At 38.9% G+C, this 115,343-nt stretch carries 106 protein-coding genes, 6 tRNA genes and 1 pseudogene (2 of these 113 only partly in view); 33 read left to right on the top strand and 80 right to left on the bottom strand.

What is annotated here, in order from left to right; all coding sequences use genetic code 11:
- The 10 genes from MLC52_RS01980 to MLC52_RS01935 all read right to left on the bottom strand — a co-directional run.
- A protein-coding gene (locus MLC52_RS01980; RefSeq protein ID WP_434581049.1) for a GNAT family N-acyltransferase crosses the window boundary here: on the bottom strand, positions 1–375 show its 5' portion. Its footprint begins 213 nt before the window's first position; only the first 375 of its 588 coding nucleotides appear in the window; it begins with the start codon at positions 373–375; its stop codon lies off the left edge, out of view.
- Positions 376–387: 12 nt separating this feature from the next.
- Complete coding sequence (gene bcp / locus MLC52_RS01975; protein WP_418641008.1) at positions 388–858, bottom strand: thioredoxin-dependent thiol peroxidase; 471 nt, start codon at positions 856–858, stop codon at positions 388–390.
- Between the two features lie 239 nt (positions 859–1,097).
- Positions 1,098–1,577, bottom strand: coding sequence for a DUF420 domain-containing protein (locus MLC52_RS01970; RefSeq protein ID WP_434581047.1), 480 nt, complete (start codon positions 1,575–1,577; stop codon positions 1,098–1,100).
- A 3-nt stretch (positions 1,578–1,580) separates the two neighbouring features.
- Complete coding sequence (locus tag MLC52_RS01965; RefSeq protein ID WP_346389296.1) at positions 1,581–2,180, bottom strand: DedA family protein; 600 nt, start codon at positions 2,178–2,180, stop codon at positions 1,581–1,583.
- Positions 2,177–3,199, bottom strand: a complete 1,023-nt coding sequence (gene murG / locus MLC52_RS01960; RefSeq protein WP_434581045.1) for an undecaprenyldiphospho-muramoylpentapeptide beta-N-acetylglucosaminyltransferase — start codon at positions 3,197–3,199, stop codon at positions 2,177–2,179. Before murG ends, MLC52_RS01965 begins: the two co-directional genes overlap by 4 nt.
- A gap of 12 nt (positions 3,200–3,211) precedes the next feature.
- Positions 3,212–4,378, bottom strand: coding sequence for an FtsW/RodA/SpoVE family cell cycle protein (locus MLC52_RS01955; RefSeq protein ID WP_434581044.1), 1,167 nt, complete (start codon positions 4,376–4,378; stop codon positions 3,212–3,214).
- A gap of 7 nt (positions 4,379–4,385) precedes the next feature.
- Positions 4,386–4,910 carry a hypothetical protein gene (locus MLC52_RS01950; protein ID WP_434581042.1) on the bottom strand — a complete coding sequence of 175 codons (525 nt, stop codon included), beginning with the start codon at positions 4,908–4,910 and terminating at the stop codon, positions 4,386–4,388.
- Positions 4,907–5,431, bottom strand: a complete 525-nt coding sequence (locus tag MLC52_RS01945; protein ID WP_434581041.1) for a hypothetical protein — start codon at positions 5,429–5,431, stop codon at positions 4,907–4,909. Before MLC52_RS01945 ends, MLC52_RS01950 begins: the two co-directional genes overlap by 4 nt.
- Positions 5,428–6,288: a menaquinone biosynthesis prenyltransferase MqnP gene (gene mqnP, locus MLC52_RS01940; RefSeq protein ID WP_346389293.1), complete on the bottom strand. Its 861-nt coding sequence runs from the start codon at positions 6,286–6,288 to the stop codon at positions 5,428–5,430. The genes MLC52_RS01945 and mqnP overlap by 4 nt, the downstream gene beginning before the upstream one ends.
- A gap of 53 nt (positions 6,289–6,341) precedes the next feature.
- Positions 6,342–9,455: an FIST N-terminal domain-containing protein gene (locus MLC52_RS01935; RefSeq protein WP_346389292.1), complete on the bottom strand. Its 3,114-nt coding sequence runs from the start codon at positions 9,453–9,455 to the stop codon at positions 6,342–6,344.
- 102 nt (positions 9,456–9,557) lie between these two features.
- Between MLC52_RS01935 and MLC52_RS01930 the strand changes: the two genes are divergently transcribed.
- The gene (locus MLC52_RS01930) at positions 9,558–10,229 is read left to right on the top strand and encodes a hypothetical protein (RefSeq protein WP_151901086.1); all 672 of its coding nucleotides are present in this window, start codon (positions 9,558–9,560) and stop codon (positions 10,227–10,229) included.
- Positions 10,226–11,122, top strand: coding sequence for a tRNA (adenosine(37)-N6)-dimethylallyltransferase MiaA (gene miaA, locus MLC52_RS01925; protein ID WP_434581038.1), 897 nt, complete (start codon positions 10,226–10,228; stop codon positions 11,120–11,122). Before MLC52_RS01930 ends, miaA begins: the two co-directional genes overlap by 4 nt.
- Here the strand turns inward: miaA and aguB are convergent.
- On the bottom strand, positions 11,103–11,960 hold the full coding sequence (gene aguB / locus MLC52_RS01920; protein ID WP_434581036.1) for an N-carbamoylputrescine amidase: 858 nt from the start codon (positions 11,958–11,960) through the stop codon (positions 11,103–11,105). The genes miaA and aguB overlap by 20 nt on opposite strands.
- Positions 11,961–11,963: 3 nt before the next feature.
- Entirely contained in the window at positions 11,964–12,242 is a 279-nt protein-coding gene (locus tag MLC52_RS01915) for a peptidylprolyl isomerase (RefSeq protein WP_434581035.1), read from the bottom strand.
- Between the two features lie 248 nt (positions 12,243–12,490).
- On the opposite strand from MLC52_RS01915, the gene MLC52_RS01910 reads away from it, so the two are divergent.
- A complete protein-coding gene (locus tag MLC52_RS01910) occupies positions 12,491–13,060 on the top strand; it encodes a hypothetical protein (protein ID WP_434581033.1) in 570 nt (189 codons plus the stop codon).
- On the opposite strand, the gene MLC52_RS01905 is transcribed toward MLC52_RS01910, so the two are convergent.
- From MLC52_RS01905 to MLC52_RS01855, 11 genes are all read right to left on the bottom strand, one after another.
- The gene (locus MLC52_RS01905; protein WP_434581031.1) at positions 13,050–13,802 is read right to left on the bottom strand and encodes a TIGR01458 family HAD-type hydrolase; all 753 of its coding nucleotides are present in this window, start codon (positions 13,800–13,802) and stop codon (positions 13,050–13,052) included. The two genes, MLC52_RS01910 and MLC52_RS01905, sit on opposite strands and share 11 nt — an antisense overlap.
- An 11-nt stretch (positions 13,803–13,813) precedes the next feature.
- Positions 13,814–14,737 carry a glutaminase gene (locus tag MLC52_RS01900; RefSeq protein WP_346389287.1) on the bottom strand — a complete coding sequence of 308 codons (924 nt, stop codon included), beginning with the start codon at positions 14,735–14,737 and terminating at the stop codon, positions 13,814–13,816.
- Between the two features lie 135 nt (positions 14,738–14,872).
- Positions 14,873–17,107 carry an AAA family ATPase gene (locus MLC52_RS01895; RefSeq protein ID WP_434581029.1) on the bottom strand — a complete coding sequence of 745 codons (2,235 nt, stop codon included), beginning with the start codon at positions 17,105–17,107 and terminating at the stop codon, positions 14,873–14,875.
- A gap of 4 nt (positions 17,108–17,111) precedes the next feature.
- Positions 17,112–18,350 (bottom strand): M16 family metallopeptidase, encoded by a 1,239-nt coding sequence (locus MLC52_RS01890; protein ID WP_434581617.1) that lies wholly within the window; start codon positions 18,348–18,350, stop codon positions 17,112–17,114.
- A 41-nt stretch (positions 18,351–18,391) separates the two neighbouring features.
- Positions 18,392–19,441: a dehypoxanthine futalosine cyclase gene (locus tag MLC52_RS01885; RefSeq protein ID WP_151901093.1), complete on the bottom strand. Its 1,050-nt coding sequence runs from the start codon at positions 19,439–19,441 to the stop codon at positions 18,392–18,394.
- The gene (locus tag MLC52_RS01880; RefSeq protein ID WP_151901094.1) at positions 19,438–19,872 is read right to left on the bottom strand and encodes a DUF302 domain-containing protein; all 435 of its coding nucleotides are present in this window, start codon (positions 19,870–19,872) and stop codon (positions 19,438–19,440) included. Before MLC52_RS01880 ends, MLC52_RS01885 begins: the two co-directional genes overlap by 4 nt.
- Positions 19,872–22,301 carry a multiheme c-type cytochrome gene (locus tag MLC52_RS01875; RefSeq protein WP_434581026.1) on the bottom strand — a complete coding sequence of 810 codons (2,430 nt, stop codon included), beginning with the start codon at positions 22,299–22,301 and terminating at the stop codon, positions 19,872–19,874. The genes MLC52_RS01880 and MLC52_RS01875 overlap by 1 nt, the downstream gene beginning before the upstream one ends.
- 6 nt (positions 22,302–22,307) lie before the next feature.
- The gene (gene nusB / locus MLC52_RS01870) at positions 22,308–22,712 is read right to left on the bottom strand and encodes a transcription antitermination factor NusB (protein WP_151901096.1); all 405 of its coding nucleotides are present in this window, start codon (positions 22,710–22,712) and stop codon (positions 22,308–22,310) included.
- A complete protein-coding gene (gene ribH / locus MLC52_RS01865) occupies positions 22,712–23,176 on the bottom strand; it encodes a 6,7-dimethyl-8-ribityllumazine synthase (protein WP_151901097.1) in 465 nt (154 codons plus the stop codon). The genes nusB and ribH overlap by 1 nt, the downstream gene beginning before the upstream one ends.
- Before the next feature lie 20 nt (positions 23,177–23,196).
- The gene (kdsA, locus tag MLC52_RS01860) at positions 23,197–23,991 is read right to left on the bottom strand and encodes a 3-deoxy-8-phosphooctulonate synthase (RefSeq protein ID WP_151901098.1); all 795 of its coding nucleotides are present in this window, start codon (positions 23,989–23,991) and stop codon (positions 23,197–23,199) included.
- 53 nt (positions 23,992–24,044) lie between these two features.
- Entirely contained in the window at positions 24,045–24,950 is a 906-nt protein-coding gene (locus MLC52_RS01855; RefSeq protein WP_151901099.1) for a DMT family transporter, read from the bottom strand.
- Positions 24,951–24,993: 43 nt separating this feature from the next.
- Here MLC52_RS01855 and MLC52_RS01850 point away from each other — a divergent pair, with 43 nt between their 5' ends.
- Together MLC52_RS01850 and MLC52_RS01845 are read left to right on the top strand one after the other, a co-directional pair.
- Positions 24,994–25,749 (top strand): TerB family tellurite resistance protein, encoded by a 756-nt coding sequence (locus tag MLC52_RS01850; protein WP_151901100.1) that lies wholly within the window; start codon positions 24,994–24,996, stop codon positions 25,747–25,749.
- Positions 25,750–25,752: 3 nt separating this feature from the next.
- The gene (locus MLC52_RS01845; RefSeq protein ID WP_230973267.1) at positions 25,753–26,109 is read left to right on the top strand and encodes a c-type cytochrome; all 357 of its coding nucleotides are present in this window, start codon (positions 25,753–25,755) and stop codon (positions 26,107–26,109) included.
- Between the two features lie 116 nt (positions 26,110–26,225).
- Here the strand turns inward: MLC52_RS01845 and MLC52_RS01840 are convergent, their stop codons facing one another.
- Entirely contained in the window at positions 26,226–26,678 is a 453-nt protein-coding gene (locus tag MLC52_RS01840) for a phosphoribosyltransferase (protein ID WP_434581023.1), read from the bottom strand.
- 70 nt (positions 26,679–26,748) lie between these two features.
- Between MLC52_RS01840 and MLC52_RS01835 the strand changes: the two genes are divergently transcribed.
- Together MLC52_RS01835 and der are read left to right on the top strand one after the other, a co-directional pair.
- Positions 26,749–27,351, top strand: coding sequence for an LPP20 family lipoprotein (locus tag MLC52_RS01835; protein WP_346389280.1), 603 nt, complete (start codon positions 26,749–26,751; stop codon positions 27,349–27,351).
- A gap of 118 nt (positions 27,352–27,469) precedes the next feature.
- Positions 27,470–28,948, top strand: coding sequence for a ribosome biogenesis GTPase Der (gene der, locus MLC52_RS01830; RefSeq protein WP_151901103.1), 1,479 nt, complete (start codon positions 27,470–27,472; stop codon positions 28,946–28,948).
- A 131-nt stretch (positions 28,949–29,079) separates the two neighbouring features.
- Here the strand turns inward: der and MLC52_RS01825 are convergent, their stop codons facing one another.
- The 3 genes from MLC52_RS01825 to hpf are packed head-to-tail and all read right to left on the bottom strand — an operon-like array spanning position 29,080 to position 30,450.
- A complete protein-coding gene (locus MLC52_RS01825; RefSeq protein WP_151901104.1) occupies positions 29,080–29,502 on the bottom strand; it encodes a CopD family protein in 423 nt (140 codons plus the stop codon).
- 9 nt (positions 29,503–29,511) lie between these two features.
- Complete coding sequence (locus MLC52_RS01820; RefSeq protein WP_151901105.1) at positions 29,512–30,111, bottom strand: hypothetical protein; 600 nt, start codon at positions 30,109–30,111, stop codon at positions 29,512–29,514.
- A gap of 9 nt (positions 30,112–30,120) precedes the next feature.
- Positions 30,121–30,450: a ribosome hibernation-promoting factor, HPF/YfiA family gene (hpf, locus tag MLC52_RS01815; protein WP_151901106.1), complete on the bottom strand. Its 330-nt coding sequence runs from the start codon at positions 30,448–30,450 to the stop codon at positions 30,121–30,123.
- A 108-nt stretch (positions 30,451–30,558) separates the two neighbouring features.
- On the opposite strand from hpf, the gene trpS reads away from it, so the two are divergent.
- Positions 30,559–31,524, top strand: coding sequence for a tryptophan--tRNA ligase (trpS, locus tag MLC52_RS01810; protein WP_418640989.1), 966 nt, complete (start codon positions 30,559–30,561; stop codon positions 31,522–31,524).
- Positions 31,525–31,536: 12 nt separating this feature from the next.
- Here the strand turns inward: trpS and MLC52_RS01805 are convergent, their stop codons facing one another.
- The 5 genes from MLC52_RS01805 to hemB are packed head-to-tail and all read right to left on the bottom strand — an operon-like array spanning position 31,537 to position 36,366.
- Positions 31,537–32,724 carry a multiheme c-type cytochrome gene (locus MLC52_RS01805; protein ID WP_434581020.1) on the bottom strand — a complete coding sequence of 396 codons (1,188 nt, stop codon included), beginning with the start codon at positions 32,722–32,724 and terminating at the stop codon, positions 31,537–31,539.
- 20 nt (positions 32,725–32,744) lie between these two features.
- The gene (gene purE, locus MLC52_RS01800; protein WP_151901109.1) at positions 32,745–33,260 is read right to left on the bottom strand and encodes a 5-(carboxyamino)imidazole ribonucleotide mutase; all 516 of its coding nucleotides are present in this window, start codon (positions 33,258–33,260) and stop codon (positions 32,745–32,747) included.
- The gene (locus MLC52_RS01795; RefSeq protein WP_151901110.1) at positions 33,257–34,408 is read right to left on the bottom strand and encodes a 5-(carboxyamino)imidazole ribonucleotide synthase; all 1,152 of its coding nucleotides are present in this window, start codon (positions 34,406–34,408) and stop codon (positions 33,257–33,259) included. The genes purE and MLC52_RS01795 overlap by 4 nt, the downstream gene beginning before the upstream one ends.
- 10 nt (positions 34,409–34,418) lie before the next feature.
- Positions 34,419–35,339 (bottom strand): ornithine carbamoyltransferase, encoded by a 921-nt coding sequence (gene argF, locus MLC52_RS01790; RefSeq protein ID WP_151901111.1) that lies wholly within the window; start codon positions 35,337–35,339, stop codon positions 34,419–34,421.
- Between the two features lie 52 nt (positions 35,340–35,391).
- Positions 35,392–36,366, bottom strand: coding sequence for a porphobilinogen synthase (gene hemB, locus MLC52_RS01785; protein ID WP_434581018.1), 975 nt, complete (start codon positions 36,364–36,366; stop codon positions 35,392–35,394).
- 121 nt (positions 36,367–36,487) lie between these two features.
- Between hemB and ribA the strand changes: the two genes are divergently transcribed.
- Positions 36,488–37,051 carry a GTP cyclohydrolase II gene (gene ribA / locus MLC52_RS01780; protein ID WP_193151133.1) on the top strand — a complete coding sequence of 188 codons (564 nt, stop codon included), beginning with the start codon at positions 36,488–36,490 and terminating at the stop codon, positions 37,049–37,051.
- Positions 37,052–37,054: 3 nt separating this feature from the next.
- Here ribA and MLC52_RS01775 read toward each other — a convergent pair whose 3' ends face one another.
- On the bottom strand, positions 37,055–37,498 hold the full coding sequence (locus tag MLC52_RS01775; RefSeq protein ID WP_434581016.1) for a CZB domain-containing protein: 444 nt from the start codon (positions 37,496–37,498) through the stop codon (positions 37,055–37,057).
- 111 nt (positions 37,499–37,609) lie between these two features.
- Here MLC52_RS01775 and MLC52_RS01770 point away from each other — a divergent pair, with 111 nt between their 5' ends.
- From MLC52_RS01770 to MLC52_RS01755, 4 genes are all read left to right on the top strand, one after another.
- The gene (locus MLC52_RS01770) at positions 37,610–38,173 is read left to right on the top strand and encodes a PAS domain-containing protein (RefSeq protein WP_151901115.1); all 564 of its coding nucleotides are present in this window, start codon (positions 37,610–37,612) and stop codon (positions 38,171–38,173) included.
- Between the two features lie 75 nt (positions 38,174–38,248).
- On the top strand, positions 38,249–38,836 hold the full coding sequence (gene rsmG, locus MLC52_RS01765) for a 16S rRNA (guanine(527)-N(7))-methyltransferase RsmG (RefSeq protein WP_151901116.1): 588 nt from the start codon (positions 38,249–38,251) through the stop codon (positions 38,834–38,836).
- A complete protein-coding gene (locus MLC52_RS01760; protein ID WP_434581014.1) occupies positions 38,833–39,069 on the top strand; it encodes a PP0621 family protein in 237 nt (78 codons plus the stop codon). Before rsmG ends, MLC52_RS01760 begins: the two co-directional genes overlap by 4 nt.
- Entirely contained in the window at positions 39,069–39,458 is a 390-nt protein-coding gene (locus MLC52_RS01755) for a hypothetical protein (RefSeq protein ID WP_434581012.1), read from the top strand. The genes MLC52_RS01760 and MLC52_RS01755 overlap by 1 nt, the downstream gene beginning before the upstream one ends.
- A gap of 8 nt (positions 39,459–39,466) precedes the next feature.
- Here the strand turns inward: MLC52_RS01755 and MLC52_RS01750 are convergent, their stop codons facing one another.
- On the bottom strand, positions 39,467–40,495 hold the full coding sequence (locus tag MLC52_RS01750) for an alanine racemase (protein ID WP_434581010.1): 1,029 nt from the start codon (positions 40,493–40,495) through the stop codon (positions 39,467–39,469).
- A 16-nt stretch (positions 40,496–40,511) separates the two neighbouring features.
- On the opposite strand from MLC52_RS01750, the gene MLC52_RS01745 reads away from it, so the two are divergent.
- The 8 genes from MLC52_RS01745 to MLC52_RS01710 all read left to right on the top strand — a co-directional run bounded on the left by MLC52_RS01745 (position 40,512) and on the right by MLC52_RS01710 (position 49,876).
- Positions 40,512–41,567 carry an agmatine deiminase family protein gene (locus MLC52_RS01745; RefSeq protein WP_434581008.1) on the top strand — a complete coding sequence of 352 codons (1,056 nt, stop codon included), beginning with the start codon at positions 40,512–40,514 and terminating at the stop codon, positions 41,565–41,567.
- Between the two features lie 276 nt (positions 41,568–41,843).
- Complete coding sequence (locus tag MLC52_RS01740) at positions 41,844–43,844, top strand: TonB-dependent receptor domain-containing protein (RefSeq protein ID WP_434581007.1); 2,001 nt, start codon at positions 41,844–41,846, stop codon at positions 43,842–43,844.
- Between the two features lie 82 nt (positions 43,845–43,926).
- The gene (locus MLC52_RS01735; RefSeq protein WP_434581005.1) at positions 43,927–45,255 is read left to right on the top strand and encodes a DUF2202 domain-containing protein; all 1,329 of its coding nucleotides are present in this window, start codon (positions 43,927–43,929) and stop codon (positions 45,253–45,255) included.
- A 47-nt stretch (positions 45,256–45,302) separates the two neighbouring features.
- The gene (gene ispG, locus MLC52_RS01730; protein ID WP_434581003.1) at positions 45,303–46,361 is read left to right on the top strand and encodes a flavodoxin-dependent (E)-4-hydroxy-3-methylbut-2-enyl-diphosphate synthase; all 1,059 of its coding nucleotides are present in this window, start codon (positions 45,303–45,305) and stop codon (positions 46,359–46,361) included.
- A 54-nt stretch (positions 46,362–46,415) separates the two neighbouring features.
- Positions 46,416–46,703 (top strand): nucleotidyltransferase family protein, encoded by a 288-nt coding sequence (locus MLC52_RS01725; RefSeq protein ID WP_346389265.1) that lies wholly within the window; start codon positions 46,416–46,418, stop codon positions 46,701–46,703.
- A complete protein-coding gene (locus MLC52_RS01720) occupies positions 46,696–47,157 on the top strand; it encodes a HepT-like ribonuclease domain-containing protein (protein ID WP_151901125.1) in 462 nt (153 codons plus the stop codon). The genes MLC52_RS01725 and MLC52_RS01720 overlap by 8 nt, the downstream gene beginning before the upstream one ends.
- On the top strand, positions 47,147–48,592 hold the full coding sequence (locus tag MLC52_RS01715; RefSeq protein ID WP_434581001.1) for a replicative DNA helicase: 1,446 nt from the start codon (positions 47,147–47,149) through the stop codon (positions 48,590–48,592). The genes MLC52_RS01720 and MLC52_RS01715 overlap by 11 nt, the downstream gene beginning before the upstream one ends.
- Entirely contained in the window at positions 48,593–49,876 is a 1,284-nt protein-coding gene (locus MLC52_RS01710; protein WP_434580999.1) for a ComEC/Rec2 family competence protein, read from the top strand. It abuts the gene before it with no gap.
- On the opposite strand, the gene MLC52_RS01705 is transcribed toward MLC52_RS01710, so the two are convergent.
- Genes MLC52_RS01705 through MLC52_RS01695 form a run of 3 tightly spaced genes read right to left on the bottom strand, consistent with a single transcriptional unit; the run spans position 49,823 to position 52,838 of the window.
- A complete protein-coding gene (locus tag MLC52_RS01705; protein WP_151901128.1) occupies positions 49,823–50,647 on the bottom strand; it encodes a YihY family inner membrane protein in 825 nt (274 codons plus the stop codon). The genes MLC52_RS01710 and MLC52_RS01705 overlap by 54 nt on opposite strands.
- Before the next feature lie 6 nt (positions 50,648–50,653).
- Positions 50,654–52,039 (bottom strand): FAD-linked oxidase C-terminal domain-containing protein, encoded by a 1,386-nt coding sequence (locus MLC52_RS01700; RefSeq protein WP_151901129.1) that lies wholly within the window; start codon positions 52,037–52,039, stop codon positions 50,654–50,656.
- Position 52,040: 1 nt separating this feature from the next.
- Positions 52,041–52,838 carry a plasminogen-binding N-terminal domain-containing protein gene (locus tag MLC52_RS01695; protein WP_346389260.1) on the bottom strand — a complete coding sequence of 266 codons (798 nt, stop codon included), beginning with the start codon at positions 52,836–52,838 and terminating at the stop codon, positions 52,041–52,043.
- A gap of 100 nt (positions 52,839–52,938) precedes the next feature.
- On the opposite strand from MLC52_RS01695, the gene MLC52_RS01690 reads away from it, so the two are divergent.
- Both MLC52_RS01690 and MLC52_RS01685 read left to right on the top strand, forming a co-directional pair.
- Positions 52,939–54,129, top strand: a complete 1,191-nt coding sequence (locus tag MLC52_RS01690; RefSeq protein WP_434580996.1) for a peptidoglycan DD-metalloendopeptidase family protein — start codon at positions 52,939–52,941, stop codon at positions 54,127–54,129.
- Positions 54,122–54,697 (top strand): NUDIX domain-containing protein, encoded by a 576-nt coding sequence (locus MLC52_RS01685; protein ID WP_346389258.1) that lies wholly within the window; start codon positions 54,122–54,124, stop codon positions 54,695–54,697. The genes MLC52_RS01690 and MLC52_RS01685 overlap by 8 nt, the downstream gene beginning before the upstream one ends.
- Before the next feature lie 309 nt (positions 54,698–55,006).
- On the opposite strand, the gene MLC52_RS01680 is transcribed toward MLC52_RS01685, so the two are convergent.
- The 4 genes from MLC52_RS01680 to MLC52_RS01665 all read right to left on the bottom strand — a co-directional run bounded on the left by MLC52_RS01680 (position 55,007) and on the right by MLC52_RS01665 (position 58,922).
- The gene (locus MLC52_RS01680; RefSeq protein WP_434581616.1) at positions 55,007–56,917 is read right to left on the bottom strand and encodes a primosomal protein N'; all 1,911 of its coding nucleotides are present in this window, start codon (positions 56,915–56,917) and stop codon (positions 55,007–55,009) included.
- Between the two features lie 438 nt (positions 56,918–57,355).
- Complete coding sequence (locus MLC52_RS01675; protein ID WP_434580994.1) at positions 57,356–57,835, bottom strand: type II secretion system protein; 480 nt, start codon at positions 57,833–57,835, stop codon at positions 57,356–57,358.
- A 17-nt stretch (positions 57,836–57,852) separates the two neighbouring features.
- Positions 57,853–58,332, bottom strand: a complete 480-nt coding sequence (locus MLC52_RS01670; RefSeq protein WP_434580992.1) for a type II secretion system protein — start codon at positions 58,330–58,332, stop codon at positions 57,853–57,855.
- Positions 58,333–58,544: 212 nt separating this feature from the next.
- Positions 58,545–58,922, bottom strand: coding sequence for a type II secretion system protein (locus MLC52_RS01665; protein ID WP_434580990.1), 378 nt, complete (start codon positions 58,920–58,922; stop codon positions 58,545–58,547).
- A gap of 241 nt (positions 58,923–59,163) precedes the next feature.
- Here MLC52_RS01665 and flgB point away from each other — a divergent pair, with 241 nt between their 5' ends.
- From flgB to MLC52_RS01645, 4 genes are read left to right on the top strand one after another with little or no spacing between them, the layout of a single operon-like run.
- Positions 59,164–59,595 carry a flagellar basal body rod protein FlgB gene (gene flgB, locus MLC52_RS01660; RefSeq protein ID WP_346389570.1) on the top strand — a complete coding sequence of 144 codons (432 nt, stop codon included), beginning with the start codon at positions 59,164–59,166 and terminating at the stop codon, positions 59,593–59,595.
- 12 nt (positions 59,596–59,607) lie between these two features.
- Positions 59,608–60,102: a flagellar basal body rod protein FlgC gene (flgC, locus tag MLC52_RS01655; RefSeq protein WP_193151109.1), complete on the top strand. Its 495-nt coding sequence runs from the start codon at positions 59,608–59,610 to the stop codon at positions 60,100–60,102.
- Positions 60,103–60,120: 18 nt separating this feature from the next.
- Positions 60,121–60,420 carry a flagellar hook-basal body complex protein FliE gene (fliE, locus tag MLC52_RS01650; protein ID WP_151901138.1) on the top strand — a complete coding sequence of 100 codons (300 nt, stop codon included), beginning with the start codon at positions 60,121–60,123 and terminating at the stop codon, positions 60,418–60,420.
- A 24-nt stretch (positions 60,421–60,444) separates the two neighbouring features.
- A complete protein-coding gene (locus MLC52_RS01645) occupies positions 60,445–62,205 on the top strand; it encodes a peptidoglycan D,D-transpeptidase FtsI family protein (protein ID WP_346389253.1) in 1,761 nt (586 codons plus the stop codon).
- Here MLC52_RS01645 and panC read toward each other — a convergent pair.
- Entirely contained in the window at positions 62,182–63,003 is an 822-nt protein-coding gene (gene panC, locus MLC52_RS01640; protein ID WP_346389252.1) for a pantoate--beta-alanine ligase, read from the bottom strand. The genes MLC52_RS01645 and panC overlap by 24 nt on opposite strands.
- Before the next feature lie 62 nt (positions 63,004–63,065).
- Between panC and prfB the strand changes: the two genes are divergently transcribed.
- Positions 63,066–64,163: a peptide chain release factor 2 gene (gene prfB, locus MLC52_RS01635; RefSeq protein ID WP_346389251.1), complete on the top strand. Its 1,098-nt coding sequence runs from the start codon at positions 63,066–63,068 to the stop codon at positions 64,161–64,163.
- Here prfB and MLC52_RS01630 read toward each other — a convergent pair.
- Positions 64,160–64,483 carry a hypothetical protein gene (locus tag MLC52_RS01630; protein ID WP_434580988.1) on the bottom strand — a complete coding sequence of 108 codons (324 nt, stop codon included), beginning with the start codon at positions 64,481–64,483 and terminating at the stop codon, positions 64,160–64,162. The two genes, prfB and MLC52_RS01630, sit on opposite strands and share 4 nt — an antisense overlap.
- Before the next feature lie 53 nt (positions 64,484–64,536).
- Here MLC52_RS01630 and MLC52_RS01625 point away from each other — a divergent pair, with 53 nt between their 5' ends.
- Positions 64,537–65,250 carry an arginyltransferase gene (locus tag MLC52_RS01625; protein ID WP_346389249.1) on the top strand — a complete coding sequence of 238 codons (714 nt, stop codon included), beginning with the start codon at positions 64,537–64,539 and terminating at the stop codon, positions 65,248–65,250.
- On the opposite strand, the gene MLC52_RS01620 is transcribed toward MLC52_RS01625, so the two are convergent.
- The 20 genes from MLC52_RS01620 to MLC52_RS01525 form a co-directional block, all read right to left on the bottom strand.
- Positions 65,237–65,905: a hypothetical protein gene (locus tag MLC52_RS01620; RefSeq protein ID WP_151901144.1), complete on the bottom strand. Its 669-nt coding sequence runs from the start codon at positions 65,903–65,905 to the stop codon at positions 65,237–65,239. The genes MLC52_RS01625 and MLC52_RS01620 overlap by 14 nt on opposite strands.
- Positions 65,906–66,014: 109 nt before the next feature.
- Positions 66,015–68,105: an elongation factor G gene (gene fusA / locus MLC52_RS01615; RefSeq protein WP_151901145.1), complete on the bottom strand. Its 2,091-nt coding sequence runs from the start codon at positions 68,103–68,105 to the stop codon at positions 66,015–66,017.
- Positions 68,106–68,116: 11 nt separating this feature from the next.
- A complete protein-coding gene (rpsG, locus tag MLC52_RS01610; RefSeq protein WP_226067598.1) occupies positions 68,117–68,584 on the bottom strand; it encodes a 30S ribosomal protein S7 in 468 nt (155 codons plus the stop codon).
- 108 nt (positions 68,585–68,692) lie between these two features.
- The gene (gene rpsL, locus MLC52_RS01605) at positions 68,693–69,067 is read right to left on the bottom strand and encodes a 30S ribosomal protein S12 (protein ID WP_151901147.1); all 375 of its coding nucleotides are present in this window, start codon (positions 69,065–69,067) and stop codon (positions 68,693–68,695) included.
- Positions 69,068–69,342: 275 nt separating this feature from the next.
- Positions 69,343–73,863, bottom strand: coding sequence for a DNA-directed RNA polymerase subunit beta' (gene rpoC / locus MLC52_RS01600; RefSeq protein WP_434580984.1), 4,521 nt, complete (start codon positions 73,861–73,863; stop codon positions 69,343–69,345).
- Positions 73,856–78,001 carry a DNA-directed RNA polymerase subunit beta gene (gene rpoB, locus MLC52_RS01595; protein WP_434580982.1) on the bottom strand — a complete coding sequence of 1,382 codons (4,146 nt, stop codon included), beginning with the start codon at positions 77,999–78,001 and terminating at the stop codon, positions 73,856–73,858. The genes rpoC and rpoB overlap by 8 nt, the downstream gene beginning before the upstream one ends.
- 212 nt (positions 78,002–78,213) lie before the next feature.
- The gene (gene rplL / locus MLC52_RS01590) at positions 78,214–78,585 is read right to left on the bottom strand and encodes a 50S ribosomal protein L7/L12 (protein WP_151901150.1); all 372 of its coding nucleotides are present in this window, start codon (positions 78,583–78,585) and stop codon (positions 78,214–78,216) included.
- Positions 78,586–78,765: 180 nt separating this feature from the next.
- The gene (gene rplJ, locus MLC52_RS01585; protein ID WP_151901151.1) at positions 78,766–79,251 is read right to left on the bottom strand and encodes a 50S ribosomal protein L10; all 486 of its coding nucleotides are present in this window, start codon (positions 79,249–79,251) and stop codon (positions 78,766–78,768) included.
- A gap of 218 nt (positions 79,252–79,469) precedes the next feature.
- The gene (gene rplA, locus MLC52_RS01580) at positions 79,470–80,162 is read right to left on the bottom strand and encodes a 50S ribosomal protein L1 (protein ID WP_418640973.1); all 693 of its coding nucleotides are present in this window, start codon (positions 80,160–80,162) and stop codon (positions 79,470–79,472) included.
- Between the two features lie 64 nt (positions 80,163–80,226).
- Positions 80,227–80,652: a 50S ribosomal protein L11 gene (gene rplK / locus MLC52_RS01575; RefSeq protein ID WP_151901153.1), complete on the bottom strand. Its 426-nt coding sequence runs from the start codon at positions 80,650–80,652 to the stop codon at positions 80,227–80,229.
- A 112-nt stretch (positions 80,653–80,764) separates the two neighbouring features.
- Positions 80,765–81,292 (bottom strand): transcription termination/antitermination protein NusG, encoded by a 528-nt coding sequence (gene nusG / locus MLC52_RS01570; RefSeq protein WP_418640972.1) that lies wholly within the window; start codon positions 81,290–81,292, stop codon positions 80,765–80,767.
- 10 nt (positions 81,293–81,302) lie between these two features.
- Positions 81,303–81,482 carry a preprotein translocase subunit SecE gene (secE, locus tag MLC52_RS01565; RefSeq protein WP_226067579.1) on the bottom strand — a complete coding sequence of 60 codons (180 nt, stop codon included), beginning with the start codon at positions 81,480–81,482 and terminating at the stop codon, positions 81,303–81,305.
- Between the two features lie 71 nt (positions 81,483–81,553).
- A tRNA-Trp gene (locus tag MLC52_RS01560) sits at positions 81,554–81,629 on the bottom strand.
- A gap of 19 nt (positions 81,630–81,648) precedes the next feature.
- Positions 81,649–81,801, bottom strand: coding sequence for a 50S ribosomal protein L33 (rpmG, locus tag MLC52_RS01555; protein WP_151901156.1), 153 nt, complete (start codon positions 81,799–81,801; stop codon positions 81,649–81,651).
- Between the two features lie 45 nt (positions 81,802–81,846).
- Positions 81,847–83,046, bottom strand: coding sequence for an elongation factor Tu (gene tuf / locus MLC52_RS01550; protein WP_151901157.1), 1,200 nt, complete (start codon positions 83,044–83,046; stop codon positions 81,847–81,849).
- 90 nt (positions 83,047–83,136) lie between these two features.
- Positions 83,137–83,211, bottom strand: a tRNA-Thr gene (locus tag MLC52_RS01545).
- 153 nt (positions 83,212–83,364) lie between these two features.
- Positions 83,365–83,440, bottom strand: a tRNA-Gly gene (locus MLC52_RS01540).
- 7 nt (positions 83,441–83,447) lie between these two features.
- Positions 83,448–83,532, bottom strand: a tRNA-Tyr gene (locus MLC52_RS01535).
- Between the two features lie 60 nt (positions 83,533–83,592).
- A tRNA-Thr gene (locus MLC52_RS01530) sits at positions 83,593–83,669 on the bottom strand.
- A gap of 55 nt (positions 83,670–83,724) precedes the next feature.
- Positions 83,725–84,507 (bottom strand): MBL fold metallo-hydrolase, encoded by a 783-nt coding sequence (locus MLC52_RS01525; RefSeq protein ID WP_434580979.1) that lies wholly within the window; start codon positions 84,505–84,507, stop codon positions 83,725–83,727.
- A gap of 86 nt (positions 84,508–84,593) precedes the next feature.
- Here MLC52_RS01525 and MLC52_RS01520 point away from each other — a divergent pair, with 86 nt between their 5' ends.
- Together MLC52_RS01520 and MLC52_RS01515 are read left to right on the top strand one after the other, a co-directional pair.
- Positions 84,594–85,322 carry a YaaA family protein gene (locus tag MLC52_RS01520; RefSeq protein ID WP_434580977.1) on the top strand — a complete coding sequence of 243 codons (729 nt, stop codon included), beginning with the start codon at positions 84,594–84,596 and terminating at the stop codon, positions 85,320–85,322.
- Positions 85,323–85,334: 12 nt separating this feature from the next.
- Positions 85,335–86,084, top strand: coding sequence for a TrmH family RNA methyltransferase (locus MLC52_RS01515; protein ID WP_434580975.1), 750 nt, complete (start codon positions 85,335–85,337; stop codon positions 86,082–86,084).
- On the opposite strand, the gene MLC52_RS01510 is transcribed toward MLC52_RS01515, so the two are convergent.
- From MLC52_RS01510 to MLC52_RS01435, 16 genes and pseudogenes are all read right to left on the bottom strand, one after another.
- Positions 86,074–86,460: a CZB domain-containing protein gene (locus tag MLC52_RS01510; RefSeq protein WP_434581615.1), complete on the bottom strand. Its 387-nt coding sequence runs from the start codon at positions 86,458–86,460 to the stop codon at positions 86,074–86,076. The two genes, MLC52_RS01515 and MLC52_RS01510, sit on opposite strands and share 11 nt — an antisense overlap.
- A gap of 81 nt (positions 86,461–86,541) precedes the next feature.
- Positions 86,542–87,258: pseudogene (locus MLC52_RS01505) on the bottom strand (methyl-accepting chemotaxis protein); the annotation flags it as partial.
- 247 nt (positions 87,259–87,505) lie between these two features.
- A complete protein-coding gene (locus tag MLC52_RS01500) occupies positions 87,506–88,015 on the bottom strand; it encodes a PAS domain-containing protein (protein ID WP_434580973.1) in 510 nt (169 codons plus the stop codon).
- A 91-nt stretch (positions 88,016–88,106) separates the two neighbouring features.
- The gene (locus MLC52_RS01495) at positions 88,107–88,427 is read right to left on the bottom strand and encodes a thioredoxin family protein (RefSeq protein ID WP_434580972.1); all 321 of its coding nucleotides are present in this window, start codon (positions 88,425–88,427) and stop codon (positions 88,107–88,109) included.
- A 49-nt stretch (positions 88,428–88,476) separates the two neighbouring features.
- The gene (locus MLC52_RS01490) at positions 88,477–92,163 is read right to left on the bottom strand and encodes a PQQ-binding-like beta-propeller repeat protein (protein ID WP_434580970.1); all 3,687 of its coding nucleotides are present in this window, start codon (positions 92,161–92,163) and stop codon (positions 88,477–88,479) included.
- A 70-nt stretch (positions 92,164–92,233) separates the two neighbouring features.
- On the bottom strand, positions 92,234–93,451 hold the full coding sequence (locus MLC52_RS01485) for an O-antigen ligase family protein (RefSeq protein ID WP_434580968.1): 1,218 nt from the start codon (positions 93,449–93,451) through the stop codon (positions 92,234–92,236).
- A complete protein-coding gene (locus tag MLC52_RS01480) occupies positions 93,448–94,704 on the bottom strand; it encodes an exopolysaccharide biosynthesis polyprenyl glycosylphosphotransferase (protein WP_434580966.1) in 1,257 nt (418 codons plus the stop codon). Before MLC52_RS01480 ends, MLC52_RS01485 begins: the two co-directional genes overlap by 4 nt.
- Entirely contained in the window at positions 94,701–95,795 is a 1,095-nt protein-coding gene (locus MLC52_RS01475; protein ID WP_434580964.1) for a glycosyltransferase, read from the bottom strand. The genes MLC52_RS01480 and MLC52_RS01475 overlap by 4 nt, the downstream gene beginning before the upstream one ends.
- Positions 95,792–96,910, bottom strand: a complete 1,119-nt coding sequence (locus MLC52_RS01470) for a glycosyltransferase family 4 protein (protein WP_434580963.1) — start codon at positions 96,908–96,910, stop codon at positions 95,792–95,794. The genes MLC52_RS01475 and MLC52_RS01470 overlap by 4 nt, the downstream gene beginning before the upstream one ends.
- Positions 96,900–97,778 (bottom strand): GDP-mannose 4,6-dehydratase, encoded by an 879-nt coding sequence (locus tag MLC52_RS01465; RefSeq protein ID WP_434580961.1) that lies wholly within the window; start codon positions 97,776–97,778, stop codon positions 96,900–96,902. Before MLC52_RS01465 ends, MLC52_RS01470 begins: the two co-directional genes overlap by 11 nt.
- 3 nt (positions 97,779–97,781) lie before the next feature.
- Positions 97,782–98,816 carry a GDP-mannose 4,6-dehydratase gene (gene gmd, locus MLC52_RS01460; RefSeq protein WP_434580958.1) on the bottom strand — a complete coding sequence of 345 codons (1,035 nt, stop codon included), beginning with the start codon at positions 98,814–98,816 and terminating at the stop codon, positions 97,782–97,784.
- Positions 98,813–100,123, bottom strand: a complete 1,311-nt coding sequence (locus MLC52_RS01455) for a TolC family protein (protein ID WP_434580957.1) — start codon at positions 100,121–100,123, stop codon at positions 98,813–98,815. The genes gmd and MLC52_RS01455 overlap by 4 nt, the downstream gene beginning before the upstream one ends.
- Before the next feature lie 15 nt (positions 100,124–100,138).
- On the bottom strand, positions 100,139–101,467 hold the full coding sequence (locus MLC52_RS01450; RefSeq protein WP_434580955.1) for an HlyD family type I secretion periplasmic adaptor subunit: 1,329 nt from the start codon (positions 101,465–101,467) through the stop codon (positions 100,139–100,141).
- Positions 101,467–103,239: a type I secretion system permease/ATPase gene (locus MLC52_RS01445; protein WP_434580954.1), complete on the bottom strand. Its 1,773-nt coding sequence runs from the start codon at positions 103,237–103,239 to the stop codon at positions 101,467–101,469. Before MLC52_RS01445 ends, MLC52_RS01450 begins: the two co-directional genes overlap by 1 nt.
- Positions 103,240–103,253: 14 nt before the next feature.
- A complete protein-coding gene (locus MLC52_RS01440) occupies positions 103,254–104,606 on the bottom strand; it encodes a SapC family protein (protein WP_434580952.1) in 1,353 nt (450 codons plus the stop codon).
- An 85-nt stretch (positions 104,607–104,691) separates the two neighbouring features.
- Complete coding sequence (locus MLC52_RS01435; RefSeq protein ID WP_434580950.1) at positions 104,692–105,168, bottom strand: hypothetical protein; 477 nt, start codon at positions 105,166–105,168, stop codon at positions 104,692–104,694.
- Positions 105,169–105,447: 279 nt separating this feature from the next.
- Between MLC52_RS01435 and MLC52_RS01430 the strand changes: the two genes are divergently transcribed.
- A tRNA-Thr gene (locus MLC52_RS01430) sits at positions 105,448–105,524 on the top strand.
- A 106-nt stretch (positions 105,525–105,630) separates the two neighbouring features.
- Complete coding sequence (locus MLC52_RS01425; RefSeq protein ID WP_434580948.1) at positions 105,631–110,859, top strand: cadherin domain-containing protein; 5,229 nt, start codon at positions 105,631–105,633, stop codon at positions 110,857–110,859.
- 9 nt (positions 110,860–110,868) lie between these two features.
- On the opposite strand, the gene MLC52_RS01420 is transcribed toward MLC52_RS01425, so the two are convergent.
- Positions 110,869–115,343, bottom strand: the 3' portion of a protein-coding gene (locus tag MLC52_RS01420) for a DUF4214 domain-containing protein (protein WP_434580946.1). It continues 589 nt past the right edge of the window; only the last 4,475 of its 5,064 coding nucleotides appear in the window; the start codon falls outside the window, past its right edge — the gene reads right to left on this strand; the stop codon is at positions 110,869–110,871.

The raw sequence follows: 115,343 nt of genomic DNA, 5'->3' as shown, positions 1-115,343 counted from the left end.
ATACATATAATGTTTTACCGCTTCTATAATAACTTTTGTCGTCTTCATACTTCTGTATTTTTTATCAACAAAGATTCGTGACATCTCGCCAAGTTTGTTTTTTTCAAACATACTGTTGTCAAACCTTGCACTGTTTTGTGTCGGATATCCAATGGGAGAATTATAAATCAGGCGTACTGTTGCACAGACATTCTCTTCTTCATCCAATGCTGCAAAATGTACCGAATATGCGTCATATTTGTCATACTCTTTTTCATCTTTAAGAGCACTTTTTTCCAGATATTCCGGATATATTTCCCTCAGTATTTTATACCTAAAAGCAAAAATTTTATCCAGGTTTTTTTGATCGCTTACCTCTAAAAATGTAAAATTCATTATCTTCCGGTTTTATAACTGCTGCAGTTCTTTGAGTTTTTCTTTGACAGCTTCTACATGTCCTTTGACACGCACTTTTTCCCATTTTGCGCGCACAATGCCCTCAGGGTCTATAATGAATGTGGAACGGACAATGCCCATATACTCTTTGCCATAGTTTTTCTTCAACTGCCACACACCGTACTTCTGCATCATCTCGGTACTTTCATCACTCAAAAGCGTAATGCCTAAATTATGTTTTTCTATGAAGTTCCTGTGCTTTTTCGTACTGTCTGCACTCACCCCAAGAATCACCGCATCCAATGATGAAAAATCCGGGGCAGCCTCCGTAAACTCACAGGCTTCTGTTGTACATCCCGGGGTATTGTCTCTCGGGTAAAAATACAACACTATCCATTTTCCTTTTAAATCCCGCAGACACATCTCAACATCATCCTGATTCGGCAGGCAAAAATCCGGTGCCTTCTCTCCAACTTCTATCATTTTCTTTCCTCCTAAAAATAAATTTAACATGCAAACTTCAAAGCCACTCTCAGCCCGCACTAAAGTACGGGTTCCAGTAAACCGCCTTCGAAGCCACTCTCAAGTCCGCACTGACGTACTAATTCCGAGAAAATGTCAATATGTACTTCGGAACCGGTACTTTTAACGCTAAAGCGTAACTTAGAAAAAAACTAAATTTTTTTCTGCAGTGCCGGCTAATTGCTTTAAAAGCGCTATCGCTAGTAAACAAACAACAGCAAATATACCCAAATACCGCTAAATGAAGTAAAAACTATACCCAAAAAAGTTTTCAAAGCCAATAATTTATGCTCATTGGACTTTAACCCAGGAAGCACTCCTTTTATAACCTGATAATTTGCTTTTACTATTGTACGACTCCAGTATACCAATGTAAGTACGGCTATGATTACATGTAAGCCCAGTACAAGGGAAGCGTAAGTATGTGAAACACCGCTTCCTTCCATAAAAGCATCAAATCCTCCGCCCATACGGACACCGTATTCAAAGTATCCGACAACAATGACCGATACTGCAAAAATGGTATTTTGAATAATTCCGTGCGCCCTGTAAAGCTTTTTTCTTGCCAAAGATATTGCTCCATATACCAATAATGGCAAAACTGCTACAATAAGTGTCACAACATCCATAAACAAAGGGGCTCTTGTTCCCAAAAACCCCTGCGTAAACATATAATCCATATTTTATGCCTTTCTTTTTTGATAAGTGTAGTATATCCAGACTAATATTACCAACAAAACAAAAACTATTATAGTTATCTCTTTTAAGTATTCTTGTATAAGCGTCTCATTTTCTCCTATAAAATAGCCCAAAAGTGTCAAAATCAGCGCCCAGATTCCGGCTCCCAGCGTGGTAAAAAGAGAAAACTCAACGATATTCATGCGGGCAAGTCCTGCCGGAATCGAAATAAGCTGCCGAATTCCCGGAATAAGCCTGCCTGTAAAAGTAGAGATATGCCCGTGGCTTTGAAAATAATTTTCCATTTTATCAAGTGTCTCTGGAAAAATAAAAAAATATTTCCCGAATTTCAAAAGAAATTTCCGTCCCAGTGTCAGTGCCAGATAGTAATTCACAAAAGCTCCAACCAAAGAACCGCCCAAAGCACTTCCCATAATGTAAGCTATGCTCATATCTCCTTTTGCTGCCAGATATCCGGCAGGAACCAAAACAATTTCACTCGGAAAAGGAATAAAAGAAGATTCAATCGCCATCATAATAAAAATACCGGGATATCCCCAGTCAAATATCAAATCTACCAAATCCTGCGCCAGTTCCTGTATCATTTCATCTTCTTTTGTACATCTTGAATCATCTGCTGTGCGACATTCCCGTTTGTGTAGTGCAGAAGCTTTTCACTCTTTTCTTTGAGTTGCGGATTTTTAAGTACCTTGATTAGTTTTGGTTTCAAATTTTTCCCTTCACGTTCGCACCATGCCACATTGTCTTTGACAAGAAACTGCGCATTATAATACTGATGATCACCTGCAGCATGCGGATAGGGAACAAAAAACGCAGGACACCCGTTTGCTGTGAGTTCCCAAAGTGTTGAAGCGCCTGCACGCGAAACAGCCAAATCGGCACGTGTAATCAACTCCGGCAGTTTTTTTGTAAATCCATAAAGCTCAACTGAAACACCAAGTCTGTCATACTCCTGCCTGACCCTTTCATAATCAGTCTCTCCGGCCTGGTGTATGATGGCAATATCCATCTTTTGCAACTTATAAGCTACATGTAAAGCCAAATCATTAATCGCCTTTGCCCCATGAGAACCGCCTAAAAATATAATGGTTTTCAGTTTGTCTCTGCATCTGGCATTTTTATAAAAAAACTCTTTGACAGGATACCCCTTTACAGGAGAATTTTTGTCATAAGCAGAAATGAAACTTTTGGCATATTTTTTTAAAAGCCTGTTGAGTCTGCCCTCAACCGAATTTTGCTCATGAATAAAAAGCGGTATAAAAAGGCTCAAAGAAGCAAAAGATGCCGGTGCCGCAGAAAATCCGCCAACACTGTAAACTGCTTGTATTTTATGTTTTTTCAGAATCTTTCTTGCCTCCAAGAAGGCTTGAAAAACCTTATAGAGTGCGTTTATCTTTGCAATACCCTTTTTGTTTACAACACCTGTTGTTTCTAAAAAATAGACATTTGAAAAATTACTGTATTTTTGAAAATATTTTCTGTCCTGTCCCGAGGTCGAACCGACAAAAATCACCTCATATCCATCAGCTACAGCAGCCTCTGACAAAGCTTCGGCAATCATCAAATGCCCGCCTGTTCCGCCGCCTGTAATACATAGTTTCATACCCGCTTTTCCTTAATTCATTTTTGCTTTTTTCGATGCCATCAACACCATACCAACACCAAAAGCAGCACCAAGCATTGCCGAACCGCCATAAGAGAGAAAAGGAACAGAAATCCCTTTAATAGGCGTTATACCGCTTATTCCATAGGCATTTACCAAGAAAGAAAAGGAGAGGATCAGTCCGATGCCGATACTAAAGAGATATATACTTGTATCTTTGGTTCTGTTGGCTATTTTAAATATACGCTGAATCATCCACAAAAAGATGAAAACAACACATAAAACACCAAAAAATCCAAACTCTTCCGCAAGTCCTGCCAAAACAAAGTCCGTATGTACCTCGCTTAAAAAACCGAGTTTAAATGTTCCGTTTGCAAGGCCTGTACCAAAAAGACCGCCATTGTGTATAGCATTGAGAGAGTGCCCTATCTGATATGGTTCAACTTCAACAGGCACCCGAAGTTTATCGGCAATCGCATCAGGCAAAAGATCAAGCACAGAGTTTTGTGCCAAAGCCCACCATGATTTTATCCTGAGTATTCTGTGCTGTGCCGTTACAATAAAGAGGATAACTGCTCCAAAAATCACACCCAGGATAGAAAAGAAAAACCGAAAACTGCTCCCTGCAAAAATCAGCATAAAAAGCAAAGTAGCTCCGAGAACAACAACCTGACCCAAATCTTTTTGCAAAAAGGCTATAATAAACATTGCCCCTAAGAAAATAACAGCATAGGGCATAAATCTTTTAAACTCACCACTCAGTCCCATACCGTCATGATGCCCGAGTTTTCGAGAGAAGCTCCAGGCCAGAAAATAGATAAAGCCCACTTTGAAAAACTCAACAGGAGCAAGCGAAAAGCCGGCTATTTTAATCCATCGTTTTGCTCCGCCGACTTCAGAAACAATATTTTCAGGCAAAAAAGGCATGGCTATCATTAAAATCAGAGAACCAAAAAAGAGAGTGAAACCTATGGGTTTGAGCCATCTGTCCGGATCAAGCTGTGAAAGCATAAAAATTATGATCAGACTCATGAGCCCAAAAACAGTCTGTCTTATGGCAAAATGAAATTCATTCACGCCAAACAAGAGTGTAGTATACGGCGTCAGCGTATACGAAAGTACTATACTGATACCAATCAAAAGTGACACGAGGGTAAAAAGCTTTCTGTCTGCGTTCACGCTTGCTCTACTTTATCTTGTTTATTTTTAAAACAAATTCCACTTCGGGTTTGGAGAGATGCAGTTCTTTGGAAATCGTTTCTATGGGAACACCCTGTTTAAACAGCGATATGATTTTTTCATCATCATTCCCGTGAATAGATGCAGGAATAGAGATCTGCTTGACACCGCTTTCAAGCTGCAGTATTTTGTTTTGTATTTCATGTTCAATGATATTGATATTGTTTTGCAGCTGCTTTATCGCCAAAGAGAGCGGATGCACCATATCATATACACTGCGTTCTATTTCCTGATAAATCTCCTCATCACTCATTCTTTGTGAATTGTCTTTTATACTGCTTTGTGTCTGGTCAAGTTTTTTTTTCAGATAATAAAACTCTCTGTTTAAATCTTCAACCACAGAAGCAACTGAGCGAATGTTTTTTGAATACTCGGCATCTTTTGTATAGACATAATAGAGCAGATAGAGAATAATCGCACCGAGTATGACAATAAGATATTCTATATTGAAACTGAATTGATCCAAATTCACTGTTTTTTCTCTTTGGATTCACGGATTAATATACGTTCACGTGCAGTCAGGTAAGCAGCCCACTCTTTTTCATCACGCTCATGCATTCTGACAATCTGTGCCAAATTTGGAGAAAGTGCCTTAAAAAACACACCGATATCACGTTTGGGATGTACCGGCATACTAATGCGTCCATAATACTCTTTTCCTTCTTGCAGCATAGGTTCTTGGAGTTCAAAATGTTCAAATCCGATAGCACGAATATGCGCTTCATTTGTCAAAGAGAGCCTTTTTGGTGTTTCATTTTTTAAAAACATCTCCAAAGCGTCTATTTTTCGGTGAAGTTCCACCATAAGGTTCAGCAAAACAGGATCGCTTTCTGCTGTTTCACCTCGGGCTTTTGCAAGCTTGAGCCACTGTGAAATCGGATCATCATCACTTTCACTGAGTTGCTGATACTCTCTTTCATATGCGTCTTTGTTTAAATCGGCTTCTGAAAAAACTATAGCAATCGGTGCGGGAACTAAACGGGGTTTATTCATGAGAGTGTCCTGTCAATAATAATTAAAATTAAAAAGGCAATGCCCAAATAGCCGTTGACGGTAAAAAAAGCACGGTCTATTTTTGTAAAATCTTTTCGTACAAGCATTTGCTCATAATAAAGTACAAAACCACTGCCCAAAGCCGCTGCGTACGCAAACATGCCAAGATCTGCCGCCCATACAAAAAGCAGCCAGAACAAAACGGCCAAGGCATGAAAAAGAGCAGAAATGAAGAGTGTTGCATCTGCTCCGTAACGCGACGGTATAGAGTAGAGGTCATTGTCTTTGTCAAAATCTATATCCTGTAAAGAATAGAGCAGGTCAAATCCAGCCACCCAAAAAATGACACCCAAAGAAAGCAGGACAGACCATAAAGGTATAGCCGCATTGACCGCAACCACTCCGGCAATCGGAGCCAGTCCGAGCGCTATACCCAAAACCACATGTGCCAAAGACGAAAAACGCTTAAAATAAGAGTATGCAGCCAGAACAAATAAAATAGGAAAACTCAAAGCAAAGGCAAGAGAATTTATCATATAGGCTACGGCAATAAAAATAAGCGCATTTACAATGACAAATATAAGTATGCTTCCCCTGTCAAGTCTGCCGTCTACATTCGGACGGCTGCTTGTTCTTGGGTTTTTTGCATCAATATCACGATCGGCATAACGGTTTACACCCATTGCAAAATTTCTCGCACTGAGTGCCGCCAAAACACCAAGAACCAAAAGCCATAAACCGAACCAACCATCCGCTGCCACTATCATCGCTATAAAAATGAATGGCAGGGAAAAGACGGAATGTTCAAACATCACAAGTTCATTAAAATCTTTTGCTTTTTGTAGTATCCGCTGCAAATCAAACCTCATCTTCACTCTTTTTTATATTCTATCTAAATGTGATTTAAATTTTAATGATATTGTGCAACTCCTGTTTCAAATGCTTCAATATATTCATAAAGCACTTCTGTTTTGTTTTTGTGTTGCAAAGCATTTTCTTCCAAGGCACTCTTTTCTGTCTCTTGCATGAGGGTGTAGAGTTCCTCAAGAAAAAGTGCCCCTGCCGCACCTTTTATTTTGTGTGCCGTCTCATATATTTTTTTGTTGTCTTCTCGAACAAAGGCATCTTCAAGAAGAGGCACAAGCTCATGCAGACTCTCTAAAAACAACCTCAAAAGTTTTAATCCGACCTCTTTGCTGACACCTACTTTTTTATTTACCTGCAGTAAGATTTTTTCTATATCTATCTGTATGACATCTCTGTGTTGTCTTGAGTATTTTGACAAAATCGTTTCCAGTTCCTCACTGTCTATCGGCTTGCTCAGATACTCATTCATACCGCAGGCAAGAAATTTTTCCCGGTCTCCTTTGATGGCATTTGCCGTCAGTGCCACAATGGCAACATCAGACTGCAGTTCTTTGCGTATAAGTTTTGTCGCTTCAAGACCATTCATCACCGGCATATTTATATCCATAAAAACCAGATCATACTCGTTTTGTGCCACTTTATCCACGGCCTCTTTCCCGTTATGTGCAAATTCGAGGGTTATATTTGTATACTTCCTGAAAATTGATTCTATCAGCATTCTGTTTATTTCATAATCTTCTGCGACAAGTACATGTAAAGAGAGCTTGTCACATACCCCCTCTTGCTGACACTCTCCATATATATTGTCTTCTTGGAGCGTTTCTTCATCCGCATCACACAGATCAAAATCCAGATAAAAGAAAAATTCACTGCCTTTGTCTTCAACAGACTCTACCCGCAGTTCACTGCCAAATACATGAAGCAGATCGGCACTGATGCTCAAACCGAGTCCTGTTCCTCCGAATCTTCTCGTTATCGATGTCTCCGCCTGGGCAAAAGGCTTGAATATCTCTTCGAGTTTGTCCTGTGCAATGCCAATGCCACTGTCTTTGATACTAAAATGGAGTCTTTGCTGTGTCGCAGTTTCCCTGACCAAAGATATACTCAACTTCACAGTACCGCATTCGGGAGTAAATTTAATGGCATTTGAGAGTAGATTTATCATGACCTGTCGCAGGCGGGTAGCATCACTGTACAAACATGCAGAAATGGCATTGTCAATTTCAAGTGTATAGTGCAGGCCTTTTTCGTCTGCTACGGATTTGAGCAGTTCATAGGTTGTTGCAAATTCCACAAAAGGATTCAACGGCACCTTTTCAAGTGAGATTTTATTGTTGGTTATTTTTGAAGAGTCTAAAATATCATTGACAATATTGAGCAGCGTTTTTGTCGAAGAGCTGATAACATTGAGATATTTTTCCTGTGTCGCATCCAGCCGTGTTTTGCTCAGCAGCTCCGTAAAACCCAAAATTCCGTTCATCGGAGTTCTGATTTCATGACTCATATTTGCCAAAAACATTGCCTGTGCTGTTTCGGCTGCTTCAGCCTTTTTTCTGCTCTCCACCAAAGAGGTTACATCTTCACGAATTGCCATATATTCTATAATCTCATTATTTTCATCATGAATGGGAATAATAGAGCTTTTGACATAGTAACTGCTGCCGTCTTTTGCTCTGTTGGCAAACTCTCCCTGCCAGATATTTCCTTTTTTTATTTCTCTCCACATCTCGGCAAAGACCTCGTCAGGCACATCCGGATCACGGACAATACTGTGCGACTGACCGATAAGTTCTTCTTTTTTATACCCGCTCACCTCTTCAAAACGTTCATTCACATAGGTAATGTTTCCCAGAGTGTCTGTTCTTGAAATAATAACAACACTGTCAAGTGCTTTTAAAAACTCGTCAAGTTTAAACTTTGACGCTTTAAAGTGCTTCTCTTTTTCCTTCAACTCGGTTGTCACATAGTCAATCAGATTAAAAAGGGCACTGTCTGTTTTGGAACTGTTTTTCAGTTTTCTTTTTTCATTGAGCGTATGCTTGCGTGTTTGGGTCCCTTTTTCACGCAAAAATAAAATTGTTGTCGTGATATTGAGCAGTCTTGCTTTTTTTTCATTTAAGAAAAACTCTCCAAAGGTAAAAAAACCGCTGGTGGGTGCAATATTCTCAAGCAATCGAAATATTTTCTCCAGCTCTTTGTCCAAAAACTGTTTTCTTGCAATACAGGAGTATATAAAGCAGGCCTGCAAAGAGTCTGTATCCGTTATGCCTTCTTTGAGAGTATACTGGTTCACAAGAGTTCTGCTGCCTATGCCAAAACGCACCTCTTCTCCCTCCGCCAAATTACCACCGTACAATAAACTTCCGTCATCAAACACACTGAGCATGGATCTTGCGACAGGCATATCTTTTTCCTGGCAGATGAGCGGAAATTCTATCGTTGAAGCCGGCATATTGTCCACGGCGAAATCACCAAGCACTTCGGCATACACATCTTTGATAGGACGGTGATCGATTTCATAGACTCTTGCACCTTCGGATTTTGTAATCATAAAAGTCGGGCCGACAGCTCTCCAACCCAGGTTATAATCCTGAAACACTTCCAGTGCCTCCCCTTGCAGGGTAACACATACAGCACCACCGTCAAACACTTTGTCTTCAAAGACTGTATAGGTCTGCTGAAAATGAAGCATATCTGCAGCCATCCCTCCGGCAATGACCGCATGATTGAAATTACAGGAGGCAAGCCCTTCAAGATACTCCTCTCCGTTATGCTGCAGACCGTCCAAAAAGGTAATGACACATTTTGTATCTTTGCCAAAAATCTTTTTTGACAAAGTGTGCCCGAGTCTATAAGAGTCCTCTCCTCTTTCATAATATGCATACAGCGTTGTTTTTTCAAAAAGTGTTATGCTGACAACCGTACTGCTGTCGAGCATCTCTCCGTTTGCAATTTCTCCTGCCGCAGAAGCACCGATGAGCAGGGCATCTGTAAAAGTCGTATATATCTCTGCAGCGGTTTTTTGCAGTGCCTCTTTTGATTCCAAAGAGCTGAACAGTTGAATTAAAATATTTTTTTGATTTACATCAATGGCTGCCTCTTGCAAAAAGCTGTGAAAAGCATCCAAATCTGTATATATATGATTGTACTGTTTCATAATAAATCTTTTTGTTTGAGTTTACACCATAAGGCTTTACAAAGTTATTAAGTTTGGTATAATTACTCTTCAAATCAACAAAACAATAAGGTTTATTCAATTATGAAATTTACTATTTTTCTTTTTCTGCTCCTCTTTTTCAGTGCCTGTAATTTCACTGAATCCAAAGAAGAGCTTGCAGCAAAACAGCTTGCACAAAAAAAAGCTTTTGAAGAAAAAGTTGCCGACACAAAAGAGATACAACTCAAACAAATTGATGCACAAAAAGAGCAGGAGCTGGCAAAGATAAATGCACAGACTACTCTGGCGAAAATGGAAAAAGCACAACTGCTCGAAAAAATAAAACTTGAAGCAGCAGCACAGAAAGAAAAAATGCTTTTGGCCCAGGCAAAAGAGAAAGAGGCTTTTGAGGCAAAACTGCGTGATTTGGAGCGTCAGGATGCTATGGAATTAAAACGCTACCTCCTGTTGATACTCTTTTTTGTACTGCTTATTGCTACTTATTTTATCTACCTCTATTTCAAGCGCAGACACGATGATAAACTCAGAGCCTACCAGGACAACCTGGACAAATATTTTCATCAGCAGGAAAACATGACAAAAATGCGTATAGCCGAAAAAATTATCGACACTGTCGCCAGCGGCAAGCTGGGAAAAGAACAGGAGAGTGAGCTTATAAAAGCACTCAGCGGCAATATTTCACCTGCAGATGAACCTAAACTGCTCAGTGATGAAACAACGCAAGACGCGCAAATAATCGATCAAGACAAATGAGTTTCAAACAGATCGCCATTATAGGACCAACGGCCTCGGGAAAAAGTGACTTGGCCATCAGCGTTGCACAACAGACAAATGCCTGTATTCTCTCCATAGATTCACTGAGCATCTATAAAGAAATTGACATCGTCTCGGCAAAGCCTTCTTCTGAAGAACTCACACAAATCAAACATTACGGTATCAATGAACTTTTTGTCAATGAACATTTCAGTGTTGATATTTTTATAGATTTGTATAAAAAAGTACGCCTTACATGTAAAGAAGAAAACAAAAATCTCGTCATCGTCGGCGGCACCTCTTTTTACCTCAAATCTTTGCTTGAAGGGCTCTCGACACTTCCCGATATTACACAGGAACACAGTTTACATGTAACGAAGAAACTGCAAAATCTGGATGCCTGTTATGCATTTTTGGTACAAACAGATCCAGAATATATGCAAAAAATCGCCTCCAGTGACAGATACCGTATAGAAAAAGCACTCCTGATTTATGAAGCATCGGGTATCTCTGCGAGTGAATGGTTCCGACAAAATCCGCCAAAGCCCATTATCGAGGACATAGATATTTACAATATTGACGTCCAAAGAGATCTTTTGCGCCAACGCATCCAAAAAAGAACACAGAAAATGTATGAAAAAGGACTGATTGACGAGGTTTGTTTTTTGGAACAAAAATATACAAGAACACCCCATGCCATGGGTGCCATCGGCATAATGGAAGTGCTTGATTTTTTAGACGGCAAAATAAAACAAGATGAAATGCTCTCTCTTATCTCTACACACACCGCACAGCTTGCAAAAAGACAACAGACTTTTAACCGCACGCAGTTTAAGAATGTCACAAATGCAAAGCTTGAAGATTTGGAAGAACTTATTTTGAGCAGATTTTAGCATACATCTCAGGACGTCTGTCTCTTAGCAGCCCCCAATATTCTCTTTGTTTGGCATTCTCAGCCAGGTCAAATTCAGCGTAAATAACCTCTTCTCTCCAACGGGAAGCCTCTGCAATTTTTGCCCCTGTATAGTCTGTAATAAAAGAAGAACCGTAAAAAGTCAGCACGCAGCTCTCTCCTTTTTCTTCTCCTGTACGGTTTGCAACAACCACAGGCACCGTATTTGTCGCGGCATGCCCCATCTGGACTCTTTGCCAGTGCTCTTTTGAATCCAAATGAATCTCCGGTTCACTCCCTATAGCCGTCGGATAAAACAGAATCTCTGCACCCATCAAAGTCAATGCCCGTGCCGTTTCACAGAACCATTGGTCCCAGCAGATGCCTACCCCGATTTTTCCGTACGCCGTTTCATAAACCTTAAAGCCGGTATTTCCCGGTTTGAAGTAAAACTTCTCTTCATATCCCGGACCGTCGGGAATATGTGTTTTTCGGTAGTTCTCCATCACCGTTCCGTCTGCATTGATCACAACAAGCGAGTTAAAATACTCTTTATCTGCTTTTTCAAAATAACTCACTAAGACAACTACATGTAACTCTTTTGCCAAAGCCGCAAAATGTTGTATCAGTGCGTTATTTTTCAAAGGCTGTGCCCATGCAAAGTATTTTTCGTCCATATCTTTGCAAAAATAGAGCCCTTCAAAAAGTTCCGGTAAAAGTATGATATTTGCTCCGTTTGCAGCAGCTTCACGGACAAACTGCCCAGCTTTTAAAACATTGGCGTTTTTGTCTTCGCTCATACTCATCTGAATTGCAGCTGCTTTTACCGGTTTATTCATAATCTATCCTCTGCCTGTTACTTCTAAAAGATGGTAGCCAAACTGTGTCTGAATCGGTCCATACACAACACCGACATCTCCGCTAAATACAGCCTCATCAAATTCAGGAACCATTTGTCCCGGTCCAAACTGCCCCAAATCTCCGCCGTTTGCCGAAGAAGGGCATGTGGAATTTGCTTTTGCCACCTCCGCAAAATCCGCTCCGTTTTGTATTTCGTTTTTCAATTCATTACACTTTTCTTCACTCTCTACAAGTATATGTCTTGCTGTTGCCCATGCCATCTTTTAATTCCTTAATTTTGTTTTACAAAATGAAGGAAACCGTCTATTGATTTTATCACGAGTATGAAAGTAATTTCATTCTCTACGTTAACACTAGGTTTCCTTCGGCAGGAAGCCCGTCGTACTGGTACGACTTTATTCCACATTTTGTTTATAAAATTTTACTCTATTTTTACTTATAGTTACACTTTAGGACTTTTGTATTAACTACTTTTACCTATAATACTGAAAAAATACGGAGAAGATATATGAAAAATATAATTATTGGACTTTTGGCAACTTTTTTACTGCTGGGCTGCAGCTCAAAAAGTGATGAGAACAAAAATGTAGAACCAAAACTCGTTGTCTCAAAAAGTCTGGCAGATCTAAAACTCAAAGACCAGTTTGAAAAGCCGCATACACTCAATGCAGACACATACAAAGTGATTTTTGCTTTTGACAAAGAGCCTGCACATACATGTAACGACTTTTTTAACACACAAAAACCGAACTACCTGCAAGAGCATCATGCGCAGTTTGTAGCCGATGTGAGTGCGGCACCTTCTCTTATCAGAAGCCTTTTTATCCTTCCTGGACTCAAAGATTTCAAACATGTTGTTCTGCTTTTGGATGACAAAAAAGTTGCCGCCCCGTACAGAAAAGGGATTGATACAACAAAAATAGTTGTCGTGACACTCTTAAACAAAAAAATTACCGACATCAAAACAATCTCTACAACCGAGCAGTTGAAAAAAGCGGTTGAAGATAAGTCTGCTATGTCTTACATCGCCCCTGTTATCAACAAAGTTATGGACAGTGTAGACAACGCTACAAAATAGAAGCAACTGAATCAAAAAGATAATCAGGCTTGATACCCAAAGACAAATCTTTTTTTGAAAACTTGCCTGTTTTGACAAGAGCCGCTTTTATACCGGCGTCTTGTGCTCCTTTTATATCACTCTCTATATCATCGCCTATCATGACACACTCCTGAGGCTTTACATGTAAACTCGCACAGGCCAAATGGTAAAACTCTTTGCTTGGTTTGCCTATAAGCGAAGCACTCTGTCCGCTGGCATATTCCAAGGCACTTACAAAACAGCCGGCATCCATACTCAGTTCGTTGTCCGCATCTTTAAAGTACCTGTTTTTTGCAATGGCAAGCAGCGAAGCCCCCTCCATCAGCTTTCTGAATGCACGGTTGAGATTTTTATAGTTGAAGTTTTCCTGTGCATCTCCGACAACGACATACTTTTTGTCATAATATTTCAGCTCGTTAAAAAAAGAGAGCGCATCATCCGTCAGTAAAAACTCCGCAGAACTTTTCTCTTTTTCTAAAAACATTTTTGTCACGTCAAGCGCCGTAATTATTTCATCACTCTCAATGTCAAAGCCCATTTTTTGCAGTTTTTTGACAACCTGTGCAGAGGTTTTTTGGGTGGTATTTGTCAAAAAACGTATGGGGTAGTGCTTTTTTATCTCTCTTATTGCCGCAACAGCACTCTCTACAGGCTCCTCGCCTACATACAACACACCGCCGATGTCACACAACACCGCCTTTACAGATTCATCAAACATCATTCTCTCCTCCTTTAAAAAATCGAAAGCCCCGTTTTTGTCGTAAAAAGCTCCAGTGCCTTTGTACCTATGAGTGAGTTTCCCTGTTCATTCAGTGCAGGTGACCAGACACAGATTCCCATTTTTTGAGGAATGACGGCTACAATTCCCCCACCTACACCGCTTTTTCCGGGAACACCCACTTTAAAAGCAAAATCCCCCGACGCATCATAATGTCCACAGGTCAGCATCACGGCATTTATCCGCTTTGCCTGCGCTTTGGTTACATAGGTTTTTTTGTTTATGGGGTCTATGCCGTGGTTGGCAAGGTAGAGCATAGAGCGTGAAAGCATTTTTGTATTCATCTCCAGGGCACAGTGATTAAAATAGGTCTGCACCAGTGTTATCGCTTCATTGTCGATATTGCCAAAACTTTTCATCAGGTTTGTCAGTGCCAGATTCCTGTAGGCATGCTGCATTTCTGAACTTGCTACGACTGTATCCATACTTATACTTGTATCATCGGCAATAGAGCGTATAAAATCCACTATGGCATCAAAGGCGAGCGTATCTTTTTTATAATGGCTTATAAGCGTGTCTGTTATAACAATGGCACCCGCATTGATAAAAGGATTTCTTGGAATCCCGTTTTCATATTCGAGTTGCACAAGAGAATTAAAAGGGTTTCCCGAAGGTTCACGTCCTACGCGCCTGTAAAGCTCTGCACCGAAATATTTTAACGCCATCGTAAAGGTAAAAACTTTGGAGATACTCTGTATGGAAAAAAGTGTCTCTGAAGCACCCACATGGTAAGAACTTCCGTCAAAAAAGGTAATACTCATCGCAAACTGTTTTGCATCAGCCTCTGCAAGTGCGGGAATATAATCCGCTACTTTTCCTTTTCCAAAAAGCGGCTGTATTTCAATCTCAATATCTTGCAGAATTTGTTGGTAGTCCATCGGTTTATCCTTTTAAACCACAAAGCCCGCACTGCAGAAAAAAATTTAGTTTTTTTCTAAGTTACGCTTTAGCGTTAAAAGTACGGGTTCCGAAAAAGTCACTCTAAGATATTTTAACACAATTCAGCAGAAAAGTTATTGTAATTCCAGCAGTACCGTATCTCTTCTTGTCACATCAACCCGTCTGCAGGCATTTTCAAAGGCTCCGCCCTCGCCTATGACTATACATTTGTGTTTGGCACGCGTAATGGCGGTATATATCAGCTTGGTATTGTGCATAATATAGTGTGTAAAACTCATAGGAATCACCACAATATCATACTCCATGCCCTGTACTTTGTGAATGGTAAGGGCATAAGAGAGCATCAAATGTGATTTCAGCTCTTCATACTCATAACGAACCACTACATCTTCATTGGGGTAAAAAACAAAAACCTGCTCTTCTTCTTCATCAATTTTAAAAAGGAGTCCGCTCATGCCGTTAAAAATTCTCCGCTCATTCGCTTCCTCCCCCTCTTTAAAGCCCTCGCCACTCCAAGAAACCATATTTTCATTTTTTGTATGCACGACCTTGTCCATCAGACGAAATTCAAGTTCTCCCCGCTTGACACACTTTTTCGGATTGGGATTAAAATACTCCTGCAAAACTTTGTTGAGATTATTCGAGCCTAATATTCCGCCTTTCATAGGCGTAATAACCTGAAAATAGTTCAGATACTCTTTAATCTGTTTGTTGCTCAGCCGGTATCTTGCTTTTTCTATAGACTCGACAACCCGGTGAATAATCTCCGCAATAATCTGTTGTGAGTTGTCCTCTCTGAGGTTTTTCAGCTCCTCCTGTGAGAGTTGGTTCTTCAAGGCATAGTAGTTTTGGATACTGACATCGACAAACTCGAAATCTTCATATTTTTGCCGATACTCGGGAATCTCTGCCTGACGAATTTGGTTGGCGATGAGGGTAATCGCCTGTTCTTCACTCTGTCTGTAAATCTGCGTCAGTTTCACAGTAGGCGCGAGTGCGAGTGTCAGCACATCACTCAAAACATTTCCCGCTCCGATAGGAGGCAACTGCGCATCATCTCCGACAATAATGACAATGGCCTTTTTAGAAATTTTGTGCATCACCCGTGCAAATAAAGAGGAGTTTATCATCGAAGCTTCATCAATCAATACGACAGAATAGGGAAATTTGTCACTTCCCTCATGTTTGACCAGCAGTGACTGTATGGTGGCGGACTCAAAACCTGTCGTGTCGCTGATACGCTGGGAAGCTATGCCGCTCAAAGCACAGGTAATTATCTCTTTTTTATCATATCGGGTGTTGAGCAGTTCTAAAATTGTTTTGCTTGTCGTACTCTTTCCTGTTCCGGCATAGCCGACTAAAAAAAGTAAAGAAGCGCCCTTATTTATCATCTCCACGGCAGTTTTTTGCTGTTCGCCGAGCTTGAGAGAACTCTCAGACAAAAAAGCATCAAGGTCTTTGACAAATCCGCCGCTGTCAAGTTTTGCTCGCGTTGTAAAATCATCATACAAAAACTTCTCTGCATCATACAGACGTGCAGGAGAAACCCGATCGTTTTTCATAATCACTATGCTTTGTTCAGCCACCCGCTCCACCAAAGCCGCCTCATACAGATTTTCTTTGTTGACAAACCCGAGCAGTTCGTCCAGACCGCCAAAAAGCACCTCTTTTGCTATGCAGCTGTTTCCCTGTGCCTCACAGTAGTTTAAGAGCACATAATCCATCGCCGAACTGATACGCTGTTCATTCTCAGGAGTCACGCCCATTTTCAGTGCCAGTTCATCTGCACGTTTGAAACCTATGGAGTTGATATTTGTCAGAATGTAGGGATTTTCTTTGATTTTTGTGCACGGCTCGTCCACATCTTTCATCGCGGTGGCAATCGTTGTCAACAGTGCCGGTGTTACATCATAAGGGCTTAAAAACTCCCCCAGCCGACGCATAGAACGAAACTGTTTCCAGGAAGCCTGGATTTTTTTGAGCCGTTTTTCTTTAATGCCTTTGAACTCCAGGAGTTTTTCTATGTCATTGTCCAAAATTTCTACAAGTTCTTCCGTGCCGAAATGTTCTATCAGATCCGCAGAGAGTTTTTTTGTAAAGCCTTTAATGATTTTATTTAAAAAGAAAAAGAGTTCATTCTGGTTGACTTTGAGTGTCTCAAATTTAAAAGTCCTGCCATACTTTTTATGCTCAACCCACTCTCCCTCAAGCGTAATAGCAGACCCTTTAATACTCTCGACATCACTTTCAAAATAGGTCCCGCTGATTTTTTCACCGCTTTTTAAAACAGCAATGAAAAAGCCCTCGGATTCAAAAAGAATTCTGTCGATTTGCCCTATGAGTGTCACGAAACTACTTCGTTACTATCGCAAAGCTCTGCTCTAGGATCTCTGTATGCTTTTTGATAAAATCATTCAAATCTTTGAGCTTTAATTTTTTAATTTTTTTGAGTTCTGTTTCTGAATGATTCAGAGGAAAACCTTTGTAGTAGTCCATAAAGGTGCGTTGCAGTCTTTGGCTCATGGTTTCTACCCGTAACGGTTCACTGCCGAGAAGAAATTTCTTTGTCTGTTCAAGCTCTTCTTTGCTTACACCTTTGTGAACAAATTCCGAAATCACATTTATGACTGTTTTTTTCGCCTCATCCATTGAGTCAAGTTTTGTCTGCAGATATCCGTCCATATACGAAACAGATTTGTTTACATGTACCCGAGCATAGGCGGAGTAGGCAAGTCCGCGTTTGACACGAATCTCTTCCATCAGACGACTGCCAAAACCGCCTGTTCCGAGTATAAAGGTTGCCACTCTGGCTTTGTAATACTCTTCATCATTTACAGCCATATTATACGGTGAGCCGAAATAGATGTATGCCTGTTCTGTTTCTCTTTTTAAAATACTCTCTTTTGGCTTGTCACTCGCTTGAAAATGCGGCAGAGGTTCGCTTTTGCCTTTTGGCAGTGTATTTAAAATTTTGGCCATATTCTCTTTGACTTCTTTTATATCAAGATCACCTCCGATGACAATGATAGCTCTAGCCACAACCAAATGCTGCTTCACAAACTCTTTTACATCCTTTAGTTCTATGCTTTTTACGCTCTCTACAGTGCCCGATGCAGGCTGTGCCAGCGGTGTGTTTGGGAAAAGAAGCTTTTTGAGTTCGTTTGATGCAACATAATCGTAGTCATTCTCTTTGCGGCTAAGTGAACCAAGCGTCATTGTCTTGACTTTGGAAAGCGCTGCTTCACTGTAGTTTGGATCTTTCAGCAAAGTATTTAAAAACTTTGTGGCATTTTCAAACTCATCTTTAAGCGAACTCATTTCAATTACAAAGGTCTCACTGCCTGTATTTGCAGATATGTGAATCGCCCGAGACTCAAGCTCCTCAGAAAAGCCGTTGGAACCCAGTTTTTTTGTTCCCTCATTGAGAAGTTTTGAAGAAAATTTTGCCAATCCCGGTATTTTTGTATCTGTTATCGTTCCGCTGTTTGTAAACACAATCTGTGTGTTGACAAGGGGAAGTCTTTTATCCTGCTCAAAAATAAGCGGGACTTTGATTCCCTTTACTTCTATATAGTCTATTTGTGCTGCCATGATTATCTGTCCTATTGCTAATATTATAAAAAAAAGTTTCATTATTGAAATATCTCTAAAGTCTCATATGCCGTATTTCTTACAGCCGGGATTTCACCCAGGTCTTTGATGAGATGTACCATCTCCTCTTTTGCCATGTGGTAGGCCGCACCGGCTGAACTGACGACATTTTCTTCCATCATCGTGCTTCCCAAATCATTTGCACCGAATTTGAGTGCCATCTGACCGATATAGGGACCCTGCGTAACCCAGGAACTTTGAATATTTGGCACATTGTCAAGATACAGACGGGCAACAGCCAACAAACGCAAGTATCTGTTAGAAGAGGGTTTTTCCATGTCAGGAATCAGACGCAGCAGTTCCGTGTTTTTGCCCTGAAAACTCCACATAATGAAAGCACGGAATCCTCCCGTTTCATCCTGCAGATTTCGCACCATATCCAAATGCGCTATGATATCTTCATCACTCTCAACTGTTCCGTACATCATTGTCGCCGTACTCATTATACCGAGTTTATGCGCCTGTCTGTGAACATCCACCCAGACTTCAGCGTCTATCTTTTTGGGTGCAATAATGTCACGCACTTTGTCTGAAAGTATCTCAGCCCCCGCACCCGGAATAGAAGCCAGTCCTTTTGCTTTTAAACGTGCCAAAACTTCCTGAATACTGATACGCGAAACTTTGGCGATGAAGTCCAACTCGATGGAACTGAATCCGTGAATCGTAATCGTCGGGTATTTTTGATGAATGTGTTCCACCAAATCTTCATACCACTCTATTTTGAGTTTTGGATGCACACCGCCTTGAAAAAGTATCTGTGTCCCGCCGATTTCCAAGAGTTCGTCTATTTTTGCATCTATCTCGTCAAAGCTCAGCACATAGGCATCCGCATCTTTTTCATGTCTGTAAAAGGCACAGAACTTGCAGTCTACCCAACAGATGTTTGTATAGTTAATGTTTCTGTCAATGACAAAGGTCGTGATTCCTTTTGGATGCAACTCTTTTTTTCTGTTCGTCGCCATCTTTCCTAACTCTTTTAAATCCGCATTGCGGATTAAATCCAGTGCTTCTTCTTTTGTCAGTCTACTCATTGTATCGCTTTGTTTGTAATTTTATCAAGTGCATTATCTATTTTTTGCACCAGTTTATCTGAGAGCAACGGGTGTTCTTCTTTGAGCCAACTTCCGTTTCTGTAGGCAACTTTCACCTTTTTGTCTCTGTCTTGGTAGACAAGAATTTTCATAGGCAAATCAACACCTGTTACAATATCCTGCTGCATCAGTTGTGTGCCTGTTTCAGGATTGCCAAAAATTATCAGTTTACTGCTTCGCATTTGCATCCCGATGTGTTTTGCATTTGCCTGATGGTCAACTACAGTAAAAACACGCAAACCCTTTTTTGTCACAATGTCTTTTATCTTCTGTATTGTTGTATCAACACTCTTTGTACTCTCTTTTATAATGATATCATTTGCAAAAAGAGTAACATTTAAAAGTGTTACCAACAGTAAAAAATATTTCATTATTTCCATCCTCTGTTTCGTGAACTGATAGACTTCTTTTTAATAAAAAGCCTGTAAAAAATGTACATTGCAAGCATACCAATAAATACACCCAGAATTACCTGAAGCCATGCAGCTAAATTTAAAACTTTATGTAAAATATCGGCATGTTCTTTGTTGTCTATATTTATATTTGCCATCTCTGCAATATGTGCCATTGCGGAAACTGCCAGATTTCCTTCCGGTATACTTTGGTGACAGGCCACACAGGCTCCGGCTCTGTCTGTTTTATCAATCTGTGCCTGACTCAGAGGCTGTGAAAGTTTCCAGTGATGCCCGACAGTCTGCAGTTGCGTTCCGTTTTCATCTAAAAATTTTGAGTAGTCAAAATGAAGATTCGGTATGGCAGGAATTTGTTCATCTACAATCGTCGGCATTATTTTTCCATCAGCACTCATGATATCGACTATAGTATCCACAGAAGGATCAAATGTTGTTTGCGAACCTGTTATACCGTACCCGAGTGCTTTTTTCATTGCATGACAGCTTTCACAGCTTCTTGGTTCTTTTTGAATGGTATGAGGCTGAATCGGTGCCATATCAATGGCATTTTGACCTTCAGCTCCTGCACCTTCGACATTTGGTATTTTAAAAATGTGATTTTGCAAAAGCGCCTTACCGTCTTTCCCGATAACGGTAATCGTTGTCTGGCATCCCGGAACAGTCGGGCTTATACGTCCTTCTCCGTTTTGGGACAGAGCCGGATCTTCCCAGCGTAAAAAACTTCTTGTTTCGGTAACCTGTCCGTCAACCAGATATTTTTTCAATGATTTTCGCATAATACCTGTTTGTCCGTGTATATCATGATCATGAGAAGACTGCAGATAATCAGGGTTTTGTTTTCCGCCGCTGTAGTCAATTTTCACATGACAACCGTAACACTGTGGTGCCCATGTTGCATGACAGGTGTAACACTCAAGTCTGTCATTGTGTGCTGTAATCTTGTCCATTGCCAGCAGTCCGGCTTTTGAGAGTTTTTCCTCTTTTTTAAGCAGTTTGAGCGGTTTGAGCACCACATCTTTTCCGCTTGCCAAATGCATTATAACTTCATTGCCTTTTTTGGTTGCATGTATCAAAGGATTTCCCCGTGCCGAAAGCAGATAACCCTCATCCGGTTTATTGACACTTCCCTGTTTTAGATACTCTGCCATCGTCTTTGTAACGCCTCTGGCTTCTCCTGTCTGTGGAGATGTCTTAAACTCATCACTGTAACCCAATGGCAGTTCCCAGGGATATTTTTTTGTTGTTCCGTGGCAGTCCTGACACTCTATCTCTACAGCACCGGCATTGGCTCCGCTTAAAAAACCGTCTCCGTGCATATCATTGGATGTGTGGCAATCCTGACACAGCATTCCCTTTTTGAAGTGCACATCTCCCTGCATATGAATGTATCGTTTGGTATGAAGTTTGGGCTGGGGGTTTCCGTCTTTGTCAAAAGTTGCCTTGTAAGCAGTTTCCATCAGTCCCTGATATGAAACCCCGATACGCTTTCCGCGATTATGGCATGTTGAACATGTCTCTGTCGGAATGCCCGAATAACTCTGTTTATGCACCGTAACTTTTGTTTCGCGTGATGACTGTATCTGATGCACAAGCAAATGGCCCCGTTCTTTATGCGATATACTTTTGTCGCCACCCTCATAATAGCCTTCGTTTGAATAGGGGATATGACAGGCTGCACAGCCTATACCTCGGTAATCACCTCTTTTTTGACGCCCTTTGCTTCCTGTATGGCAACGCAGACACTCTTGACGCAAATAGGTATACACAGCCAAAGAAGGGTCTTTTTCAATCTCTTGTGCTGTTGGAGCGGGAGGCAGCTGGGTCATCTTTTCAGGAAATGCCTGCGGTTCCATTTTTGAGAGTTTTTGCATATACTCCTGATACTTTTTTGTACCGAGTCTGGCATGAATATCTGTTGGATTTTTTGTTTGATATGTGCCTACTGTATGGTTATATCCCTCTTTGCCGCCAAAACTCCAAAGTGCTCCCTGGATTTTTCCCTGTTCTGTCATCATCAGAGAATTCATTTGTGCTGCGACTTCTTCTTTGTGACACATTCCACAGGTGTTTTTGTTGACCCAGGTACTTCCCGGTGCCGGATAAAACTCTTTGGGGCCTTCATGCGACAAAAAGTATTTCAGACTTCCTTTATGGGCTTTGCTTTTATGTTTTGTTGCCGGATTGCCTCCGTGACAGACAATACAGCTGTTTTTCGGATACCCTGCTTTGGCTGCTTTTTTTGCAATCGCTTTTGCCATGCCGGATTCAGGCGCCCGTATATGCTCAATCCCTCCGTGACATTTCAAACAGTTGTTTGTTTGTTTGTAATTGACTGCTGCAGATAAAAATGTTGCAAATAAAACACCGAACCAGAGTATCTTTCTCATCTCTGTTTATGCCTTTTTGTCTTTGGCTATTGCATCTAAAACACCATTGATAAACTTTGGAGACTGTTCTGTTCCAAACGATTTTGTAATTTCAACTGCTTCATTGATAACTACGGCAGAATCAAGCCCGCTAAAAAGAATTTCATACGTAGCCAGTCGCAATGTTGCACGTTCAATGGCACCCAGACGTTCAAAATCCCACTCTTTGAGATGTTCTACAATAGCTTTGTCAATTGCCTCAATATGCTCCATTACACCTTCATAGAGTCCAAGAGCAAAATCTTTTTGCTTGTTTCTGATTTTTTTCTCTTCAAGAATTTCATTAGAGTGTTCGGAAGTATTGCCATTTCCAAGATCGTATGCGTACAAAAGGCTGACTACAGCCATACGTGCCTGTTGACGAGTAGCCATTACAGCACCTCATACAAATCTAGCATTTCAATCACAACCGTCATTGCTTCAAAACCTTTGTTTCCGGCTTTTGTTCCGGCTCGCTCTATCGCCTGTTCAATCGTGTCAGTTGTCAAAAGACCGAATGAAACCGGTTTTTGGTATTTTAGACTCATACTTGCAATTCCTTTTGTCGCTTCAGCCGCAACATAGTCAAAATGCGGTGTTGAACCGCGTATTACGGCTCCCAATGCACAAATTGCATCATATTTTCCACTTGCAAGGAGTTGATCGACGATCATCGGCAACTCAAACGCACCCGGAATCAATACATGTGTCAAATCTTCTTCATTCCCGCCGTGACGGTCAAAAGCATCTTTTGCTCCCTCTACGAGTCTGTCCACTATAAAGTGGTTCCATCGTGTACTTACTATGGCAATTTTTTTGCCGTTTACTACTTTTAATTTACCTTCAATTAACTGCATACTTCTTCCTTGTGAGTTATTTATATTACTGCTTGTATTTTTTTGATTTTCTCTATCAGTTTTTCCAATTCGTCTAATTTTAGCATATTTGGACCGTCACTCAAAGCACAACTTGGATCAAAATGTGTTTCAAAGAAAAATCCGTCCACGCCGATGGCTGCTGCTGCTTTTGCAAGATGCGGCACCATAGAGCTGTCACCGCCTGTTTTTCCGCCTAAAGCACCCGGCATCTGTACAGAGTGTGTGGCATCGAAAATCACCGGTGCGAATTCTTTCATAATCACCAAAGAACGCATATCCACAACAATGTTGCCATATCCGAAAGAACTGCCTCTCTCTGTCAGATAGACCCCGTGCTTTTGGGAATTTTCATAACTCACTTCATCACATCCGCGGGTTTTAAGCACTTTCATAACAGAGTATTTCATATCAGGCGGGTTGATAAACTGTCCCTTTTTGATATTTACCTCTTTGTCTGTTTTTGCACAAGCGACGAGCAAATCTGTCTGCCGACATAAAAATGCAGGAATCTGCAACATATCTACCACATTTGCAACAGGCTCAACCTGAATCGTTTCATGCACATCCGTCACTATTTTATAGCCAAAATCATCTTTGACTTTTTGGAGTATGCGAAGACCTTCACCCATACCCAAACCACGAAAACTCTCCAAAGATGTTCGGTTGGCTTTGTCAAAACTCGCTTTAAAATAAAAATCTATTGTCTCGTCATTATGATATTTTTCCAATGCTTTTGCTATTGTAAAAATATTTTCTTCACTCTCAATAACACAGGGGCCCGCCAAAAGTTTCATAATATATCTGCCTTTCAAAAATATAGCTTATTATAGCTAAACGATTTTAATCCCTACTTATCGCGTGCAACCATAATACCCGCAACAACTATCAGTACGATTCCAAAACTCGTTACCAGTGACGGAAAAGCATCTCCCAAAAACAGACCGACCAGTATCGAAAAAAGTATATTTGTATAACTTACAGCACCGACAATTCCCGCTTTTGTCTCTCCGTAGGCTTTTGTCATCAGCAATTGTGCAATTGTAGCAAAAATTCCCATCGCAAAGAGATAGAACCAGACAATACCATGCGGCATTACAAATTTTGCAAGCATAAAATCAAGTTCAGGAAAGTTCAGATAAGGAGAAACAACAAACAAAATGACCGGACCGAGTGTTCCTGTAATCATAAAAGAAAGCACAATGGCACGGGTGTCATAGTAGGCTTTTAATTCCCGTACAGAGGTATAGGCAAGTGCTGCACCCACCCCGCTGAAAATTCCGAGCAGATCATATTTTGAAAATCCGATTCCGCTCGGCTGTGTTATAAAAAGTATACCGATAAAGCCTGTAAAAACGGCAATCCATCCCCTGTAAGAGAGTTTTTCATTTAAAAAAAGCCAGGCAAATATTGCCGTAAAAATCGGAGATGTTTTTGAGTAGGTCATTGCATCGCCCAGAGGAATATGTGCGATATTGTAAAAAAATGCCAGCAGAGCGACAAAGCCCATGAAACCCCGAAAAAAGAGCAACAGAGGCTTTCCTCCCTTGTGCTGCATAGGCTTTTTCAATACTGCGATACCGACTAACAGTACCCCTGCAATATTTCTAAAAAAAACAACTTCAAGTGAACTCATGTTTTGACTGGCAAGTTTGGCAAAAGCACCCATAACAGCAAATGCCAGGCTGGCAATAAGCATATACTGTACGCCTTTGTTTAAATTTTTGATTCTATTCATAAATGCAATTATATCCATTTACTTCAGCATTGTATAATCTCATAAAAATATAGGAAAAACTATGGGTAATTTATTTTTATTTCTGCTTTTAGGGGCAGTCTTTTATTATATATTTAAAAGTTACGGCAGATACACAGCCGAATATTCGCAAGAAGCATTTAAAAATTTTTCTGTTTCGTATGAATCACTCAAAAACAGTGAGCTGGGACTTTTTGTCGCCCTTGTTGCCAAAGTTGCCAAGGCAGACGGTCATGTCGATGCCCTTGAAGCACAGCTTGTAGGCATCATGTTTGATGACATTTCCAAGGTCTTTCCGGAACCTGCAAAAACAAAAGATATTTTAAAACAAATCTTCAACGAAGAAAAAGAACGCCGTGACAATACAGAGCAGATTGCCCATGCTTTAGCAGAAGCACTCAGACGTAATAAAGCCCAACAAGAGCAGTTTATGGGATTTCTCATTCAGCTCGCTTTTGCAGACGGTGAAGTAACCCAAAGTGAAGAAGAAGTACTCACCACAATTGCCGAGGCTTTTGCATTTGATCCGCAAAAATATCACGCTCTGTTTGACCAGTTTGAAGCGATGATGAAAAACATCCATCCGCAGGCTACGCTGGATGATGCCTACAAAATTTTGGGTGTCAGCAAAAATGATGATATGAGCAGCATCAAAAAAGCCTACAGAAAGCTTGTGCGTCAGTATCATCCTGATATCATCAAGTCTCAGGGAAAAAGCGAAGAGTATATCAAAGAAGCAACCGCCAAAACGCAAGAGATAAATCAGGCCTATGAGATGATAAAAAAAGCCAGAGGATAGCGTGTGAAATCTCTTTTTATACTGCTTTGCTTCCTTGGCACTCTTTTGCAGGCATCACAAAACAGTGCCCTGCTCTTTCACGGCAACTGCACAACCTGTCATTTTGAAACGAAATCTGTCTCGGCCCCGGCAATGATGGAAGTGCGTACAAGATATTTGAATGCATTTCCCAATAAAAAAGATTTTGTCAGACAGATGGCAGAGTGGGTACAAAAACCGAGCGAAACAACTTCAATCATGCAAGATGCCATTGACAAATACGAACTCATGCCCAATCTTGCCTTTGAAAAAGATGTTTTACAAGATATAGCTGCATATATTTACGAAACAGATTTTACCAGGCAACACAGTCCGCACTGAAGTACGGATTCCGGGAATATGTCACAACCCGTCCTTTAAGGAAGTGAGAGTGGCAAAAAAGTCACACCAGTCGGTACTTTAGTGCCGACTCTCAGGATTTAAAAGCATAAAACCGTTTAACCCGCTGGGCTGAAATCTTTCTCCCAAAAAAATTCTATCCATGCATCTGCTTCATTTATCCAAAAATCCGGTTCATATATTGATGTTTTTTTATAAAAAAGTGTCGAAGATTTAAATGCCGTTTCAGGAAAGTTTTTTTGCAAATGCTGCATGACATACGCAAGTGTTTCACCGCTGTCGGCTATATCATCCACAACAAGCACTCTTTTCACATCTGCCAAACTGCATATTCCAAAAAGAGACAGCGCTTCGCGTTTACATGTAGCATCATACAGCTCTGTTCTTATACTCTGCACATCTCGAATATCAAGCCCTTCTGCCAGACAATGCGCCAGGACAAGCCCGCCTCTTGCAACAGCAACTATTGTTTCAGGTTCAAATGTTTTCACATTGTCTCTAAGTTTACATGTATCATTTCTGAAATTTTCATAAGAATAGTACTGTTTCAATATTTTCCTTAGTAATGGTAAAGATTTATGGTAGTATACTACATGTAATGTTAATAAAAAGGTACTGTCAATGAATAAAATAATGAAAAATATAATTGCAACAACACTGATCGCAGCAGCGATTACAGGCTGTAGCAGCAAAAAAGCCGAACCAAAAAAGCAGGAAGTCTACACACCCACCTTTACATGTAAACAAGAGGGAGTAGCCGCTCCCAGATGGACCTGTATACCGGAAGTACCCGGTTACTATGCAGGTGTGGGTGTTGCAGAGAAAAGTGCAGCAGGTATTGCCCATATGCGTCGTGTTGCCCTCATGAACGGCCGTTCTGATTTGGCACAACAGATTGAGAGCAAAATCAAAGACAAGATGGAAGGTTTTACGAGAGCCACAGGAAACGGTTCTGCCGAAACAGTGGACAAAGTCACAACGGCTGTCACAAAACAAGTGGCAAAAGTGGATTTAAAAGACTCCAAAGCTATAGATATGTGGACGGCGCCATCAGGTGCAATTTATATGCTTGTAACTGTTCCCGAGTCAAGCGTTAACCAAGAGGTCAAAAAAGCCTACAAAAAAACTGTTGCTTCAAGTTTTCAAAATGACAATGCCCTTTGGCAGCAGTTTCAGTCAAAACAGGCACTGGAAAATTTAGACAAAGAATTTCCGACTGAATAACAGCACTCCCTACTGCCTGTAAAACAGGCAGTTTTTGCTTCTCTCCCCATTTAAACCATAATTTAGATATAATTTCAAAAATATTTTATAATTCTTCGCAAGTTTACAAGGTTCACTCATGAAAAAAATCGCAATTATAGGCCGTCCAAATGTTGGAAAAAGCTCACTTTTTAATCGTTTGGTAAAAAAACGTGATGCCATAACATCTGATTTGGCAGGAACAACACGGGATGTCAAACGAAAAACAGCCGTAATTATTGACAAAGAAGCAGAACTGTTAGATACGGGTGGACTTGATAAAGGGTGCGAGCTTTTTGATAAAATAAAAGAGATGTCATTAAAAGCTGCCTACAAAGCAGATATTATTTTGTATATGGTCGACGGCAAAGGTTTGCCTGAGGATGAAGACAAAAAACTTTTTTATGAACTCCAAAATATGGGTAAAGAGATTGCTCTTGTTGTCAACAAAATAGACAATGACAAAATGAAAGAGAAGCTCTGGGAGTTTTATGAGTTTGGCACAGATGCCATCTTCGGTATCTCTGTAGCACACAACAGGAATACTGTTGAACTGCTTGATTGGATCTATGACAAACTGCCACAAAGTGATATTCTCAAAGAAGACGAAACAGAAGAAGTACAAATCATCACAGAGGAGAAAGAAGAACTCAGTGATGAAGAATTTTTCTCACAATATGCCCAGGATGAAGAAGATGACAGTTTCATCTACTGGGATGAGGAAGAGGTAGAAGATGACTCAATATTTGCTCAGAATGATCGTATCAAAGAGTTTGATGAAAATGACATAAACCATATAAAAATAGCTATTATCGGACGTACCAATGTCGGAAAAAGTTCACTGCTTAATGCTCTTTTGGGCGAAGAACGTTCTGTTGTGAGTTCTGTTGCCGGTACAACAATCGACCCGATTGATGAGACCATAGTCTATAAAGACAAACAGCTTACCTTTGTTGACACAGCAGGGCTTCGCCGTCGTGGAAAAATTGTCGGTATTGAAAAATATGCTTTAATGCGCACAAAAGAGATGCTTGAAAATGCAAATATGGCACTTGTTGTTTTGGATGCGAGTGAGCCGTTCTTGGATTTGGATGAAAAAATTGCGGGACTTGTTGATCAAAACAGGCTTGCCTGTATTATCATTCTTAACAAATGGGATATTGCCAAAAGAGAAGAGCATGACAAAATCATCAAAGAGGTGCGTGACAGATTTAAGTTTTTAGCCTATGCCCCTATTTTAACCCTTTCGGCAAAAAGCCATCAAAGAGTAGACAAACTTCATGATATGATTTTAGAAATAAACGAAAACTATTCACAAAGAATTCCGACATCCCGGCTCAATGAAGTTTTGGAGCGGGCACTGCGCCGTCACACCCTGCCAAGTATGCACGGACAGGTGATTCGAATCTATTATGCAACACAGTATGAAACACGACCGCCAAAAATTGCCATTGTTATGAATAAACCCAAAGGTCTGCATTTTACCTACAGACGCTATCTTACTAACAAACTGCGCGAAGCCTTTAATTTCAGTGGAACCCCGCTTCTTTTTAAAGCAAAAAAGAGAGGAGACAAATAAACATGAGTTATGCGCTTGCGTTTACATTTTTGTTTGGCGGAATCGGACTGACAGCCTTGAGTGTTTATTTTTACAAAAAGATGAAAGAGGAAGAAAGAAAAAACAGCCGGCACTAAAGTACCGATTCCGATTTAAAAAGGTTTAAGCACAACCATCGCTACAATAACAAGCATCAAAAGTGTCGGTACTTCATTATACATTCTGAAAAACTTTCCGCTTTTTGTGCATCTGTCTTCTAAAAGCTGTTTTCTGTACACATTCATTGAGTAAAAGTCTATAATTAAAAAAAGTACAAACAGAAGCTTTACATGTAACCACGGAGCACTCATCCATCCGCCAAGATAAATAAGTGCCGCACCGCTAAGGAGTGTAGCCCACATAGCAGGCACACCTATATATTTAAAAAGCTTCATTTCCTGAATTTTAACTACCTCTACAAAACCTTTGTTATTACTGTTTTCAACATGATAGACAAAAAGCCTAGGCAGATAAAACAATACTGCAAACCAGGAGATAAAAGAGATGACATGAAACCATAAAAGCCAGTTATACATATAAGACACCTAAAAGTTTTTTTCTATATACACAGATTCATAGTTTGAACCACCGTGTCTTACATTGTTAATCAAACCAAAAATCCCTGACCGGTGTTTTAACAAAACACCAATATATGTTTCATCTAATGGCTTATACTTCACAAGTTTTCCCAAATCAAAATCCAGGCTTATATCCAAATAATTTAAAAAGTGTGAATTGTTGTCATTATGATTTTGAGCATCTATGCGTTCTATCTCCAAAACACGGCTTACATAAGAAGCCCCCTCTCCAAAACCAAAACGCACTCTGTTATTCCAAAAATCAATATTGTAATATGCTTTTATATAAATATCAGCACCATATACATCTTTTTGTGCCGTTTCATCATAAAATGTCAATCCGCCTTTAAGATACAAATCTAATGGTAAAGTAAATAAATCTTTTGCTAAAAGATACCCTCCATCTAAATTATACGCTTTTAAATCATCTCTGTAAGCTCCAAACTTTCCAAGCGCTATATCAGCTGCCGAATAGAATGTAGGTTTTCCAACCGCCACTCTAAGAGAATAGTTACTTTGTGATGCCCAAAGATTTACTGTGAAAATCAAAAATAATAATAATTTCATATAGCTGCTTTATACATCTGTAAGTTCTAATTCTTTAATAGAAGGCCCTTTATGATCAGTTACTTTGTCATGTAAGCGGCGTAAAGCTTTATTTGCACGGTCAACAGCCACATCAATGGCAGCATCCAGGTCTTTGTGGTGTTCACTGATGACAATAGGAGCAGAGTGTGCTACATGTATTTCAAACTCTACCAAGACACCTGCTCTTTCAGCAGAAACTATACAGTTTACTCTTGTAATATCTAAAGAAAACTTTTTAAATTTTTCAATGCCCTGTTCTATATGTGCTTTCTTTTCGTCTGTTAAAGTTATATCTTTTGCACGAATTTGTACTATCATCATAAATCCTTTAATTTTAAGCCATAGGGCTTAATTATATTTAACTATATAATAGCAAAATAAAGCTGAGATGGGTATAATACGCCTTAAAAAATCAGGAATTGTATAATGAGAGTTTTAACCGGTATTCAACCCTCAGGTGATTTGCATATAGGAAACTACTTTGGTTCTATCAAACAGATGGTCGATGCACAAAAAGAGAATGACACTTTTGCATTTATAGCAAACTACCATGCACAGACAAGCGTAAAAGACGGCAAAAGACTGGCAGAGCTGACTATGCAGTCGGCAACAGATTTTTTGGCACTCGGCATAGACCCGCAAAAATCAACTTTTTGGGTACAGTCTGATGTAAAAGAAGTCTTGGAACTCTACTGGGTGCTCTCTTCTTTCACACCTATGGGGCTGCTCGAACGTGCTCACAGCTATAAAGACAAAACTGCCAAAGGCATAGCCGCCAACCATTCGCTCTTTTCCTATCCTGTTTTGATGGCAGCAGATATTTTGTTATACCAGCCTGACATTGTTCCTGTCGGAAAAGATCAGATTCAGCATGTTGAGATTGCACGCGACATTGCTGTAAAATTCAACAATGAGTATGGTGAAATTTTTAAACTTCCGGAATATAAAATAGAAGCGAATGTTGCCACAGTTCCAGGAACTGACGGACAGAAAATGTCTAAAAGCTATAACAATACTGTCAATATATTTGGTGAAGAGAAAAAACAGCTCAAAACAATCAAAAAAATTGTTACCGAAGCAGTACCGATGGAAGAACCAAAAGAGTATGAAAACTGTAATGTGTACAATATGGCAAAACTCTTTTTAAATGAAAATGAATGCAAAGAACTCCAGGAACGTTACAAAAAAGGCGGGGAAGGACACGGGCATTTTAAACTCTATCTGCATGATGTGATTTGGGAATATTTCAGACCCTACAGAGAAAAAAGAGAATATTTTGCAGCGCATCAAGACGAAGTGAGAGAAATACTCCTCCAGGGTGCGCACAAAGCAAAAGAGATTGTAGCGCCGACTATAGACAAAGTCAGAACAGTAACAGGGATAAAATACTAAAAAAGTATTTTATCAAAGTCGCAAAGAACTTTTTACTATAAAGTTCTTTTTCGACCAGATCGGCTCTTTCAGATCCAGCAAATTGCGAACCTCATCGTTTACCAGACGATAATACAATGTCACTTCAACACTGTCTGCCCCATTGACCAGCGGCAAACGTATTGTTTTCTCACCATGTGCCTTTATACTTGTATCTTTACTTTGCTTCAGCGCAAGATGCGCAATACCGACTTTTTTATGTCTTCTTATATAATGGCGTGAAAGAGAAACAGTTTTTTCACTGATGACTGCAGTCCCTTTCTTATAGACAATTTCAACAAGAAGTTCTCTTGAACCAAAACCGCTTGGTATATTGTGCGGTTGCGGATTTTTAACTTTTATGAGCAGTCTGTTTTTTTGTTTTTTGAGTTTCAGATGCAATGCATCTTTCCACAAAGATGCTGTATGTGCTCCCACAAATCCGTGTTTTCTCACCATTCGCATTTTTGCTTTACCATTGTACATTTTATATGTTGCGGCAACACCCTTTTGTTTGGGACCCATATGACACGAGACACAGGTCTGCTTACCGACATACTCACTCTCCATATCTGTAAAAACCACGCCTTTTACACTTCTGTCATTTGCATGGCATACAAAACAGAGTTTATTTGGATTTGAACGCATAAACTCATGTGAGACTACCTTGTGATAAGGCGATTTGGCATCTTTGAAAGGTCCCGTCATAACACCCGACGGAGTCCACTCCACTCTGTTGATTCCTCGTTTTGATTTGTCATATTCATCATGTATTTTATCTATATTGTGACATACAACACAATTAATTCCTTCACTGATAACCTTTGAATTTACTGCTTTGTTCACAGGATCATCTTCATCTGCCAATCCCATAACAGCAGCAATTTCATAATCTTCATCTGTTTTTGTTACACTGATTCGAGGGTTATGACAGGTAGCACACTGAATTTTTACAGCATTTAAACTTTTTCTTGTTTTACGGCTGACATATTCAAGACTTTTCTTAAAATATTCATCTTTTTCAAAATGACTTTTTGCATGCCATGAAGCACTCCACTCTTCTACGATACGCCTGTGACAGACTTTGCAGTTTTCGGAACTTTCAAACCGTTTGCCGACTTCGACTGCTTTTGCTCCAAAAAGAGAAGTAAAAAAAATGAGTAAAAAAAGAAAAAATTTCATCTGAATCAAATCCTTGTCTGTTATTGGTTCAAGTACTTTTTGTACTTCATTTTTGCAAGTTTTTCTGACTTTTTGTCTACCTCATCCTTCATTGCAGTTTTATACTCGGCAATCTTTTTCTGCAGGGCTTCATCCCCTGTCCCAATAATTTGCGCTGCAAGAATTCCTGCATTTTTGGCACCGTTAATAGCTACTGTTGCCACAGGAACACCTCCCGGCATTTGCACGATAGAGAGCAGAGAATCCATTCCGTCAAGTGCAGAACTTCTCACCGGCACTCCAATAACAGGCAAGACACTCAGCGCAGCAATCATACCCGGCAGATGTGCAGCTCCGCCGGCTCCTGCGATGATGACGCGCAAGCCTCTTGCTTGTGCTGTTTGTGCATACTCTACAAGTTTTTGCGGTGTACGGTGTGCGGAGACAATATCTACTTCACAGGCAACACCAAATGCTTCACATATCTCAATAGCCCCACTCATAACCGGTAAATCCGAGTCACTCCCCATAATAATTCCAACCAACGCTTTACTCATATCTTTTTGCTTCCTTTAATTTTTAGAATATCTTTTGCTTTCATTGCCTTTTTTAATGCCTCGTCAATATCATCATCAAGGATTGTTACATGCCCCATTTTTCTAAATGGTTTCGTAAAGGTTTTTCCGTAAAAATGAAAAGACAGCTCCGGAATCTCCAATGCATCATGAATTCCTTCTATAAAAGGTTCTCCCTCATATCCTTCTTCTCCGAGCAAATTAATCATAACTGCAGGAGAAATAAGCTTGGTAGATCCCAAAGGCAGATTTGTTACCGCCCGGATAATCTGTTCAAACTGTGATGTTGCACAGGCTTCGACTGTATAATGTCCAGAATTATGAGGACGCGGTGCTATTTCATTAACCAAAATCTTGCCTTTTTTTGTTAAAAACAATTCAACAGCAAAAATTCCGACACCGTCCAAGGCTTTGATGGCTTCAATTGAAATTTCTCTTGATTTGTCCGCAATTTCTTTTGAAATTTTTGCAGGAGCCATCACAATGTCACAAATATTCACTCTCTCATCAAAAAGCATTTCAACCACAGGGTAGCATTTGATCTGGCCTTCAATATTCCTCGCGACGATTACGGCCAGTTCCTTGTCTATATCCACAAGCTCTTCGATAAATGATTCGGTCTGGAGTGCATTTTTTACATCTGCTTCGGATTTTAGCATTTGCACGCCCTTTCCGTCATAACCGCCCATCTTTGCTTTTTGAATAACAGGAAATCCAAAGGCAGCCAAATCTTCCTCTTTCTTCACATCTTTATAGGCAGGAACAGGAACACCTTTTTTGTCAAGAAGTTTTTTTTGCTCATATTTATTTTGAATAAGTTCGATAATATAAGGAGAGGGATGAATGATATGCCCATGATCAAACAGCTCTTTGAGTATGGAAGTGTCTACATGTTCCAATTCAAAAGTTGTCACATCTGTCTCTTGCACTAACTGTTCAAGCTTCTCTTTGTCATAAAACCCGCCAAGGATATGCTTGTCTGAAACCTGTGCGGCAGGACAGTTAAATGTGGGGTCAAGTATTGTTACATGAAATCCCATCTTTTTTGCTTTGTGTGACATGATTCTGCCGAGTTGCCCGCCTCCGATAATGCCGAGTTTCAAATTTGAATAGTTGAAATTTTTATCCATTTGTCAACAGTTACCTTTGTCTGTCAAGCCAGACCATAAGCCCTTTTTGTGCATGCAGTCTGTTCTCAGCCTCTGCAAACACTATATCCGCATTGTCTTCAAGCAACTCTTCGCTTACTTCCTGTCCCCGATACGCAGGCAGACAATGTAAAAATTTTGCATTTTTTTGTGCAAGACACATCATCAGTCCGTCAACCATAAAGCCTTTGAAATCTTTGATTCTCTGCTCTTTTTCATCTTCTTGCCCCATTGAAGCCCATGTATCTGTTGTGACAATTGTAGCCCCGCGTACTGCCTCTTTGGGATCATTCATTACCCTGATAATCGCACCGCTCTCTTTTGCTGTATCCAAAGCATCTCGAAGAACCTTACTGTCAACTTCATATCCCTTTGGTGTTGCAATACGTAATTCAAAGCCCAGTTTTGCAGCAAGCATCAACCATGAATTTGTCATGTTGTTTCCGTCACCGACGTAGGCAACAATTGCATTTTTTGCAACTCCAAATTCAATCATCGTCATATAATCAGCCAAAAGCTGCACGGGATGATAGGTATCAGTGAGTCCGTTAATAACAGGTACCTGAGAATACGATGCAAACTCTTCTATCATGGAATGTTCATAGGTGCGTATCATTACCATATCACACATGCTCGAAATAACTCTTGCCGTATCTTTTACAGGTTCTCCCCGTCCCAAATGAATATCACGGCTAGAGAGAAAAAGCGCATGCCCCCCAAGTTGAAACATTCCTGTTTCAAAACTTACACGCGTTCTTGTTGAACTCTTTTCAAAGATCATAGCAAGTGTCTGCATCTCTAATTCTTTATTGTAAATGCCCGCTTTGAGCTCTTTTTTTATTTTCAGACCGATATCTATAATTTCTAAAATCTCTTCTTTGGTAAAATCTTTGAGTGTTAAAAAATGTCTCACAGTTTCTTCCTCTTTTTTGTTTATCAGCTATTTTAATATACTTTTCTTTAAATTAGCGATTTTTGAGCATTTGTGCTACTTCTTTTGCATGATATGAGATAATTATGTCAGCGCCTGCACGTTTAAATGCTATCATCGTCTCCATCACCACGCGTTCATAGTCTATCAAATTATTCAGACCGGCAAATTTCAGCATAGCATACTCACCGCTTACATTATAAACAGCCATCGGAAGCGAAGTGTTGTCTTTAATCTCACGCACAATGTCCAAATAAGCCAAAGCAGGCTTTACCATCAAAATATCAGCCCCCTGCTCTTCATCACTTTTACTCTCAGCAATCGCTTCACGGCGGTTTGCAGGATCCATCTGGTACGAGGAGCGGTCACCAAAACTAGGAGTTGATTCAGCCACATCACGAAACGGTCCGTAATATCCGCTTGCAAATTTTGTAGAGTATGCCATAATCGGCAACTCTTTATACCCTGCTCTGTCCAGGTATGTTCGCAAAGTTTCTATAATACCGTCCATCATACCCGAAGGTGCTATCATATCTGCACCTGCTTTAGCATGTATAATTGCCTGCTGTCCGGAAATCTCCAAAGTGGCATCATTATCAACTGTCTCACGATCATCATCAATTATGCCGCAATGCCCGTGATCGGTATATTCACAAAAACACAAATCTGTGACGACAAACATATCAGGGTGTGCTTTTTTTATCTCCCGTACTGCTGAAGCGATAATCCCGTGTTCACACAAAGCATCACTGCCTATGGAATCTTTGACATCGGGAATTCCAAAAAGAATAATCGAATACAATCCTAATTTTTTAAGCACCGCACACTCTTTTACAGCCTCATCAATACTCATCTGATAAACACCCGGCATGGATGCCACTTCGGTTTTAATACCTTCACCGCTACGGATAAAAAGCGGATATATAAAATCATCTGCAGTTACATGTGTTTCTCTTACAAGCGCACGGAGATGCTTGTTTAGTCTGGTTCTGCGAAATCTTTGAAACATTTTTGACCCTTTATATTTTAAAGAGGCTATTTTACCCTTTTAAAGATTAAATTTATTCATATAATATAATTCTAATCATAATCTAACTATAATGCCTGCAAAATTGTACAGGACAGCATATATGCAAATAAAAATATCTGATGTGGCAGATTTGCCCTCAAGATTCGGTGATTTCAATGTACAGGCTTTTAAACAAGGGCAGAAAGAGCATCTTGTTATTTGTGCAAAAGAGTTGGCTGAAGTGCCGATAGTACGTGTTCACTCGGAGTGTCTTACCGGAGATGCCATAGGCAGTTTAAAATGCGACTGCCGTGACCAGCTTGAGTATGGTTTGCAAATGGCTGATGAAACCGGCGGAATGGTAATCTATCTTCGGCAGGAGGGAAGAAACATAGGACTTTTAAACAAAATCAACGCCTATGCCCTGCAGGACAAAGGGCTCAATACCATAGAGGCCAACCATCAACTCGGTTTTGCTGCAGATGAGCGTACCTATGAAGTCGTCACTTTTATTTTGCATCATTACAATATCAAAAAAATAAAACTGCTGACAAACAATCCTGACAAAGTCAACTCGATCAGCGGTGTTGAAATTGTTGAGAGGATTCCCATTATTATGAAACCGAACAAGCATAATGAAGGATACCTTGATGTCAAGCGCGACGGAATGGGACATCTTTTATAAAGATCAGGAAAACTTTGATGCGCTCAGGGCCTGCACTCTTCTTTTGCTTGTCTCAAGAAGTCTCAGCAGATCTTTTGTAATCTCTTCAAGATCTTTATAATATACTTTTGCCTTTTCGAGTTCCAAATCATCTACCTTATGTGTTTTAAACAGTTTGGAAAAAAAACCCTCCTCTTTTGCACCCGTAAAAATAGCATGGATTTTGGCATACTGTATATGCCACGCTTCATGTATCCTGTCTAGACTCTCATAAAACTGAACACCTAAAACACTTTTTATTTCTTGGGTATCATCATAAAACCACTTCCCAAATTCACACTTCATTTTCGACACAGGTGTTAAATTGTCAATATTTTTGCCTTCAATCAAAAACTTTATTTTTGTCATCTGCTCTATATGTGCCTCACGGGCATGTTCCATCGCATCTATTGTTTTTTCTTTCGTCATATTGTTTCACCTTATAAAGTACCTGTATTATTACATAAAATTTCTAAATTTATTCATCTATTTAAGAAAAATCATTATATAATTTGTCAAAACTTAAGAAAGGAATGTAACTTGAAACACCCAGAACCAATTAATAACCAAATCAAATTAAATCCAAAAAAATATATAGTTTCCAAAACAGATCCAAAAGGAATCATCGAATACGGCAATGATTATTTTGTAGAAATCTCCGGATACAGTGAATCAGAACTTATCGGAAAACCTCACAGTATCATACGACATCCTGATATGCCAAAAGTTGTATTTAAAATGATGTGGGACAGAATCAATGATGCAAAAAACATCATCGCTGTTGTGAAAAATCTTGCCAAAGACGGAAGTTACTACTGGGTTGTCACAGAATTTGAGCCAAAAATAGATCCTATTACAAACAAAATCATCTCTCATACGGCATACAGAAAAGCCGCTCCGCAAAAAGCAGTTGATACAATGGAACCGATTTATGCAAAACTGCTTGAGATCGAGCAGGAAGGCGGGATGGAAGCAAGTGAAAAATACTTAAGAGGATTTTTTGAAGAAAAACAAATCACTTATGACGAGTTTATCAATGACCTTGTTGGAAACAAAGGTCTGTTCAAAATTTTCTTTACAGCTATGAAAAAAATATTTTCATAATAAATTCTGAATTCCTGCAATTTACATTCTATTAAATAATATTCAGATAAAATATCCTTTTTAAAGGATATTCTATTGGATTTAAAAACAACACTGGCTCATGACAAAATAGAGTTACCAAATAATTTTTTTCAAAACATACAAAAATACAAAGAGCATCTCTTTAAATGGAATAAAATTCATAATCTTACAGGTGCAAAAAGTGAACGGACTATAAATGAGTTCATTTATGATGCGGTTTTTCCTGTCAGTTTTTTACCAAAAGTAGACTCCCTCCTCGACATAGGCACCGGTGCCGGATTTCCGGGAATGATTTTGGCATTTGCACTGCCGCACACAGAGGTAACACTTGTAGAGCCTTTAACAAAACGGGCAAGTTTTTTGCAGTTTGTCAAGGCTGATTTGGGACTTGACAATGTAAAAGTCGTAAAAAAACGGGTTGAAGAGATGCAGCCGAAAGTATTTGATCTTATCACATCACGTGCCGTCACAGACACAAAAATGCTTTTATCTCTCAGTAAAAATTTTCGGGATGCTCATTCAAAGCTGCTTTTTTACAAAGGTGAAAAAGTTTTTGATGAAATTGAAGCTGATATTGATATAAAACATAAAATAATTGAAACAAAAAACAGACACTATTTACTTCTAGGAGAAGAATTATGATACTGAAAATACTTATAATCGGAGCAGTTATTGCTGCGGTTTACTTTCTGTTTTTCAAGACAAAACCAGAAGCAAAAGTTACAAAAAAGAATACAAAAAAAGACTCCGCAAAGCCTGATGCCGATGAAATGGTGGAGTGTGCAAGCTGTGGTGTTTATGCGGAAATACAAGAGTGTATTCTCAGTAACGGAAAATACTACTGCTCTCGCGAATGTTTACAAAAGGGGAAATAATGCTTTTATTTGGTCATAGATTTATAAAGAGTGAAAAATTTTATCATGTGTCTGATATAGACGCAATTGTTCAGACACCACCTGCGTCAATAATTTACCTCGAATTTGAAGAGAAAAATCTTGATATTATTGAATACCTCAATCAAAATTCTATAAAATTCGCATTCAAAGTTCAAAATGTCACAGAGCTCATTTATGCTTCTGCTCTGGGTGCAAGTTATATCCATGTAGAGCAGAAACTGGCAAAAACTGCCCAGAAAATTGCTGAAAACTATTTGTTTGATGCAAAAATATTAGTACATATTGAGAAGGAAGAAGAGATAGAAGAGATGGCACTGTTGGGAATAGACGGTGCTGTATTTACAGAGGCGATTGTTAAAATAGCTTAAGGACACCTTTAAATTGTTCTTCGCAGGTGTGCTTTTAAAGAGGTCAGGATTTCATAGCTTATTGTGCCCGCATACTTGGCAGCTTCGCGTGCATCGTTAAAAATCAAGAGTTCTTCTTTGTCTGTCAAAAAAGAACTGTTGTCCATAGAAATTCTACCCGCTATTTTAATGCCCTCAGGCGTTATAAAATTGTGCGAACAGCTTCTTAAAAAACCATCACCATACCCAAAATCATAATTTGTCACGCTACAAGAGGCCTTTGCCTCAAAAGCTGCTCCATAACCGACACAGTCTCCTTTTTGAAGCTTTCTTGAAGAGATCTTTTTTGCATATACAGACAAAACAGGTGCCAATTCGTTTACATGTAAGCCTTTTACATGTAAAGCATTCGGTAATTCCAGACAACCATAGGCTGCGATGCCTACACGCGCCATATCTTCATCAAAATCATTTGTGCGAAAGAGTGCGGCAGAATTACACGAATGAAACTCTAAAGGAGCAAAATCATACTTTTTTGCCAACACCTTTGCTTCTTTTTTCACCTGTTGAAAATTTTTGTTTTGCAAATCAAAATATTCATTCTCTTCATCAGCGCAAGAGTGGTGTGTAAAGACAGCTTCAAGTCTGAGTCCCTGTTTTGCACATAACACAAAGGCTTCTTCGAGTTCATCCATCAAAATACCGTTACGACACATTCCCGTATCTACTTTAAGTTGTACTTTTGTGTTTTTTGCAAATTTGTGAATTGCCTGCAAATCATTAATCGTATATCTTATTTTTTCATTTGACTCCTGTGCAAAATCTGCCAAAACCAAAATATACTCAAAAAAGCTCTCAATCTGTTTTGCTTCTTCAAAGGTGCGTACCACTGCTTTTGTTATGCCGTACTCTTTTGCCATCCGTGCGATTTGCAAAAGTCCGTGCCCGTAGGCATTATCTTTCAAAACCAGCGCTGTTTTATCTTTTGTTTTAGTTAGTTTGGTAATAATATCAAGATTGTTAAAAAAATGATTTTTATCTAATGCGATGTAAGCCATAGGAGAATTATACACAATGAAAGAGAAAAAAAGGCTAATTGCCGAATTTGAAGAACAAAGTTTTACCCAAATTATATTTCCCCATGCAGATACAGACTGGGCAGACTACCTTGAAGATGCACAAAACACCTTTGTCAGCATCATCAATGCCATCAGAAAATATCAAAAATGCCTTGTTGTCGCCTATGACACAGATGCGGTAAGAAAATATTTTTCAGATACAGACAATCTTGAATTTGTACACTGTGTTACAGATGACACCTGGGCAAGAGACTGTTCTGCTTTATCTGTTAAAACAGCCAATAAAACCGCTTTGCTTGATTTTTCTTTTAACGGCTGGGGCAACAAATTTGATGCCAAAAAGGACAATCTGATGACGCAAAAAATTGCGCACAAATACCTGCCATGCAAGGTTGAAAAAATTGATTTTGTTCTTGAAGGCGGTGCAGTTGAGAGCAATGGTGCAGGTATCCTTTTAACAACCGCTGCATGTATGCACAACAAAAACCGCAATCCCCAATTCACTGCCAAAGAAATTACAAAAAAACTCCAAGAGTTTTTCGGCGCAGAACAGATTTTATATCTACATCACGGCTACCTGGCTGGAGACGATACAGATTCCCACATAGACACCCTTGCAAGATTTACAGATGAAAACACCATTATGTATGTAAAATGCGATGATACCAATGACGAACATTATCATGAGCTCAAACTTATGGAAGAAGAGCTGCAACACTTGGCAAAAACGCATGATTTTAAGCTTGTTTCACTTCCGATGTGTGATGCGATTTATTTTGAAAAAGAGAGGCTGCCCGCGACTTATGCCAATTTTCTTTTTGTCAACGGTGCCGTTTTAGTACCGGTTTACGGTGTTTCACAAGATAAGGAAGCACTTGCAATTTTTAAAAAAACGTTTCCAGACAGAGACGTTGTAGCCATAGACTGCTCTGTTCTAATCCGTCAGCACGGCTCACTGCACTGCGTAACAATGAACTTTTGCGTATCAGTTCAGCTTTTTAAAAACCCAAACACTTTAGTCGGCACTGAAGTACCGATTCCGATTAAATAGCGTTACGGAACCCGTACTTTGTAGTGCGGGCTGTGTGTCATACAAGCCATCTCTGCAAGACAAAGCCTTTACTGCAACATCGCCATCCCGCTCATAATCAAATAGGTTGCCAGACCAAACCCCGCTGCTATTAAAATCGTCCGTTTTATTTTTTCTTTTGTACTCATAGTGCAATTTTAGCAAAAAATTAACACTTTTGTAACACTTCTTTTTGTATCATAAATTAAATAATTTCTTAAAATTATTCTTTAAATATATATTTAAAAAGGGTACACCATGAAAAGAACAATTACACTCTCTTTATTAGTCTTCTCCTCTTTGTATGCATCAGAAATTGAACTTGCACCAATCAGCGTAGAATCCACAACACTCACAGACATCGCACAAAATGCGCAGGTTTCTGCTGATGTCGCACAAGCGCTCGCTGATTCAGTTCCAAGTATAGACATGAGTCGCAGAAGCGGTATTGCCAATGACATCTTCATCCGCGGTCAAAAACGCGACAATATTTCCGTAGAAGTTGACGGTACAAAAATCTATGGAGCCTGTCCAAACAGAATGGATCCTCCGGTTTCACACATTGTAGCCAACCAGATTGATTCTATCGAAATAATCACAGGACCGTATGATGTAACAACATACGGCAATTTAAGCGGTGGCGTGAAGATAAAAACAAAACAACCTACAAAAGATTTCAAAGCATCTGTTAATCTTGGTTTTGGTTCATGGAACTATAAAAAATTTGGTGCAAGTGCAAGCGGTGGCAATGATTTTATCCGTATGACTGCAACAGTTTCAACTGAATCCTCTGATCAGTATCATGACGGAAACGGTGACTCTTTAGCACAGCAGATTGACAAATACCAAGCAGCAAATTCTGCAACACTGGTTGGGTCCAAAGACCCAAGACTCCAACCTGCTTATTATGATATGCCTGCATACACAAAAAAAAGTGCCATGGCCAAAGCCTTTATCACAACTGCAAAAGATCAAGAACTTCGTTTAAGTGTCACAGCAAACAGAAGTGAGAATGTATTGTATGCAAACTCCAAAATGGATGCACTCTATGATGACTCAAATATATACTCAGTGGAATATAATATTGACAATGTAGCCAAAGGGTACAAAAATATCAATTTGCAATATTACCACTCTGATGTTGACCATCCAATGGGAACAAATTACAGAAACTCTTCTCTTGCAACAGGAAATATTAAAAACTGGCTGACAACAAATCTTGACGGTATCAAACTAAAAAACAGTTTTGACATCAACTCCTACAAACTTCTTATCGGTCTTGATGCTAGTAACAGAAAATGGAATGGACATTATGAGAAAAATGATTCAGCAGCACTCATAGGGTACAAGAAAAGTATCGACAATGCAGTAACAAAAAACACAGCACTCTTTGCAAAACTTGACAAAAATTTTGGTGCATTCAACCTTTCTCTTGGAACCAGAGTTGATGACACTATCATAACAAACGACAGCTATCAAGACAACGATTATCACTCGGTAGGTGCAAATATTCTTGGAACATATAATCTCAATCAAGAGAATAAAATCTTCTTTGGTATCGGACAGGCTTATCGTGTACCAGATGCCAGAGAACTTTACTTCTTCAGTTCTATGGGTAATCTTGTCGGAACCCCTGACCTTAAAAATGTCAGAAATCAAGAAGTTGATTTAGGATACGAAATCAATAATGACAGTTTCGAGTTTAAAATCAAAACTTTTTACTCAAAACTTAAAGATTATATCTACATCCAAAAAGGTGTAGCCGTAAATGCATTTCAAAATATTGACGCATATATTTATGGCGGAGAAGCCAGCGCATCTGTTTATCTGAGTGATGACATCTCCTTAGATATGAGTGCAGCCTATAAACGCGGGAAAAAAGATGCTCCCCTTGCAGGACAAACAAACACAAACCTGGCGGATATAGCACCGCTTGAGGGGAAAATTGCTCTTAACTATGAATATGCAAACCGTTCTATGGCAACAATTGACACTATGATGCGTAAACGCTGGACACAGATAGATGATGAAAACGGTGAACAGGTTCTAGCCGGCTGGGCAATACTCAATGCAAAAATAAAACATGCTGTCAGTAAAAAATTCGACTTCACTGTAGGGATGAATAATATACTCAACAAAACCTATGCAAGAAGCAATACATATGCAGACTTGGTACTTATTTCAGGTGGTACAACTGATGTTATGCTTATGAATGAACCGGGGCGTTACTTCTACACAAATTTGGATTTTAAATTTTAGGTACCTCATCCTGAGGTACTAACACTGCGCTAACACTTTTGTATTATACTTTTGAAAATTAAGGACAAAAGGATTCTACTCTATGCAAACAAAATATTTAAAAACACTTCTTAGCATATCTACTGTTGCAGCGACACTTCTTTTAAGTGGCTGCGGTTCATCATCTGACAGTACTGCTACAGCCACATCTCTCACTGCAAGCGGGCAGCTTGTTGACAGTTTTGTCGCTGATGTCAACTATACATGTAGTGACGGTACAACAGGTGTGACTGATGAAAACGGCTCATTTACATGTACTGCACTTCCAGTAACGTTCAGTGTTGAAACACTTGAACTTGGAACAATCGACACACTTCCACAGGATGCTATGGTTTTTCCGCAAGATTTGACAGATGTAAACAGAACAGATCTCAATAACAGTGAAGTCATCGCAATTGCAGAATTTTTGCAGTCATGCGACGACAACAACAACGCAAATGATGGTATTCGTATTCAGGCACAGGTACGCGAACAGCTTCGTCAAAGAGCACATGAAAAACTAACAGCAGAAAATCTTGATGCAATTGCTGCAGATTTAAACCTTACACTTGTCGACCAAGAAACAGCAATCCAACACCTTACCCAAACAACAGATTATGTCCAAAGTGTCATTTCGGCTCATGGATATTCAAGAAACTCAGCCGCACATCAGGGTAATGGAATTTCAGATACCGCTACTATGCAGACACAAACAACATCAGCAGTAACACAGGCACTGCTTTCACCTGCTTCTGCTCTTACACAAGAGGCAAAAGATACCCTGGCATATATGGGAAATGAAGAGCGTCTGGCACATGATGTTTATATGACACTCTATAATTACCACCTTGAGAGCGGAAGCGAAATTAAAACACTCTACAATATCGCAACAAATTCTGAGACAGTCCATACAACAGATATGCAACTTTTGATTAAAAAATATATCACTTCTTTAGATGAGTTTACCAATGTAGATGCAGCTCAAAATCTTCCGGATGCGAATTTAAGCTATTTAGATATGAGTGTAAGTGAATTACCGGCAGGACAATACAACATTCAGGCTATCCAAAATCTTTATGACACACTCGTAGCAAAAGGAAAACAGTCTCAACAAGATGCACTTGAAGTCGGATGTATGGTAGAGGTGACAGATATCAACGATCTTGATGAGGATATCGCCATTGCACAGGATTCAAATGCAAGCGATGTCGTCACCGTATTTAACTTTTTAAGAGACGGTAGCTATACACACTACTGGGCATTTGATACGGCCCTCAAAAATATGGGTGTAACACAGGGATGTGCAGTCATTGGTGAAGAATACAATCATCCGGAGTACCCACAAGACACAGCATCTGCAACAGGAAACGGTCATCAATACGGACGACAGTAAAAAACTTCCTAAGCCCTTTTTTACCTAAAAAGGGCTAAAATCCAACCATGATAAAAAGATACCCAACTAAAAAAATATTTGTCGGTGATGTGCCCGTCGGTGGTGATGCTCCTGTCTCTGTGCAGTCTATGACCTACTCGGACACACACAATGTTGCCGCAACGGTTGAGCAGATAAACCGCCTGCACTTTGCAGGTGCGGACATTGTCAGAGTTGCTGTACCGGATATGGAAGACGCCCTTGCACTCAAAGCCATCAAAGCACAGATTTCTCTGCCGCTTGTTGCAGATATTCACTTCAATTACAAACTTGCACTCATTGCAGCCGAATCTGTTGACTGCATCCGTTTCAACCCCGGAAATATCAGCGATAAAAGCAAAATAAGAGAGATAGTAAAAGCCTGTCAGGAACGAAATCTTCCTATTCGCATCGGTGTCAATGCGGGGAGTCTCGAAAAAGAGTTTGATGACAAATACGGTCCGACGGCAGAAGCAATGGTCGCTTCGGCAGAGTACAACATAAAGTACCTTGAAGACTTGGGTTTTGATGACATTAAAATATCGCTCAAAGCAAGCGATGTGCAAAGAACGGTTGAAGCCTACAGAATGCTGCGTCCAAAGAACCACTATCCGTTTCATTTGGGTGTAACAGAGGCGGGAACAATTTTTCATGCTACCGTGAAAAGTGCCATAGGCTTGGGAACACTTTTGCTTGAGGGTATCGGCGATACTATGCGTGTCTCCATCACCGGCGAACTGGAAGAAGAGATCAAAGTCGGCCGTGCCATATTAAAAGACAGCGGCGTGGCAAAAGAGGGCTTAAACATCATCTCCTGCCCAACCTGCGGACGCATTGAAGCCGATTTGGTCTCAGCAGTCGCCGAAATAGAAAAAAGAACAGCCCATATAAAAACGCCGCTGGATGTAAGTGTAATGGGCTGTGTCGTCAATGCCATAGGCGAAGCAAAACATGCAGATGTTGCCATAGCCTACGGCAAAGGCAAAGGACTTGTCATGGTAAAAGGCGAAGTGGTTGCCAATTTGGATGAAAAAGAACTTGTCGACAGGTTTGTCAGCGAAGTGGAAGATATGGCTAAAAAATCATAAACCTTTGATATAAATTATGCTAAAATATGTCTAATACACAAAGGATGTTGCGTTATGACAAAAGAGTATATTTTAAACTTTTTAAAGAACAATAAACAACTTTTAAAAGAGAAATATAATGTCACTAAAATCGGACTGTTTGGAAGCTATGCACGTGATGAGGCAGAAGAAGAAAGTGACATCGACTTAGCTATTGAAACATCTAAAAAAGATTTTTTTATCAAATCTGATTTACAATATTTTTTAGAAGATACTTTCGGCACAAAAATAGATATAGGCTATTTAGACAGTATGAGAGAGTTTTATAGACGCCGTGTTGAAAAAGAGATACTTTATGTCTAAAAAAAGAGATGTTGAACTCTTTGTACTCGATATATTTATTGCTATATTTAAAATAAAAGCATATTCTTCCAACTTTTCATCAGCACAAGAATTATTACATGATTCTCTGCATTGGGATGCTACTATAAGACAATTAGAAATTATTGGTGAAGCCATTAAAAACCTACTTCAAACAAAACAGTTCCATCAATCTTCACCAAAATATTTTAGACAAATCATAGATTTTAGGAATATAGTTGCTCATGGTTATTTTGGTATTGATGAAGAAGAAGTTTGGAACGTTTTACAAGACAAAATTACTCCACTTCATGATGACCTAAAACAAATAACTATAAATATTTATAATTTAGGTGAAGCTTTCGACACTACTATTAACTATGATCTGAAAAATAGAGATGAAAAACTAAAAACATATTTAAAAAATTTACAAAAAGAATTAAACAATGCAAGATAACCTCTACAACCTCGCTTTTGAACGTTCCGTCTTAAGTTCCATAGTCTTTGAGCCGAGTCAGTTTGATGAACTGAGTGTCATACTGAAAAAAGATGATTTTTACCTGCCTGCTCATCAGGATATTTTTGCTGCAATGCTTACACTTTTGCAAAAAGACCAGCCAATCGATGAAGAGTTTATAAAAAAAGAGCTCATGAAGGCAAAAAAATTTGACGAACAGGTTTTGCTTGAAATTCTCTCTGCCAACCCTATTTCAAATACCAAAGCCTATGTTGATGAAATCAAAGACAAATCACTCAAACGCCATCTGCTGACACTCACGACCGAGATAAAAAGAGTGACTGTAGAAGAAGAACTGCCATCGGCCGAAGTGGTTGACATCGTAGAGAAAAAACTCTATGAAATCACCCAGGACAACCAGACAAGCGATTTTAAAGACTCTCCAAAAATGACCTTTGATACTATGGAATACATCAAAGAGATGAAAGCACGAGGAAACTCCGTACTCGTCGGTGTCGATACAGGCTTTAAAGAACTCAACAAAATGACAACCGGATTTGGCAAGGGAGACTTGGTTATCATCGCCGCTAGGCCGGCGATGGGCAAAACTTCTTTTATACTCAACACCGTTAACTCTCTTATACTCCAGGGCAAAGGTGTAGCCTTTTTCTCGCTTGAAATGCCGGCAGAACAGTTGATGCTGCGTCTGCTTTCTATTCAGACCTCCATTCCTTTGCAAAAGCTTCGTGTAGGGGACATGAATGATGATCAATGGTCCAACCTTAACGGTGCCATAGACAGAATGAATGATGCAAAACTCTTTGTCGATGACCAGGGAAGCTTAAATATCAACCAGCTCCGCTCAAAACTCAGAAAACTCAAAAATCAACATCCGGAGATTGAGATAGCCGTCATTGATTACCTGCAGATTATGCAGGGAATCGGCTCGCAGGACAGACACCTGCAGGTCTCAGAAATTTCGCGTGGACTCAAAATGCTCGCGCGTGAGCTTGAAATGCCAATAGTTGCACTCTCTCAGCTTAACCGTGGGCTTGAAAGCCGTAACGACAAGCGTCCGATGCTCAGCGATATTCGTGAATCTGGTTCAATAGAGCAGGATGCCGACATTATTTTATTTGTTTATCGTGATGATGTCTATCTCTACAAAGAAGAAAAAGAGCGTGAAAAAGCCGCGAAGGCAGAGGGCAAAGAGTTTACCTCAACCTACGTGGAAAAAGAGGAAGAGGATGCCGAAATCATCATCGGCAAACAAAGAAACGGTCCGACAGGACATGTCAAACTCATCTTTCAAAAAAAGCTTACCCGTTTTGTGGACGCGCCGGGCTATGCGCAAGGCATAGAAACCGTCTATGAAAATGTAGATACAAAATCAGCAAATATTGATATGCCGCAGGTAGAGATGCCTTCTATTTAAATGCAAATAATTGAGAAAGTAACACTTTTTAGTGCAAAAAGAGATTACTTTCTCTTTGTGGGACTTATGCTCACGCTTCTTAGTTTTTCCTTCTCTTATGAGTACTACAAATACAAACAGCTCACAAAATTTGATTCCCAACTTTCTGACGTCACAGTTGTAAAAGCCTACAATAAAACAAAGTTGACAAAAAATGGAAAGATAAAAAGCTATAAAATTTTAAAACTCAGGAGTGATGACGGATTTGTTTTTTATACAACCGCAAAGAAAAATCTTCACAACCTTCAAAACAAACGCTTACATGTAGAACTGTGGGTGGGGAACATCAGCTTCAAAGAGTATCTCAAAGGTTTTTTTGCCTTTAGCAAAATACTCAAAATTTATAAAAAGCCTACTTTCAAACAAAAAACGGCCTCGTTTATAGATGCACAGCACGCAAGCAGTGAAATTGCCAAACTCTACAAGGCACTGTTTTTGGCGCTTCCCCTCCCAACATCTATACAGACACAGTTTTCCAACCTCGGTATTTCACACCTCATCGCCATCAGCGGTTTTCATTTGGGTGTTTTAGCTACTCTTTTGTTTTTTCTGTTTAAGTACCCTTATAAATTTTTGCAAAACAGATACTTTCCCTACAGAAGCTACAAAAGAGACAGTTTTTTCTTTATCAGCCTGGTTTTGCTTGGCTATTTGCTCTTTTTGGGTTCGCCGCCCTCACTGCTGAGAGCCTATGTAATGCTTGTCGTCGGTTTTGTATTGTATGACAGAGGCATGCAAATCATCTCGATGCAGACACTCCTGCTTACCGTGCTTTTGATTCTTGCACTTTTTCCAAAACTCATTTTCAGTATAGGCTTCTGGCTCTCTGTCAGCGGAGTTTTTTACATCTTTTTATTTCTTATTCACTTGAAAGACATCAGTAAAATCAAGCAGTTTCTACTCTTGCCTTTGTGGGTTTATTTGATGATGCTGCCCTATTCTATGGCAATATTTGGCAACTTCAGCCTGTATCATCCCCTCTCAATTGTATGGACAACACTTTTTACGCTTTTTTACCCTTTGACTATCGCCTTACATGTAATGGGCTTTGGCAGTCTTTTAGACACACCTTTGACATATCTCTTACATGTAAACACACATGCCATGCAACATACACTCGCAAAAGGCTATCTTATAGCAGAAATTCTACTCTCACTGCTGGCTGTTTTTAGCAAAAAAGCACTCTATGCCTTACTCGGCTATACGCTGCTTCTTTTTGTATATTTCATCTATAATGTGGCATAGTTTCAAGCCATACAAAAAGATAATCCACGAAACATAAATCCACAAAAACAAAAACATTAAAATAGCAAAGGAACCGTACATTGTTGTGTAGGATTTGTTTAAAAAGACATAGTAGATAAAAGCATTTTTACTGACACTGAAAATTACGGAGACAATAAAAGAACTGATAAGTGAAGCTTTTGGATTTATTTTTGCATTGGCGGCAATTTGAAATATCAAAAAGAAAAGTCCCCAAATGATGATGTAGGGAACCAGAGGCAAAATATTAAGCCCTGAAGTCAAAGAATTTGAAGCCATAAGCGCGGCAATGTAGCCTGTAATATAAAAAGAGATGCCAAGTGCAACAGGCGTAAGTGTCAAAAGTGTCCAGTAGGTCGTAATGCTCTCCCACAAAGTTCTTGGTTTTGCATGAAAAATTCTGTTGGCAATGTATTCAAAATTTTTAAAAAACAAAAGAGAAGAGACTAAGATTGCCACAAATCCTATGGCTCCCATTTTAGAAGCGTTTTGTAAAAATCCGTTTATCTGAAACATAACCGTGTCCGAATTCACAGGCATCAAATTGGAAAATATAAAGCCCTGAATTTTTTCATAATAATCGGCAAAAGAGGGCAAGGCAGTCAAAATAGCCATCACAATCAACAAAAGAGGAATAATGGTAAAAATCGTATAAAAGCTCAAACTTGCCGCAAAAAGTGTGAGCTCTTTATCAATAAAAGAGCTGACAAACAGTTGAACAGGCTTAAAGTATTTTGTCAGCTTTTCATTCATGACCTATTAGTCAAGCCCCATTTTTGCAGGATTTAAAATATTGTTCGGATCAAATGCTTTTTTGATGGATTTAAAAAGTGCCATCTCCGCATCTGTAAATGCCATCTTCATATAAGGTGCTTTTGCCAAACCTATGCCGTGTTCGCCTGAGAGTGTTCCGCCCAAATCAATTGTTGCCTGAAACACCTCTTCTATGGCTTTATAGGCAATTTTTACCTGCTCAGGGTCGCTGCCGTCAACCATGACATTTGTATGCACATTTCCGTCACCCGTATGTCCGAAACACGGGATTTTGACATTGTATTTGTCCGCTATTGCATAAAATCTCTCTAGCAGTTCCGGCAGTGCCGAACGGGGCACTGTTACATCTTCATTGAGTTTTTTACTGCCGTAAATGCTGAGTGACGGCGAAGCATTTCGACGGGCAAACCAGATGTCTGCCGCCTCTTTGTCATCTTTTGCCACTTTAAAGTCACTGCATCCGTTTTCACGGAATACTTTTTCAATCTGTGCAAGTTGAAAATCCAGATCATCTTCAAGATTGCCGTCAACATCCGTAACAAGCAAAGCACCCGCATCAACCGGCAGACCTTTATGAAAGGTCTCCTCCACGGCTCGAATCGTCAAATTGTCCAAGAATTCCATCGCAACCGGAGTAATACCGCTTGCCATTGTTTTGTAAACTGCTTCCATTGCCTCATTGACAGTCGGAAAGATTCCCATTGCCGTTTTTGTCATTTTCGGTTTTGGGATGAGTTTGAGCGTGATTTCTGTAAGCACTGCCAAGGTGCCTTCACTCGCGATCAATATTCCGCTTATGTTATACCCTGCCACATCTTTGATGGTTCTTTTTCCTGCTTTTATCACATCACCGTTTGGCAAAACAGCCCGTGTTGCCATGACATAGTCTTTTGTGATTCCATACTTTGCAGCACGCATTCCGCCGGCATTTTCACTCACATTTCCACCGATGGTAGAATAATCCTGACTCGCAGGATCCGGCGGATAAAACAGCCCTACCTCTTCTACTCTCTTTTGCAGGTCCATATTGATCACACCGGGCTGAACAATGGCGACCATATTTTTCATATCTATTTCAAGAATTTTGTTCATATGTTTTTCCATTGCCAGGACAATTCCGCCTTTGCTTGGAAGTGCTCCGCCCGTAAAACCGGAACCGGCACCGCGCGGTACTATAATGATCTGATGTTCATTACAGTACTTGAGTATTTCGCTGACATCTGTTTCATTTCTCGGAAAAATAACCGCATCGGGCTCAAAATGTTCCCGTGTCGCATCATACGAATAGGCAAGCAGATGTGCCTTGTCGCTGTAAATATTCTCTTCTCCTACAATATTTGTAAAATGTTGTAAATGTATTTTATCTATCATCTTATTTTCCTGTTTCAAATTCATCAAGTAAATAATGCAAAGAAGCATCACCGTTTTTTATAATATTATAAAGCTCTTTGTTCGTTTTGTTGTTTGCAACCAACAGTTCATAATAGTGTGGCGCATAACTTTTGAGTCTCGAACTCCCCGCTCCCCACCATGCAGCATCAATGTTGTTGACACGCGTATAAAAAGGAAGATGTACCTTGTCCTGCTTGAGTTTTGCATCACTGATACTCAGGATTTTAAAACTTTTGATGTCGAGCGTATATACTTTTTGATTGAGATATATAAAAAGCAATCCCACACTGCCGGCATCTGCCATCGCTTCAAAGTCCTCTTTTAAAGGTGTCGGATGTCCCCGAAAAGAAAGAACCGTTGCAAAAAGATCCGGATGAATCCATTGTGTCTGCACACTCTTGGCAATTCTATAATAAATCTCTTCATTGGGAGCGATAAGCAGTGAACGGGAGTAGCCAAATGCCAACTCGACCGTATCACCCACTTGCACTTGCCATTTTCCGTGAGGCAGTGCACTGTTTTGCAGAGCAGTAAATGCACTCATTTTGATTGTTGCCGTCTTTGTTTGTGCATTAAAACTCTGCACAACAGCATTTTTAACAATGGCACTGTGTTCAGGGCTAATGTGATGTACAACAAAACCGCTGACACCGACATCTATCTTGTCTGTTTTTATTGTTGCAGTTTCATTTTGATTATCAACTGAGACTACAGGTGATTTTATAACAGCGCCAAAAACTTCCAACGCAAGTATCGTGAATAAAAGTATATATTTCATGTTTCTTCTTTGATTTTTTGTTTATGATTATATCAAACAAACCTCAGACTAAGCCAAAATTTGATAATCTTTGCAAATTATTTATTCTAGGCTTATATTTATGATACGATTTTTCATATTTTTTTTACTGATTACCTCCTCTTTTGCTGCCCATGTGGACAGATACCGGTGGAGTAACGGAGAAACTTATCTGGATTTTTTACAAAATCACAATCTTCCATTGCGACCGCTCTACTACAATCTTGACAAGGATGACCAAAGACTCACAGAGGAGATGCGTGCAGGCATTCATTATCAGATTTTAAAAGATGACAAAGAAGAGATAGAACAGATTTTACTGCCTTTGAATGATGAACTGCAAATCCATATATACAAAGATGACAAAAGCTACAAATTTGAAGCCATTCCCATTATAAGCACAACAAAAACAGAAGCTTTTTACACAACAATAACAAGTTCACCGATGTACAATATTTTAAAAGAAACAGGTTCCAAAAAACTGGCACAAATTTTTGTTGCCAGTTTCAAACACTCATTAAACTTTAAAAACGACATTCGCAAAGGCGATGAACTTGTCATGATTTATGAACAAAAATATCGTCTGGGAGAGCCTTTTTCCATGCCTGCTTTAAAAGTCGCCATGATAGAGATGCATCATAAAAAACACTTTATCTACCTCAACAGTGACGGACGTTATTATGATGAAAAAGCCCATGAAGTCGAAGGATTTTTACTGGCCCGTCCGGTAAGGGGAGCCAGAATATCTTCTTATTTTACAAAAAGGAGATGGCACCCTGTACTGCATAAATGGAAGGCACATTTGGGCGTTGACTATGCTGCAAGACGCGGAACACCGGTTATTGCAGCGGGCAGAGGTGTCATTGTATGGGCTTCAAGAATGGGAAGCTATGGAAATTTGATAAAAATACGCCATGCTGACGGCTATGAAACACGCTATGCCCACTTAAAATCATTCCGCAGGGGTATTCACAGGGGCAAACGTGTAAAAAAAGGGCAGACTATAGGCTATGTCGGCTCTACAGGCCGCTCTACCGGACCACATCTGCATTTTGAACTCAGGAAAAGAGGACGTGCAATCAACCCGCTCAGAGTTGTACAGGTAACGACCAAAAAGCTCAAAGGCAAAGCAAAAAAAGCATTTTTACGATTAAAGAAAAACTATGATGAAAGTGTCAATCTTCACCTCAACAACAAAACAGCCTATAAAAAACGCCCGCCTTTTGAAAACATGTCCTATATTCATCTTTTAAAGGAAAAAAGCAATGGGTAAAATAACTTCCATAAAAGAGCTCAAAGAACCAAATTTTGTCAAACCGGTGGAGATAAACTACACACAAAACGGCAAAGAAAAAAGATGGGAAGCCGTACTTTCGCATGACAGTGTTGCCATACTCCTCTACCATAGACAAAAAGATGCCTTTGTGCTTGTCAAACAGCTTCGCGCTACCGTGCTTAACAAAAATCAAAACAACGGTTACATGTATGAACTCTGTGCCGGCATTGTTGACAAAGAGTGTTCCATAGAACAAATAGCCAAAGAGGAAATTTTGGAAGAGTGCGGATATGATCTTCCTGTGCAAAATCTGGAAAAAATCAGTGCTTTTTACACCAGTGTCGGCATATCGGGGACCTATCAGACACTCTACTATGCCGAAATTGACGAACACATGAAAATAAATGAAGGCGGTGGTCTTGAAGAGGAAGAAATCGAGGTCATTTACATCCCCGTATCTGAAGCAAAAAAGTTTATGTTTGATGAACGCTATCAAAAAACAACCGGTGTTTCTTTGGCTTTTTACTGGTTTTTTGATACAAAAAAAGTCGGCACTAAAGTATGACTTAGAAAAAACTAAATTTTTTTCTGCAGTGCGGGCTTTGCGGCATGAAAGCTCAAAAGATGAAGCAAAGACATCAGTCGGCACTGAAGTACCGATTCCTGGGTCATCCCTCCTCTCGGCATCCAGACTTCAGTCTCAATGCCATTAAGTTAAGCGGCTTTTTCGGAACCCGTACTTCAGTGCGGACTTTGTGTCTTTCAAGACTAAGGCCTAGGTTCCAAAAGAATATCGAACTTTTTTCTTAACTTAATGGCGTTGAGACTTTAGTCTTGGCTTTACTGCATTACAGCCAAAAATCCCTCATATGAACTACCCAAACTCTATGGGGTCCATATCTATTTCTGCCAAAGCCACTTTAGCTTTTTTTACTGCTTTTATGATATCGGTGCTTTTATCAGCCCGCAAAAGTATCTCAAATCTGTACTTGTTCGCCACTTTTTCTATGGCACATTTTTTTGCACCGACAATTTCCACACCTTTGCATGTAAGCAGATTTTCATGCATTTTTCGCATCTGTTCTTGTGCTTTTGCTCCGTTTTTATGGGCAAACAAAATACGACACAGTTTTTTATAAGGCGGGTAAAGTTCTTTTCTGAAAACCTTTTCTTCTTCCAAAAAGTCTTCATATTTTTCTATATATGCTTTGAAAAAATCTTCATTGAAAGTCTGCACAATGACCTTTGCATCTTTTGCCCGTCCGCTTCGTCCGGCTACCTGAATCAAAGAAGCAAGCGCTTTTTCCCGCGCACGGTAATCACCCATGTTCAGCATGTTGTCCATACCCAAAACCACAGCCAAAGTGACTCCGTGATAATCATGCCCTTTTGAGAGCATTTGAGTGCCGACAAGAATATCACTCTCTTTGTCGTTAAAACGCTTTAATGCTTTTTTGAGTTTATTCGCGGTTGTGATGACATCTCTGTCAAACTGTTCTATTTTTGTTTCTGGAAAAATTTCACTTAAAATTTTTGCCGCTTCTGCCGTTCCAAGTCTAGAACTGGACAAATTAGGGCTGCGGCACTCCGGACAGACTTGCGGTATAGCCTGCGTAAAATTACAATAGTGGCATTTAAGTGCGCGTGAATGCTGATGTACGCTCATACCGACACTGCAAAAGGCACATTTTATAGTATGCCCGCAGTCTTGACACTGCAAATATTTAAAATTGGCACGTGTGGGCAAAAAGACAATGGACTGCTCTTTTTTTTCAATAACTTCTTGCAAATTTTTCAGAATCAAAGGCGAAAGAGTTTCCGCACTTTTTTCATATATAAATTTTTTATCTGCACTGAAATGTCCCCCTTTGAGCCTGAAATGAGGAAATTTCACATAAGAGGTCAAAGAGGGTGTCGCACTGCCAAGCACTACGGGAACAGCATATAATTTTCCCATATATATGGCCAGATCTCTTGCATTGTATCTCGGTCTTGAAGATGACTTATAACTCTCATCATGCTCCTCATCTACAACAATGAGTCCCAGATTTTTGACAGGCAAAAAAAGAGCTGAACGGGCACCTGCAATGATTTTTGCTTCACCTGCATATATTTTTTCCAGTGCTTTTTTCTTTGCCAATGGGGTGAGTTTTGAATGCCACATCACAAAATCTTCTCCAAAATGTTCTTTGAGACGTTTGGACATCTGCGGTGTCAGAGAGATTTCAGGCATTAAAAAGATGGATGTTTTTTCTTCTTGAATCATCTGTTCAAAGTATTTCATATAGACTTCTGTTTTTCCGCTGCCTGTATCGCCGAAAAGAAGGGAAACTTTGTGTTGTTTTAAGAAGGTGAGTGCTTTTTCCTGTTTTGATGAAAGTATAATTTTTGAGGTACTTTTTATGTTCTTATGACGTACAGCCCAGACTGAAGTCTGGGTTCCGAGGGCTGCGGCCTCAGTTTCATTTGCATCCGAAACCGGTACTTCAGTGCCGGCTGATTTATGCGGCAATATTAAAGCCAAAGCATCTCCGAGTGAGCAGATATAATAAGAGGCTATAAACTTTGCCAGAATGAGCTGTTTGTCTGAAAAACAAAATGCACTCACTTCCAAAATTTCATGTGTTTTAAAATCAGGCTGTTTACATGTAGCAATAACAACGCCGTTTACTACTCTGTTTCTTACATGTACAGTGACACGGGTGCCGATTTCTATCTCTTGTTCTGAGTGATAGGTAAACTCACCAAGTGGTGAACCTATGAGTGCTATATTGTAGTAATTTATACGCAAATTTAAAAAGATTTATTTACACTATATGATACAGTACTAACTATCAATTTCGATTATTTGTTTTGTTCCGTATATTATTGTAGCTGCAAAAAGAACTGCTACTGCTACAATTGCAATTGTTGCCAAATCCATTTTATAAATCCTCTAATTTTTTTATATTTTTATGAATAGCTTTTGTAAGTATAAGAAATAAAATTAATAGCATTAATACTAATGCAATCCCAAACCAAAATAGCAAATGTATATTAGCAGTCACATATAATTTTGAAATTCCGGCTCCTATAGTCAAGATAATTGCCACAACTATATTCAAATAATTTTTTAATGCCCCTATGTGTTCTTTTATTTCATCTATTTTAGCTATTAATCATTATACATTACGCTTTGTTAATTTCTAATTAAGCTCACCAGATAGTTATTTTCTACAGTATTTTAATTTACCAGTTCATTACAGATCGTATCTTGATCTGCATTTAAACCAAATCTACCTGTTGTAGGGCTATAGGTAAACGCACAATCTTTACCGCCGATTTTGTAGACATAATGTAAATAAGGCGGAGCATCGTCTGTTGTACTCCAATGTCCGTCAGTATCGCCGGCAGTTACACCGTACATCAGCAACTCTCTTGTTCCGTTTCCGTCAAAAAGAGTTGTACTGTTTTGACTCAAACCCGATATATAATCCGGATCGCCTTGAATAATATGTGCCTGTCTGTCTGTAATTATAGCAGAGCGTATAGAGGCAATATCTGCACGTCCTTTGCTTATCTGGGCATCTGTTCTTGTTGCAGCAAACTTTGGAATAGCAACTGCCGCCAAAATTCCAAGAACAACAATGACAAAGACAAGTTCTATCATTGTAAAAGCGCTGTGTAACGGATTCCCTTGGGGTGTATATTTTGATTTCTTCATATACATATAACCTTTCATCAATAAGTAACAGATGTTCCGCGGAGTTTCATAGGGTATTGCGTGGCATCTATTGCACTTTGCAGTGCTGTACAGAGTGTATCACTGCCGGCATTACCAAAAGAGAGTGTTAAATTATCATCATTTGGACCTGTCTGTATCTGTATTGTAGCACAATCATTTACAGAACCGACTTTAAAAACTGCTTTCTTATCGGCGATAGAGACATTGGCTTCTCCACTGCTTTCCAAAGAAGCGATAGCATTGGACATTACAGACAAATTATTTTCAGTTTTTGCTTTACTCATTGCATACGAAGCAATTTCAGATGCCCCTGTCATTATACTCATTGCCATTTTAGAGACTTCAGCATCTCCTCTTGTTGCAGAGAGTTTTGGAATTGCAACAGCTGCCAAAATACCTAAAATAACAATGACGAAAACCAATTCAATCATTGTAAAAGCGCTGTGAAACGAATGTTTCTGAGATTTATTTTTCATCACTATTTATTCCTTGATAATATAAAACAACCGGATTTGTTTATAGTATCATAATTTTTATTATTTTTGTTTTAAAGTAATAATATTGTTATATCAGAGAATTTTTGAAACAAAGAATTTGAGGAAAAATTTTAAAGTTTTTTGCAGGTATTCCCAAGCAAGAACTTGGGAATACCTTAAAGTTATATATTAATATTCGAATCTAGCAAATACTAATATGTTACATTAGAACCGCCAAATGTATGAGTACCATTTAAGTCTTTTTCTCCTGCTAAACTAACAGCACGCGTACAATAAGTGTCAGATGCACCAGAACTTGAAACTGTTAAAGTACCATTTGCATCAGCACTTACAGTAAAACAATTAAGTTGAGAACATGCATTAGAAGATGTATTTATATCTGTTATATTACCATCAGCAGTATATTCACTTCCTGCATCAGAAATACATGTTGCAAGATTTGATACTTCTGTAGAAACTTTTGCATCATCACGCGTTGCTGAAAGTTTTGGAATGGCAACTGCTGCCAAAATACCTAAAATAACGATAACGAAGATCAATTCGATCATTGTAAAACCAGCTCTTTTCATAAGAACTCCTTATATTTTTAAAAATTGGATTACACTAGTAATCTTAGTAAACATTATGGACCTATTTTCATTAAAGTTTGCTTAATCTGATTGTTTTTAATTTAAAAGACGCATGGTCCGCACTAAAGTACGGATTCCGGGAGGGAATGATTTAGGAACCGGTATTTTAATGCCGGCTGATAAAATATTTGGAATAAAAGTTGCTTATTATCTGTTATTACATGTAAACAAGGAGTCATTGATGAGCATTGAAATTTCCAAAACCCATTCTCTTTTAACGAAAGCGATGGACTATCGTGTTGCACGTCAGGATATGATAGCATCAAATATTGCCAATGCGGACACGCCTTATTACAAACCGAGAGATATCAGCTTTGAAGATGCTTTGATTGCACAAAAAAATGCCCTTTATCAGGACAATACACATCAGTTGAAAATGGCTCGTACCAATGCCAATCATTTGGCGCCAAAAGAAGAGACAAGCGATCTCAAACCCACACTCTTTTTCAGAGACGGACATATGGCTCGCAATGACGGCAACTCTGTCGATATAGATGTAGAAACAACCGAAATGAGCAAGAACTCCATTATGTTTAATGCCATTGTCATGGCAGCCAAAAAAGATGCAGGCATTTTCAAAAGTGTCATAGATGCTTCAGCAAAAGTAAATTAAGGATAGACAACCATGAGTAACTTTCTCAACAGTTTTGATATCAGCGGATACGGACTCTCAGCCCAAAGAGTCCGTGTCAATGTCATTTCAAGCAATATAGCCAATGCCCAGACAACAAGAACAGAAGAAGGCGGACCCTATCGTCGCAAAGAGGTTGTTTTTAAAGCAGTAAACTTTAATGATGTATACAACAAAGCCCTGGGTGAGACTGCACAAAGTGCCAAATATCAAGACCCTTTGAATGAAGGACAATTTGGACAAAAGGTAAATCCTGCTATAATGAGTGTAGTAGTTGACAAAATTGTAAGAGACGACAGCAAACCTCTTATGAAATTTGAGCCAAACAACCCGGATGCAGATGCAAACGGATATGTGGCATATCCAAATATTAATCCTGTTGTGGAAATGTCCGATTTGGTAGAGGCAACACGCTCCTACCAGGCAAATGTTGCGGCATTTCAAAGTGCAAAGGATATGGCAAACGCTGCCATATCACTGTTACAGTAAAAAAGGAAGTGAGAGATTATGAACAACATTAATAATATTTCCGGTGCTTCAACAGCAGACCTTTTAAAACAAAAAGGCAGTACTGAAAAAACCGGTGGCGAAGCTTTTGCTCAGCAGTTAAAATCAGCCCTCAATGAGGTTAATGAGATTCAAAAAGAGAGCGAAGAAGCTATAGCCGATTTGGCAACAGGCCAGGTAAAAGATCTCCATCAGGCAGCTCTTGCAATCGGCAAAGCAGAAACAAGTATGAAACTTATGTTAGAGATTCGAAACAAAGCATTAAATGCCTACAAAGAGATTGGCAGAACACAATTATAATCTGCCTCTGCACATAATAACTTCATGCTAAACCGTAACAAAAGTAAAAAAATATTCCTTCTTTATGTCCTTATTTCTCTTGCTTTTGCGGTTTTTTTAAGCGTTATGCTTCTCACTGCCACAAAATCACGCCGTATGCCCTCTTTGTATGCAACAGAAAGCTCAAAAGCACAACGTGGCAGTATCATCAGTGCAGACGGTTTTCACATAGCTACAACAAAAAAACTCTATAAAGCAGTTGTCAATACCAGATACATCGACCCTGATAAAAAAGAGTTGTTTGTCAAGCTTTTCAGTATTTACTCAGGTATGACACCAAAGGCCATTGAAAAAAGACTCTCCAAACGCAAAGGTGTTGTCGTTTTGAGTTATAATGTGCCACAAATAAAAGCACATTATCTCAAAACACTCGCGAGAGAACTGCGACGCTTTAAAGTATTTTTAGAGTTAAAAAACCCGGCAACAGGGCTTCGTTCTGTGCATGGGCTCAGCATACTTGAGAGCGGGGAAAGCCGGGAGTATCCTTATGGAACCCTGCTTACTCCTGTTATAGGCTATCCGCATAAAATAGAAGAAGACGGATATACCTCCATCAAAGGAGTCAAAGGACTTGAAAAAAGATTTGACAACGAACTCTCACCCAGACAGGACGGCTACAGCAGAGGCAAACGTGATGTAAACAGCTACATTATTTTAAATAAAGAAAGCTTTACCAAACCAAAAATAAACGGGCTTGACATTAAACTGACCATTCCGGTTTCTTTTCAAATACGCATAGAAAAGATGCTTGACAGTATGAAAAAAGAACTCCGTGCAAAAGAGGTTATGATTGCTATTATGGACTCCAAAACAGGTGATGTCTATGCTATAGCCAGTTCCAACAGATATTTGCCAAAAAAGATTAGACGCAGGGACTATCCCTCTCTCAACAGTTCTATGATAGAGTACAGTTTTGAGCCGGGAAGTGTTCTGAAACCTATCACTTTTGCCCTGCTCCTGGAACACAAACTTGTGAATCCCTATGATTTGGTAAACGGACATAACGGACGCTTTAAAATAGGGAGAAAAGTTATTACTGACGAGCACAGATTTGACTGGCTTTCGGCTGAGAATGTTATAGTCTACTCTTCAAATATCGGTATAGCCCAACTGGCACAAAGACTCTCCGGGTATGACTTTTATCAAGGGCTGAAAAAATTTGGCTTTGCAAGCAAATCCACACCTGATTTGATTTATGAAAGAAAAGGTTCTGTTCCAAGTGCCAAACGGCTTGAAAATGAAATATACAAAGCTACCTGTGCCTATGGTTACGGCATCCGTGCAAATCTTATGCAACTGCTCCGTGCCTACAGTGCTTTTAACAATAACGGGCGCATGGTAAAACCTAAACTTGTCAAAAGTTTTATAGATGAACACGGCACTGTAAAAGAACTCGGTTATGAGGAGAGTGTGCAGGTTATAAAAAGTGCAACTGCCAAAAGAATGAATAAAATTTTACTCAAAACCGTAAATGAAGGCACCGGGAAAAAAGCCATCACAAAAGGATTGCAAATCGGTGGAAAAACAGGAACTGCGCACATTGTTGAAAAAGGACAGTATGTAAGGAAATACAACACCGCTTTTATGGGATTCGCCAATGACAAAAAGCACAAATACACTATAGGTGTCATTGTTATACAGCCTAAAAAAAGCCAGTTTGCAGCCCAAACTGCTGTTCCTGTCTTTAAAAAAGCGGTTGATATTATGATAGAAGAGGGTTATTTAGAGCCAAATATTGTCAAGTAGCCTTGTTTCACCTACAATCACTTCTACAAGAATAACAGTATTTCCGATTTCTACTTTCTTTATTACTTCAAAGTCACGATTAAGTACTTCTACATATTTTACTTCCAAAGGAGACAAGATAGCGTGCATCTCCTCTTTAATTTTTACTGTATCCAAAATATTTTTACTGATTAGCTTTGAAGCTGCATATAATGACTTTGGAATTTTTAAGGCTTCTTCCCTTTGTGCTTTTGAAAGATATACATTTCTGCTGCTGAGTGCCAGTCCATCATTATCGCGAACGATATCTACAGGAACAATTTCAACATCCATGAAAAACTGTTTTACCATAAGACTGATGAGATTAAGTTGTTGTGCATCTTTTTTTCCAAAGTAGGCTCTTGTCGGGGAGACAATATTGAGCAGTTTCATAACAACTCTCAAAACACCGCTGAAATGCCCCGGTCTTGTTGCCCCTTCTAAAACATATCCACGTACATTAGGCGCACAGATTTTCACTTCATCCTTACTGTATATATCTGAAGCAGTTGGGAAAAAAAGAATATCTACGCCTGCCAATTCACATATTTTCTTATCAGCATCATCTTTTTTCGGATATTTGTCTAAATCTTCACCTGCCAAAAACTGTGCAGGATTGACAAAGACAGAAACTACCACTGTTTCATTCTCTTGTCTTGCGCGTTTTATCAAAGCAATATGCCCTTCATGCAAAGCACCCATGGTAGGCACAAAACCTACGGTTTTATTTTCATCTTTTAAGTATTGTTTTAATGCCAAAGGATTTGATATAATCTTCATTTTAAGCCCTGATATAATATAATCGCAATTATAACAAATTTAATGCCCCTAAGTGATGGAATATGGATAACTACGAATACACAGAACTTTTAAAAAATATTGATGCAAAAATGAAAAACATTACCGAGGTTGTCGAACCGGAAAAAATCCACAAGAGACTCAAAGAGATTGAGACTATGGAAAATGACCAGGATTTTTGGAACGATGCTGCTTATGCCGCCAAAATACAAAAAGAAAAAACTCAGCTTCAAAGAAAACTTGACAAATACAATACTGCCAAAAATGCTGTTGATGACGCAAAAGAACTTTATGAAATGGCTAAAGAAGAGAATGATACAGAATCACTCGAAGCACTTTACGAAGATGCGCCAAATTTGGAAAAACAGATTCGTGATATGGAAATTGAAGTCCTGCTAAGCGGTGAAACCGATGCCAACAATGCCATTCTTTCTATTCATCCCGGTGCCGGAGGAACAGAGTCCCAGGACTGGGCAGAGATGCTGCTGAGAATGTATAAACGCTGGGCAGAGCGGCGCGGTTTCAAAGTAGAAGTTTTGGATTACCAGGCAGGAGATGAAGCAGGCATCAAAGATGTCTCCATACTTATAAAGGGGGAGAATGCCTATGGGTATCTCAAGGTTGAAAACGGTATTCACAGACTTGTAAGAATTTCACCGTTTGATTCCAATGCCAAACGTCATACCTCTTTTGCCTCTGTTATGGTCTCTCCCGAAATTGATGATGATATAGACATTACCATAGAAGACAAAGACATACGCATTGACACCTACCGCTCAAGCGGTGCGGGCGGACAGCATGTTAACAAAACCGAATCTGCCATACGCCTAACCCATATCGCCACAGGTGTTGTCGTACAGTGCCAAAATGACAGAAGCCAGCACAAAAACAAAGCAACAGCCATGAAAATGCTCAAATCCCGCCTCTATGAATTAGAACTTGAAGAACAAAAAGCAAAAGAAGCAGGTATCGCCAAAAGTGAAATAGGCTGGGGGCATCAGATACGCTCCTATGTTATGCAGCCTTACCAGCAAATCAAAGACACAAGAAGCAATGAAGCCTACTCTAATGTTTCTGGTATCCTTGACGGAGATATTGATACAATGATTGAGGGTGTTTTAATAGCTATGAACCGTACTTAGTCTTGCTCTTTTTTTATAAAACTGTAGCCTAGAAACAATACTCCAAGCAGCATTGCAAAAATCGTAAGATACTTTTTTTGCTGTTGCTGTGCACTTACTAAAGACTCCCTGAAAGTGGCTATGTCCGGTTTAGCTTTTTTTACACCTGGCACATGCCCTGAAACACTGGCTTCAATTCTTGCAACATTGGCTGCAGCTACCTCATTTGCACTCATTGCGATTTTGGGTGTCGTCAAAAAATGTACTGCAAAACCGATAAAAAACATGAATATGCCAACTGACCTTAAAATAACAATCTTATGTTTTAAAAAAAATTCCATCTTCTCTCTTTTTCTTTTGCTGTTTCTAAAGCAAATTATGTCAAAATCCCGGTATGAATCTACTTAAAGAATTTTTACTTGATGATACGTGCTCCTATCTGAGCGGCAAAAAACAAACTACACACTATAAAGTGATCAACAACTGTGACTCCAAATCTTGTGAAGCCCTGATTGAACGAGGATACCGTCGTTTTGGAAAAATGTACTTTAGACCCATATGCACTGCATGTACAGAATGCCAGAGTATTAAAATTGATGTAGAAAACTATGCATTCGGCAAATCTGCAAAAAGAGTTATCAAAAAATCCAAAGATATTACTTCTTACATTCAGGTACCGAGTGTAACCCAGGAGCACCTTGAACTGTTTGAAAAGTATCATCTTTATATGCATGATAAAAAAGGGTGGGACTACTCTGCGACAACTGCACAGCACTACTATAACTCTTTTGTCACAGGCCATGCTGACTTTGGCTATGAAGTACTGTATTATGATCAGGAAAAGCTCATTGCAGTAGATTTGATAGATATTCTTGAAAACGGAATATCATCAATCTATTTTTATTATGATCCTGATTATGCCCAATACTCTTTAGGTAAACTCTCCCTGTATAACCAGATAAAATATGCTAAAAATACAAACAAAAAATGGATATATTTGGGGTACTATGTAGAAGGATGCCCTTCTCTTTCTTATAAAGCCCAGTATACTCCTTACCTCACGCTTCAAGGCAGACCGCACGAACACGAAAAATTTATATGGTCTTAGAGAGCTCTTTTTTTTGTTCTTCTCTAATTTGTAACTTTTTCTTTTGCACTTCTTTGTTAAGTTGCTCTTCCAGTTTTTGCTGTTCGAGTTTGTCTTTTTTTCTGATTCTTTGAATTTTTTCCAATTCTCGTTCTTTTTTTCGTTGCAGCAGGCTTTTTTTACGCTCTTTTTTTGCCTGTAGTTTTTTATCTTCATCCAAATATTTTTGTATTATTCCTGTTGTATTGACATCATCAGAATGTGCAAAATAGTAATCGAGTATCTTGCTTTTACTTCTTTTTTCATCAATCAGTCCGCTGTTTGCCAGTTTTGTAAAAAGTTTTGAATTTTCATTTTCGATTGCCAAATCCAAATTTCTTTTGACAGAGCGTACAAAAAAATCATTTGTTCGTGAAAGTTCTCTTAATCTGTTTAGATAGCGCATCTTGTCTTTAACCGCTCCCTCATCCAATGAAAAACCCTCTTTTTTCAACTTTTTGACAGCAGTAGCATACTCTTGTATTTTCTTTTCGTACGGTGCGTACTCATCTATATTTGCAAGCTTCTGAATTTTATCTACATTATTGTAAACAATATCACCAAGCGCAGAAAAAGCTTTTGGATTTTGTGCCGCAAGCAGTGTAACGAGTATAAGTAAAAGTAGTATTTTATGCATTCAAATCAGCCTGAAAAATTTTTACCATTATAACAGAATTTTATTTTTAAAAGAAGAAAGACTCCTCTCTCGTTAAAGAGAGAAGAAAGGAGAATTTGTGACGAAAATACTATCCGTTACGTTTTTTCTGAATCTCTTCAGCTATATTTCTTGGAACTTCTTCATAATGATCAAATTCCATTGCATATGTTGCACGTCCCTGAGTTGCAGAACGAAGGTCGGTTGAGTAACCGAACATTTCGGCAAGTGGAACAAAAGCATCAATAATTTTGTTACCGGCACGGTCACTCATATTGTTTACCTGTCCGCGTCTACGGTTCAAGTCACCGATAACATCACCCATATACTCTTCAGGAACTTCAACTTCAACTTTCATCATCGGCTCAAGTATAGCAGCATCTGCTTTACGACAGGCTTCTTTAAATCCCATTGAAGCAGCGAGTTTAAACGCCATTTCATTTGAATCCACATCATGGTAAGAACCGTCATACAGTGTAACATCAATATCTTCCATAGGATAACCCGCAAGAACACCTGCCTGCATCGCTTCTTCACAACCTTTTTCAACAGCAGGAATATATTCTCTTGGAACAGTTCCCCCTTTGATTTCGTTGTGAAATACAAAACCAGAATCAGGCTCACCCGGCTTCACTTTCAAGAATACATGACCAAACTGACCACGACCGCCAGACTGTTTTGCATACTTGTATTCCTGGTTGACTTCTTTCTTGATTGTTTCACGGTAAGAAACCTGCGGAGCACCGACTTCTGCTTCAACTTTGAATTCACGTTTCATTCTGTCAACAAGAATTTCAAGGTGTAACTCACCCATTCCTGAAATAATAGTCTGACCTGTTTCATCATCAGTGTGTACTCTGAAAGACGGATCTTCCGCAGCAAGTTTACCTAGAGCAATACCCATTTTTTCCTGGTCAGCTTTTGTTTTTGGCTCAACCGCAACAGAGATAACCGGCTCAGGGAAATCCATTCTTTCCAGTACAACTTTCTCAGCAGGATCACATAAAGTATCACCGGTAGTTGTTGATTTTAGTCCGACAACGGCACCGATTTCACCGGCATATATCTCTTTGATCTCTTCACGCTTGATAGCATGCATTTTCAAGATACGGCCGATACGCTCTTTTTTGTCTTTTGTCGTGTTGTGTACGTACGAGCCTGATTCTAAAGAACCGCGGTATACACGGATAAATGTAAGAACACCCACAAACGGGTCAGTCATAATTTTGAAAGCAAGTGAAGCAAAAGGGCCGTCATCAGTTGATTCAACAACAACTTCTTTTTCTTCATCATCCATCATAGTACCCATGATTGGCGGTGCTTCAACCGGTGAAGGAAGATAGTCAACAACAGCGTCAAGCAGAGTCTGAACACCTTTGTTTTTAAATGCAGTACCCGGAGTCATCGGAACAACAGCCATGCCGATTGTTGCAGATTTGATAGCCGCTTTGATCTCTTCTTCAGAAATTTCTTCGCCTTCAAGGAATTTTTCAGCAAAATCATCATTGCCTTCAACTTCAGCTAAAGTCTCAAGCATTTTTTCTCTGTATTCGTCTGCAATTTCCTGTAACTCAGGACGAATATCCTGTACATGGTAGTTTGAACCCATCGCAGCATCTTCATCCCAGACAATCTCTTTCATTTTAACTAAATCAACAACACCTTCAAACTTGTCTTCAGCACCGATAGGCAGCTGAAAAGGCATAGGATTCCCTTTAAGACGATCACGAATCTGACGCTCAACTTCATAAAAGTCTGCACCTGTTCTGTCCATTTTGTTTACAAAAACGATAGACGGAACTTTATAACGGTTACGTTGTCTCCAAACTGTTTCTGATTGTGGTTGTACCCCACCAACAGCACAGAATACTGAAACAGCACCGTCAAGTACACGCATAGAACGCTCAACTTCAATAGTAAAGTCAACGTGGCCCGGAGTATCGATAATATTTATCTGTTTTCCGTTCCACTCACAGGTAGTCGCAGCAGAAGTAATCGTAATACCACGCTCCTGCTCTTGTTCCATCCAGTCCATAGTAGCAGCCCCGTCATGGACCTCACCGATTTTATGCTCAACACCAGTATAGAAAAGAATTCTTTCTGTTGTTGTCGTTTTACCCGCATCAATATGTGCAGCAATACCGATGTTTCTTACATCTTCTAATTTATGACTTCTTGGCATATGTTATCCTGTTACCATCTGTAATGAGCAAATGCTTTATTAGCTTCTGCCATTTTATATGTATCTTCTTTTTTCTTAAATGCTGAACCTTTGTCTGATGCAGCATCCATGAATTCATTTGCCAATCTCTCAGCCATTGTTCTTTCATTACGTTTACGAGCTGCATCAACCAACCATCTGATTGCAAGAGACTGCTGACGCACCGGGCGTACTTCTACTGGAACTTGATAAGTAGCACCACCGACACGGCGACTTTTAACCTCTATAATAGGTTTGATATTCTCAATAGCTTCATTAAATGTATCTATTCCTGATTTTTCTCCACGAGAGCTAATGATATCCATTGCACTGTAGATGATTTTTTCAGCTGTAGATTTTTTACCATCTAACATAATTTTATTTATAAATTTCGTTAAAATTTTGCTTCCATAAACTGGATCTGGCATAATTTCACGAACGGGAGCTTTTCTTCTTCTCATTTGTAATTTTCCTTACTTCAATTTGTATTCTTCAAATTTACTCAAAATTAATCACTAAAGATTAATCCTGTAGCTATTGAATTTATATATTAAAAAAATAATCTCAGATTATTTTTTCGGTTTCTTAGTTCCGTATTTAGAACGGGCAACCATACGGTTAGCAACACCGGCAGTATCAAGTGCACCACGAACGATGTGATACTTCACACCAGGTAAATCTTTAATACGACCACCACGTACAAGTACGATAGAGTGTTCTTGAAGGTTGTGACCTTCACCACCGATATATGAGATAACTTCAAAACCGGAAGTCAGTCTGACTTTCGCAACTTTTCTTAAAGCCGAGTTAGGTTTTTTAGGTGTAGTTGTGTAAACACGTGTACATACACCACGACGCTGTGGACATGAGTCAAGAGCAGGTGATTTTGATTTTTTAATCACACGTTTACGCTCTTTACGAATCAATTGATTGATTGTAGGCATACAATTCCTTTTTACTTAATTTTTTTCCAGTAGAATAAAATTCTCTTTTACTTTATCTATAATGAGCAAAAGCCCATTATAACGGCAGAGACAAATGTCCCTGCAACCCCCTAAAGCTACAAAAAACAAAGTTTTTTGAGATAAGAAGTCATAATCGAGAGAATTATAGACACGAAATAATACAGAAATTGTAATTAAAGTTAGCTTATTTTAAGTATAAATTAATAATGTGGAAGGTGGATGGGCAAATGTGTTATGAGAGTTGAAAGAAGAGGTTACTCTTCTTCAATCTCAAATTCTATATTTTGATCTTTGTAGATACCGGTTCCAACAGGAATAGTACGGCCGATAATAACATTTTCTTTCAGGTTTTCAAGATTGTCAACTTTTGCCGAAACTGCCGCTTCTGTCAATACTTTCGTAGTATCCTGGAATGATGCCGCTGAAATAATAGAGTCAGCTGAAACTGCCGCACGGGTAATACCGACAAGGAACGGCTCAGCAATCGCAGGACGACCGCCAAGACGCATAATCTTTTCATTTTCCTGAGTAAATTTCACCTTGGAAACCAAATCACCTTCTATGAATTTTGTATCGCCGGATTTTACAATTTTTACCTGACGCAACATTTGGGTAAAGATGACTTCAATGTGTTTGTCTGCAATGTTAACCCCTTGAGAACGATATACCTGCTGTACTTCAGACACAAGATAGTTATACAGTGCTTTGACACCCATGATACGTAAAAGTTCATGAGAAGATAAAATACCCGTAGTCAATCGCTCACCGGCATGCACAAAGTCACCCGGATTTACAACCGGCTCATGTGATTTGTCAACAAAATACTCTTTTACAATTCCGTTGTCTGCATTGCTGACAATAATTCTTACTTTTCCGCGAAGCGGTTTTCCAAAGCTGACAACACCGTCAATTTCAGAAATCAGTGCGGTTGCTTTAGGACGACGACCTTCAAAAAGTTCAGATACACGTGGAAGACCCCCGGTAATATCTGATGATTTTTGCAATGCTTTTGGTGTTTTTGCCAATATGTCAGCCACTTTCACTTCAGCACCGTCAGCAACATACACAGATGATTTTGGCTCAATTGCATAACGCAAAAGTTCTCCGTCTTCTGTTGCCAGTACTATTGCAGGCTTATACTCTGAAGAGATGTGGTCATTAATCATCAAACGCGTTTTACCGGTCAACTCATCAAGCTGCTCACTCGCAGTTGTTCCGACAATGATATCTTCATATTTCACAACACCGTTAGCTTCTGAAATAATCGGGTTAGAGTACGGATCCCATTCGGCGATCACAACTGATTCATCAGAGGAAGGTTTCGCAATAACTGTATCTCTGTCTACACTTTCATTGTCATCTGTTACAATAACTGAACCGCGTGCAATATAATGACGAATCGCTTCACGGTTGTTTGTATCAATTACAGCGGCAAAAAGACCTTTTTCTACAACTTCATATCCTGACTTCAGGCCTTCAAATCTCTCAAGGTAGTCCCCTTTGAGCAAGAAGTACTTCACAGTACCCTCTTCTTTTGCAAGAATCTTTTTCGTAACAGGTGCACCGTCATCAACTAAAAGTTCTGATGCATACGGAATACGGCTTGGTACGTTCCATCCGTCTTTGATTGTTTCAACAATAGAATCCAGTGCCTCGACTTTTTCCCCGTTTTTATGAGGGAAATAGTATTTTCCTTCAATCTGTCCGCTGACTCCCGCAAGTTCATTCGGCTTCGCTATTTCAAGCTTACGCAGTGAATAACGAACAGTTTCATCTTCGGATTTTACACTGATAATGACTTCATCATGAATCGTCTGAATCTCAACAGTTCCCGCAAACGGTGCTTTGATTTTTGGTTCAACCAGTAAAACACCCGCATTACGGCGATTGGCAACAATATTTTTACCCTCTTTGTTTTTATACGTTTTAAGGTTGTAATAACGTATAAAACCTTCTTTTTCTGCAACAACCTGACGTTCCTGTGCAGTAGAAGATGCCGTTCCACCAACGTGGAATGTACGCAGTGTCAACTGTGTACCAGGCTCACCGATAGACTGTGCCGCAATAATACCTATCGCTTCACCAGGACGAACAATATATCCGGTAGCAAGGTTCACACCATAACACAGGGCACATACACCTTCTTCGCTTTTACATGTAGTCGGTGTTCTGATTACTGCTGTTTTGATACCTGACTCAGCAATAACTTTTGCAGAAACTTCATCTAAAAGTGTTCCCTCAGCATAAAGAATTTCATTGGAGATAGGGTCAATAACATCATCCGCAAGAACACGACCGTTGAGTCTGTCTTCCAATGATTCTATCAATGTATTTTGATCAGATATATCAGAAATCTCTATCCCTTCGTGCGTATGACAGTCATGCTCAACGATTTTAACATTCTGTGCAACATCAACAAGTTTACGAGTCAAATACCCTGCATTGGCAGTTTTAAGTGCCGTATCTGCAAGACCTTTACGCGCACCGTGTGTTGAAATAAAGTATTCAATGACATTAAGACCCTCTTTAAAGTTAGAAATAATCGGTGTTTCAATAATTTCTCCTGACGGTTTTGCCATCAGACCACGCATACCGGCAAGCTGGCGAATCTGCGCTGCAGAACCACGAGCGCCGGAATCTGCCATCATATGAATAGAGTTAAAACCGTCTTTGTCCGTCTGTACAAGTTGCATCATTTCTGCTGCAAGTGTATTGTTTGTATCTGTCCAGACATCAATGATCTTATTGTAACGTTCCTGCTCAGTCAAAAGTCCCGCTTCAAACTGTTTTTGAATCTCAATGACTCTTGCTTTAGACTCTGCAATTTTTGCAGGTTTCATATCAGGCACACGAATATCATCCGCTGAAATTGACACACCGGCTTCTGTCGCATGCTTGAAACCCAAATCTTTCAAACGGTCAAGGAAAGATGCAGTGATGCCAATTCCCCCGTGTTTTTGTACATAATCAACAATCTCATTAATAGCTTTTTTCTTCATTACTTTGTTCCAAAGCTCAGCCGGAACAAAATCAGGAAGAATAGCCTTAATCAAAAGACGACCTGCAGTTGTGTGAATAATACGTCCGTCAACACGTGTTCTAACCTTTGCGTGCAAGTCAAGTGCATCATGCTCTAAAGCAATTCGGATCTCATCAACATTTGCAAAAAGTTTGTTAGAACCCTTCACACCGTTTTTCTCAAGTGAAAGATAGTAAATACCAAGTACCATATCCTGAGAAGGTGTAGCAATAGCCTTTCCGGATGCAGGAAGCAAAATGTTCATAGAAGCCAGCATCAGCACTTTACATTCAGCTATAGCAGCAGAAGAAAGCGGTACGTGTACAGCCATCTGATCCCCGTCAAAGTCGGCATTAAATGCCGCACAAACCAATGGGTGAAGCTGAATTGCTTTTCCGTCTATCAGTTTAGGGTGAAAGGCCTGAATAGAAAGTTTATGCAGTGTCGGTGCACGGTTAAGCATAATCGGATACCCGTCAACAATCTCTGCAAGACACTCCCAAACTTCATTTGTTTTTTCTTCTATCATTTTTTTGGCAGCTTTTACCGTTGTTGCGTAACCTTTGTCTTCAAGTTTTGCAATCAAATGCGGCTTAAAGAGTTCGAGTGCCATTTTTTTCGGCAGTCCGCACTCATCCATTCGCAAAGACGGTCCGACTACAATGACAGAACGTCCGGAAAAGTCAACACGCTTTCCAAGAAGATTCTGACGGAAACGCCCCTGCTTTCCTTTAATGATTTCACTTAAAGATTTCAAAGGACGTTTGTTTGCGCCTTTTACCGCATTTGCACGACGACCATTGTCAAAAAGTGCATCTACAGACTCCTGTAACATACGCTTTTCGTTTCTGACAATAATTTCAGGTGCTTCAAGTTCTACAAGACGTTTTAAACGCTGGTTACGGTTAATAACACGACGATATAAATCATTTACATCAGATACGGCAAACTTACCGCCGTCAAGTGATACCAACGGACGTAAATCCGGTGGGAGAACCGGCAGCACAGTCAGCATCATCCAGGCAGGGTTGTTGCCTGAATTTAAAAATGACTCAATAACTTTCAGACGTTTGTTAATCGTTTTTTTCTTTGCCTCAGATTTTGTTTCGCCAATCGCTTCTTTTAAGGTAGTAAAAAGGTCAACCAAATCAATAGAATCCAATAAATCACGAATCACTTCACCACCCATACGGGCTTTGAAACCAAGCTCACCAAATCTCTGCACAAGTGTACGGTACTGCTCTTCGTTTAAAACATCATATTTTAAAACCGGAGTTTTAGCCTCTGCATCATAATAGGACTCTCCGCCCTCTTCAACGATATACGCTTCATAATAGAGTACACGCTCTAAATCTTTCATTTTGATACCAAGCAGCGTACCGATACGCGAAGGCAGTGAACTTACATACCATATATGTGCAACCGGAGTCACCAATTCAATGTGTCCCATACGTGTACGACGTACTTTTGTAGATGTTACTTCAACACCACATTTTTCACATACCACACCTTTATAGCGCATCTTTTTATACTTGCCGCAAAGACACTCATAGTCCCTTACAGGTCCAAAGATTTTTGCACAAAACAAACCGTCACGCTCAGGTTTTAAAGTACGATAATTAATAGTTTCTGGCTTTTTAACCTCTCCGTGACTCCATGACATTACCTTTTCAGGGGATGCCAAACGGAACTGGAGCTGTTTTATATCTTTTGGTCTGCTGTCTTCTGTTACTTCTACCGGTACTAATTTACTCATCGTCTTCTACCTCGTCCATAATATCTACATCAAGAGCCAATGCCTGCAGCTCTTTTGTTAATACAAATAGTGTTTCAGGAATACCAGATTCTGGTACCAATTCACCTTTTGTAAGTGCTTTGTAAGCACGTACACGACCATCAACATCATCTGATTTGATAGTCAACATCTCTTTTAGAACTGCTGAAGCACCATATGCTTCAAGTGCCCAGACTTCCATCTCACCGAATCTTTGACCACCAAAGAGTGCTTTACCACCAACCGGTTGTTGTGTAACAAGCGAGTATGGTCCGGTTGAACGGGCATGGATCTTTTCATCTACCAGGTGATGCAGTTTTAAGATATACATGTAACCGACATTGACACGCTCTTTCATCTTCTCACCGGTTTTTCCGTCATAAAGTACACGTTTGCCGTCAGCATCCATATTTGCCAGTTTGTAGAGTTTTTCAAACTCTTCAGCATTTGTCCCTTCAAAAATAGGTGCAGCAAATTTAACACCCTTGGCCCAGTCTCTTGCATGGATCAGAAACTCTTCATCACTCATATTTCCGATTACTTCAGAAGCTTTCATCATTCCTGCAACATCAGCTATTTCGATCATTTTTGCACGAAGATTTTGTATATAGTCTTTTTGTTTTGAGTCAAACTCTGCCTGTATCTGATCGCCGAGTTCACGACCTGCCATACCGAGGTGCATTTCCAAAATCTGACCGATATTCATACGAGAAGGTACACCAAGCGGATTCAAACAGACATCAACAGAACGTCCGTCTTCCATATACGGCATATCTACCTCAGGAACTATAATAGAAACAATACCTTTGTTTCCGTGACGTCCGGCCATCTTGTCACCGACTTTGAGATGACGTTTTGTTGCTATATAGATTTTTACATACTTCACAACACCGTTTGGTAAAATGTCGTCTTTTTCCAATATAGTGAGTTTCTCTTCATGTTCATCTCTGAAAACTCTTTTTTGCTTCTGGAAATGACTTTTCGTTTTGTTGTACTCATCCTGAATCTCTTGTGAAAAAGATTTGACGATTGCATTCATAGCAAAACGGTTTACTTCTTTTAAATCATCTCCGTTGATTTTTTCTCCGGCCTTATACTCGGTATCACCTATTTTGATGTCACTCTGTAACGGTTCACGGGTGAGAAGTTTTGTCACACGAAGCATCTCTTCTTTATCTATCATAATAAGTCTGTCATAATGCTCGCGTTCAAGGTAGTCTCTCTCCTCTTTTTCCAGTTCCAATGCACGGGGATCTTTGTCATAACCTTTTTTTGTAAATACTTTAATATCTACAACCACCCCTTCCATTGACGGCGGGCAGTAGAGTGATTTATTGACGACATGACCGGCCTTTTCACCGAATATCGCACGTAAAAGACGCTCTTCAGGTGTTGGTTTCACTTCCCCTTTTGGAGAAACTTTTCCGACAAGAATCATACCGCCTTTGACATTTGTACCGATTTTGACAATACCTGATTCATCGAGATGTGCCAGTTCATCATCACGAACATTCGGGATATCACGGGTAATCTCTTCGACACCGTGTTTCAATTCACGGGCTTCGACTTCTTTTTCATAAATATGTACCGAGGTAAATGCATCTTGACGGATTAAACGTTCTGAGATGACTATGGCATCCTCAAAGTTATACCCGTTCCACGGCATGAAAGCAACCATTGCATTGACACCAAGCGCCAGTTCCCCTTTGTCCATATTTGGACCATCGGCAATGATCTGGTTTTTCTTTACCATTTCACCGACTTTTACAATGGGTTTTTGTGTAAAAGAGGTGTTTTGGTTGGTTCGAAGATTTTTTTGTAACGGATAATAATCAATAAAGATTTCGCCGTCTTCTTCACCCATCACATAAATGTGTTTACCGTCAACTTTTTCAATTTTACCGGCACGTTTTGCTTTGACACATTCCCATGCATCACGGGCAACCAGTTTTTCAACGCCCGTTCCGACCATTGGTGCATTTGCACGTAAAAGAGGCACTGCCTGACGTTGCATGTTTGATCCCATAAGTGCACGGTTGGCATCATCATGCTCCAAGAACGGAATCAGTGAAGCGGCTACACCGACAACCATCTGTGAAGAGAGATCTGCATATTCACACTCTTTGGGATCACGTAAAAGGATTTCCCCATCCTGTCTTACAGCAATCAAATCTTCAACAAACTGACCGTTTTCATCCAGTTTGTTAGAAGCTGCGGCAATTTTTTTACCCTCTTCCTGTGTTGCCGTCAGATAAACTATTTCATGAGTAACTTTTCCGTCTTTCATTACTTTGTAAGGAGCTTCAATAAATCCATGCTCGTTTACTTTTGCATACATTGCAAGTGTATTGATAAGACCGATATTTTGTCCCTCCGGCGTTTCAACAGGACAGATTCTACCATAATGTGTAGGATGGACATCACGTACTTCAAACCCGGCACGTTCTTTGACAAGACCGCCTTCACCAAGAGCCGAAAGACGACGTTTGTGTGTCACTTCAGAGAGTGGATTTGTCTGGTCCATAAACTGAGAAAGCTGACCGCCTGAAAAGAATTCCATGATTGTAGAGGTAATCATTTTTGAGTTAATCAAATCATGAGGCATAAGCTCATTCATCGGTCCGCTCATAGTAGAGAGCTTGTCACGAATTGCTTTTTGCATTTTCACAAGACCGTTGTGTAACTCGTTTCCTAATAATTCACCGATGGAACGAATACGACGATTACCCAAGTGGTCTCTGTCATCCAGGTGACCCTGTCCGTTTTTTACTTTAATAACATATTTTACAGATTCTATAATATCTTCGTGTGTTAAAACAGTCACATACTCAGGAATATTCATTCCAAGTTTGTGATTCATTTTCATACGACCAACCTGAGTCAAATCATATCTCTCAGGATCAAAGAAAAGCTGGTTTACAAATATTTTTGCAGCCTCTTTGGTTACAGGCTCGCCCGGACGCATCACTTTGTAGATACGAATCGCAGCCAAATCATTCTCATCTTCAATATCTTCTGTCTGTTTTAAAAGCTTCAGAGAATCTGTATCGGCATTGAATGCGTTGATAATAGAACTGTCAACACCTTCGGCGATATCATTGGCAATTTTGAATTCTGTTACGCCGATTTCAGCCATTTTCTTTAATTTGGTCTCATCTATATGTGTCATTGTATCAAATAACACTTCCCCTGTTTCCGGGTCAATGATAGGCTCAGCCAAATATCTGTCCAAGAGTATTTCCAAAGGATACTGAACTTCTTTCACACCGTCATCTAAAAGTTTTTGTACTTTTTTGCTTGAAAGTCTTTTGCCTGCAGCAACAAGCACTTTACCATTCATATCAACCAAATCATAAGAGATACGTGTTGCATAATCTTTAGGATTAAAATCCATAGAAAAAGTATTGTCATTGATTTTTATTGTCTGAATCGGGTAAAAGAGTTTTAAAATATCCTGTTTGGAATATCCCAAAGCACGGAACATGATTGTTACAGGTACTTTACGACGTTTATTGATTCTCATATAGAGAATATCTTTAGGATCATACTCAAAATAGAGCCATGAACCGCGGTCAGGAATAATCTGTCCGGTATAAATTAATTTGTTTCCTGCAGTAGTTGACTCTTCTTCTTTAAAGATAACACCAGGTGATCGGTGTAACTGGTTGACTACAACGCGTTCAACACCGTTGATAATAAAAGAAGTTCTATCGGTCATAAGCGGAATATCACGAACAAATATACTCTGCTCTTTTATATCTTTTACACCAAGTTTTTCTTTTGTGTTTTCATCTCTGTCCCACAAAATAAGGCGTGTTTTCATTCTAAGGCTTACTGCATAGGTAAGTCCTCTTTCCATACATTCACGAACGGTATATTTTGGGTTCGTGACTTCAGAACCGATATATTCAACAGTTAATCTGTTTTGTGCATCATGAATAGGAAAAACAGATTGAAAAACTTTTTCAATACCGCTTGTCGCTCTGTCTTTTGCATTTAACATTAAAAATGTATCATATGAGCTTTGTTGCAGTTGGAGTAAATTTGGTACTTCAATTTCTTGAGGAGTTTTAGAGAAGTCTATACGAAGACGGTTTCCGGAATATAAAGTGTTTAACATAGGCTACCTCGATAAGTTGTTAATTAGGGACTTGATAAGTTCAAGCATATCGTATCCAGTCGTCACCAGATAGATTGTTTTACTCTTAGGTATTAAGAGATTTTTTATAGTGCTTATAAACGACATAAGGGCACTTTAGCCAAGAGAGTCCGTTCTCTTCGCTAAAGCGCCCAAAAAAGAGGGACAAAACCCTCTTTGTTTTTAAGTTAAGACTACTTAACTTCTACTGTAGCACCAGCTTCTTCTAAAGCAGCTTTTGCCTCTTCAGCAGTTTCTTTATCTACACCCTCTTTGATTGTAGACGGTAAGCTTTCACATGCTTCTTTTGCTTCTTTTAGTCCAAGACCAGTTAAAGCACGAACCGCTTTAATAACACCGATTTTTTTCGCACCGACATCAGTTAAAACAACATTGAATTCAGTCTGCTCAGCAGCAGCAGCGCCAGCATCACCGGCAACACCAGCAACAGCAACAGGTTGTGCAGAAACACCAAATTTTTCTTCAAACTCTTTAACAAGTTCAGATAATTCTAAAACAGAAAGTCCAGAAATAAACTCTAATACATCTTCTTTAGTAACAGCCATATTAAGCTCCTTTATTTTTTTCAAAAATTAAGGAAACCTTTTACTTGTTAATGACGACAGGAGAAGTAATTCTCCTATCTGCGTTAACACTAGGTTTCCCTCAGCGGGAGGCTCATCGTGCCAGCACGATTTTCCCATTAACGATTTTAAATCGTAACCTCATTTCATAAAAGTGAAAGACTATGCTTCCTCTTCTTCTTTCTTTTTGCGTAAAGCATCGATTCCAATTGCCATATTTGTAATTGGAGCCATCCAGGTAGCAGCAAGCATACCGAGAAGTTCATCACGACCAGGAAGTTTGGCGAATGCTTCGATTTTAGCTACGTCTGCAGGTTCTTTATCCAGATAACCGGCTTTAATCACGAACTTGTCATGATCTTTGGCGAAATCAGCCGCGATTTTAGCAGCATTGATAACATCATCAGACCAAATAAAAATATTTGTATCTTTGATTTCAACACCACTCATCTCAGCATTATTCAGTGCAATTGTTGCTAAAGTATTTTTAACAACCTGAACACTTGTGTCTTTTGCACGAGCAGATTTACGCAACTCTTCAAGTTCACTTACAGTTAAACCTTTGTAGTCACATATAACAACTGCCGTAGTATTGGCAAATGAAGTAGTTAACTGCTCAATTACTTCAGCTTTTTTTGACTTAAGCATATATAGTTCTCCTTTCCAGACATAACTTCAAGCGGGGCGAAAGGGTACGATTAAGTTCACTGCCGACACGGCAGATACCCCCAACTATCTTTAGTCCAAGTAATTCAGATTTCCAAAATGAAAATCTTTATTGTAATATATATTTTATACTACAATAAAAACTTTTATTTCAGCATAGGAAAAAATTTGGTTTTTTCCTATGAGGGGCTTTAGCCCGTTTATTTGATATCTGCCAACTCTACAACATCAAGTTTAACTGCAGGACTCATAGTTAGACTCAATGCTGCATTTTTAATATAACGCCCTTTTGCAGAGGCAGGTTTTTGTTTATTGATTGCAGAAAGAAATGTTGTTAAATTCTCTGCTATTTGAGAAGCTTCAAAACTTGCTTTCCCTATACCGGCATGGATATTACCTTTTTTGTCAACTCTAAAGTTAACCTGGCCGCCTTTGACATTTTTCACAGCTGTTGCAACATCAGGTGTTACAGTTCCAGTTTTAGGATTTGGCATCAATCCTTTTGGCCCAAGAATACGACCAATTTGACCTACAAGACCCATACAGTCAGGTGCTGCAACAACAACATCAAAGTTAAATATACCTTCTTTGATTTGTGCAACCAAATCATCAGTTCCAACGATGTCTGCACCTGCAGCTTTTGCTTCATCAGCTTTGGCACCTTTGGCAAATACAGCAACACGAACTGTTTTACCGGTTCCATGAGGAAGAACGATAGCACCACGAACCATTTGGTCTGCGTGACGAGGATCTACATTCAAGTTCATTGCAATTTCAACTGTTTCGTCGAACTTTGCACTTTTTAAATCTTTTACTGTTGCAGAAGCTTCTTCTACACTGTATGATTTTGTTTTGTCAATTTTTTCTAATAATTGTTTATATCTTTTGCTCATTACAAATCTCCATATTAATTCTGCCACATAATTTTGAAATCACTGTGGTCGATGATTGTTTTTACTAGTCTTTGATTTCTATACCGATTGAACGGGCAGAACCAGCCAAAGTATTTGCAGCCATCTCTTTATCGTCAGTATTTAAATCTTCGATTTTAGCTTCTACAACTTCCATAAGCTGTGCACGAGTTAATGACCCTACTTTGTTTTTAAGAGGATTGTCACTTCCTTTTTTCAGTCCGGCTGCTTTCATTAAAAGTTCAGAAGCAGGTGGTTGTTTTGTAACAAAAGAAAAACTTCTGTCATTGTAAACTGTAATAATAACAGGAACTTTGAATCCCATTTTATCTTTTGTTTTTTCATTGAATGCCTTACAGAATTCCATGATATTAACACCACGTTGTCCTAATGCAGGTCCTACTGGTGGAGCCGGGTTAGCTTTACCAGCTTCTATTTGTAGCTTGATATAATCCATGACTTTTTTTGCCATTTTTTGTCCTTTTTCATTATTTAATTACGTAATCCAAACGAGGTCCAGTTTACTACGCTAAGGTTAAGTTTCAAAAAATTAAAACCTAGCCTTAGCGTAGCAGGGTTCTTGATTAGATTATTTTTTCTACCTGTGTGTAAGAAATATCTACAGGAGTAGCTCTGCCAAAGATTGAAACATTCAGCTTAAGAGTGCCGTGTTCAAGGTCATACTCATCAACTGTTCCCGTAAAGTTGGCAAAAGGTCCGTCAATAATACGTACCGTTTCACCATTATCAAAAAATACTTTTGGTTTTGGTGCGGCACGATTGTTCACACGATCCAAAATAACATTAATATCATGTTCGCTCAAAGGTGTAGGCGTGTTTCCCTCCCCGATAAAACCTGATACTTTCGGTATTGACTGAATCATATGCTGAATTTCTGTATTTAAATCTATGCGGGCGAACACATAACCGGAATACAAAGATCTCTCACTCACCTTCTTCTTTCCGTCTTTTACTTCAATAACATCCTCTGTAGGAACTATTACATCGGTAATATGGTCCTGCAGACCATGTTCTTCTATCATATTAAAGATTGCATCTCTCACTGTTCTGTCACTGCCATAGGTCTGTATAGAGTACCATTGATGTGCCATTTTTTACTCCTTAACCTAAAATTGCAGACATAATAGATGACATAAGCAAATCAACCAATGCAAGAAATGCTGCTATTGCAGAAACTACAATAACAACTGCTATATATGCCTGTTTTACCTGACTTTTGGTAGGAAAGATAACTTTGCTCAGTTCCAGTCTTGCGTTACTTATTACTTTACTTAAATTCATCTATCTTTTCCATATATTGAAATGTCATTTGTTATAAATAAAGCAGATCTGCTCTACTTATAATAAATGTGTGGCAGGCGTAGAGAGACTCGAACTCCCAACACCCGGATTTGGAATCCGGTGCTCTACCATTGGAGCTATACGCCTAAAAGGAGAGAAACTGTTATTACAGTTTCATCTCTTTGTGAATTGTGTGCTCTTTACACCATTTACAGTATTTACGTACTGAAAATTTCTCTGTGTGAGTCTTTTTGTTTTTTGTTGTGTGATAATTACGTCTTGTACATTTCTCACAACCCAAGTGTATTGCTTCTCTCATATTAAGGAACCTTTTAAAGGATTTTGCATATTAGCCAAAGGCTAATTATGCAAGAATCTCTGCAACAACACCGGCACCAACTGTACGTCCACCCTCACGGATAGCGAACTTAGTACCTTTTTCCATTGCAATTGGGTGAATTAACTCAGCAGTAATACTTACGTTATCACCTGGCATAACCATCTCAGTACCTTCTGGTAAAGTGATTGCTCCAGTAACGTCTGTAGTACGTACATAGAACTGTGGACGGTAACCATTGAAGAATGGAGTATGACGACCACCCTCATCTTTACTAAGAACATAGATTTCTGCAGTAAATTTAGTGTGAGGTGTAATTGTACCCGGCTTACAAAGTACTTGACCACGCTCAACTTCATCTTTCGCAATACCACGAACAAGAATACCACAGTTGTCACCAGCTTCACCTTGCTCCATTTCTTTACGGAACATTTCAACACCGGTTACAGTAGTTTTTTGTGTATCACGGATACCAACGATTTCTACTTCTTCACCAACTTTAATAACACCACGCTCGATACGTCCAGTAACAACTGTACCACGACCAGAGATTGAGAAAACATCTTCAACAGGCATTAAGAAATCTTTGTCAGTTTCACGTTCTGGTTCAGGAATGTATTCATCAACAGTTTTCATAAGCTCAACAATCTTCTCAGACCATTCACCCAAAGTACCTGCTTTTGCTTCTTCAAGAGCTTTTAATGCTGAACCTGCAGTGATTGGAGTGTCATCACCCGGGAATTCATACATATCAAGCAGTTCACGAATTTCCATTTCAACCAACTCTAACAACTCTTCATCATCAACCATATCTTCTTTGTTCATGAAAACAACGATGTACGGAACACCAACTTGTTTTGAAAGAAGGATATGCTCACGAGTTTGTGGCATTGGGCCATCCGCTGCAGAAACAACAAGAATAGCACCGTCCATTTGTGCAGCACCTGTAATCATGTTTTTAACATAATCCGCGTGACCAGGACAGTCAACGTGCGCATAGTGACGGTTGTCTGTTTCATACTCTACGTGTGAAGTAGCGATAGTAATACCACGCTCTCTTTCTTCAGGTGCATTATCGATTGCATCATAATCCATAAATTTTGCATCATTTTTAACTGCAAGTACTGCAGTGATAGCTGCTGTTAATGTTGTTTTACCGTGGTCAACGTGACCAATTGTACCGATGTTAACATGGGGTTTGTTACGTTCAAACTTTTCTTTTGCCATAATGTTCTCCGACTTTAATTTTGAATTGAAATGGAATTATACCCAAAAATCATTCAATTATTGCTTAATTAAAACATAATTTTACTTAAATGGAGCTCACGAGCGGATTTGAACCGCCGACCTCTTCCTTACCAAGGAAGTGCTCTACCCCTGAGCCACGAGAGCAAACGAGATTATATTAAGCAATAATTGAATAATTCTTTTATTTTGATATTAGTTTTTTTGTGATTAGAATATTCTATATAAATATATATTTTACAAATATACAGATTGTATGAAGTAAGATAGAAATTATACTTCAGCTTCCAGAATCTCAGATGGAGCGGGTGAAGGGATTCGAACCCTCGACAGCCTGCTTGGAAGGCAGGAACTCTAGCCACTGAGTTACACCCGCATATGAGTGGTGGTGGGAAGAGGAGTCGAACCTCTGAACCCATAGGGAGCAGATTTACAGTCTGCCGTCGTTGGCCACTTGACTATCCCACCACGTGTACATTTATAAAATGTTTTTCTGGTCTAACACTGTTTCTAATATTCAAAATTCAATGGTGCCGACACGAGGATTTGAACCCCGGGCCTGCTGATTACAAATCAGCTGCTCTAGCCAACTGAGCTATGTCGGCATCGAATTTGAGCCAGAATTATAGTGCAAAACAAATTCAATGTCAAGGGTTTTTCTCAGAAATTTATAAAATCACCGTCTTTTAGTAGAATTGGCCTAAAATTTCTCCCAAATTCTTCTATTTCTTCAGTAATCTCTTTTAAATATGACGGTTTGATATGGTTAATATAGAGTCTTATATCATCTCTTTGTAATTTCTGCAATGCTTTAAAAAGCAGTTTTGGTGTCAGGTGTTTGCTTACTCTTGCTAGTTTTTCCATACTTGATGGAAAAGAGCATTCAATAACAAGCGACTTTATTTCTCTGTCATTGTTCAGTCTGTTTATAATATTTTCAAGAGAGAGTGTATCTGCCGTTATAAGTACTCCTTTATTGTTTACTTTATAAATATAGCCGCAACTCGGAACCGTATGGTCCGTTTCAATTGGCATAATAGTTGTTTTTTTATTGAGTGTATATCTCTCGTTACAATGTATATCTCTGTATCTGATGCTCATTTCTTCTGAGCCTTCCAAAGGAATTTTGGAAAAATCCGGCCATATTATGTCATTAAAAAAATGTTTTTTTAATGCCTGTATTGTTTGGGGCAAGCCTATGATATGCAAAGTTTTTCTTCTTTGTAAAAAATAGTTGTCTACAATATAAGCTATATCCGCTATATGATCAAGGTGAGAATGTGTTAAATAAATATACTCTACATGTAAAGAGTTCTCGGCCAAAGCATTTAAAAGATTTCCGGCATCAATCACAGTTGCGGCATCCAACATAAAGGATGTTGTTCCAAAACCTTTGGCTTTAGTTCCATAGGCACCTAAAATTTTTATGCTGTTTTCATACATTTTATACACTTTTTGCTGTTTTGGAAATATTATAGCATTTATGTAGATATAATTGCATTAACAGTTTTTACAAAGGTATATAAATAATGTTAAAAATATTATTTTCTCCATCAGAAGGGAAAAAGAGCGGCGGAAACGAAAAGAAAAAAGACCTTTTTGGTGCATTAAATGCAAGGAAAGAAATTTTGGACGCTTATAATAGTATAGTATTAAGTGCTAATGAAGAAAAAATAAAAGAACTTTTTGGTTTTAAAAAATTCAGTGAATGCCGGCCATACATAAACGACATATACAATTCTGCTTTGATGTGTGCGATAGAACGCTATCAGGGTGTAGCCTATGACTACCTGAAATATGCTGAACTCAATGAAAGTGCGCAAGAGCATCTCAAAAACAATACTCTTATATTTTCAAATCTTTACGGTCCTGTACTCGGTGGTGATGTAATTGCAAACTATAAAGTCAAACAGGGAAACAGTATCGGTGATATTGCACCGGATAAATTTTACAAAGAACGTTTTTCCTACCAGCTTGATTTATATCTTGGAGGCAATAATATTTTAGATTTACGGGCAGGCTATTATAATAAATTTTACAAACTCACGCAACCGCATACAACACTGAAATTTTTAAAAAACGGAAAAACAGTTTCACACTGGGCAAAAGCCTATCGGGGAATTGTTTTGCGTGAAATTGCAAAAGCCGGTGTAAACTCTCTCAATGATTTTATGAAACTTGAGATAGAAAATTTACAGGTTCACGAGATTACAGAGCAAAAACTAAAAAAAGAAATTGTATACAATATAATAGAATAGGAGAAACACAATATGAAAGACTCTCAAGAGTATAAAGAAAAAAAAGCTTTTTTTGAAAAAATCATTACCTTGTACGGAAGAAATGTCGTTGTAGAAATACTCCAAGACAGTTCTATTGAAATTCACAAACTGCATCTGGCAGATTCAAACAAACCTGACGGAGCAATAAAAAAGATTCTTTTACTTGCAAAAGAGCGTAATATCGAAACAGTGAAACATAACAAAGCCGCTCTTTCACGCATAAGCAAAAATGCGAAACAGGATCAGGGAGTAGCCATTGATATAGTTTCTAAAACATATTTACATGTAAACAAAATAAAAGAACTGCAGCAATACAGACTCATTGCACTTGACGGTATACAAAATCCGCAAAATTTAGGAATGATTATACGTTCGTGTGCTGCAGGAAATATTGACGGTATCATTCTGCCAAAGAAGAACTCGGCAAAAATTTCTCCTCTTGTTGTCAAAGCAAGTGCCGGCACGCTTTTTAAACTGCCTGTCTACTTTTGTAATACACTTGAAGAGATATTGCCGCAACTTCAAGAAGCAAAAATCTATTCGCTCTCCTCCCATGCAAAAACTGCTCTCAACGATATCAGAGAAGATAAAAAAACCGTCTATGTTTTGGGGAATGAAAACGAAGGCGTCAGTGATGCAGTGGAAAAACTCTGCAATAATTCTGTCTCTATTCCCATGAACAGAGGTGTAGAATCACTCAATGTTGCCGTTACGGCATCACTGATTGCCTTTAAAGCGTAACCTTGGGGTTACCTTCTCTTACCATTGCTCTAAAGAGATCAAACATCTTAAAACTCGCTTCTTCCATATCTTTAAATCCGCTTATAACATTATCCTGGTTTTCTTTCGTAATACAGGTATGTTCAGGCACACAGCGCATTACTTCAAATATTTTATCATGGACTCTCTTATGAACATTTCCCAGCTCTTTATAGGCTTTTGTATGTCCAAACTTCTGTTTTGCATCGGTATTGTACCACTGTCCCATTCTGCATTTATTGTGATCAACAAACTCTTTTGCCATTGCTTCATTTTCATCTAAAAGCGCCTTGTAGGCTTTGTGCTTGAGTATAATATGGTCTACTTTTGCCAGACTGGTATAGAGTGAGTCATACATAAATACAGCTTCATATGCTGATTCATTTGCTTTGTTTGCAAAGCTGTTGAGTGTATTGTTAAATTTTGAAACATCTTCTTGGGAACGCATTGCAAGATCAGTAATCTGCATAGAGTTGTTTTGGATATCATCCGCTTCCTGCTTGAGTGTATTGGTTGTAATAGAGATTTCCTGGGTTGCTTTTTGTGTTCTTTCTGCCAGTTTTCTTACCTCATCGGCTACTACAGCAAACCCTCGCCCGTGCTCTCCGGCACGCGCTGCTTCAATAGCAGCATTGAGTGCCAGCAGATTTGTCTGGTCTGCAATATCTTTAATCAAATCAACAATAGTATTGATTTCACCTGTCTGCTCATTCAAAGCACGAATGACTTCATCTGAATTTGTAATAAGTGTGATAAGTTCTTCCAGCCTGTTTGTAATATTATTCACCACAACTTTGGACTCTGTTGCTTCCTCTGCCGTCTCTTGTGTACTGTGTGCAATTCTTTGCAATATGTCCAGATTATCAGATATATCTTCTTGAATAATATTCAGTCCACGTGTCACACCCCCATTACTGTTGACATCAAAAACTTCTCCAAGGTTTGTTTTTTGTGCAGCTTTGTGAGATACTCCTATAGACGTAATGGCATGGTTGAGCGCAGGAATGGATGCAAGAAATTCTCCTCTGTATCCGTTTTCATAGATTATTCTGTTGTTATATCCCGCATTTGCATTTTCAATCGAAGCAATCACATCACGGATATACTGTTCTGTCTGATCAAGCAAATCATTGATTCCCCATGCAACTCCCTGCATTATATGGGTATCGGGTATGTTTGTAATTCTATAAGAAAGCTCTCCTTTGCCAGCCTTGAGAAGCACATCTCTGATCTGTCGAACCAACTCATCCTGGAAGATTTTATCGCAGATATCACCTGATGCGAGCGATAAAAGCAATGTTGAGATAAGTCCGGCAAATACTGCTCCTGCAAATATATACTGTCCTGTAACCAATGTGTAAATCAATATGGCACCTAAAAGCATATAGAGAGAAAGTGTTTGCTTAGTGCTGTAAATGGAAGATAAAATCATCATACCCTGTCCTTTTTTCATGGAGTAGTGCGTCAAGCATTTGTTCGGAGCCAGCCATTCCTGACCTTTTTTCTTCCTGCAGCAACTGTGCATAAAGCTCCGGAATGACCGCCGTTGCCCTGGCAGAGGGTTTACGCCTTACAGAATGGTAATCAATAACATCTCCGTTTTTTCCCATAGTGACTGTGACATTTGCCAATACCCAGTAATAGGAACCGTCTTTGGAGAGATTTTTCACATAGGCAAATATCTCTTTTTTCGCTTTGAGTCTCTCCCAAAGCAGTTTAAAGATAATCTTAGGCATATCAGGATGTCTCAGTATTGAGTGGGGCTGGCCAAGCAACTCTTTTTCTTTATAACCGGAAATCTTTATAAAAATTTTATTCCCGTAAAGAATTTTTCCTTTTGTATCAGTTTTAGAAACTATAAACTCATCTTCTGCGAGTGTTATTTCGTTATTTCTCGGAACAATTTTATTCACTGCTTATCCTTTCAAAAGATAATTATATGTTAAAAAGGTTACAAGAAGCTTACAAACATTGTATTATTTTATATAATATTACAAAGGGATATTAAGAGATCATAATTTCATAAGGACGGCGTATCTCCCGAATAACCTCATCCACACTCATATGACGGGATTTTCGCAAAAATTCCCTGCCGTCTAAAAAAACGAGTATCGTAGGAATAGCAAAAACACTAAAATGTGCCGCTATTTCCTGCTCAACTGAAATATCAACCATTACAATGGTAAATTCTTTGAAATTTCTATCTACCGCTTCAAGCAGTTTTGGTTTGAGCGCATGGCATACGTTACATGCAGGCGCAGAAAAGTAGAGCATCACTGCCGGATTTTCTTGTATTGTCTGTTGTATATTTTCTATTGTATTCAAAAACTATCCTGTTTGTTAATTTTCTACTCTTGATAATCAGATATAAAATTTATTGCTGAATGCAACGAATATGATCACCTTCTGCTCTGCGAACAGTAGGAGAAATTGAACTGTAATTGAGATACAAATCCAACTGTTTGACATGTGCGTTTTCATCCAACGAAACAGTCCAATAATATCCATGTTCGCCTATACTTACAACCTCTCCGTTTCCATCTGTGCGAAAACCGCTATTTGTCATTTTTAATTTATCGAAAGCATCTTGCGCATTTATAAAATTTTCTGCTGCAAACTCATCAGCAGTAGGTACTCTATACCCTACTGGACAGGGATTCCAATTTTCACTTCTTTGAGTACCGTTCACATCTGATTTTGTCCAGTCATAAGAACCTGTAATAAATTTTGAGCTACTGGGAGTCAATCCATTGGAGAGTATTGTAGTAGTCAAGCTGTCTTTTTTTTCATGTCCGTCTGCTTCTCTGCCCCATTGATAATAATCGCCATAACAAGCTGCATCATCAATAGCAGTACACGCTTCTAACGCTCCAAGATTTCTATCAAGCCATATTTTACCTGTGACTGATGATTTTACAGTATTATACAACAAACCATTTAGAATTATCGTGTTACTACTGTTACTATCCTCTGCATTCACAAAAGACGGATAGACTGCTTTTACATTTATAAGTTTGTCTGCAACTGATGAGTTGTCCCCTCCTGAATCATTATTTCCCCAACTTACGACACTTCCATCACTTTTTAAAGCGCTAAAAGCCGAATAATTTGAATATATCTGCTTAATATCTTTTAATTCAGTTACTACAGAAGAACTGTCACCTCCCCAATTCGCATCTCCCCATGTAACAACTGTTCCATCACCTTTTAAAGCGGCAAAAGCTACTTGATCAGAATAGATCGCTTTTACACCTGTTAAATTATTTTCCACAGAGGAACTGTCACCTCCCCAATTTGCATCTCCCCATGTAACAACTGTTCCATCATCTTTTAAAGCGGCAAAAGCGGATCCATTAGGATATATGGCTTTTATATGTGTTAGCTGATTTGCTACAGAAGAATTGTCACCACCCATATTTGCATAACCCCAACTAACCACACTGCCGTCATTTTTCAAAGCAGCGAAAGCTGCATATGTTGCATAAATTGTTTTTATATCTGTTAATTGCCCGGAAACAGAGGAACTGTCTCCTCCATGTCCACTGTTTCCCCATGTAACAACCGTTCCATCCTCTTTTAAAGCGGCAAAAGCTGCATCCGTCGCATATATAGTTGTCACATTTGTTAAATTATTTGCTACCAATGAGTTGTCGCCTCCACTCATACTGTTGCCCCATACGCTAACATTACCATCCTCTCTTAAGGCTGCAAAAGATGCATATGTTGAGGACACAGCTTTTACACCTGTTAATTCATTTGCTACCGATGAACTGTCACCCCCAAAATCTGCATTTCCCCAAGTAATTACACTGCCGTCATTTTTTAAAGCACAAAAAGCGGCTTCCGTCGAATATATTGTTTGTATATTTGTCAATTCATTTGCTACAATAGCACTGTCTCCACCGGAGCTGTCTCCTCCCCAGGTCACAACTGTTCCATCCTCTTTTAAAGCTGCAAATGCAACACTTGTCGAATATATATCTTTAACATTTGTCAGTTTCTGTGCTACTGCTGTACTATCACCGCCAGAGTAAGCATCTCCCCAGGTCACAACTGTTCCATCCTCTTTTAAAGCTGCAAATGCAGCCATATTTGAAAATATGTCCTTAACATTTATCAGTTTTTCAGCCACGGAAGAACTGTCTCCGCCAGAGTAAGCATCTCCCCAGGTCACAACTGTTCCATCCTCTTTTAAAGCTGCAAATGCACCTTGATTACTCCAACTCCCCGTTGTGTGCCCTGGATAAAGTGTTTTTTTCTTGCTGATAGTCGTATTGCTGTCTGGATGCCATTCTAAAATGATTTTTTCAATAGGATTAGTTTCTGCTTTAATATTTTTTATAAAATCTTCAGCATTTTGTACAGTAGTAATATCTTCTGTTATACCTGATAATATTGCTATAGATGCCAAATATGCAGGATCATTTTCAGGGTTTAAAACATCTGTTACATTTGTTTTTTCTTCCAGGTTTTTTACAAAAAAGATTGCAATATTGACTTTATTCGAAATAAGGTCTTGTCTTCGTTTTGCAGTAGCTAAATCATCTGCCGAAAGAGTTGGAAAATTTTGGGGTGTTAATATAAGCGTCAAAGATGCATTGACAAAATTTGCCACCATATCAGATCTGCTTACAGGAATAGCATTTGTACCGTCCAACAATGAAGTCCAATAATCTATACCTTTAGAATCTCCTTCTTTTCCCAATACATTTATATATATAGCTTGCACAAAATCTCGATTGCTTAAGCCTCCATATGTAGACGTAAAAACCGGATGTGTTGAAAACCCCTGTGAGATATCTTTAAGGACATTAAATACATCTTTGCCTTGTGCCTTTACGGTATTTGCTACGTTTTTCCAGTATTCTAAACCATTTTTATCAGGAGCACGGTTAAAGAATGCGGCATAAAGCCCCGCTATTTTTTCTTCAAATCTTATGTTTTTTCCTGTCAGATTGATATTTCCCGTATTTCTATTGTCATGTCCATATCGTGGCCAAGATGAGTTGGCAAGTCCTAAAGAACTTGTTTGTATCGCATAAAGATTGCCATCGGTTGAAACTGTGTATAAAATCCCATCTTCCGTTATTGCAGGTGTAGTATAAATTGCATTATTTGAATCAAACTGCCATCTCTTTGTTCCGTTAGAATCTATGGCATATAAATTTCCATCGGTCGAACCGATATAGACAACTCCGTCATTGCCTACTACGGGAGAAGCGTCGATCCAGTTACCAAGATCATAGTCCCATTTTTTCGTTCCATCCGGATTGATAGCATGAAGATTATAGTCTGCAGATACTGCATATATGATTGCATCATTCCCTATAACAGGTGATGAATATATAAATGCCGCATCAAATGCAGTTTCCCATTTTTTCGTTCCGTCAGAATTTATGGCATAAAATTTTTGATTGTTTGAGCCAAAGTATATGGTACCGTCTTCACCTATCGCCGGAGATGAATAAATCACATCACCTGAATCAAATTCCCATTTCTTCGTTCCATCGGGATTTATAGCATACAGTTTTCCATCCCAGCAGCCTATATAAATATTGCCGTTTCCATCTATTGCAGGTTTTGAACGGGAAATGTCATCTCCTGCGTTAAATACCCATTTTTGGATTCCGTTTGCATCTATAGCATATAAGTTATAAGCACCGTCAACTACATAAACAGTTCCGTCTTTTGCAACAGTAGGAGAGGAGTATACATAACTCTGCGTGTTAAATTCCCATTTTTTCGTTCCATCGGGATTTACAGCATATAATTTATTGTCTTCTGTACCTATATAAATAGTACCGTTTTCACTGATAGATGGTGCAGAGTAAAGATCCTTTCCTACATTTAATTTCCATTTTTTCGTTCCGTCAGGATTGATCGCATACAAATCTCCATTTTTTGTATCTCCTGTATATATTGTACCGTCAACTGCTATGGATGGTGTTATTTCACTTTCATTTCCTATATATACTTCCCACTTTTTCGCTCCGTCTGTTGCAAAAAGTGCTGTTGTTACAACCAAAAACCAAATCAAATATTTTATGCTTAATGCTCTCATAATGTTCTCCTTCTTTAAGCCTCTTTCATAGTATAGAACTTTAAATATAAAATAATGATGAAAATTAGACTTAGTGAAAAATAATCCCAGTTTTATGTCTGGATAAAGCATTGAACAAACCGCCAAAGAGTGTGAAAAAAACCATCGGATTCATTGTGTGCAAAGTATTTTGTGTTAAGGAAAAGAGTAAAAAAGAAACAGCAAATAAAATACTCATTGTTTTATACTCTTTGTTGTCTATTTTAAAAGTCAGCAGCGAGTAAACAATGAGGATTGAAATGAGTACACCGATAATGCCTAACTGCACGCTAATTGTGACAAAACTGTTATGATAATCAGAAAAAGTTTTTAAGAACTTTCCGTCAAACCCATGTTTGTCTGCATACTGTTCAATATCTTTCATCCTGTAAGAGAGTCCTGTTCCAAGCAAGGGATGATCTTTGTAGGTATAAAAACCCAAAGTTGTTAATGCCACTTTAATGGCACCGCTTTGTGAATACTCATCCTTTGTAATCATATTGTCAAAATCATTATAGAGCTGTTTGCTCCTGTTTTGAAAATTTGTACTAAAACTAAAGGCCAGAAAAAAAGTTATAAAGAGTATTGCCACAGAAAAGAGTGCAGCTTTGAATTTATGCTTGACATAGCTAAAGAACGTGATAAAAATCAATATGATAAAAATAATTTGTCCTGTTCTGCCTCCGTTGATAAAGAGATTTGTCGTTGCGGTAATGAAAAAGAGGGCATAAAAAATTTTGTATTTACTGTTTTTTTCAATTAAAAGTTTTATTAAAAGTATAGAGACCGTAAAGGCGAGTACCGTACTGTATGTTGTGTGAAACATAAACGGTGAAGGGTCGGACGGCAGTCTGTCTTTGTAATGGATAAGCTCAAAAAATATGGCATAGGAAAAAAGTTCACTGATAAACATAGCAAGGATAAAAGCACCGATAATATGGTTTGTGAAGCGCCTGTCAAAAGAAGAGTAAAATACAAAAATAAGGAAAAAATGTCTGTACTTAAAAATATATCGCAAAGAGACTTCAAGATTGCCGTGCCATAAGATCGATATAAGGCTAAAGCCTATGAGCAGTGCTATTGAGAAGGTGAAAATATTGTTTTTGTAGAGCAGAAATTTCTCTTTCCAATGTGCTTCGAGTACCCATAACACAAGTATCAACACTTCCAATATATTTGTTGCCGCTTTTGAAAGCGGAAAACTAAATGCATATGCAATCAGCAAATACGTGATGTACTTTGAATAGTCTGTATTTTGCAGCAGTTTCATTTTGCCCCGACTTTAGAGAGAACAACCTTGAGTGTTTTTATCAATATAACAAAGTCAGCCCATAAAGACCAATTTTTTATATACCAAATATCAAGTTTATTTCTTTGTGTAAATGTTAAGTTGTTTCGACCGCTTACCTGCCACAAACCTGTAATACCGGGTTTGACTTTGAGTATAAACTCTTTTGTTTTGCCAAGTGCCGCTTCTTCATTGAGCATATACGGACGAGGCCCTATAAAGCTCATATCACCTTTGAGGACATTGATGATTTGTGCAAGTTCATCAAGGGAGCTTGCGCGTAAAAATCTGCCGATTTTTGTAATTCTCGGGTCATTCTTATATTTATGATATTTTTTATAGTATTGTACTTCTTGAGGGTGCTCTTGCAAATATTTTTGGAGCAAGCGGTCTGAATCTTCATACATTGTTCTGTATTTGTAGCATATAAACGTTTGACCGTCTTTTGCAAGCCGTTTTTGTTTAAAAAAGACGGCACCTTTAGAGTCAAGTTTTACAAGCAGGGCAATAAAGGCATGAATCAGCAGAAAAAAAGGCAGCACCAAAAGACTGAGAGTATAATCAAAGAGACTTTTTACAACAATATTTCTTTGTATAAGGAGTTTGTTCTCTATTTGAATTGTATTGTAACGTATGTTGGAGTATTCCATGATATTTGCATTGGAAAAGTTAATGTTTCTCAAATACGGTACTATATGTACGCTTGCATTTGTTGACAAATAGTGAGAAACCAAATTGTCAGCATCTTCAAGTTTCATATTTTGTGAGGAAATAATGACGCTGCTATAGGTTTTATCATTGTATTGCAAACCCAAATACCAGTTGTCCTGCAACTCTTTTTTGAAAATTTCCACGTCTTGTGCATCTCCAATGAGTAAAACATTTTGTCTGAAAAAGGCAAAAGAGTATATGATTTGTTTGGCTATTCGTTTTTCTGCGGGTAAAAGAAGTGCTGCCAGCAAAAAATAGATACTGATGAGATATTCTTGATTTTGGAGCGTTGTATTTGAGAGTGTTAAAAAAGACAAAATAATAAAATAAGAGAGCAGCAGCGCTTTTAATATTTTTTTTGTTTCCTGCCAAAAATCATAATGCAGGGTATATATTTTTTCATAATAAAAAAGGAGCATAATAATTAAAATTACAGGTGTTTTTAAAGGGAGTGCATAAAAAATTGCACTTAAAGTGAGAAGGTCCAGGACTGCAAGTAAAATATTTACAAAATAATATTTCATGTTTTGCTCATTGCCTTTTGTATAAATGCCTGCATCTCTTTTTGAAACCGCTTAAGAGAGAAAGAGAGGACACTTTGCGATATTTGTACAGCATCAAAACTGCTTTTTTCAAACTTTTGAACTGCTTCTATAATGTCTTTTGTTGTCTGCTGCTCAAAAAGAACACCGCTAAAGCCGTCTTGTACGGTTTCTGCCGTTCCGCCTTTGTTTAGAGCAATAACAGGTGTACCGCATGCCATAGCCTCTATGGGGACTATACCAAAGTCTTCTACTGCAGCATAAACAAATGCTTTTGCCTTTTGCATAGCGTCAATCATAACATCTTTTTCTTGATAGCCCAATACATCTATATTTGTTTTTGCAATCTTTTTGATATTTTCGTACTCTTCCCCATCTCCGATGACGATGAGTCTTTTATCGGGCATTTCATTAAATGCTTCGACGATCAATTTCGTTTTTTTGTAAGGCACAAGCCGTGAAGCAGTGAGGTAATACTCCTCTTTGTGCTCACACAAAGTAAACATGCCTGTATCTACTGGCGGATAAATAACGCTGCTTTTTCTTTTGTATATTCGTTGTATCCGTTCTTGGACAAATTTTGAATCTGCTATAAAATGATTGACACGATACAGTGTTTTAATATCCCATTTACGGATGTATCTGAGCGTCAGTTTCACAAATATTTTTTTTACCGGTTTTAAATTTTTCGTATATTCGTCATACAGATCCCAGGCATAGCGAATAGGTGTATAACAATAAGAAATATGTATCTGGTTTTTTGTGGTTTTTACCCCTTTGGCCACAGCCCAGGAGCTACTAATGACAAGATCATATTTTTGCAAATCAAAACTTTCAATTGCAGACGGAAAAAGTAGCAGATAGTTCCGAAAATATTTTTTTGCAAAGGGCAGTTTTTGTATAAAAGAAGTTTGTGCATATTTGTCGTTTAAAACATTTTTTCTGTCTTCATCACTTAAAAAATCCACCAAACTAAAAATATCGGCATCAGGATATATCTCCAAAACAGCCTGCAAAACCTTTTCTGCTCCGGCATCTGTTACCAGCCAGTCATGAACTATCGCTGTTTTCACTGCTTTATTGCCTCTTCAAAAATTGCCAAATGTTCTTTGGCTGATTTTTCCCAAGTGAACTGTTTCACTCTTTGGAGACCTTTGTCAATAAGTTTTTTTTGTAAAGATTCGTCATACAACAAAATTTCTATCTTTTTTCTCATTTCAACTATATTATGCGGATCAAAATACAATACTGCATCACCGCATATTTCAGGCATCGAACTGGCATTTGAGCTTATTACAGGTGTTCCACATGCCAATGCTTCCAGGGGAGGTAATCCAAAACCTTCATAAAATGAGCCAAAAACAAAAAGCGAAGCCAAATTATATACTTTTGCCAATTCATCATCACTGATAAAACCAAGATAAATAATATTATTTTTATTCATAATTTGCATTAACTCTTTATTTTTCCACCCTTTGAATCCAACAAGAACAAGCTTATAGTCTTTTTTTATTGTTTCGTCCAAAGTATCATATGCCTGCAAAAGTCCCTTAAGATTTTTTCTGGGCTCTATGCTGCCAACGCTGAGTATAAATTTCTCAGGCAGCTCAAAAGGCAGAGATAGCTCTTTTTTCACTTTAAATATATTATGGTTTACCCCATGATATATGACCTTTATCTTGTCTTCATCAAAATCAAGTCTTTGCAGTATTTCATTTTTGGAATAGTATGACCCTGTAATAATAATATCACTCAAAACAATATTTTTAAAAAAATTATTTTCAAAATATTCAATTCGTTCTTTGGGATGAAAATCTTTATGCAACAGGAAAGAAAAATCATGTACGGTTGTCACAATTTTTTTTGCTTTGATACTTTCATTTGGTATAAAACCTGGCTGCCAGTACAGATCATAACTTGAAAGGTTTAATAAACTGTATATTTTCAGCAATTTTCTTGTTATTTTTTTTAAAGATGCATTTGTGGAAATAAGTTTTTTAATACTTTTCAGCTGTAATGATTTTCTATTTTGATCTTCTAAAATATTTTTGGAAACATATCCATAATAAAAAAAAGTATTTACTTGTGCAGAGTTTTGCAAATATTTTGAAATTTCGTATGTATATCTTCCTATACCGGTCAAAGGAGAAAGCAATGCTACAGCATCTACTAATATTTTAGGCTTCAAACATATCTCGCAAGGTATATTTAAATTCTTGTTGCTTTAAGGTACCAATAAAAGAAAAAAGTTTTTCTGCTGAACCTGTTAAAGATTCAATTTCATTTTTTCTTACGAATGCAGGATTTATTTTAATTTTAATTTTATAGCCGGCAATCTCATTCATCATTGCTACCGCATCCAAAAGCTGTATGCCCCTGCCTGATGCTATATTGAGTATTTCGCCGCTCTCTTTACATGTAAGCATTCTTGTATAGGCTTCACATACAAAGCCAATATCATTAAATTCACGGCTTACATGTAAATTTCCAAGCTCTAAAACTTCTTTTTTTTCCTTGAAGGCTTTGACTATTTTTGGTATTAAAAAGTTTTCTGCCTGACCCGTTCCGGTATAATTAAAAGGTCTGCTGATGAGTATGGGAAGTTTGTCAAAATAGTTTTGTGCCAAGGTCTCCATAGCATATTTGCTTGCCCCGTAATGATTTGCCGGTTTTGGGCATAATGACTCGTCAAGTACGCTTAGTCCTTGATTGCCGTAAACCGTAGCACTGCTTGCTAAAATTATTTTTTTTGGATGAATATTTAAATCAAGCAAGGTATCAAGTATATTGATCGTTGCTATAGTGTTTACTTCATAAAATTGTGTACTGTTCTTGGAGCCAACAAAGGAAATCCCGGCTAAATGAATTAGAAAATCAGGTGTCACTGTTTTAAGTACAGCAGAAAGAGCTTCTTTTTTTGTAATATCACATTGATATTTTTTAGCTCCATGTTCTATGAATGAAGTTCCGTATACATCATATCCGGCATTTTCAAGATATGCCGAAAGATGCTTTCCTGTAAAACTGTCTATAGCTGTAATTAAAACTTTTTTCATGGTTTAAAAAACAAATCCGGATTCATTTCGTTTTAAATCTGCTTTTACCATCATAGCACACAACTCTTCAAGTGTGCAAGCAGGCTCCCATCCGAGAATATCCTTTGCTTTTTGGGGATTTCCAATGAGAAGTTCAACTTCTGCCGGTCTGTAGAATTTTGGATTGACCTTGACTACAGTTTTGCCTGTGGCTATATCAACAGCTGTTTCATCTTCTCCATTTCCTTGAAACTTTAATGTAATGCCAACTGCCTGAAATGCCATTTTTACAAAATCACGCACTGTTTCGGTACGGTTTGTTGCCAAAACATAGTTGTCCGGTTTTTCCGCCTGGAGCATCAGGTACATGCCTTCTACATAATCTTTTGCAAATCCCCAGTCTCTTTTTGCATCCATATTTCCAAGTTCCATACAGTCAAGCTTGCCAAGCTTGATTTTTGCAACACTGTCTGTAATCTTACGTGTCACGAATTCCAAACCCCGCAAAGGTGATTCATGATTAAACAAAATACCGCTGCATGCGAACATATCATAGGATTCTCTGTAGTTGACAACCATCCAGTGTGCATACATCTTTGCGGCACCGTAAGGGCTTCTTGGGTAAAAAGGCGTGTTTTCCGTTTGTGGAATCTCTTGTACTTTTCCAAACATTTCTGATGTTGATGCCTGGTAAAACTTTATTTTCGGATTGACGATGCGCACGGCTTCGAGCAGGTGTACACAGCCTAAAGCAGTTATTTGTGCTGTTGCAAGAGGCTGCTCAAACGAAACACCTACAAAACTCTGTGCCGCAAGATTGTAGATTTCGTCCGGTTGTATGGACATTACCATTCTGACACTGTCTGCCGCATCGGTCAAATCATATTCAACAAGATGCAAATTTGGATTTTTTTGTATACCCAATTCTTCAATACGCCAAAAGTTCACCGATGATGTACGTCTGTATGCACCATATACTTCGTAACCTTTGCTTAAAAGCAATTCGGTCAAATAAGCACCATCCTGACCTGTAATTCCTGTTACAATCGCTTTTTTCATTCTCTGCTCTCCATAAGTAACTGGTCTAAAAATCGTAGATTGTTAAAACTGTTGGTATCTACCAGCAAACCGACATAGGCATTGACCATAGTATACAGATTGTCAATATATTTATATTTGATATTATACATTTTTGCTTCGGCATCATTTAAGTCTATAATACTTTTGAGGCCTTTTTTGTAACCCTCATGTATTGCTTCAACAAAAAGTTCTGCAGATGTATATGCTTCTTTGTACATATAGACAGAATTAAGTGCAGCATTGAAGTTAGCCAAATCTTCTTTATAATTAACAGTGACTTTTTTCTTTGTGGCAAGCATGTCTTCCACAGCAGCCTGGTATCTTAATTTTGCAGATTCTACTTTTGATGCAGTATATCCACCTTTATAAAGCGGTATGTTTATATTCATCATCACATTGGCAACACTGTTAAAGGGTGAATCAATCGTCGGTGTATCTGTAGAGTATCTTGCATAAGAAGCACTAAGGCTTACATTTGGCAAATGTCCTGCAAAAGCATTTTTTATAGCTTTGTTTGCAAGTTCGAGCTGAATTTTTGACTGTTGTATCTCTAAAGAGTTCATTGTTTCATGGATAGTATCCCTCATTTGCGCCAACGCAGGAGAGATATTGTTTCGTATGCTGATAAGAGGAATAGTATAATCAGTTTTGCCTATAAAATGCTCTAACTGCATTTTGTAAACATTCAACAATCTTTTTTCTTTGTTCAAATCTATCTTTGAAGATTCATAATCAACTTTTATCTGCAAAAGATCCATTTTGTTGGCAAGCTTCATATCATATTTTTTTTGCAGTGCTTCCAGTTTAGAATGTTGATATGTAAGATAAGACTGCAATGCTGCTATTTTGTTTGTTGTTCGCAAAATATTCAAATATGCTTTAAAAACATCCTGTGCGAGTTGTTGTTCCTGGTATTTTACTTTTGTTGAAGAGTATTTACTTCTTAGTTTTTGCATATCAATTCTTGCCAAAGCGTCTGCATTATAAATAGACTGTTTAAGCGAGAGAGTATAATTTAGAAGTCCCTGTCTTGTTACATCCTGATTCGGGTTTGCTACATATTTAGACTTTTTATAATAAGCACTCAAATCAAGTTGCGGGTAGAGAGCCGCTTGTTCCTGTTTTATATCTTCTTTATCTGAAAGGTACATATATTTTGCTGACTGCAGCTGATTTGAATTTTGAACGGCCAAATTATAAGCCGTGCTAAAGAGAAGTTCTTTAGCACTCAAAACAGTTGCAAAAGCAAGCAGACTGGCAAAAAGTATACGTTTTTTATTATTCATAGAAAAAACTCCTTTTTACTGTTCAAGAAATGCTTTTTGCAGCATCATTGTCATTGGTTTCAGCAAATATTCTAAGGTGGTTTGCTTACCGGCTTTTATAATAATACTTACAGGCATACCTGCTTGAACTTCCAAATTATTCTTTTTAAGAACTTCTTTGCCTTTTTCTGTAAGTTTTAATTTTACAATATAGAAGCTGTTCCCTTTTTCATCTACAGTTATATCAGGTGAAACAAAGATTACCTCGCCTTGAATATTTTCTATAACATGACCTTTCATCTGGAATGACGGGAATGTCATATTTGCTTTGTGCCCTACTTTTACAAAATCTATATACTCAGGTGAAAGTTTCGCCTCTATAATAAGTTTCGCATCATTTGGAACAATTTCCATCAATTTTTTCCCTGGTGCGACAACAGCACCTATTGTGTGAAATGCCAAATTCATGACAATTCCGTCAACCGGTGACTTTACAATAGTACGGGAAAGTTTATCTTTGAGATTATTAATTCTCGCCTGCATATCTTCTATGGAAGTTTGGGCTTTACTCAGTTTTGTATTCAAATCTGTCAAGAACTTTTCTCTGTCAAGTTGCAATTGTGTTGTTATTGATTCTATTTGCGCAGTAAATTTTTCTATATTTGCTTGGCTTGAAAGGATATCAGACTCAATAGACTTAATTTTTCTTTGCGCATTTAAAAGCTTTTCTTTATCAACAAGACCTTTTTCCAGTAAAGATGACTGTTCTTTCACTTCATTTGTATATGTTTCTAAAAGTATTTTTTTTGTAATCACTACTTTTTTAAGACTTGAAATCTGTTGTTCCAATGAAACTTTTTTTTGCTTTGCAATAAGCTCATTTTTTTTCATATAGCTTATTTCATTCCTGAAAATTTCCATATGTCTGCGAATTATTTTATCTTTTTTGAGACTTGGAAGTATATTAAGTTTAGCTGAAAACTGAATAGTTTCTTCCCCTTTGTGTTCAGCAATTAATCTGTTTTCAGCTATCAATCTGTCTCTTAATGCAATATTCTCATAATAATTTGCCAACATTGAATTCAGCTCTGATTCAGTTTTTATTGTACTGAATTTAATTAGTTTATCGCCTTTTTTTACATGATCGCCATCTTTGACATAAATAGCTTCAATAATACCGCCTTCAAGATATTGAATGATTTTTTTATTGGATGCTACTACGACCTTTCCACCGGCTGGAACACCGGATTCCAACTCAGCAAGAGCAGCCCATGTTCCAAATCCAAAGAAGATTAAAAAGACAACAACTAGACCTATCCTGATATATGTATGGTCATTTGTATCTGGTAAATTATTTTCACTCATTACTTTTCTCCCGGTTTTGTCATTTTAACAGTTGGTGTCATTTTTGCTTCTTTTGTCTGCACATTCTGCTGCGTTTGTTTTACATTCTCTTTAAGCTTTGCCAAAACTTCATTCTTTGGACCATACATACTGAGCGTGCCTTGAGTAAATACTGCTAAATTATCAACAACTGCCAAGATATTCGGTCTGTGCGTTATAACTATAATTGTGCTTCCGTTTTCTTTCATTTGCACAATAGCATTTAAAAGTGCTTTTTCTCCCTCTTCGTCCAAGTTTGAGTTTGGTTCATCCAAAACAATAAGAGGCGGTTTTTTATAGAGTGCTCTTGCCAAGCCTATACGTTGTCTTTGCCCGCCAGAAAGAGTACTTCCTCCTGCACCGACAACAGTATCATAGCCATTTGGCAGAGTTAAAATCATATGATGCACACCTGCTGTAGTGGCAGCTTCAACAACGCTCTCAGGATCAACCTCTGAAAAACGAGCAATATTTTCACTGATACTTCCCTCAAACAACTCTATGTCCTGCGGCAAATAACCAATATATTTTCCCAAGTCAATTGAGTTCCATTGATGAATATCTGCTCCATCAAGCCTGACTTTTCCGGCTGCCAAAGGCCATACACCAAGGATGGCTCTGGCAAAAGTTGATTTCCCTGAGGCACTCGGTCCAACAATGCCCACTGTCATTCCTTGAGGAATATACATACTTATCCCTTTTAATGCAGGTACTTTTGCAGCCGGCGGCGTCACAACTATATTTTCAACTTTTATTTCACCTTTTGGTGCCGGAAGCTGCATAGGCTCCGGTAATTCAGGAACTTCTTTTAAAAGGTTATTCAACCTTTTGTATGACTCTTTTGCATCAGCAAAACCTTTCCAGCTGTTTGTAAGCAGATCAAGCGGCTGCAGGGCTCTTCCCATAAGTACCGCACCGGCAATAATCACACCCGGAGATATTAAACCGTTAATTGCAAGGTAAGCCCCTATACCATAAGTTAAAGACTGAAAAAGTTGTCTGAGCGTTTTGCTCATATTTGACCATTTTCCGGCTTTGTCACTTGCGCTTGCCTGTATTTTCAAGAAACTGTGATGTTTTTCCAACCATCTGTTCTTAATATTGTCATTCATACCCATTGCGTGTACTACTTCCGCATTTTGCAGATTTTTATTTAAATATTGTATAGAAAGATTATTCATCTTGTTTGCACTGGCCAAATCTTTCTTTGTTGTTTTTTCATTAATAATAGTGATTGTCATAATAACGAGTGCAGCAAAGACAGTAAAAGCCGCGAACCAAGGGCTGAATATATACATAACGAACAGATATATTGGAAACCAGGGAGAATCAAAAAGAGCAAAAACACCGTTTCCGGTCATATATTGCCGAATTTTTATCAGATCCGTAACAGGCATAGAAGAAGCTTGTGCCGGATTAAGTCTTGCATGATTAAAAATAACATCAAAAAGATACCCATTGAGAGCAAGATCCATTTTATTACCGATTCTTACCAGAATTCTAGAACGTATCAGTTCCAAAACTCCCATTGTCGCAAATAAAAAAACGACTATAATAGTAAGCAAAACCAAGGTTTCGATACTTTGGCTTGCCATTACCCGATCATATACCTGTAACATATAGATAGAAGGAACAAGCATCAGAATATTGACAAAGAAACTGAAAAAGCCTACAAAAAGAAATGATTTTTTCGTCTCTTTGAGAACTTGTTCAAGTTTTGTCAGTGCTATACCTTCTTTGGTTAATTTATTCATTGTCTGTCCTAAGTTTAGTTTTGTCTTTGCTGTGCTATATTAAAAAGTGTTTGTATATTGTCAAGGGATTTTAAATGTGCATCAATCAAAGTAATAATGCCCTTTCTTACCCAGTCCGCTAAAATATCATCACTCAAGGCATTCAATTTTTCGCGATTGATTACTTTAAAACCGTTGACCAACACTTTTTTCTCATCACCTTCACCTACGGAAATTTCTCTTTCTTCCAGTATGCCGCTCTCATTTATTATTTTTGCTACATTTGCTGTAATATTTGCATCTTTTTCATAGGCTGTTAAAAAATTTATGGTGTTTTTAAGTGTATCAGACTGAGAGCCATCTTTTTTGAAAAGCTGTTTCCCTTTTGTTTTAGAAAAAACTTCTGCTTCTTCCTCTATAAGTATTACTTTTTGATCCGGGTTTTCTTTCGTGCTCCCTAAAGAAAAAGGGTATTTTCTCAAAAATGCCGGTACATACTGTGCTATATATTTGCCTTCACTGTTTACGGCAAGGTTAGGGCCGCCCAAAGAGGTAAGCGCCACAAGAGTAGGCATTTCATCACCTGTAAACACTACAGGGAACATCTGCGCTATCTTTGTCACTTCATTTGCCAATACAGGCACAAACCCCATCTCTTTTGCAAACTTTAAATTCTCCAACGGAGATATTTTCAAATTTTTGTGTGTTTCTTTATCTAATACTACAAAGTTGTTTACCATTTTTTTTCCTTTAGTTTTGTTTTTTTTTGGTCTTCCTCTCTTTTGTGAGAGTAAAGAGTGTCCTGTTATTGTTTCGAGTTTTTTATAAAACTCCAAACTTCCTGTAGGCAACTGCTTATTTAAACAGTTTGCTATAAAGCTTTTTGCATCATCCAAAAGCGGTGCAGCAAGAAACCTGTTTTTATACGCCAATTCTCTGTCTGCATTATCTCTGCCAAGCAGTTTATAAACGTCATGCTGCACTGTAAAATCATCTGTTGTTTCCAAAGTTTTATCTTTGAGAGATTCTATATAGTGCATAACTTCAAGTATATATCTGTCTTCTACCGGTGAGCTTTTGTATCTGCCTTGCCATAGCGTACCGCTTCTGTTATATTTTTTATTAAAATAAGAAACGTATTTTAGACCGACACTCTGCATAAATCGAGAGAGGCTGTCTTTATCTGAAAATGTACAAAGAAGATGTACTTCAGAAGGCATCAGTGCATATGTATGTATTCCAACACGCAGATCTTGAGACAAATTTTTCAACAAATTTTTATAAAAAAGAGTGTCTTCTTCTTCTCTGAATATCCGTTCTTCATTGATTCCCTGTATACCTATATGAAGTGCTGTATTATCAACAAAAAGCCTCTCTTTTCTTGCCACTGTTTTTCCTCTATTGTTGGATAGCAGGAAGTATAGTAGAAGTAAACTTAAGTTCTATTAAAATTGACTCTGACACTATTTAATTTTACAGATTTATACCCCAACTGAATGTTGGCACTGCACTTGTTATGACTTTTATCACCTGACTGAAAAGTGCCGGTTCAAGTGTTGCTGTCGCATAAATATTTTTTTCCATATTTTTAAGCACAAATTGGATATACCCGTTTCCAAGTTTTGTAATATCGATACTTTCTAAAAGAACAGGAACTTTTTGTGTAAGCGTAAATGTTGCGCTGTCCGTAGGTGTCTGCTGCGAAGGAGGCGGAACAGAAGGAACACTGCCCTTTTGTTCCTGTGTTTGAGTGCTTTGTACGACTGCTTGCGTCTCATAATTCATATACTCAAACAGATGAGGAAGAAGTTTAATAAGAAAATTTCTTGTAAGCCAAAAATCTACCCGATTTTCGGCATCTTGATAATTTACAGTAAGAAGGAGTCTGTCTTCCTTCTCACTATAGATACATGTAAATGTTTTTGCCTGTTTTATTATTTTTTGTGACAATATTCGCTTCCAGCCTTATTTTTGATAAATTTATACTAAGTTCTATTGGATTCACATTTTACAGTGGCGTAATTCGAAAAGTCTGTCAGTGCCATTAGCATCATAAGGTTCTACAATAAACACTATTTCTACCGCCATTGCTTAGTGCTATTAGCTTTATAATATATTTTGTTTAAAATCACATTATTATATCAAAACTATTTGTAATTCAACTTAATTATTTAGCACCTTGTATCAGCCAACATAAAGGTTAAAAAGATAAAATTCTACTCTATTTTCGCCGACATAGCTCAGTTGGCTAGAGCAGCTGATTTGTAATCAGCAGGCCCGGGGTTCAAATCCTCGTGTCGGCACCACTTCCAAATGACTCTATACATCTTCAAAAAAACAACTTTAAAAAACTTATGTTACAATTTATAAAATAGTTTTCCTTAGACAACAGAATTTTTAGCAGGATATATTATGGCAACTATAAGAGAAAAAATAAGTGGACTTTATATAGCATTTTTCAACAGAGCACCGGATTTGGCAGGATTGCTTTACTGGGAAGCGCAAAGTTTGAATCTAGGTGAAGATGTAGCAATAAAAACACTAGCAAGCGGCTTTGCCACACATGAAATATTTAATGATTTGTATAGTCAACTTGACAATAATGAATTTGTAAATGCTATCTATATAAATACATTGGGACAAGCCGGAGACAGTGAAGGCATACAGTACTGGACACAACAGATAAATACCGGTATGTCTAGATCTGACATGGTAGCAAATTTCATTTCCATATCTTTGGATTTTAATCCTAATGATCCACAATATCAAAACCTGTCTCAGTCACAAATAGATTCTGCATTGCAAAGACAGGCATATATAGCTAACAAAGTAAATGTTGCACTACACTTTACGGATACTTTAGCAGACCTTACAAATCTTGATGCATCAACAGATCCCGCTGATATAATATCACTGGATGAGGATTCTGCATATCAGGCATCTGTAGATGTATTATCTAATGTGACATACGACAAGACAACTGTAGATAATGTTATAGAAAGTATAAATTTAGTTGCAAACAGAGATGATGCCATAGATATTCTAGATACTGTGAATGATATAAAACCTGAGAATATTTTAATTTTTTTGGATGAGAATGCGCCTGTGTTTAGCTCATCATCTGCTCTTGATCCCATTGATGAGAACAGCGGTGCCAATCAGCTCATCTATACAGCTGCTGCTTCTGATGAGAGCAGTGTTGTCTACAGTTTGGAGAGTGTCGGGGATGCCTCTTACTTTAGTATTGATGCGCAAAGCGGTGCTGTTACTCTTTTGGAGAATCCTGATTTTGAGAGTAAAAGCAGTTATGCTTTTAGTGTGCTTGCAACGGATGCCAGCGGCAACAGCAGCAGTTTGAACCTTACTTTACATGTAAACGATCTCGATGAGAATGCGCCTGTGTTTAGCTCATCATCTGCTCTTGATCCCATTGATGAGAACAGCGGTGCCAATCAGCTCATCTATACAGCTGCTGCTTCTGATGAGAGCAGTGTTGTCTACAGTTTGGAGAGTGTCGGGGATGCCTCTTACTTTAGTATTGATGCGCAAAGCGGTGCTGTTACTCTTTTGGAGAATCCTGATTTTGAGAGTAAAAGCAGTTATGCTTTTAGTGTGCTTGCAACGGATGCCAGCGGCAACAGCAGCAGTTTGAACCTTACTTTACATGTAAACGATCTCGATGAGAATGCGCCTGTGTTTAGCTCATCATCTGCTCTTGATCCCATTGATGAGAACAGCGGTGCCAATCAGCTCATCTATACAGCTGCTGCTTCTGATGAGAGCAGTGTTGTCTACAGTTTGGAGAGTGTCGGGGATGCCTCTTACTTTAGTATTGATGCGCAAAGCGGTGCTGTTACTCTTTTGGAGAATCCTGATTTTGAGAGTAAAAGCAGTTATGCTTTTAGTGTGCTTGCAACGGATGCCAGCGGCAACAGCAGCAGTTTGAACCTTACTTTACATGTAAACGATCTCGATGAGAATGCGCCTGTGTTTAGCTCATCATCTGCTCTTGATCCCATTGATGAGAACAGCGGTGCCAATCAGCTCATCTATACAGCTGCTGCTTCTGATGAGAGCAGTGTTGTCTACAGTTTGGAGAGTGTCGGGGATGCCTCTTACTTTAGTATTGATGCGCAAAGCGGTGCTGTTACTCTTTTGGAGAATCCTGATTTTGAGAGTAAAAGCAGTTATGCTTTTAGTGTGCTTGCAACGGATGCCAGCGGCAACAGCAGCAGTTTGAACCTTACTTTACATGTAAACGATCTCGATGAGAATGCGCCTGTGTTTAGCTCATCATCTGCTCTTGATCCCATTGATGAGAACAGCGGTGCCAATCAGCTCATCTATACAGCTGCTGCTTCTGATGAGAGCAGTGTTGTCTACAGTTTGGAGAGTGTCGGGGATGCCTCTTACTTTAGTATTGATGCGCAAAGCGGTGCTGTTACTCTTTTGGAGAATCCTGATTTTGAGAGTAAAAGCAGTTATGCTTTTAGTGTGCTTGCAACGGATGCCAGCGGCAACAGCAGCAGTTTGAACCTTACTTTACATGTAAACGATCTCGATGAGAATGCGCCTGTGTTTAGCTCATCATCTGCTCTTGATCCCATTGATGAGAACAGCGGTGCCAATCAGCTCATCTATACAGCTGCTGCTTCTGATGAGAGCAGTGTTGTCTACAGTTTGGAGAGTGTCGGGGATGCCTCTTACTTTAGTATTGATGCGCAAAGCGGTGCTGTTACTCTTTTGGAGAATCCTGATTTTGAGAGTAAAAGCAGTTATGCTTTTAGTGTGCTTGCAACGGATGCCAGCGGCAACAGCAGCAGTTTGAACCTTACTTTACATGTAAACGATCTCGATGAGAATGCGCCTGTGTTTAGCTCATCATCTGCTCTTGATCCCATTGATGAGAACAGCGGTGCCAATCAGCTCATCTATACAGCTGCTGCTTCTGATGAGAGCAGTGTTGTCTACAGTTTGGAGAGTGTCGGGGATGCCTCTTACTTTAGTATTGATGCGCAAAGCGGTGCTGTTACTCTTTTGGAGAATCCTGATTTTGAGAGTAAAAGCAGTTATGCTTTTAGTGTGCTTGCAACGGATGCCAGCGGCAACAGCAGCAGTTTGAACCTTACTTTACATGTAAACGATCTCGATGAGAATGCGCCTGTGTTTAGCTCATCATCTGCTCTTGATCCCATTGATGAGAACAGCGGTGCCAATCAGCTCATCTATACAGCTGCTGCTTCTGATGAGAGCAGTGTTGTCTACAGTTTGGAGAGTGTCGGGGATGCCTCTTACTTTAGTATTGATGCGCAAAGCGGTGCTGTTACTCTTTTGGAGAATCCTGATTTTGAGAGTAAAAGCAGTTATGCTTTTAGTGTGCTTGCAACGGATGCCAGCGGCAACAGCAGCAGTTTGAACCTTACTTTACATGTAAACGATCTCGATGAGAATGCGCCTGTGTTTAGCTCATCATCTGCTCTTGATCCCATTGATGAGAACAGCGGTGCCAATCAGCTCATCTATACAGCTGCTGCTTCTGATGAGAGCAGTGTTGTCTACAGTTTGGAGAGTGTCGGGGATGCCTCTTACTTTAGTATTGATGCGCAAAGCGGTGCTGTTACTCTTTTGGAGAATCCTGATTTTGAGAGTAAAAGCAGTTATGCTTTTAGTGTGCTTGCAACGGATGCCAGCGGCAACAGCAGCAGTTTGAACCTTACTTTACATGTAAACGATCTCGATGAGAATGCGCCTGTGTTTAGCTCATCATCTGCTCTTGATCCCATTGATGAGAACAGCGGTGCCAATCAGCTCATCTATACAGCTGCTGCTTCTGATGAGAGCAGTGTTGTCTACAGTTTGGAGAGTGTCGGGGATGCCTCTTACTTTAGTATTGATGCGCAAAGCGGTGCTGTTACTCTTTTGGAGAATCCTGATTTTGAGAGTAAAAGCAGTTATGCTTTTAGTGTGCTTGCAACGGATGCCAGCGGCAACAGCAGCAGTTTGAACCTTACTTTACATGTAAACGATCTCGATGAGAATGCGCCTGTGTTTAGCTCATCATCTGCTCTTGATCCCATTGATGAGAACAGCGGTGCCAATCAGCTCATCTATACAGCTGCTGCTTCTGATGAGAGCAGTGTTGTCTACAGTTTGGAGAGTGTCGGGGATGCCTCTTACTTTAGTATTGATGCGCAAAGCGGTGCTGTTACTCTTTTGGAGAATCCTGATTTTGAGAGTAAAAGCAGTTATGCTTTTAGTGTGCTTGCAACGGATGCCAGCGGCAACAGCAGCAGTTTGAACCTTACTTTACATGTAAACGATCTCGATGAGAATGCGCTTTCTCCTTCAAATGTCAACCCTGGTCTTGGCGATCTAAGTACTGCGAATACCTATGGTGTTTCGGCACTCTTATCTGAGACATACTGGGATAATTCAACAACTATTACATACACTTTTAATACATCCATACCCAATGATTATTATAATTATGGTGACGGTACCGAACTGACTACGGGTTGGACAGAGTTAAATAATGCACAGAAAAATGCTATGACAAGTATTTTTGATGCTGTGGGAGAGTTGCTGGGTGTCTCTTTTGAAAATTTAGGCAGTGACGGTATGATTGGCATAAATATAGTTGACATGGATGCCGATACCAGCGGATTTGCATTTTATCCCGGAGACAACCCGACATATGCAGGAGATATTTTTCTCTCAAGTCAATTTAATTCCGATCCAGACTCCTACGGCTTAGAGGCAGGTGAAGAGGGGTGGAGTACTATGGCTCATGAATTAGGACATGCTCTTGGTCTTGAACATCCGTTTGATGGGGATGTTACGCTTCCTGCAGAAGTTGATGACGCAAATCATACCATAATGTCATATACACAAAGAGACAACTACTACCCGGGTTTTACTATAACAGAGACAGCTGACAAGAAGTTTATAAAGGCAACAGGAACAAATATAAGTTCTCAGCTCTATTCGCTGTATGATGTAGCAGCACTGCAGTCTGTTTATGGAGTAAATGACACAACAGCAACAGGTGATGATATATATACCCTTACATTTACAGACAATAAAATTGAGACTATCTGGGATGCCGGTGGCACAGATACACTTGATTTTTCTGCCGGAACCGGTTCAAGCAGAGTGGATTTAAATCCAGGAAGCCTAAACAGTGTCGATGAATACAGTGTAGATGAAGTTGTAAACTACTATCAAAACAGTGTGAACGACAGTGATTTTAATGACTATATCAGTGATTTTATCTATAACGATCTTTACAATACAGGACTGTTGTATACAGGCAAAAACAATTTTGCTATCTCTACAGGTACAATTATAGAAAATATAAAAACCGGTTCAGGTTCAGATATTATAACAGATAACATGGTAGATAACAATATTTTTACTTTTGCAGGAGACGATAGTATTTACATTGGAAACGGAGGGTATGATTATATAGACGGCGGAGAAGGAAATGATATTTTATATATAGATTTAACTCAAGACAGCGTTACAATTACTTCCCTGACTGACGGCAGCTATGATGTATTGGCAGATGACAACAGTTTTGAAGCAAATTTGATTGGTATTGAAAGTATATATTTTAGTGACGGGATACAGAGTCTGGTATAAAACACTGTATCATTCATCAGCCCAGTCTTCATAAGAAACTGTTCGTAATTGCCATACACCATTTAAGAAAACAGCCTCGTCGGTAGATATGAAATGAATATTTCCGCTGGCATACCACTCTTTGGTAACTTTTGAGGCTATATACCAGTCGCCGTTATTATCCTGACTCAATGTTGCAACAACTTGAGAGGATTGGGTTCCGTTTTCATACCAGGTTTTGGCATCAACCAAAAAAGCATTCCAGTATCCGTCACTGTCTTGTTTTATTTCATAATGATATTCTGATTTCAACTTTCCGTTTTCATACCAGAACCATTCGTCTTTGTGCAAATCTACAAAGCCATAAACGGGTTGGTATTTTGCTTCATTAATTTCTTTGCTTAGCATCTGTCCATTTTCCGGATCATAAGTTCTAATCTCTTGCGCAGATATATAATAGTAATCAGAAGAGGGATATTTAACCGGAACATATATGGTCTCTTCGATTTTCACTCCATCATCATTCCATTTGGTATCGTTGCTGATCAGTCCTGTCCATGAACCATTTACCAGTTGATTAATATAGATTTTCTTCTCCCTCATAATACCATTGTCATACCAAAGTGTACTTTGTGTCGGTACTGGACGCCAATAGCCATCATTGTCTTTTTTTGGTACAAACAATTCTTCAGATATTTGTGTTCCGTTTTCATTCCACTGTGTAAATTTAGTTTTTACACTGTACCAATCGCCATCATCCTGAAGTTCCGGTTCAAAAAGAGCTTCACTTTTAAGATTGCCGTTTTCAAAATACTCTCTTGTTTTTAAGTAAACAGAACTCCATGTACCATCTCTGTTTTTCTTTTGCACAAAAAAACTTTCACTCGCTTTATTGCCATTTTCATACCAAATTGTCACCCCATCATTTAATGATATATATGTACCGTATGGACCCTTTGCGTATGCATAAAAGTATTCTGTATGCTTTTGCCCTGACTCAAAATAGTCAATACTATGGACATTATTAGTTGAATAAAATTCATATTCAATTTCAAATGGTAATAGAATAAAGTCATTTTCAGAACTGACATTTTGCATAGCATCATCACTATAATATACTTCTTTTATTTTATGTTCATAAATACCTACACATTGATACCTCTCAACCTTGTAATCAGTATCAATCTTTTTTTCAAGTGTCATATCTGCAGGACACTCCAGTTTCCAATCTTCATATGTATAGAGTTCTTTTAGGCTGTTGTTTTCGTCTTCTGCAGCACAATACTCACTCCCGTCTTCATCATATGCAATTTTTTCGCCTGCTTTACATATATTGTATACATAGTGATTCATATGTGAATCATAATTAATACCATTGACATTCACCCGTGAAAATGTGTAGAGATTAAAATTCTGCTGTGTTGTATTGTCGGCGTTAAATGTCAATGCTTCTGTGTAGAGTTTTTCACTACTGTTTGTTTCATTGAGTTTATAATATATATCGGCACTGTTTTGCTGTGTCAGAGTTACACTTATACTCTCTTCAAACCAGCCGCCAGAAGGTGTCGCAACAGGAGGTTTCGGCAACTTTAGAAGTGTGATTTCATTGCTTTTTGTTCCATTGTCCAGAAGAGCATAGATTCGAACCGGACCAACGGCAAGTCCTGCAGGCACTTTGTCAGTCAAAATCTCTGTATCTGTTACATTTACAATGTCTCCCTCATATATCTGATTTTCATGATCGACAAAGTATATGTGTGCCACAGTATCCAAACCCTTGCCATATACAGTAAGACTCTCTCCGTCTTCAAGAGTATCTGAACCTGCATCACTAAGACTAAAAGTTTTTACATTGAAAAACCGGCTTGCATTTTTCAGAGATGTCTTTACATGTATATAGCCACTCACAGCGCCAACAGGCACGATAACCCTGATTTCATTAATATTTTTGGAAACAATTGCGGCAGGTAGCGCTTCACCGTCCGCATTTGGAAATGTTACTTCTACCTCACTCAAAGGAACCCAGCCGCATCCCTTTAATACTATTTCAGTGCCTGGTGTAACATTCTCTGGTATCGCACTGTCAAAGTAGAGCTTGGAGTCCTGCGCAGAGACCATACGAACAGGCTCCGGATATACACTCGTATATCCAAAGTTTGTTACTGCAAGATAATCTGTTCTGCTTCCATTGCCAAGCAGTGCATCAAGAGAAAAATCTGCCACAAGGTCTGTTCCTGTTGTGGGAACAAACACAGATTCTGCCTCTACTTTATCCGAAAGAATTCCCATAGAGACTTCAGGAGTATTTCCGTCTACAACACTCATCCCTTTGCCTCCAATACTAAAGGTCTGTATTGTTTTGCCTGCAGTTTGGGCTACACACAGGGGTGCAACACTTGAAACTTCAAACGGAAAATCAATATATGCGTTAATCTCTTTGGGATTGGCACCCATATCTATAATACTCTCTGCTATAACACCTGTATCACTGAGGACACTTATGTTGTCATACACAAAAAAAGATGCTTCTGTAATCCAGCCTATTACAGGAACAAGTGCCACTGACTTTTTAAGTATATACTTCTCTCCCGCAGAAGCAACCATAATCATCAGTTTATTGACTATATGCTCTGTATTTCCCATTCCTATCAGTTCTGCAATCCCTTTTGCCGTCTGTTCACACTTCGTACTGGTCACACCGTGTTCAAAACACTCCTGCAAACCGTTTTTTACAGGATTAATAATAAAGTCCTTTGTCAAAGTTGACCAATTGCTGTTGCCTCTTGCAATCTGTTCTGTGAGCTGCACCATGAAGTTGGCACCGTATATATCGCTCAAAGCAGTCACCATTCGACGGGAAACAGAATAGTTATCACCATAGCGGGCTTGAATCTTTTTATCTATTATTGTAGAGAGCAGCATGTTTAATGCAGGAGCACCAACACCTTCAAGCCAGACCCGTATCATCAAAAGTGTAGCAAGTTTTTGTTTGTCCGTCACGCCCTCTTTCGCCCCGGCAATTATTTCTATATGGGCATCTCTGCCGCTTAATCTTAAATTTTTAAGGCTGGATATTCCAAAGAGCGGCCAGCCTTTTGGTCCAAGAATTGAAGCACTGCTGAACGGGTCGCCATGCGAATAGTTTCTGATAATTTCTCCGGTTTTCTTATCTCGCACTTCAATGCTCAGAAACAGTCTTGTATCATTTACAACATTTACACTTCCGTCATTGAGTTTTCCGCTTTTGATTTCAAAAATATATTTGTTGTCATCAACATAAATATTGTCGTTTGGAGGGTCCTGTGTTATAACGACTGCATTATCCGTTGCGTCTGAAGTCTGAACCTGCTTTGCATTTGCAGCAGGAGAATTATAATAGTTTATCACCTCTTTGAGGGCATCCTGAAAAACAGTTTTCAAATTCCCGTCACTCAGGTTTGCCCATGCGGTAAAATCTTCTTTTTGCAAACTGGCGATGGCATCTGCGAGTGCCTGCACCTTTGGTTCAGAAGAGAGTCTGTTGTACAAAGCGCTCAACTGATTTTCCGGCATGGTTGCACTCACGCCCATTCCCATAAAAAGCCAGGCAATCGCTGTTGATTTGCAATCTGCGTTGAGTGTTGTCATATCCGGTAAAACAACAGCACTGTAAAGAGCAACATACTCACCGCCAGGCAATGCAGCAAAAGCATGCACATACTGCATGGTTTTGTTTTCTACACTGAGCAGGGTATTGTATGCTGTATCAAGAGTATACTCTTTTTGTCCCTCTGTGAAAGAGATGTCTGAGGCATTGATATCTACACCCTCAGCCAATGTTACATGTAAAGGTATATCTCTTTTGACACTGAGATAAAGAGTATTTGTTTTCAAATTGGAAAATTCCAAATGAAAGGTACCTGATTGCAGCGTATCTGGCACTTGAAATGTCACTTTGCTGTCTGATACCGTTGCTGATACGGAACTGTCGGCATCCTGTGTCTCAAACTTTACAAGTGCATTTCCAGAAGGAAGGTTTTTGCCGGTTATCGTTACAATATCACCTGCTTTCGCCACTTCCGGTTCTACCGACTCGATAAACGGAGTCTTGTCTGACATCGTTTTATACGAAATGCCAAAAGTAGAAAAATCGGCACTTTTGAGTTTCAAGGTTCCCGCAACAGTATCAAGCGGCGCCACAAAAGTAATATTTTCGTCTGCCATATAAACCGGTATGATTTCTTTACTGCCGTTTGCTGTCTGCAGCTCTACCTTTACAGCTCCTGCCGGAGTTTGTGAGACTCTCATTTTGGCTTCCTCTCCGGGTATCAGAGTATCTATCAAATCAAATCCGTTAAGAGACGCATGAAGAGATAAAACAGTGGCAGTGTTTTTCAACGTATCCACGCCCCATTCATCTAAAATCTTTTGAATAGGATCTGCACTCTGCGCCACAGTGTTTAAATATGAAACAGCCGCACTCACCGTTGCCGGATCTTCATTTACTGTTGAGAGTATCTTTATGG

The organism is Sulfurimonas sp. NW15 (assembly GCF_051132285.1).
Taxonomy (GTDB): domain Bacteria; phylum Campylobacterota; class Campylobacteria; order Campylobacterales; family Sulfurimonadaceae; genus Sulfurimonas; species Sulfurimonas hydrogeniphila.
The sequence above is the reverse complement of the archived record's forward strand: the minus strand, read 5'-3'. Positions and strand labels throughout refer to the sequence as shown.

Bases quoted from the DNA above. Each gene is read 5' to 3' on its own strand.
- MLC52_RS01515 (WP_434580975.1), top strand. From the start codon at position 85,335: ATGAAAGACTCTCAAGAGTATAAAGAAAAAAAAGCTTTTTTTGAAAAA.
- MLC52_RS01455 (WP_434580957.1), bottom strand. From the start codon at position 100,123: ATGAATAATAAAAAACGTATACTTTTTGCCAGTCTGCTTGCTTTTGCA.
- ispG (WP_434581003.1), top strand. From the start codon at position 45,303: ATGATAAAAAGATACCCAACTAAAAAAATATTTGTCGGTGATGTGCCC.
- MLC52_RS01825 (WP_151901104.1), bottom strand. From the start codon at position 29,502: ATGTATAACTGGCTTTTATGGTTTCATGTCATCTCTTTTATCTCCTGG.
- MLC52_RS01685 (WP_346389258.1), top strand. From the start codon at position 54,122: ATGGGTAAAATAACTTCCATAAAAGAGCTCAAAGAACCAAATTTTGTC.
- MLC52_RS01620 (WP_151901144.1), bottom strand. From the start codon at position 65,905: ATGCATAAAATACTACTTTTACTTATACTCGTTACACTGCTTGCGGCA.
- MLC52_RS01630 (WP_434580988.1), bottom strand. From the start codon at position 64,483: ATGGAATTTTTTTTAAAACATAAGATTGTTATTTTAAGGTCAGTTGGC.
- MLC52_RS01675 (WP_434580994.1), bottom strand. From the start codon at position 57,835: ATGAAGAAATCAAAATATACACCCCAAGGGAATCCGTTACACAGCGCT.
- MLC52_RS01695 (WP_346389260.1), bottom strand. From the start codon at position 52,838: ATGAAATATATACTTTTATTCACGATACTTGCGTTGGAAGTTTTTGGC.
- MLC52_RS01805 (WP_434581020.1), bottom strand. From the start codon at position 32,724: ATGAAATTTTTTCTTTTTTTACTCATTTTTTTTACTTCTCTTTTTGGA.
- MLC52_RS01760 (WP_434581014.1), top strand. From the start codon at position 38,833: ATGATACTGAAAATACTTATAATCGGAGCAGTTATTGCTGCGGTTTAC.
- MLC52_RS01485 (WP_434580968.1), bottom strand. From the start codon at position 93,451: ATGAAACTGCTGCAAAATACAGACTATTCAAAGTACATCACGTATTTG.
- trpS (WP_418640989.1), top strand. From the start codon at position 30,559: ATGAGAGTTTTAACCGGTATTCAACCCTCAGGTGATTTGCATATAGGA.
- rplK (WP_151901153.1), bottom strand. From the start codon at position 80,652: ATGGCAAAAAAAGTCATGGATTATATCAAGCTACAAATAGAAGCTGGT.
- rplL (WP_151901150.1), bottom strand. From the start codon at position 78,585: ATGGCTGTTACTAAAGAAGATGTATTAGAGTTTATTTCTGGACTTTCT.
- MLC52_RS01890 (WP_434581617.1), bottom strand. From the start codon at position 18,350: ATGGCAGCACAAATAGACTATATAGAAGTAAAGGGAATCAAAGTCCCG.
- hpf (WP_151901106.1), bottom strand. From the start codon at position 30,450: ATGATAGTACAAATTCGTGCAAAAGATATAACTTTAACAGACGAAAAG.
- MLC52_RS01965 (WP_346389296.1), bottom strand. From the start codon at position 2,180: ATGATACAGGAACTGGCGCAGGATTTGGTAGATTTGATATTTGACTGG.
- MLC52_RS01835 (WP_346389280.1), top strand. From the start codon at position 26,749: ATGAATAAAATAATGAAAAATATAATTGCAACAACACTGATCGCAGCA.
- ribH (WP_151901097.1), bottom strand. From the start codon at position 23,176: ATGCAGTTAATTGAAGGTAAATTAAAAGTAGTAAACGGCAAAAAAATT.
- MLC52_RS01490 (WP_434580970.1), bottom strand. From the start codon at position 92,163: ATGAGAGCATTAAGCATAAAATATTTGATTTGGTTTTTGGTTGTAACA.
- MLC52_RS01705 (WP_151901128.1), bottom strand. From the start codon at position 50,647: ATGAATGAAAAGCTGACAAAATACTTTAAGCCTGTTCAACTGTTTGTC.
- MLC52_RS01820 (WP_151901105.1), bottom strand. From the start codon at position 30,111: ATGAAATTATTATTATTTTTGATTTTCACAGTAAATCTTTGGGCATCA.
- tuf (WP_151901157.1), bottom strand. From the start codon at position 83,046: ATGGCAAAAGAAAAGTTTGAACGTAACAAACCCCATGTTAACATCGGT.
- prfB (WP_346389251.1), top strand. From the start codon at position 63,066: ATGGATAACTACGAATACACAGAACTTTTAAAAAATATTGATGCAAAA.
- MLC52_RS01775 (WP_434581016.1), bottom strand. From the start codon at position 37,498: ATGACGAAAGAAAAAACAATAGATGCGATGGAACATGCCCGTGAGGCA.
- MLC52_RS01480 (WP_434580966.1), bottom strand. From the start codon at position 94,704: ATGAAATATTATTTTGTAAATATTTTACTTGCAGTCCTGGACCTTCTC.
- nusG (WP_418640972.1), bottom strand. From the start codon at position 81,292: ATGGCACATCAATGGTACTCTATACAGACCTATGGCAGTGACAGAACA.
- rpsL (WP_151901147.1), bottom strand. From the start codon at position 69,067: ATGCCTACAATCAATCAATTGATTCGTAAAGAGCGTAAACGTGTGATT.
- MLC52_RS01885 (WP_151901093.1), bottom strand. From the start codon at position 19,441: ATGAGTAGACTGACAAAAGAAGAAGCACTGGATTTAATCCGCAATGCG.
- MLC52_RS01750 (WP_434581010.1), bottom strand. From the start codon at position 40,495: ATGGCTTACATCGCATTAGATAAAAATCATTTTTTTAACAATCTTGAT.
- MLC52_RS01745 (WP_434581008.1), top strand. From the start codon at position 40,512: ATGAAAGAGAAAAAAAGGCTAATTGCCGAATTTGAAGAACAAAGTTTT.
- nusB (WP_151901096.1), bottom strand. From the start codon at position 22,712: ATGGCTACTCGTCAACAGGCACGTATGGCTGTAGTCAGCCTTTTGTAC.
- MLC52_RS01725 (WP_346389265.1), top strand. From the start codon at position 46,416: ATGACAAAAGAGTATATTTTAAACTTTTTAAAGAACAATAAACAACTT.
- MLC52_RS01905 (WP_434581031.1), bottom strand. From the start codon at position 13,802: ATGATGTTTGATGAATCTGTAAAGGCGGTGTTGTGTGACATCGGCGGT.
- gmd (WP_434580958.1), bottom strand. From the start codon at position 98,816: ATGAAAAAAGCGATTGTAACAGGAATTACAGGTCAGGATGGTGCTTAT.
- MLC52_RS01850 (WP_151901100.1), top strand. From the start codon at position 24,994: ATGGGTAATTTATTTTTATTTCTGCTTTTAGGGGCAGTCTTTTATTAT.
- MLC52_RS01945 (WP_434581041.1), bottom strand. From the start codon at position 5,431: ATGAATAAACCCCGTTTAGTTCCCGCACCGATTGCTATAGTTTTTTCA.
- MLC52_RS01855 (WP_151901099.1), bottom strand. From the start codon at position 24,950: ATGGATATAATTGCATTTATGAATAGAATCAAAAATTTAAACAAAGGC.
- MLC52_RS01645 (WP_346389253.1), top strand. From the start codon at position 60,445: ATGCTAAACCGTAACAAAAGTAAAAAAATATTCCTTCTTTATGTCCTT.
- hemB (WP_434581018.1), bottom strand. From the start codon at position 36,366: ATGTTTCAAAGATTTCGCAGAACCAGACTAAACAAGCATCTCCGTGCG.
- MLC52_RS01465 (WP_434580961.1), bottom strand. From the start codon at position 97,778: ATGAAAAAAGTTTTAATTACAGCTATAGACAGTTTTACAGGAAAGCAT.
- fusA (WP_151901145.1), bottom strand. From the start codon at position 68,105: ATGCCAAGAAGTCATAAATTAGAAGATGTAAGAAACATCGGTATTGCT.
- MLC52_RS01670 (WP_434580992.1), bottom strand. From the start codon at position 58,332: ATGAAAAATAAATCTCAGAAACATTCGTTTCACAGCGCTTTTACAATG.
- MLC52_RS01625 (WP_346389249.1), top strand. From the start codon at position 64,537: ATGAATCTACTTAAAGAATTTTTACTTGATGATACGTGCTCCTATCTG.
- MLC52_RS01970 (WP_434581047.1), bottom strand. From the start codon at position 1,577: ATGGATTATATGTTTACGCAGGGGTTTTTGGGAACAAGAGCCCCTTTG.
- flgC (WP_193151109.1), top strand. From the start codon at position 59,608: ATGAGTAACTTTCTCAACAGTTTTGATATCAGCGGATACGGACTCTCA.
- MLC52_RS01910 (WP_434581033.1), top strand. From the start codon at position 12,491: ATGAAAAATATAATTATTGGACTTTTGGCAACTTTTTTACTGCTGGGC.
- MLC52_RS01715 (WP_434581001.1), top strand. From the start codon at position 47,147: ATGCAAGATAACCTCTACAACCTCGCTTTTGAACGTTCCGTCTTAAGT.
- MLC52_RS01700 (WP_151901129.1), bottom strand. From the start codon at position 52,039: ATGATAGATAAAATACATTTACAACATTTTACAAATATTGTAGGAGAA.
- MLC52_RS01445 (WP_434580954.1), bottom strand. From the start codon at position 103,239: ATGAATAAATTAACCAAAGAAGGTATAGCACTGACAAAACTTGAACAA.
- rpoC (WP_434580984.1), bottom strand. From the start codon at position 73,863: ATGAGTAAATTAGTACCGGTAGAAGTAACAGAAGACAGCAGACCAAAA.
- rplA (WP_418640973.1), bottom strand. From the start codon at position 80,162: ATGAGCAAAAGATATAAACAATTATTAGAAAAAATTGACAAAACAAAA.
- MLC52_RS01665 (WP_434580990.1), bottom strand. From the start codon at position 58,922: ATGAAAAGAGCTGGTTTTACAATGATCGAATTGATCTTCGTTATCGTT.
- MLC52_RS01720 (WP_151901125.1), top strand. From the start codon at position 46,696: ATGTCTAAAAAAAGAGATGTTGAACTCTTTGTACTCGATATATTTATT.
- MLC52_RS01425 (WP_434580948.1), top strand. From the start codon at position 105,631: ATGGCAACTATAAGAGAAAAAATAAGTGGACTTTATATAGCATTTTTC.
- fliE (WP_151901138.1), top strand. From the start codon at position 60,121: ATGAACAACATTAATAATATTTCCGGTGCTTCAACAGCAGACCTTTTA.
- MLC52_RS01755 (WP_434581012.1), top strand. From the start codon at position 39,069: ATGCTTTTATTTGGTCATAGATTTATAAAGAGTGAAAAATTTTATCAT.
- MLC52_RS01795 (WP_151901110.1), bottom strand. From the start codon at position 34,408: ATGGATAAAAATTTCAACTATTCAAATTTGAAACTCGGCATTATCGGA.
- MLC52_RS01930 (WP_151901086.1), top strand. From the start codon at position 9,558: ATGAAATTTACTATTTTTCTTTTTCTGCTCCTCTTTTTCAGTGCCTGT.
- der (WP_151901103.1), top strand. From the start codon at position 27,470: ATGAAAAAAATCGCAATTATAGGCCGTCCAAATGTTGGAAAAAGCTCA.
- panC (WP_346389252.1), bottom strand. From the start codon at position 63,003: ATGAAGATTATATCAAATCCTTTGGCATTAAAACAATACTTAAAAGAT.
- MLC52_RS01935 (WP_346389292.1), bottom strand. From the start codon at position 9,455: ATGAAACAGTACAATCATATATATACAGATTTGGATGCTTTTCACAGC.
- secE (WP_226067579.1), bottom strand. From the start codon at position 81,482: ATGAATTTAAGTAAAGTAATAAGTAACGCAAGACTGGAACTGAGCAAA.
- MLC52_RS01875 (WP_434581026.1), bottom strand. From the start codon at position 22,301: ATGAGAAAGATACTCTGGTTCGGTGTTTTATTTGCAACATTTTTATCT.
- purE (WP_151901109.1), bottom strand. From the start codon at position 33,260: ATGAGTAAAGCGTTGGTTGGAATTATTATGGGGAGTGACTCGGATTTA.
- rpmG (WP_151901156.1), bottom strand. From the start codon at position 81,801: ATGAGAGAAGCAATACACTTGGGTTGTGAGAAATGTACAAGACGTAAT.
- MLC52_RS01510 (WP_434581615.1), bottom strand. From the start codon at position 86,460: ATGTATGACTCACTCTATACCAGTCTGGCAAAAGTAGACCATATTATA.
- MLC52_RS01915 (WP_434581035.1), bottom strand. From the start codon at position 12,242: ATGGCATGGGCAACAGCAAGACATATACTTGTAGAGAGTGAAGAAAAG.
- bcp (WP_418641008.1), bottom strand. From the start codon at position 858: ATGATAGAAGTTGGAGAGAAGGCACCGGATTTTTGCCTGCCGAATCAG.
- MLC52_RS01900 (WP_346389287.1), bottom strand. From the start codon at position 14,737: ATGGACTACCAACAAATTCTGCAAGATATTGAGATTGAAATACAGCCG.
- kdsA (WP_151901098.1), bottom strand. From the start codon at position 23,991: ATGAAACTTTTGGCGGGCCCCTGTGTTATTGAGAGTGAAGAAAATATT.
- aguB (WP_434581036.1), bottom strand. From the start codon at position 11,960: ATGAATAAACCGGTAAAAGCAGCTGCAATTCAGATGAGTATGAGCGAA.
- MLC52_RS01690 (WP_434580996.1), top strand. From the start codon at position 52,939: ATGATACGATTTTTCATATTTTTTTTACTGATTACCTCCTCTTTTGCT.
- rpsG (WP_226067598.1), bottom strand. From the start codon at position 68,584: ATGAGAAGAAGAAAAGCTCCCGTTCGTGAAATTATGCCAGATCCAGTT.
- miaA (WP_434581038.1), top strand. From the start codon at position 10,226: ATGAGTTTCAAACAGATCGCCATTATAGGACCAACGGCCTCGGGAAAA.
- MLC52_RS01710 (WP_434580999.1), top strand. From the start codon at position 48,593: ATGCAAATAATTGAGAAAGTAACACTTTTTAGTGCAAAAAGAGATTAC.
- MLC52_RS01520 (WP_434580977.1), top strand. From the start codon at position 84,594: ATGTTAAAAATATTATTTTCTCCATCAGAAGGGAAAAAGAGCGGCGGA.
- MLC52_RS01740 (WP_434581007.1), top strand. From the start codon at position 41,844: ATGAAAAGAACAATTACACTCTCTTTATTAGTCTTCTCCTCTTTGTAT.
- MLC52_RS01450 (WP_434580955.1), bottom strand. From the start codon at position 101,467: ATGAGTGAAAATAATTTACCAGATACAAATGACCATACATATATCAGG.
- ribA (WP_193151133.1), top strand. From the start codon at position 36,488: ATGCAAATAAAAATATCTGATGTGGCAGATTTGCCCTCAAGATTCGGT.
- murG (WP_434581045.1), bottom strand. From the start codon at position 3,199: ATGAAACTATGTATTACAGGCGGCGGAACAGGCGGGCATTTGATGATT.
- MLC52_RS01880 (WP_151901094.1), bottom strand. From the start codon at position 19,872: ATGAAATATTTTTTACTGTTGGTAACACTTTTAAATGTTACTCTTTTT.
- MLC52_RS01525 (WP_434580979.1), bottom strand. From the start codon at position 84,507: ATGTATGAAAACAGCATAAAAATTTTAGGTGCCTATGGAACTAAAGCC.
- MLC52_RS01735 (WP_434581005.1), top strand. From the start codon at position 43,927: ATGCAAACAAAATATTTAAAAACACTTCTTAGCATATCTACTGTTGCA.
- rplJ (WP_151901151.1), bottom strand. From the start codon at position 79,251: ATGCTTAAGTCAAAAAAAGCTGAAGTAATTGAGCAGTTAACTACTTCA.
- flgB (WP_346389570.1), top strand. From the start codon at position 59,164: ATGAGCATTGAAATTTCCAAAACCCATTCTCTTTTAACGAAAGCGATG.
- rpoB (WP_434580982.1), bottom strand. From the start codon at position 78,001: ATGTTAAACACTTTATATTCCGGAAACCGTCTTCGTATAGACTTCTCT.